We start from the raw sequence: 115,054 nt of genomic DNA on the forward strand, positions 1-115,054 counted from the left end.
GCGAACTCCATGCCGATGGCGCCGGCACCCACGATCACCATCGAGCCGGGGAGCTCGCGGGTGAGGATCTGCGTCTCGTAGGTCACGACGTTGTCGCTCAGCTCGACGCCGGGGAGCAGGCGCACGGTGCTGCCGGTCGCGATGATCGCGTTATCGAAGGTGACCGTCTCGGTGCCGCCCGCGCCGAGGATGACCTCGATAGTGTGCGCATCCTGGAACGAGCCGCGGCCGTCGATCTCGGTGATGCCGTTCTTCTTCATCAGGAAGTGCACGCCCTTGACGCGGCCGTCGGCCACCGAACGGCTGCGGTCGAAGGCCACGCCGAAGTCGAAGTCGACCTGGCCCGACATGCCGAACTGCTCGGCCTGGTGGTGGAAGATGTGCGCCAGCTCGGCGTTGCGGAGGAGCGCCTTGGAGGGGATGCAGCCGACGTTGAGGCAGACTCCGCCCCAGTACTGCGACTCGATCACGGCCACCGACTTGCCCAGCTGGGCGGCGCGGATCGCGGCGACGTAGCCGCCGGGGCCGGCTCCGAGGACGACGACGTCGTAGTGCGAGGACATGGATCTCCTTCGGGGAAGAACGGTGGGGGTGGAGCCTCTCGGCCCGCTATCGACACTAGTCGCCCCTGGCGAACTCGCCGGATGGGGAGATTATGGAGAGATGCAGAAGCTCTTCTACGCGGGTGGGTTCATTCTGCTGAGTGATGCCATCTGCGATGCCGTCGTCGAATACGCCCAGGCCCTGGCAGACGTGGGCAAGTCCGATCTGGTCGTCGTGCCGGCCCTCTCCGACGAGGGGCTGCGCGGCACGGTTCGCCTCCTGATCGGCCCGGCCAGCCAGCTCTTCGCGGCGCCGGCACTGGATCGCGACGTCGATCTCGACGATCCCGATGCCGTCGCCTCGATGCAGGAGAAGACGGCCCGGCTGCGGCCGGCCCGGGCCCAGCCCGACCCCGAGGCCTCGAAGCCGGGCTTCGGCGACGAGTACTGACCCCGCGAGTTCACCCCGGGTCTCTTCCGACAGCTGTCGATGACGGCTAGCGTGCCCCCATGAGATTCCGGATGCTCTGGTCGCTGTCGCTCGTCGCCGCCCTCCTCACGGCAGCCGCCGCTCCGGCCGCCGCCGCCGAGACGCCGCCGTCCCCGTCCCCCTCCCCGTCGGTCGTGGCCGAGACCCCGCCGCCCGCACCCTCCCCGGAGTTCGAGGCCTACCTGGCGGCAGGCAGCGTCGCGAGCTTCCGCAACGACGACATCATCTCCGACGCGAAGATGTACGACGGCGGCGCGATGACGGCCGACCAGGTGCAGGACTTCCTGGTGAAGAACACCCCGCAGTGCGCGAGCACCAACTGCATCGACATCCGCTCCTTCTCGGCCTCGCCGGCGCAGCCCGCCAACAACGACTGCGCCGCCGTATCCGCCGGCTACACGAAGGCCTCGGCCATGATCGCGGCCTCGGGCAAGGCCTGCGGCGTAAGCCAGAAGGCGCTGCTCGCGCTGATCCAGAAGGAGTCGTCGGTCGTGCTCAGCAACGACCCGAGCAACGCCTCCTACGACCAGGCTACGGGCTACGGCTGCCCCGACACCGCGAGCTGCGACCCGGCCTACAAGGGCTTCTTCCTGCAGGTCTACAACGCGGCCCGCCAGCTGAAGGACTATCGCACCGACCCCCGCTTCCCGGTGGGCACCCCCACGTCGATCGACTACTCGCCGAACTCCGGCTGCGGGGCGGCCACGATCACCCTGCGCACCGTGGCGACCGCGGCGCTCTACTCGTACACGCCCTACCAGCCCAACGACGCGGCCAAGGTGACGGGCAGCGACGGCAACCGGTGCTCGAGCATCGGCAACCTCAACTTCTGGTTCGTCTACTCCGACTGGTTCGGGTTCCCGCACATCGACGTCGACCGCATCCAGGGCGACGACCGCTTCGAGGGCGCCGTCGCGATCTCGCAGAAGGCCTACCCCCAGGGCGCGAAGACGGTCTACCTCGCCACCGGCACCGGCTACGCCGACGCCCTCTCGGCCGGCCCGGCGGCGGTGGCGGCGGGCGGCCCCCTGCTCCTGACGACTCCGGATGCGCTGCCCGACGAGGTGCGCGCCGAGATCGTGCGCCTGAAGGCCACGAAGGTCGTCATCGTCGGCGGCACGAACGCGGTCTCGACCACCGTGCAGAAGCAGGTCGCGGCCGTCGCGTCCGTGGATCGTATCGACGGGGCGGACAGGTTCGAGGTCTCCCGGAACATCGCGGCCGAGGCGTTCCCTGCCGGCGCGAAAGGCGCCTACGTCGCCACCGGCCTAAACTTCCCCGACGCCCTCAGCGCGAGCGGCGCGGGCGGCGCCCTCGGGCGGCCCGTGATCCTCGTGAACGGCGGCGCCTCCTCGATCGACTCCGCCACCGCGGCCACACTGAAGGACCTGAAGGTCTCGACGGTCTCGATCGCCGGCGGCCCGAACACCGTCTCCGCGGGCATCGCCTCGTCGCTCGATGCCCTGCCGGGGGTGGCCGTGAAGCGGCTCGCCGGCGACGACCGCTACGAGACGGCCCTCGCGGTGAACGACGACGCCTACGGCACGAGCGACCGCGTCTTCCTGGCGACGGGCGCGAACTTCCCGGATGCGCTGGCCGGCTCCGCCTACGCCGGCGCCCTGGGCGCTCCCCTGCTGGTCGTGCCGCAGGGCTGCGTGCCCGCCGACGTGAAGGCGAGCTTCCGCTCCTTCGACAACACGAAGGTCACCCTGCTCGGCGGACCGGTCTCGCTCGGGGCCGGGGTGACGTCGCTCACGACCTGCTGAGCCGGCCGATACTGCCGAGCCGGTCGCTCCTGCCGAGTAGGGCGCTCCCGGAAGGTCATCTCGGCGACACCGCCCGTCATCTCGACGACGGGCGCCGGCCGGGCGACGGCGCCCGTCGGCCCGCACCCGGAGGATCGGAGGGGTGACGACCTCGACCGCCCCCGCGCCGGCCCGCCGCCTCCCGGCCCGGGCGGCCCACCGCATCCCCGCCGTCGACATCGCCCGCGGCCTGGCCGTGCTGACGATGTTCGTCGCGCACGCGCAACCCACGGTTCCGACCGGCGCGCTCGACGTCCTCCTGGTGGCGGGCGGCGGCGAGCGTCCGCGCACCCTGTTCGCGGTGGTCGGCGGGATCGCGCTCGGGCTGTTCGTGGCGAGTGCCGAGCGGCGCGGGCTCTCCGACCGCGAGATCCGTCGCGAGATCGCGGTGCGGGGCGTCGCCCTGATCGCCCTCGGACTCGTGCTGCAGACGATGGCATCCGGCGTCGCGGTGGTGCTCGACACCTGGGGACTGCTGTTCCTGATCGCGCTGCCGTTCCTGCGGGTGCGCACCCTGCTGCTGCTCGGCGGCGCCGCCGTGGCCGTGGTCGCGGGCTCGGCCCTCGCGGCCGCGCTGCCGATCGCCGCCCGCGACGAGCTCGCCCGGCACCAGGTGCTGAACCAGCTGTTCGAGTGGCTGGCGATCGGGCAGTACCCGCTGCTGCTCTGGCTCGGCTTCCTCGCCCTCGGCCTCGCGATCTCGCGGTTCACCCTTCGCCGCCGGAGCACCCAGCTGCTGCTGCTCGGCGCCGGGGCCGTGCTCGCCCTCGCGACCGTGGCCACCCGAGGCGCTGCGGACGCAGGGGAGCGCCCCTTCCCCCTCGAGCTGCTCGTGCACCTCGGGGCGATCGGTGCCGCCGTGGCCCTGATCGCGGCGCTGCTCGTCGTGACCGATCCGGCGGACGGCTGGCGGCGGGTGACGGGAGCCGTGCTCTGGCCGCTGCGGGCCGTGGGCGCGATGCCCCTCACCGTGTACACCCTCCACGTCGTGGCGCTGGCCGTCTGGCGGAGTTCAGGCGGAGCACTCGCCGACACCTGGCTGCCGTTCGCCGTGCTCACGGCGGCCAGCCTGATCGGCGCGAGCCTGTGGACGGCGACCCTCGGACAGGGCCCGCTCGAGCGGGTGCTCGCCACCCTCTCCCGCGCTCGCTGAAAAACGATTCAATAAATCCCTTGACGGGGTTGCAGCCGCGTGCGATTCTTCCCTAGAACGTTTTATCTAGAACGTTTTAGGTTCTCAACGACGAGGTTCCCGATGGCTGAAAACGCATCCGCCCCGCAAGCCGCCGCATCCGACGTGGCACTGCAGGCGACGAGCATCTCCCGGCGCTACGGGGCCGTCGTGGCCCTGGCCGACGCGTCCATGACGCTGCGGCGCGGCGAGGTCATGGGCCTCGTCGGCGACAACGGCGCCGGCAAGTCCACGTTCCTGAAGATCCTGTCGGGCGCGGTCGTGCCCGACGCCGGCTCGATCCGGATCGGCGGGATCGAGCAGAGCTTCCGCCGCCCGTCCGACGCGCTCGAGGCCGGCATCGAGACCGTCTACCAGGACCTGGCGCTCGTCGACACGATGTCGGCCGTGCAGAACGTCTACCTCGGCCGCGAGGAGCTGTCGAAGAACCCGTTCCTGCGCCTGCTCAACGTCGTGAACGACGGGGGGATGCGCAAGCGCTCCCGGGAGGTGCTGGCCGAGCTCGGCGTCGGCATCCAGTCGGTCAACGTCTCGGTGAAGGGCATGTCGGGCGGCCAGCGCCAGTGCCTCGCCATCGCCCGGGCGCTGCTCTGGGGGCGGCAGATCGTCATCCTCGACGAGCCGACCGCCGCGCTCGGCGTGCGGGAGTCGCAGCAGGTGCTCGAGCTGATCGGGAGGCTGCGCGACCACGGCGTCAGCGTCATCCTCGTCAGCCACAACATGCAGCAGCTCGCCCAGGTGGCCGACCGGGTCACCGTGATGCGGCTCGGCCGCACCATCGCCACCCGCACCGTCGCCGACATCACGCCCGCGACCATCGTCGGCCTGATCACCGGCGCCATCCCGGCCGACGTCGCCACCCCCGAGGACTCGGCGACCGTCGTCGCCTGACCCGGCACCGGCCCCACCACGGCCGGCCCACCGCCGGCCACCGCGGCCGCACAGACCACCACCACAGCACCACCCACCCGCACCACCAACCCACCCCTTCACCGAGGAGCAACTGCAATGACGCACTCCACCACCCGCGGGCGCCTCGCCCGCCTCGGCCTGATCGGCCTCGCCGCCGGTCTCGCCCTCACCGGCTGCAGCACGGTCGGCAGCACCGCCGGAGGCGACTCCACCGGTGCCGCCGACGACGGCACCTTCACCGTCGGCTTCGCCACCGGTGGCCAGCCCGACGCCGACTGGCAGCAGCTCCAGGGCGACGTCGCCCAGGGCCTCGCCGAGCAGCGCGGCTGGGACTTCGTCGAGCTGAGCAACGACAACAGCGAGGCCACCGCCACCAAGAACGCCGACATCTTCATCCAGAAGGGCGTCGACGTCGTGATGATGTTCAACGGGCAGCCCTCGGCGAACCCGGTCATCGCCAAGAAGTACGAGGCGGCGGGCATCCCGGTCGTCACCTTCGACATCGCCCAGCCCGGCTGGTACTTCGTCGGCGTCGACAACGCCGCCGCGGGCACCGAGGGCGGCACCAGCCTCGGCGAGCTCGCCAAGGAGAAGTGGGACTGCAAGGTCGACCTGGTCATCTCGGCCGAGGGCACCGCCGCCGGCCAGATCAACACCTGGCGCACCGGCAACGCCCGCGACGCCGTCAAGGAGACCTGCCCCGACATCCCCGAAGGCGACTACGTCTCCTATGAGGCCGACGGCAACCTGACCACCTCGCTCGCGAACGCCCCCGGCGTGTTCGCGGCGCACCCCGACGCGAAGAACATCCTCGTCGTGGGCCTGAACGACCAGGCCGTGGTCGGCGCCCTCCAGGCCGCCACGCAGCTCGGCCGCGACGGCTCGATCATGGGCTGGGGCCAGGACGGCGGGCTCATCACGGGCGACAACGTCGACCCGAACCTCGTCGGCAGCGTCATGTACTTCCTCGAGGGCTACCCCGCCTCGGCCTTCGAGATCGCCGACGAGATCGAGGCCGGCAACGCGCCCGCGGTCAAGGACACCGGCGACGACGCCGCCGTGAGCGTGCAGCCCTGCCCGGTCACCGCCGAGGAGGCCGCGTCGATCCCCGCGATCGAGGACCGCGTCAGCCAGCTCGCCGAGGCCCCCAAGGGCAGCACCGAGTACGACCTGTTCTGCAAGGCGTAGGCCGAGCGACCAGCATCACCACCGGATCGAACCGACACGGGAAAGACCATGACCACGTCACTCATCACCGCGGCCGATCCGGCCGCCACCCCCGAGGGTCCGAGCGGCCGGCGCCGCCCGGACCGTCGGGGGCCGGCGGGCTACCGCGACGCCCTCAGCATCGCCGCCGTCTGGCTGCTGCTGATCGTCGCGACCACCATCGTGCGGCCCGACTTCCTGTCGAGCCAGACCCTGCTGGCCGTCACCTTCACGATGTCGATCTCCGGCATCCTGGCGGTCGCGCAGGCCATCATCGTCATCTCGGGCGGCCTGCTCGACCTGAGCCTCCCGGTCGCCCTGGTGTTCAGCGCCTGGGCCACCGTGACCGCCCTGAACAACGGGCTGCCGACCCCCGTCGCGATCGTGATCGGCCTCCTGGCCGGCGCCGCGTGGGGCGGCCTGAACGGCGTGATCGTCGTCTTCGGCAAGCTCAACCCGATCATCGTCACCCTCGCCACCGGCTTCGGCGGCCTCGCGGTGATGCTGATCTTCTTCACCTCCGCGCAGATCCCCTCGGGCTCCGACCTGCGCCTCTACGGCCTCGGCCGCTTCCTCGGCCTGCCGAACATCTTCTGGCCGATGGTGATCGTGATCGTCGTCGCGGGCCTCGCCCTGCACTTCACCCGCTGGGGCCGGCACGTGGTCGCCGTGGGCGGCAACGCCCAGGCCGCCAAGGCGCGCGGCATCAACCTGCGACGGATGCGCCTCGCCACCTTCATCGGAGCCGGAGCAGTCGCGGGCCTGGCCGGCGTCATGTTCAGCGCGGTCACCCCGAGCTTCACGGCCGGCGCCGGAGCGGGGTTCCAGCTGATCGTCATCGGCGCGGTCATCCTGGCCGGCATCAGCCTCTCGGGCGGCAAGGGCAACCTGCTCGTGCTGCTGCTGAGCGTCGGCTTCCTCGCCACCATCCCCGCCTCGATCGCCTTCTTCGGCCTGCCGCCCGCCTGGGCGCTGGTCTTCCAGGGAGCGCTCCTGATCATCGCCGTCGGCATCGACGGCTACCGACTGAAGAGGACTGCGCGATGACCCAGACCAGCACCGCACCGGCCCGGCCGGCGACGCTCTTCGACGACCCGCAGCAGAGCCGCGCCCGGCGCATCCTCGGCAGCTTCAAGGGCCCCGTCGGCAGCATCTCGGCCACCCTCGTGGTGACCCTCCTGATCGGCCTCGTCTGGGTCGGCCCTTCCTTCCTCTCCCCCTCGAACGTGCAGATCGTCGGGGTGAGCGTCGCCATCCCGCTGATCGTGGGGGTGATGGCCTCGTTCGCCCTGCTGGCGGGCGTCGTCGACCTCTCCATCGGCTCGATGGTGGGCTTCGGCGCCGTGATCTTCAACCAGCTCGTCGCCGCCGGGCTCGACCCCTGGCTGGTGGCCCTGATCACCGTCGTCGTGGGCGCCGTCGTCGGCCTCACCAACGCGCTCGTGATCGTGAAGTTCGGCGCCGAACCGCTCGCCGTCACTCTCGGCATGCTGACCCTGCTCCGCGGCCTCTGCCAGGTGATCGTGGTCAGCGCCCCGCCGAGCACCCTGATCGACCCGCTCTACAACGTCACGCAGGGCGCGATCCTCGGGTTCCCGACGCTGCTCCTGATCGGCATCGGCATCACGCTGATCGCCGCCGGCGTCGTGTCGAAGACGCGCGTCGGCCGCAAGGTGCAGGCCGTCGGCGGCGACGACCGGGCCGCCGCCCGCGCCGGCATCTCGGTGACCAAGGTGCGCGTGATCGCCCTCATGGTCAGCGGCATGGGCGCCGCGATCGGCGGCATCCTCTACGTCGGCCAGCTCGGTTCGGCGTCGAACGTGCTCGGCACCGGGCTGGAGTTCCAGATCTACGCGGCGCTGATGATCGGCGGCTACTCGATCACCCGCGGCGGCGTGGGCAACCCACTGGGCGGGCTGCTCGGCCTCCTCGTCGTGGCCGGCATCACGAACATCCTGAACGTGCAGTTCTTCGACCCCGACTACCTCGACCTGATCGTCGCGATCATCCTGCTCGCCGCCGTGCTGGTCGACCGCTTCCGGGGAGGGGACTCGTTCGAATGAGCCTCCCGACCACCGTCCTCGGGCGCACCGGCCTCACGGTCTCGAACCTCTGCGTCGGCACCGCCGCCTGGGGCGTCAGCTCCCCCGTGCACGGCCTCGCCGTTCCCGAGGAGGTCGCGGTCGCGACCGCCCGACGCGCCTTCGAGGGCCCGTTCACGATCCTCGACACCTCGAACGAGTACGGCGCCGGCGAGAGCGAGCGCCGGGTGGGCCTGGCCGTCCGCGAGGCCGGCGGGCTGCCCGAGGGCTTCGTGGTGCAGACCAAGCTCGACCGCGACCCGGTCACGGGCTCCTTCGACGGCGAGCGGATGCGCGCCTCCCTTGCCGAGAGCCTCGAACGCCTCGGCCTCCCCCGCGTGCCGCTGCTCCACCTGCACGATCCCGAGCACATCGGCTTCGACGCGGCGATGGCCTCCGGCGGCCCGGTCGAGGCGCTGCGGCGGATGCGCGACGAGGGCCTCGTCGACAGCATCGGCATCTCGGGCGGCCCCGCCTCGATGCTCCTGCGCTTCGTCGAGACCGGCCTGTTCGACGCCCTGATCACCCACAACCGGTTCACGCTGGTCGACCGCACGGCCGACCGGCTGCTGCAGGCCGCGCACGACGCGGGGCTCGGCGTGATGAACGCCGCGGTCTACGGCGGCGGCATCCTCGCCCATCACCCGCGCCGCTCCGACCGGTACCACTACGGTCCGGCCTCGGCCGAGCTGCTCGCGGCGGTCGACGCCATGGGCGCCGCCTGCGAGCGGGCCGGGGTGCCGCTGATCGCCGCGGCGCTGCAGTTCTCGACGCGCGACCCGCGCATCCACTCGACCATCTGCGGCGTCGTGTCGCCCGGGCAGCTCGACGAGGCGGTCGAGCTCGCGACGCTCGAGATCCCCGCCGAGCTGTGGGACGAGCTCGAGGCGCTGGCCCCACCCGCCGGGTCGTGGCTGAATGACTGAGTCGTGCCTGAATGGCTGAGCAGGGCGACCGTGTAGCGTCGAGAGCCGAATGGACGGGGGTCCTCTCGTGACGGAGATCGGCATCCGCGACGTCGCGGCTCACGCCGGCGTCTCGGTGAGCACCGTGTCGAACGCGCTCAACCGGCCCGAGCTGGTGTCGCGCACCGCCGCCGACCGGGTGGCCGACGCGATCACCGCGCTCGGCTACGTGCCCAACGTGGCCGCCCGGCAGCTGCGGGCCGGGCGCAGCAACGCCATCGGCATGGCCGTGCTGAACATCACCAACCCCTTCTTCTCCGACGTCGTGCTCGGCGCCGAGGAGGAGGCCGAGCTGGCCGGCTACTCGGTCATCGTCGGCAACAGCTACGACTCCGAGAAGCGGGAGTCCCGCTACCTCGACCTGTTCGAACGGCAGCGACTGGACGGCGTGCTGATCGCCCCCGTGAGCGGCTCGCTCGCGATGCTCGAGCGGTTCCGCCGGCGTGACGTGCCCGTGGTGCTCGTCGACCGCGTCGACCACGACGGCGTGCTGCCCTCCATCTCACTCGACGACGTGCTGGGGGGCACGATGGCGACCGAGCACCTGCTGCAGTCGGGCTGCCGGCACATCGCCTTCATCGGCGGACCGATGCGGGTCGACCAGATGCGCGAGCGCCTCGAGGGCGCCCGCGCCGCCGTCGAACGGGCGGGCGCCCGGTTCACGTTCATCGAGACGCAGACCCTGAACCCCGGGATCGGCCGCGAGATCGGCGACCGCATCGCGGCGCTGCCCGCAGCCGACCGGCCCGACGGCATCTTCGCGGGCAACGACCACGTGGCGCTCGGCGTGCTGCAGGGCCTGCTGCGGCACGGCATCGCGGTGCCCGACGAGGTGTCGATCGTCGGCTACGACGACATCGACTTCGCGGCCGCCGCGGTGGTGCCCCTCACCTCGGTGCGGCAGCCGAGCCACGACATGGGCGCCCACGCCGCGAGGCTGCTGCTGCAGCGCCTCGGCGCCGTGCCCGAGAAGCCCCTGATCACCCGGTTCGAGCCCGTGCTCGTGCCCCGCCAGTCGACCCGCCACCCGGCGGACGACTGACACCCGACGACATACCACCCACCCGAACGATCACCGAACAAAGGACGACATGCACTACGGCGGAGACTACAACCCCGAGCAGTGGCCCGAGGCCACCTGGACCGACGACGTGCAGCGCATGCGCGAGGCCGGCGTCACGACGGCCACCGTGGGCGTGTTCGCCTGGTCGCGCATCCAGCCCGACGAGCACACCTTCGACTTCGACTGGCTCGACCGCGTGATCGACCTGCTGCACGAGAACGGCATCGCCGTCGACCTGGCCACCGCCACCGCGTCACCGCCGGCCTGGGCCGTGACGGCCTACCCGGGCATCCGGCCGCAGGACGAGGACGGCGCCCTCTACTGGCAGGGCAGCCGTCAGCACTACGCCCCCTCCTCGCCCGACTACCGGCGCCTGGCCTCGCGCCTCGTCACCGAGCTGGTCGCGCGCTACAAGGACCACCCCGCGGTCGTGCTCTGGCACGTCAACAACGAGTACGGCTGCCACCTGAACTACGACTACTCCGACAGCGCGGCGGTCGCCTTCCGCGCCTGGCTGCGCCGCCGCTACGCCGACGACCTCGACGCCCTGAACGCCTCGTGGGGCACCATGTTCTGGTCGCAGCGCTACGGCTCCTTCGACGAGATCGTGCCGCCGCGGAAGGCCCCCTACAGCCACAACCCGGGCGGGCTGCTCGACTTCAAGCGCTTCACCTCCGACACCCTGCTCGAGCTCTACACGATGGAGCGGGACATCATCAAGGGCGCCGGGGCCACCCAGCCGGTCACCACCAATTTCATGGGCGCCTTCCCGCCGGCCGACTACTGGCGCTGGGCCCGCGAGCTCGACGTGATCAGCGACGACAGCTACCCCGACCCGAACGATCCCGACGCCTTCCGCTCGGCCGCCTTCACCCGCGACCTGATGCGGTCGCTGAAGCCCGAGACGCCGTGGCTGCTGATGGAGCAGGCCTCCAGCGCCGTGAACTGGCGGCCGAGCAACGCCCCCAAGGCGCCGGGCCAGCTCGCCGCGCTGTCGATGCAGGCCGTGGGGCACGGGGCCGACGGCATCCTGTTCTTCCAGTGGCGGCAGTCGATGCGCGGCAGCGAGAAGTTCCACTCGGCGATGCTGCCGCACGCCGGAACGGACACCCGCACCTGGCGCGAGGTCGTGCAGCTGGGCGGCGACCTGGCCGGGCTGCCCGAACTGCCGTCGGGCGCGGGGTCGAGCCGCGCATCCGTCGCCCTGGTGCTCGACTGGGAGAACCACTGGGCCATCTCGAGCCCCGACCACCCCGTGGTGCTCGACTACCTCGCGCTCGTGCAGCGCTGGTACGGAGCGCTGCACCGCCAGCACGTGTCGATCGACATCGTGCAGACCACGAGCGATCTCGCCGGGTACGGGCTCGTCGTGCTGCCGCACCAGTACCTGCTGAGCGACGAGGGCGCGGCGAATCTGACCGGCTACGTGCGGGGCGGGGGGCAGCTGCTCGTCACCGCGTTCAGTGACGTGGTGGATGCGCAGGACGCCTTCCGCGAGGGCGGGTTCCAGGTGGCGCTGCGGTCGGTGCTCGGGGTGAGCGTGACCGAGTTCGGGGCGCTGGACGCCGGATCGTCGGTGACGGTGTCGGGCTCCGGCCTCGCGCTGCGCGGGGAGTTCCTCGCCGAGGAGCTGGCTGTGCACGCCCCCGACGTGGAGGTGCTGGCGCGGTACGCCGACGGGCGCGTGCCGGGGACTCCGGCGCTGACGTCGCTCGAGACCGGGGCGGGGCGGGCGTGGTACCTCGCCACGATCCCCGACGACGAGGGGATGCTCGAGGTCACCCGGGCGGCACTGGCTCGGGCGGGCATCCGCTCGGAGCTGCCGACGACGGCGGCCGGGCCCGACCTCGAGCGGGTGGAGGTCGCCCGCCGCGGCGACGTGCTCACCGTGATCAACCACGGCGACGCCGTCACCGTGCCGCTGCCCGACGGCAGCACCGACCTCGACGGCTCGCCGCTCACCGCGCTCGAGCTCGACCCCTTCGCGTGGGCCCTCGTGCGCACGCCGACCGAGAGGACCGCCTTGTGAAGTACACCCGCCTCGGCCGCTCCGGCGCCACCGTCAGCCGCATCGCGCTCGGCACGATGAACTTCGGGCCGGTGATCGGCCGCGAGCCCTCCTACGAGATCCTCGACCTGGCGCTCGAGAACGGCATCACCTTCATCGACACGGCCGACGTCTACGGCGGCGGGCCGTGGGGGGACCACCCGGGCCAGTCCGAAGCCCTCCTCGGCGACTGGATGCGCGACCGCGGCGTGCGCGACCAGCTCGTCGTGGCGACGAAGGTGCACGGCCCGATGGGCGAGGGGCCGAACGACCAGGGGCTGTCGGCGGTGCACATCCGCGCCGGGGTCGACGCCTCGCTGCGCCGGCTCGGCACCGACCGGATCGACCTCATGCAGATGCACCACATCGACCGCTCGGTGCCCGTCGACGAGGTGCTCGACGCGTTCACGACCCTGCGCGAGCAGGGCAAGATCGTCTACCTCGGCTCGTCGAACTTCGCCGGCTGGAACCTCGCGCAGTACCAGGAGCAGGCGACCGCCCACCGCCAGATCGGCCTCGTCACGGAGCAGTCGGTCTACAACCTCGCCCAGCGCACGGTCGAGCTCGAGGTCGTGCCGGCGGCCCTGAACTACGGCATCGGCCTGCTGCCCTGGTCGCCGCTCGCGAGCGGACAGCTCGGCGGCGTGCTGCAGAAGGCCGACCGTTCCCGTTCCAAGGACCTCGACCTCGGCGAGCGCCGCCCGCGCATCGAGGAGTACGAGCGCTACGCCGGCACCCTCGGCCTCGACCCGGCCGAGCTCGCGCTCGCCTGGCTGCTGCACCAGCCCGTCGTCACCGCGCCCGTCGTCGGACCGCGCACGGCGGCGCAGCTCACGGGCGCGATCGCGGCGCTCGAGATCGCGCTCGGCGACGCGGAGCTCGCGGAGCTCGACCGCATCTGGCCCGGCCCGGGCGGGCAGGCCCCGGAGGCCTACGCCTGGTAGCCGGCGCCGGCGCCCTCGCCCACGGCCTCGCCTTCACCCTGCTGTCGTTGCAGGTGCCGCGACGGGTGCAGGCGGTCGTGCAGGGTCTGCAGCTCGCGCGCGTCGTTCTCGTCGAGGGCCGCCTCGGCGCGGCGCAGCGCGAGCCCGGCCGCCGCGTCGAACACCCCGGCCTGCTCGGGCGCGGAGGCCGCGAGGGCGGCGAGGCACTTCTGCAGTCGCGCCTGCACCTCCAGCAGACCCGCCCCGTCGCGGGACAGCGGGCGGAACCCGTCGACCACGAGGTCCTCGAGCGTCACCGGCCTGATCCGCAGGTGCTCGAAGACCACCGCCGGGTCGGGTTCGGTCGCGAGCGCCGCCGTCAGCACCCGCTGCAGTGCGCCGATGATCTCGATCGCGGTGCCGGGGTCATTGGTGGCGGGCGAGAGGGCCCGGCTGCCGATCTCGGCGAGCGCGATCATCCCGAGCCGCGGGTCCTGCTCGTAGGTGCGGTGCGCCTCGATGCGGAAGGCGCGGCGGACGGCCGCGCGCACCTCGTCGTCGACGGCGCCGCTCCCGCCCGCGGCGATCACGAGCGGTGTGGTCGCGTCGGCGGTCCTGCCGGGCGTCGCCACGAGCTGCAGCGTCAGGCCGGCGGTCCCGGCCGTGCGCTCGAGCAGCGGCAGGTCGACGTAGGTCACGTACCCGGGGGCGTCGGCGTGCACCGCGACGCCCTCGAGGTCGGCTCCGGTGAGCGGATGCGCGCCCAGCGCCGGTGACTCCGCATACGCCATGAGCGCGGTCGAGGCCGCGGCCTCCACGCGATCGATGATGTCGGACATCCGCCCGAACGTCGCCAGGTGCGCGATCCAGCGCAGGAGGGTGACGACGATGATCGCGATCATCACCAGCGTGCCGAGGAAGAGGATCGTGCGCCCCTGCTCGCCGTAGTAGCCCGTCGACAGGGCGATGATGCCGACCAGGGAGAAGGTGAAGCCGCCGACGAAGGTCGAGAGGGCGTTCTGCGAGGTCGAGTCCTCGACCATCAGCTGGGTCGCCCGGGGGGTCGCGGTCGTCGTGGCCGACGAGTACACGGTGACCATCGCCGTGATCGAGAACGTCGTCACCGCGAGCATCGAGCTCGCGACGATCTGCAGGATCGAGTCGACCGAGTCCTGACCCAGATCGATCACGAGCCGGAAGGGCAGCAGGGCCCCCACGAATCCGGCGGCGAGGGCGAACAGCACGGCGACCACGGTGAACAGCGCGGCCCGGGCCCAGACCTGCTTCAGCAGTCGCTGGAGGAACCGCCGGATGCCTGAACTCATGGTCCTCTGTAACACGGGGGCGGGCATCCGGACGAATCGGGCAGAGCGGATGACCCCCGTTAGGGTGGTCTCCCAGTGCCTGCGACGGGCGCTCGAAGCGATAGGCCGCCTGACGACACGGCGGCCGCCCAGGAGGACCGTCGATGACGAACACTGACCATTCCCGCGCGCCCGGACGATCGATCCTCCGGGAGGTGACGCATCCCGCCCTGATCCCCGGCGTGGGCGTCGAGAGCACCTCGCGCGTCTTCAGCACCAACTGGACGGTGTTCGGCATCGCCGGCGCCCTTGTGGTGGCGACCGTGGTGTGGGGCTTCGCCGCCCCGGAGAGCATCAGCGCCGTCGGCGCCGCCTCCCTGGACTGGGTGACCACGAACTTCGGCTGGCTGTTCTCGCTGCTGGCGGTCGCGTGCATCCTGTTCATGCTGGTGGTCGGCTACGGGCGCACCGGCGGCATCCGCCTGGGAGCGGACGACGAGGCGCCGGAGTTCTCGACGGTCTCGTGGATCGCGATGCTGTTCTCGGCCGGCATGGGCATCGGGCTGCTGTTCTGGGGCCCGGCCGAGCCGCTCGCCTACTTCACCGACGTGCCGCCGGGCTTCGACTCGGAGGCCGGCAGCCGCGACGCCATGTTCGACTCGCTGGCCCAGTCGATCCTGCACTGGGGGCCGATGGCGTGGTCGTTCTACGCGCTGGTCGGCGGCGCGATCGCCTACGCCGCCTACCGCCGCGGGCGGGCCCCGCTGATCTCGGCGATCTTCCGGCCGATCTTCGGCGACCGCACCGAGGGCTGGATCGGCGCCGTGATCGACGTGTTCGCGATCATCGTCACCCTCTTCGGCACCGGCGTGACGCTCGGCATGGGCGCGCTGCAGATCTCGAGCGGCATCGAGTTCGTGGCCGGCATCGGGCCGCTCGGCAACGGCGCGCTCGTCGGCATCATCACGGTGCTCACGGCCGCGTTCGTGGTCTCGGCGGTCTCGGGGCTGAAGCGCGGCATCCGGGCGCTGTCGAACATCAACATGGTGATCGCCGCGATCATCGGCGTGTTCGTGTTCGTCGCCGGACCGACCCTGTTCCTGCTGAACGTGCTGACCGGAAGCCTGCCGGCGTTCGTCTCCGACCTCGGGACGATGCTCACCCGCAACCCGGCCCAGGGCGAGGACGCGGCGAGCTTCATGGCGAGCTGGACCAACTACTACTGGGCCTGGTGGATCTCGTGGACGCCGTTCGTCGGCATGTTCATCGCGAAGATCTCCCGCGGGCGCACCCTGCGCGAGTTCGTCACCGTCGTGGTCGTCGTGCCGTCGGCCGTGTGCGTCGCGTGGTTCGGCATCCTCGGCGGCACCGCGATGCTGTTCGAGTCGCAGGGCCGGGGCATCAGCGAGGCGGGGTCGTCGGAGGCCGTGCTGTTCGCGGTGCTCGGCGAGCTGCCGTTCGGAGCCGTGATCTCGGTGCTCGCGCTGGTGTCGATCGTGCTGTTCTTCGTCACCAGCGCCGACTCGGCGGCGATCGTGATGGGGTCGATGAGCCAGCGGGGCAAGCCGGAGCCCTCGCGCTGGGTGATCATCACCTGGGGGCTGCTGCTCGGCGCCGCCGCGCTCGCGCTGCTGCTCGCCGGGGGCGAGACGGCCCTCGCGGGGCTGCAGGCGATCATGGTGGTGTCGGCGCTGCCGTTCGCCCTGATCGTGATCGGGATCATGGTGGCGTGGACGCGGGAGCTGCGCACCGACCCCTACATGATGCGGCACCGCTTCGCCCGGGCGGCCATCGCCCAGGGCGTGCGTCGCGGCATCGCCGACCACGGCGACGACTTCGTCTTCGGCGCCACCGAGGTCGCGGCCCACGAGGGCGCGGGCGTCGGGATCGACACGGCCGACCCGGCGCTGACCGAGTGGTACGAGACGGCGACGGGGCAGCTCCCGGCCATCACGCCCACCACGATCGCGGGCGCCCTGCCCGATCCGGCGCAGGCCCCGGCCCCGGCCCCGGCTCCGGCCGACCGCCCCTAGAGGCGGGGGCGGCGGGGGCGGGTGCCGAGCCAGAGCACGGCCGCCGAGGCCGCGGTGCAGGTCGTCATCACCGCCGCCGCCGGGATGGCCGTCGAGGTGCCGAGCAGGCCCACGAGGGGTGCGCCGACCGCCCCCGCGATCATGTTCGAGGCGCCGATCAGCGAGGCCGCCGTGCCGGCGCGCTCCCCGTGCCGCCCGAGGCCCGAGGTCTGCAGCGCGGGCGAGACGACCCCGAACGACGTCGTGAACAGGAACAGCGGCACGAGCAGCCCCACCAGCCCGAGCCCCGGCGCGAGGGTCACCGACGCCAGCAGCAGCACCGCACTCGACGCGAGCAGCAGCGCGCCGAACCGGGCCAGCCGCGGGATGTCCCGCCCCCGCGACAGCCGCGCGCTCACCTGGGCGCCCACGATCATCAGCGCTCCGTGCCCGCCGAAGACGATCGCGTACTGGGTGGCGCTCAGCCCGTAGACGCCCTGGAACAGGAACGCCGACGACGCCATGTACCCCATCATCGCCGCCCACTGCAGCGCCCCGGCGGCCACCACCGAGACGTACAGCCGGTCGCGCAGCAGCGCCACGTAGTCCGCCGCGGCATGCCCTCGCTCGCGCGCCCGGGCCGCCCGCCGCTCGGGCGGGTTCGTCTCGTGCCGGGCGAGCACCGCGAGCGTGCAGACGAGCAGCACCGCGCCGTACCCCACGAGCAGCCACATCAGCCCGCGCCAGTCGACGAGCCCCAGCAGCTGCGCCCCCAGCGCGGGGGCCGTGACCACGAAGACCCCATTCACGATCTGCAGCCGGGCCAGCAGCGTCACCATCGCCGAGCCCTCCCGGCTGTCGCGCACGATGGCCAGGATGATCACCGACGACGCCGCGGCCCCCACACCCTGCACGGCGCGGAGCCCGATCAGCAGCTCGATCGTCGGCGCGAGGGCGCAGCCCACGGTCGCCGCCGAGTAGAGCACCAGCGCTCCGACGAGCGGGCGCATCCGCCCCACCCGGTCCGACAGCGGCCCCGCCACCAGCTGCCCCACCGCCATGCCGAGGAACGCCCCCGTCAGCGTCGCCTGCACGAGCGACGGCACGGTCGCGAGGTCGCGCTCGATCTGCGGGAACGCCGGGAGGTAGAGGTCCATCGTCAGCGGCCAGATGGCCTGGATGAACCCGAGCACCACGAAGAACACCGCCGGCGGCCGGCGCGCCCCGCTCGTCGGGCGGGTCACGCGGTCGTCGACGCCGCGGGCGCCACCCATCCCGCGAGGGCCACGAGCAGCGCGCGGCGTTCGGCCGAGTCGTACGACTCGACCCCGTGCCCGAGCGCGTCGTACGCGACCCGGCCGGCCCGCGCATCCGTCGCCTCGGTCACCCAGACCAGCGGATGCTCGGCCTCCCCCTCTTTGTGGAACGCCAGCGCCGTCACGCCCTCGGCCACCTCCAGGTCGCTGTAGCGCTCGTCGTGCAGCACGAAGTCGGCGGGCAGCTCGAGCTCCGGCTCGACGGATGCCCGCGCCGCCGTCCGCACGAGCGCCTCCCCGATCGGCGGATGCCCCGACACCCCGGGCACCCAGCGTCCGCCGATCAGCGCACTCCAGCGCGGATCCCCGGCGAACGCCAGCGTCGACGAGTGCAGCGCCAGCACCCCGCCGCCTCGCGCGGCGTGGGCCAGGATCGCGTCGACGATCGCGGCCGAGTCGGGCGGCGGCAGCGCGGGATCGCCGCTGACGTTCACCACCAGCACGTCGGCCCCGGAGAGCGCGTCGGGCAGCGCATCCGCCTGATCGGTGCGGAGCACCTCGACCTCGGCGCCCGCCGCCCGCAGCGCGTCGGCCGCCCGCGCCCCCGTCGCCTCGAGCGCGTGCCACGGGTCGCCGTGCCCCCCGACGCCCACCAGCACGAGAACGCGCAGTCCACCGGACCCCACGGAACCATCTCTCACGGCGGGCACGTCTCCTTCGACAGGTGAATCGTTTAAAAGCCTCGCACCCGCCTCGCCCACCGTCAAGGGGGGCTCGGCGTCGCGCGTCAGGACGACGCGCGGGCGCGGAGGCCGAGGTCGACGAAGTCGATCAGCCAGAGGAAGCTGGCGTCGACGTCGGTGTCGATCTGGAAGCCGTCGCCCGCCTCGAGGGTGGCGAAGCCGTGCAGCACGCTGCGGAGCATCCGGAGCGCGTGGATGCGGTCGGCCTCGGCGAGGCCGTAGCCGCGCAGCACGGCCTCGAGCGAGGTGAGGGTGCGCCCGAGGGCGGGCCCCAGGGGGTCGTCGGGGCCGGCCGGGCGGGCGCCGGTGGTGGCCGCGTAGCGCCCGGGGTGCTCCTTCACGAAGAGCCGGAGCGCCTGCGCGGCCGCGGCAAGGGCCTCTCCGCCCGACACCCCCTGCACCGCGTCGCGGAGGCGGTCGCCGACCTCGGTCGCGCCGAGCACGGCCACGCGGTGGGTGAGCGAGGCGAGGCCGTCGACGTGCTTGTAGAGCGACGGGGTCTTCACGCCGAGGCGCTCGGCCACGAGGCTCATGCTGAGCCGGGCGAGGCCGATCTCGTCGGCGAGGTCGGCCGCCGCCTCGGTGACGGTCGCGGCGTCGAGGCCGGCCCTAGGCACGGTCGCCCTGTGCGGCCTTGGCGAGCGTCGCGGCGAGGAAGGGCAGCAGCAGCGCGACGACCGCGTCGGGGGTCTCCGCGTGCGGGTAGTGCCCGGCCCCGTCGATCACCGCGAGCTCGCCGAGCCCGGTGGGCAGGTCGTTCAGGATGCGCTCCCCCTCGGCCTCGGGACGGGCCCAGTCGGGGTCGGCACCGCCCTCGATCACGAGCACGCGGCAGCGCACGTTCGCCAGCTGGGCGCCGGCGTCGGCCGGCGTGGTCTTCGTCATGGCCTTCAGCACCGCCATGCGCTCGGGCAGGCTGAGGGAGGCTTCGATGCGGGCACGCTCGGCGGCCCAGTCGGCGGGCTTGGCGGGGATCGCGAGGTCGAGGTAGGCGAGCCAGGCCTTCAGACTGCCGGTCATCATGACCTTGGCGAGCTGCACGGTGCCCGCGCGGTGCGCGCGGTTGCGCAGGAGCCCGCCGAGGTCGACCGACTGCGCCCGCGTGAACGGCGCCAGCTCGGCGAGACCGACGATCAGCTCGGGCGCGGTGGCCGCCGCGATGGTGGCCGCGCCGCCGCTGATCGACTGGCCGACGATCACCGCGGGCCCGCCGAGGTGGCGCACGAGGGCGACGAGGTCACCGGCGATGTCGGTGCGGCTGTAGCCCGCCCAGCCGGTGCTCGACTCGCCGCAGCCGCGCAGGTCGACGTTCGCGACCCGGTAGCCGGCGGCGACGAGGGCCGGCACGACGAAGCGGTACGAGTGGCGGCTGTCACCCATGCCGTGGGCGAGCACGACGAGCGGGCCCTCTCCGCTGAGGTCGTAGGCGATGGTGCCCTCGTCGAGGGTGAGGTACTCGGTCATGGCTGCCTCCTGGCGGCTGGGGCCTCAGCGGTCGCCTTGGCTAATGGTGTTAGCTACAAGCTACGAGCATTAGCCACGACTGTCAAGTGCGGTGACGATCTCGACGCGGGCCGCCCGTCCGCTGCGGGTCGGCAGCAGGGGGTAGACGTGCACGGCGCCTGCTCGTTCGCGCAGGGTGAGCGGCACGCCGGCGGTCGTGGCGCGGTCGGCGAGCAGCCGCGCATCCGGATTCAGCACGTCGCGGGTGCCGGTGAACAGCAGCATCGGCCCGAGACCCTCGAAGCGGCCGAAGAGCGGGCTGACGATCGGATGCTCGACCGCGAGCCCGCCCGCCCACCGTCGCCCGAGCTCCCGGCCGCCGGGCTGCGCGAGCCACGGATCGCTCGGCTGCACGACGGGGATCAGCGGATTCGAGAAGCCGAGGTCGAGGGCGGGCGCGATCAGCACGGTGCGCACGGCGGGGACGCCCCGGTCGCGGAGGGTCTGCGCGACCGCGAGGCTGATCTGGCCGCCCGCGGAGTCGCCGGCGAGCCGCACCTCGCCGTGCCGCGCGATCAGCCGCTCGGCGAGACCGAGCACGAGGTCGTGGGCGGCCTGCGCGGAGCCGAACGGGAGCAGCGGGTAGATCGGCACGGTCACGGCGGCGTTCGCCTCGACCGCGATCTGCGCGACGAGGGCCCAGTGCTGCGGGGCGGTCTCGTGGATCCAGGCGCCGCCGTGGGTGTACACCACCGCCGTCGTCGGGGTGCCGCGTGCCGGCGCCACCGTGTAGACCGGCGAGCCGCCGACGTGCTCGACCGACACCCCGAGGTCGGGGCGGAGGCGCCTCGGCGGGCCGAACGGCTCGGGGCGCAGCTCGACGGCACGGATGGCGCGGCGCGCGTTCGCGGCCGACCGGAAGGCGGTGTTCGCCCGGGTCGCGCGGAGGAACACGGGCACGAGGGCTTCGGGGATGATCACGGCTCACCCTACGTCGCGGCGGGGCGCTCCGGGGTCGGGCTGTCCGGCGCACGCCGTTCCGGGGCGCGGAGCTCGGTGAAGGCCGAGCCGCGGCCGGCGACCGTCAGGATCAGCGCGACCGCCCCGAGCACGGCCATGGCCGCGGGCAGGATCAGCCCGTCCGCCATGCCGAGCAGCGCGCCGCCGAGGATGCCCGCGCCGAAGATCGCGAGGTTGAACGCCACGGGCAGGAACGAGTTCGCGATGTCCGCGTCGTCACCGCCCGCGCGGGTGAGGGCGCTCTGCAGCTGCGGCGCCGTCCCGCCGAAGGCGACGCCCCAGAGCACCGCCGCGATCAGCACGGCCGGCGCCGAGTCGTGGCCGACGAGCAGCACCGCGCCCGCCAGCGTGAACGTCGCCGCCGAGCCATGCAGCAGCGCCCGCGGGTGCCGGTCGAGGAGCACGCCGACCAGGGCGACGCCGCCGAGCGAGGCGATGCCGTAGACGAGCAGCATCAGATCCGGGGTGATGCCCGTGCCCGTGACCCGGAGGTACGGGGCGACGTAGGTGTAGAGGGTGCTGTGGGCGAGCATCCACACCAGGATCACGACGAGCACGATCGGCACCCCGCGGAGCCCGAGCACGCGGCCGAGGGGCAGGCGGCCGGCGGCGGGCAGACCCGGTGCGTCGGGCACGACGGTCAGGATGATCAGGCCCACCACGAGGGCGAGCAGGCTCACCCCGGCGAACGACCAGCGCCAGTCGGTGACGCCGCCGATGACGGCACCGAGCGGCGTGCCGAACGCGAAGCCGAGCGGGGCGCCGGTCGACATGATCGACAGGGCGAGGCCCGAGCAGGCGGGCGGGCTGATGCGGATGGCGTAGTTGGCGAGCATGCCCCAGATCACGCCCGAGAACGAGCCCGCCACGAAGCGGGAGACGAGCGAGAGGGTGACGTCGGGCGACACCGCGGTGACGAGGTTCGCGAGCACGAGGCCGGCGACGCCGACGAGGAGCAGGGGCTTCCGCCGGAGCCCGCGGGTCAGCGAGATCGCCGGCACGGTGACGATCACCGTGCCGAGCGCGTAGGCGCTGACGAACAGGCCGACGGTGCTCTCGCTCGTGGCCATTCCCGAGGCGATGTCGGGCAGGAGACCCGCGGGCATGGTCTCCATCGCGATCAGGATGAATCCGATCAGGGCGAGCGCGACCAGCGCGACGACGGGCAGCCGGCGCTCCCCGCCCGGCGCGACCACGGGTACGCTCGCGGTGGCCGCGCTCATTCGGCGCCCGCCCCGCCCTCGGGCCCGGGTCCGGCGACCGAGACGGTGCCGGTGAAGGGGGCTGCGTCCCGCACCGCGGGGACGTCGTCGAAGGTGCCGAGCGGGATGATGCCCTCGTAGTAGCCGACCGTCTCGTGGTAGAGCACCAGGGCCTGGTCGGGGGCGTAGTACCCGATCGTGCCGGGTTCGGCGCCGGCGCCGGAGGGCAGCCCGTCGAGCATCAGCGGCGCGGGGAGGCGGGCGATCTTCTCCTGGCCGCCGAAGTCCTCGAATTCGAGGTCGAGGGGCAGCTGGGACACCAGGGAGGCGGTCGCGGCGCTGTCCCGCAGCACGGCGGTCACGGTGGCGCCGTCGACGGTGATGGTGAGGCGGGTTCCGGTGCTCATGGGCGGCTCCTCGGGTGCGGGTGCAGGTGCAGGTGGGGTCGGGGTGTTGGCCGGCTCGCTGGGGGCCGGCGGGGCGGTCGGCGCGGTGGGGTTCGGCGAGACGGCGGTCGGGGGGACGGGGGCTGACGTCGGGGTGCCGGCCGCGCATCCGCAGAGCCCGAGCACGACGGCGGCCGTCAGCACGAGGGCCGGACGGCATCTCGCGGGGGTCGATGTGGTCACGGTGTCGAGTCAAGCCGCCCGCGGCCGGCGGAGGGAGGGCCCTGCCCAGACGGGTCACAGCAGAACCTCCCTGGCGCGGCCGCGCAGCCGTAGCGTGGAGGCATGGACGATCGCAGCGAGGTCCGCGAGTTCCTGGTGTCTCGCCGGGCCCGCCTCACCCCCGAGCAGGCCGGCGTCGAGCCGACGGGCGGCCGCCGGCGGGTGCCCGGCCTGCGCCGCGACGAGGTGGCCCGGCTGGCCGGCCTCAGCGTCGACTACTACACCCGGGTCGAGCGCGGCAATCTCACCGGCGTCTCCGAGAGCGTGCTCGACGCCGTCTCCCGGGCGCTCTCGCTCGACCGGGCCGAGCACGACCACCTGCACGACCTCGCCCGCGCCGCGAACCTCGGCGCCCGCCCCCGCCGGCCCAAGCCGCCGGCGCACTCGCTGCGGCCGGCCACCCAGACGCTGCTCGACTCGATCACGGGCGCCGCCGCGTTCGTGGGCAACAACCGCATGGACCTCGTCGCGGCCAACGATCTCGGCTTCGCCCTGTACTCCGAGATGTTCCGATCGGATGCCCGGCCCGGCAACCACTCCCGCTTCATCTTCCTCGACCCCCGCGCCCGCGACTTCTACCCCGACTGGCAGCGGGCGGCCGACGTCAACGTGCAGATCCTGCGCCGCGACGCCGGCCGCAGCCCCTTCGACAAGGAGCTCAGCGGCCTCGTCGGGGAGCTCTCGGTGCGGAGCGAGGAGTTCCGCACCCTGTGGGCCGCCCACGACGTGCGCCGGCACTACTCGGGCGCGAAGCAGTTCAAGCACCCGGTGGTGGGGCTGCTCGAGCTGACCTATCACGTGATGGAGCTCGAGGACGACCCGGGCCACACCCTGACCGTCTACACGGCCGCGCCCGGCAGCCCCTCCGAGGAGGGCCTCCGCCTGCTGGCCACCTGGGCCGCCACCGAGCACATCGCCGCGATCGCCCGCGACCCGGCCGCCCGCCCGGTGACCCGCCCGGGGATCGAGTTCGATCCCGAGGTGCGCACGACGAGCTAGGCCGGTGCCGACGCCGACGCCGACGCCGGGGTCAGCGGAGGGCGGGGGTGCCGCCGCTCGGGCTGAGGTCGGGGGCGTCCCAGGAGGCCGAGCGGGACTCGAGGTGGCGGCAGAGCTCGGCGATGACCGCGAGCTCGGCGGCGAGGGCCGCGACGCGCTGGGGCGAGCGGGCCGCGTCGACGTCGCGGGCGAGGAAGGTGATGGCCCAGCGCGGGTCGCCCGGGGCGACCGGCTCGAGGTAGAGCGTGGTGGGCGCGTTCGACAGGTCGATCACCACGAGTCCGGTGTCGGCCCCGTCGGCGCCGTCCTGGCGGAGCACCTCGACGGCGCCCTCGATCCGGTGGCCGGCGGCGAGGAACTCCTCGAGCCACTGGGACAGGATCTCCTGCGAGCGGAACGGCATGGGCACCTCCTTCGGTGGGTGACGGATTCGACGGGTGACGGATTCGACGGGCGAACCCGTTCGCGCGGTGAATCCATTCGAGTGGGTGCGGGCTGGGAGAATGCTCCTTCTATCCGGATAGCGCACCGGGACTGTCCGCAGAACGAACGGCGGGAGGGATGCTCGCCCGAGCCCCTACCGCAGCAGGGTGTTCCGGGGGTATTCGCCGAAGCGGGCCGCGTAGGAGCGCGAGAACCGCCCGGCGTGCGTGAACCCCCAGCGCGCGGCGACCTGCGCCACGGTCGTCTCGTCGGGTCCGAGCTGCTGCAGCTCGGCCTGCACGCGATCCAGCCGCACGGCGCGCAGGTACTCCGTCGGCGTGACGCCGAGCTGCCGGGCGAACGCCTGCTGCAGTCCGCGCGGGGTCAGGCCCACCTCCTCGGCCACCTCGGTGGGGGCGAGCGGCAGATGGGCGCTCGCGTGCATCCGCTCGACCGCCCGCCGCAGCCGGGAGTTGCGGGGCGCCAGGAGCACCGACGGCATGGCCTCGGCCTCGTGCGCGAACGAGTCCAGCAGCACGACGGCGGTGCGGCGGTCGATCTCGGCCAGCTGCAAGGGCGTGGGGTCGCCCCGGACCAGCAGCCGGGCCGCCTCCTCGACGGTGGCGTTCCAGCGGCGGAGCGCCTCGGGGTTCGGGGTCGACCGGTGGTCGAAGTGCAGCGGACCGGGCAGCACCCCCTCGTGCTCGGCCGCCACCCGCTCGAGGAAGCGGGCGTCGAAGTGCACGAGGTTCTGCCGGTAGTCGGCGAAGTCGAAGGCGTAGGGCTTGCCGGTGGGGAACATCGCCGGCATGCCCGGCACGAGGGTGGATTCGTCGGCGCCCACGTCGACCACTCCGCGCCCGCCGAGCAGCCACGAGACGATGTACTCGTTCTCGGGCTGGATCGTGCCGGTGATGGTGCCGAGGTACGTCGAGGAGCGAAGACTCATGTTCGGGCCGCCGGCGACCGTGTAGCGGTAGGCGAAGTCCTGGTCGCTCAGCTCGACGCGGAAGCCGGAGCCGTTGTAGCCCTCCTGGTACATCGCGCGGGCATCGTCGAGCTCGGTTCCGGACGACTCGGTCCGGATCAGTGCTCTCCGCTCACCGTCCACCCTTCGAATTCTCACACAGACGGTGTCAAGCCCCCAGCCGCCGACCCAGACGGAACGTAGGTTGCTGGGCACCGACGACCCCTGACGATCCCTGGAGGAGCACACGATGAGCGACCGGCCGACCCCCGACGAGCAGCAGCCCGAGCAGCAGACCCCGCCCGGAACCGAGCAGGAGATGGAGCCGCAGCCCGACCACGGCGAGCAGAGCTACGTCGGCTCGGGCCGGATGACGGGCAAGATCGCGGTCATCACCGGCGCCGATAGCGGCATCGGCAAGGCCGTCGCCATCGCCTTCGCCCGCGAGAGCGCCGACGTCGTGGTCTCCTACCGACGAGGAGTGGGACCACACCCTCGCGGTGAACCTCAGCGCCTACTTCCACCTGGTCAAGGCCGCGGTGCCGCACATGCCGCCGGGCGGGTCGATCATCGGCACCTCCTCGGTGAACTCCGACACGCCGTCGCCGACGCTGCTGCCCTACGCCGCCACGAAGGCCGCGATCGCCAACATGAGCGCCTCCCTCGCCCAGCTGCTGGCCGAGAAGGGCATCCGCGCCAACAGCGTCGCCCCGGGCCCGGTGTGGACCCCGCTCATCCCGGCCACCATGCCCGCGGAGAAGGTCGACAGCTTCGGCGAGCAGGTGCCGATGGGCCGCGCCGCACAGCCGGCCGAGCTGGCACCGGTCTACGTGCTGCTCGCCTCCGACGAGGGCAGTTACGTCTCGGGCGCGCGCATCGCGGTCACCGGCGGGAAGCCGATCCTCTGATGGCCGGCGCCCACGAGAACCTGCCCCTGCCCGACTACGACCACGTGACGGTGGGCGCCCTGCCCGCGGCCATCGCATCGCTCACCGCCGACGAGGTGGCGCAGCTGCTCGACTACGAGCGGATGCACGGCGACCGCCTGCCCGTGACGACCGTGCTCGAGCACCGCCTCGAGGCCCTCCGGGGCGGCGCGACGCCGTCCGGGGGCGATCCCGCGGCCGCGCGTCCGGAGACGAACGTGGCACACGGAGGCGGCGGGGTGTCGCCCGCGACCTCGGGTCCGCCTATCAATCCGCCGTCGCAGGGGGTGCCGACGAACCCGGCGCAGCCGCGCTGACGGGCTGGGCGGGGGTTTGACGGGCGGGCCGGGGCCGGGCTGAAGGCGCCCGGGTCGGGCCCGCCTCGGCTAGAGGCGGGCCAGGCCGGCGCCCGCGACGCTCGAGCCGGCCCGCACCGAGGGGAGCCGGCGGCCGTGCAGGACGACCTCGCGGGCCGACCGCATCCGCCGGTCGAGGCCCCACTGGGTGACCTTCACGAGCGACTCGCGCACGATCGACCCGCTCATCTTGGACTCGCCGTGCGTGCGCTCGACGAACAGGATGGGGAACTCGGTGACCCGGAGGCCCGACTGCAGCGCGCGCCAGACGAGGTCGAGCTGGAAGCAGTAGCCGTGCGAGGCCACGTCGTCGAGGCCGATGGTGTCGAGCGCGGTGGTGCGGTACGCGCGGAAGCCGCCGGTCGCATCCTTCACCCCGATGCCCAGGGCGAGCCGGGCGTAGAGGTTGCCGCCACGGCTGAGCACCTTGCGGCTGAGCGGCCAGTTGCGCACCTCGCCGCCGGGCACCCAGCGGGAGCCGAGCACGAGGTCGGAGTGCTCGAGCAGCGTCAGCATCTCGGGCAGCGCCTCGGGCTGGTGGGAGCCGTCGGCGTCCATCTCGATGATCGCGTCGTAGCCGTGCTCGCGCGCCCAGGCGAAGCCGGCGAGGTAGGCGACGCCGAGGCCCTCCTTGCCCGCGCGGTGCAGCACGTGCACGGCGGAGGCGCCGTCGGCTCCCGGGTGGGCCGCCGCGATGCGGTCGGCGAGCTCGCCGGTGCCGTCGGGCGAGGAGTCGTCGACGATCAGCAGGTCGGCGACACCGGTCGCCAGCACCCGCCGGGCGATGGGCTCGAGGTTCTCGAGTTCGTTGTAGGTCGGCATGACCACCAGGGCTCTGTTCACTCCGGCACCTCTCCTCGGGACCATCCTGTCGGATCCATAGAACCGCGCACGCCGACGGCCCACCCCCGTTCGCGGCGGAATGGGGGCGGGCCTCCAGCAGACTGCGGTGGGGCATCCAGCCGGCTCCCAGCCAATGGGGGCGAGGCGGGGCGAGCGTGACGGCCCGCCCCGCGACGCGCGGGGTCAGCCGGTGACGGCGATCTCGTTCGGAACAGCGGGCAGCTCGCCCGTCGCGATCAGCTCGCCGGTCGCCACGTCGACCGCGTGGATCGCCGAGCTCGCCGGGTCGGTCACGTATGCGGTGCCGCCGTCGACGACGAGGGCCGGATGCGCGTCCTGCCACTGCGCCGGACCCTCCCACGCCTCGATCACCGGGAACGAGGCGCCGAACTCCCCCGTCGTGACGTCGAGCACGTGCAGCGCGCCGTCGGTGCCGAGCACGACGGCTCCGTCGTCGGCGGTGCGCGCGATGTCGCGCCAGGTGTAGCCGACGCCCTCGGGCAGCGGCACGACCCGCGAGGTCTTCGTCTCGGTGTCGACGATCGTCAGCGCGGTCAGCACGTAGCCCTCGGCGTCCGGATCGGCGTTGTAGTCGCCCACCATGATCGGCGAGTTCTCGGTGACGTAGGCGTTGCCGGTGCGGCCGTAGGCGTCGGGGGCGGCGATCTTGGTGAAGACGCCGGCGTCGTAGACGAGCACGCCGTCGCTGCAGCCGAAGACCGCGACCTCGCCGCGCACCGCTCCCTCGCCGTGCACCGACGGGCACTGCTCGTTGCGGCTCGTCTCGGTGCGATCGGCATCGAGGGCGCGAACGCCGGTGCGGGCATCCGGAGTGCCGATCGTGGTGAGCAGGGTGCCGTCGGCCAGCTCGATCGAGACGCCGTGATGCGCCTCGGGCGCGGGCACCGTCTCGGTCTCGGGGAGCCGGCCCGCGCCCGCGTTCGCGAGCAGCTCGGACGACTCGAAGATCGTGGTCTCGCCGGTGCCGTCGGCGAAGAGCACCGTGCGGCCGTGGTGGCGCACGACGTGGCCCGGCGACGGTGCCGCGAAGACGAGGTCGGTGAGCTCGGGCTCGTCATCGCTGCCGGCGCCGGTGTCGAGCACCTGGAACCCCTCGGCGGTCGAGACCATCACGCTGCGGCCGTCGCCCGCCGGGTTGACGCGATTGAAGCCGGGCAGCTCGATGTCGGCGAGGGTGTCGAGGCTGGTGCCGTCGAGCACGAGCAGTCCGCCGTCGTAGGTGAGGGCGATGCGGGGGCCGGTGGCGGCGGCGTTCGTGGCGGCGCCGGTTCGGGTCTCGTCGGGGGCACCGGCATCGGTGTCTCCGGATGCGGTGCCCGCGCAGGCGGACAGGGCGATCAGCGTGCCGGCTGCGAGAGCGAGGGGGGCGAGCATCCGTCGACGCCCGGTGGTTCTGGTGTTCATCGTTTCCTTTCGGTGGCGGCCGGTCGGGTGACCGGCCTGTGGAACGCTGTCGCCGGTCAGGGCGACGGAGGGTCAGGGCGACAGGCCGGTGGCGATCAGCTGCGCGTTCGTGCGCATCATCTCGAGGTAGGTGGCGGCGCCCTGGCCGGGGGCCGAGAGCGACTCGGTGTGCAGGGCGACGACGTCGACGTCGACCCCCGCCTCCTCGGCGAGCACCTGCACCAGGCGGTCGGGCTGGGACGCGTCGGCGAAGATCGTGGCGACCCCCGCCTCGCGGATCGCGTCGGTGAGCTCGCGCAGGTCGGACGCGCTCGGCGCCGCCAGGGTCGTGCCGCCCGGGATGACCGCCCCGATCACGCGGAAGTCGTAGCGGTCGGCGAGGTAGCCGAAGACGTGGTGGTTGGTGACCAGGGCGCGATGCTCGGCCGGGATGTCCGCGAAGGCGCCGGCCAGCTCGGAGTCGAGGTGCTCGAGCTCGGCGCGGTAGCGGTCGGCGCCTGCCGCGAGCTGGGCCGGGTCAATGCCCTCGGTCGCGGCGAGCACCGGTTCGAGGCCGTCGACGACGTCGATCATGCGGGTGGGGTCGGTCCAGAAGTGGGGGTCGGGCTCGCCGCGCGCGTCGCCGTCGGCGTAGTCGAGCGGGACGATCAGCTCGCCCGCCGCGACCGTCGGCACGCCCTCCTCGGCGGCGGCGTCGACGTGGTGCTGCAGGCCCTCCTCGAGGCCGAGTCCGTTCGAGACGACGAGCGCGGCGTCGCGGAGGCGCGCGGCCTCGGCCGCGGAGATCTCGAACGAGTGCGGGTCGGCCTCGGGCGGCATCAGGGTGAGCACCTCGGCCTGGTCGCCGACGAGCTCGGCGACGACGTCGCCCAGGATGGTCGTGGTGACGGCGACGAGGGGGCGGGCGCCGGGCGGCTGCTGTGTCGTCCCGGCCGTCGAGGTCGCGCAGCCGGTCAGTGCCGCGAGGGTCGTGACGATCACCGCGGTCGTGACGGCCCGGCGGATCGTTCGCGCGCGCGTCACCGTCCCACCTCCGCCAGGGCCGCGGCCCCGCCCGGGATCTCGAGGGTGCGCGCGATGCGGGCGCTGTCGCGGTAGTCGATCTCCAGCACCGCGCCGGCCCGGGGTGCGTTCACGTAGGCGCGGTCGGCGTCGACCTCGAGCACGACGGCGTCGGGCAGGTCTCGGGCGCTGCCGCCTCCGCCTCCGCCTCCGCCGACCAGCTCGGCGGCGAGGACGGGCTCGCTCCGCACCGCGGCGCCCTGGGCGTCGAGCACGACGATGCGGCCCTCGACGTCGACGCCCACCACCGTGCCGTCGGCGTCACCGACCGCCGTCGCGCGGAGGAGCGGTGCGGGACTGGGGAGCAGCGACCAGGTGCGGTCGCGGGTGTCGAGGAGCCAGGCACCGCGCTCGCCCGCGACGGCGGCGAGGTCGGGGCGACCGGGGCGGGCGGCGAAGGAGGTGGCGCGGTCGTCGGGTTCGGTTTCGGCGGGGTACGGGATGCGCTCGAACGTGATCGTGGCGCGGTCGCCATCGCCGTCGCCGTCGCCTTCGCCGCCGTCGCCCTGTTCGGCGCTCGTGGCGAGCACGGCGCCGTCGGCGCAGCCGAAGACGGCTCCCACTCGGGTCAGCGCCGACCCGGCCGGGTCGTCGCAGTTCGCCGACCCTCCGAGTTCAATGCCGTCAGCGGAATATGCCCTCAGGACGATCTCGGAATCGGGTCCGGCTGTCGAGCCGACGAGCTGGTCACCGAGGGGCAGCAGCACGCCGCCCGGGGCGAGCGGGATGCGCGCGCGCTCCTCGAGGCGGCCCGCGGCGAGGGCGTCGCCGTCGAGCACGACGCCGGAGCCCGATGCACCTCCACCGGCACCGGGGTAGGAGATGGTGGTCAGGGTGGGGCTGGACGCCAGGCGGGCGGTTCCCGCATCCACCCCTTCGTCGAGCCGGCCGACGAGGCGCGGATCAGCGAGGTAGTAATGGGAGTGGTCGCCGTGCGGAACCGTCCAGGTGCCGGTGTCTACGACGGTGACGCCGCCGTGCGGGTCGGCGGCGAAGGCGTAGCGGCCGTCGCTCGTGAGGACGGTGCCGGCTCCGACCTCGGCTTCGACCCCATCCGCGTCCGCGTCCTCGTCTGCTGCGTCCGCGTCCGCGTCGGCGTCGGCGTCGGCGTCGGGGAGCGTGACGGAGGCACCCGTGGCCGGGTCGAACGCCTGCAGCCCGGCGTGCCCGAGCGTGATCAGGCGCAGCTGCGGCTCGGGCATCTCGGTGGCCCCGGCCACGAAGCCGTGCCCGTCGCCCGTGGCGGGCCCCGCGTCGGACGGGCTGCCGGCCGCGGTGTCGGTGACCGCTCCGGGAGGCGACGCGCAGCCCGCCAGCAGCACGGCGAGGAGTCCGGCGGCGGCTGTCGATCGGAGGGGGAGGGACGAGGTGCTCACAGGACGGAGTTCTCCTTCACGGGGCCGTCGCGGTGGACGGCATCGGCGGCCGGGGATGGGGTCGCAGCGCCGGGTGCCGCGAGAGCGGGGCGGCGGGTCGGAGCGGCGACGGCGCGGCGCGCGGCAGGGGCCGTGAGGGCGGCGCGGGCGAGGGCTGCGCGGGCGAGCGCCGAGAGCGCCGCGAGCAGCACGGCCAGGAGCGCGATCGTGGCGCCCGCCGCCGTGGCGGCGTGCCACGAGACAAGCAGCCCGACCAGCACGGCCAGCGTGCCGAACGCGGCGGCGAGCGCCATGGTCGCCGGGATGCCCCGCACCCACCGCCCCGCCGCCACCGCCGGGCCGAGCAGGAGCCCCACGACGAGGAGGCTCCCGACGGCCTGGTACGAGGCTACGACGACGAGTGTGACGAGCCCCACCAGCACCGGCTGCGCGAACCACGGCCGCAGCCCGAGCGTCGCGGCGATCCGGGCGTCGAACGTCGCCGCGACGAACGAGCGGTGGAACACCGCGCACGCCGCCAGCGCCAGGGCCAGGGCTCCGCCGAGCAGCGCGATGTCGCCCCACCCGATCGCCAGCACGTCGCCGAACAGGATGGCGGTGAGGTCGGTCGCGAACGACCGCGATCGCGACACGACGATCACGCCGAGGCTGAGCATGGCCACGAAGAGCAGCCCGATCGCGGTGTCGTCGGAGAGGCGGCCCCGCCTCGAGGCCGCCCCGATGCCGGCGGTCATCACCCCGGCGCTGATCGCGGCTCCGACGACCGGCGGCAGTCCGAGCAGGGTCGCGACGGCGACTCCGGGCAGCACCCCGTGCGCCATCGCCTCGCCGAGGAACGCCATGCCCCGGATGACGACCCAGGTGCCGACGACCCCGCACAGCACCGCCACCAGCACGCCGCCGACGAGGGCGCGCAGCAGAAAGCCGGTGGCGAAGGGCTCGAGCAGTTCGGTCATGGTCACCGACCCTAGCGTTAATTGATAACCGTTCTCATTAAGCTAGGATCGGCGCGTGAACGCTTCCCGACGCCCGACGAACGGTCCGCTGGTGCGGCTGACCGCCGTGTCCGCCGCCTACGGGGATCGGCTCGTGCTCGACCGCGTCGACCTCGAACCGCCCGAGGGTCGGCTGACCGTGCTGCTCGGGCCGAACGGATCGGGCAAGTCGACGCTGCTCGCGGTGCTGGCGGGCATCCTGAAACCGGCCGGCGGCCGCCTCGAACGACGCCCCGGCTCGTCGACGGCGCTCGTCGTGCAGCGCAGCGCCGCCCCCGAACGGATGCCCCTGAGCGTGCGCGAGGTCGTGTCGATGGGGCGCTGGCGCGCGCGCGGACCGGTCGGGGCCCTGCGCGCAGCCGACCGCCGCATCGTCGACGACGCCCTCGACGCGCTGCAGATCGGGCCGCTCGCCCGCCGGTCGCTGCACGAGCTGTCGGGTGGCCAGCGACAGCGGGCGCTCGTGGCGCAGGCGCTCGCCCAGCGGGCCGAGCTGGTGCTGCTCGACGAGCCGGCGTCGGGGGTGGACGAGCGGGCGCAGGGGCTGATCCGCGCGGCGGTGGACGGCGAACTCGCGCGGGGTGCGACCGTCGTGCAGGCGACGCACGACGCGGGATGGGCGCGGCGCGCCGAACCCCACGGTCTGGTGCTGCGCCTCATGGCGGCGGCCGCGTCCGTGCGTGACGACGGCTCCGATTCCCTATGATTCTGCTGTGGCCGGGGAGCCACCCCTGTCGCACTGCAAGGAGGACCGGTGCCGTTCCGAACCAAGGAGCTGCTCGAGGAGTGGCTGGCCGAATTCGTCGCCCAGGAGCATCCGATGCCCGGTGAGCTCGAGGTGCTGCGGCACGAGGACCTGAGCGGGGGCGACACCGGCCTCGTCGTCGTGCGGCTGCAGAATGCGGGCCCCTACGCCTATCTCGAGCCGACCGCGCCCGGCGACCCGAGCTGGCAGGTCGTGTTCGCGCCCCGGCACGACGAGCTCACCCTCGACGTGGAGCGGCTGAACGAGCTCTCGGGCGAGCTGGTGACGGCGGCGGAGCTGTGCGGGTTCCTCGAGCTGAAGTCGCGCGAGCACCTCGAGGCGGCGAGCGCGGCCGCCGCCGGCTAGCACCCCCTGCGACGCCTGCCGCGTCAGGCGCGGGCCGCCGCCATGCCCTCGCTCGGGTCGGCGGGCTCGGGCACCATGGCGAGCTCGCCCCGCTCGGCGCTGGAGTTGAGGGCCGAGATCCACGCCCGGTTCAGCATCGGCGGCCGGTTGCCGTAGAAGCGGAACTCGAGGTCGACCCCGGGTGAGAGCCACACGGTGCCACGCCCGCTGCCGTGATCGGGATCGACCGTCCAGGACAAGGCGAATGACTCGCCCCGGCGCAGCTTCGCGAGCATGACCACCTTGAGGTGGCTGAGCAGCCTGTCCTCGATCTCGATCTCATGCCCATTGCCGCCGTAGTACAACTTGCCCATCGGGTGGGGTCCTCCTGGTGGTTCGGGTGCGTCGGCACGCACTCCTCGTGATCCTGCCGTGGTCTCCGGATCCCTCCCGAGGGTTGACATCGCTCCGGTCGGTTTAGTAGAGCCGCCGGGTGGGCGCCGGCGGGTCGGCGCCTGCGGCGATCGACGTCTGCACGACGGGATGCGTCACAGCGGCGACGGAGACGGTCGCCGCGCGGGGGGCGCGAGCCGCGCATCCGCAGACTGGACGGCGACCGGAAAGGCCCACGCCCGCCATGTCCCGCACCACCGCCTCCCGCGCACGGGCACCCCGTGCGCACGCCGCCCGGCGCCTGGTCGCGATCGTCTTCGTGGCGGTGTTCTCGGTCGGCACCTCGACGTGGGCGGCAAGCGCGTCGTGGACCGCGAACCCCGTGGCCCTCACCGGCTCGGCCACCGCGGCCACGGTCTCGGTGACCTCGACGCTGACCGTGCCGCCGGTCGCGGAGTTCAAGGTGCCCGTCACCTCGCCGACGGTCGCCGACACGACCCACGTCGGCGCGCTGACCTATGCCAACACGGGCACGGCCCCGCTCGCCCTCACCCTCGCCGTCGCCGTCTCGGCGCCGGGCAGCGCCGCCCTCCCCGGGAAGATCGCCGTGACGCTGTGGAGCGCGAGCACCGCGGCGCAGTGCGGCAGCACGGTGCCCGCGACCGGCACCACCGCCGGCACCCTGTCCGCGCCGCCTGGCCTGCCCTCGGCCTTCGCCGCGGTGCCGGGCGGCACCTCGATCGCCCTCTGCGTCGCCCTCCAGCTGATCGGCACGACCGCGAACTCCCAGGGCGAGTCGCTGACCGCCACCTTCACCCTCACCGGCACCGTCGGCACGAACTGGACCGCCTCGGCCTCCTCCGTCATCGCCCAGAACGTCTACCGGGTGCCCACTCCGGGCACCGTCACCTGCTCGGGCTCCGGCACCATCTCCCTGAACTTCACCCCGGTCGCCGGCGCGACGAGCTACCGGCTCCTGCGCACCGGGACGACCACCACCGAGCTCAAGACCTTCACGGCGCCTCCCGTCACCCTGACCGCGTCCGAGCTGCCGCTGCTCACCCTCGGGTCGGTGCCGCTGGCCGTTCAGGCGGTCGACGGCACCTACGGCACGTCGTCGGGAAACAGCGCCATCACCGTCCGCGCCGCGATCCTGCTGACGCTGCTCGGCCTGACCTGCTGACGTACGCCGCCCACTCGCTCTTCGGCAGAATGGATGCGTGAACGACGCGCATCCGGCCGACCCGACCCCGCCCGACACGACGCCCGAGGTGCTGCGGCTCACCGCCTTCGCCGCGACCCCCGAGGGCGGCAACCCCGCGGGCGTCGTGCTCTCGGCCGGCGGTCTCGACGACGCCGCGCTGCAGGCGATCGCGGCCGAGGTCGGCTACTCGGAGACCGCGTTCCTCGTCGACCCCGCCGTCGACGGCGACGAGCGGCACGTGCGGGCGCGGTACTTCTCGCCGACGGCCGAGGTGCCGTTCTGCGGCCACGCCACCATCGCCACCGCGGTCGCCCTCGCCGAGCGGCGCGGCCCGGGCCCCTTCACGGTCGAGACGCCGGTCGGCCCGATCATCCTCTCGACGACCCGCGACGGTGAACGGATGCTCGCCGCCTTCACCAGCGTCAACCCCACCGTCCGGCAGCCCGACCCCGGCGTCGCCGACGAGCTCCTCACCCTCCTCGGGCTCACCGCCGCCGACCTCGACCCGCGCTTCCCCCTCCTGGAGGCATTCGCCGGCAACTGGCACCCCGTCGTCGCGGTCGCCTCCCCCACGGTCTTCGACGCCCTCACCTTCGACCCCGCCTCCCTCCGCGCGCTCATGGACCGGCGCGGCTGGCGCGGCACCGTCACCGTCCTCCACGCCCCGTCCGCCGCCGGTCCCGGCGCCCCCGTCGACCCCCTCGCTGCGGCCGCGGCCGCGCCCGCGCCCGCGCCGGCGCCCGTGCCGGCGCCCGCCGAGCTCGAGGTCGAGACGCGCAACCTCTTCCCCGTCGGCGCCATCACCGAAGACCCCGCCACCGGCTCGGCGGCCGCCTCCCTCGGCGCCTACCTCCGCCACCTCGGCGCCGTCACCCCGCCCGCGCGCCTCACCATCCACCAGGGCCGCCACGTCGGCCGCCCCAGCCTCCTCGTCGCCACGATCCCGCCCACGGGCGGCATCCGAGTCGAGGGCACCGCCACCCCCATCAGCTGACGGGCTCCGAGTCGGGGTCAGGGGGCGAGGGCCGCCACCGCCGCGATCTCCACGAGCGCGCCCGGCACGCCGAGGCCGGCGACGAAGGCGGCGGTGACGAGGGGCGGATGCTCCGACGCGAGCTCCCCCGCGATCGCGCCGTAGCCCGCCCGGAGGTCGGCACCGTCGACGAAGAGCACCGTCCACTGGACGACGTCGTCGAGGGTCGCCCCCGCGGCGGCGAGCGCCGTGCGCGCGTTCTGCAGCGCGCGGGCGGCCTGCGCCCCGACGTCGGGGCCGACGATCGCGCCGGACTCGTCGACGCCGTTCTGGCCGCCGACGTAGATCGTCGTCGATCCGGGCGGCACCACGGCGACGTGGCTGAAGGCGGGGCTGCGCACGAGCCCCTCGGGGCGGATCCGTTCGATGGCCATCCTCCACGATGGCACCGCCGCCGCCCCCAGGGGAAGACCCGGCAGGGGACGCCCCGGGAGGCGACCGCCGCTACCGCGCCGAACCGCCGGCGACGGGCGCGTCCGGCACGGGGTACACGTCGATCCCCGCCGCGACCGCCACCTCCCGATACGCGACCGCCAGCGACCCCACGCTCTCGTGCGCGTTCAGCCCGCTCGGGTTCGGCACCACCCACAGCTCCGCCCCCGCGAGGTCCGCCGGCTGCCGCCCCACCGCCGCCCGCGGCGCACCGAAGGCGATGCGGAACGTCGTGATCCCGAGCATCGCCACCACCCGCGGCCGGATCGCACCCACCCGCGCGGCGAGCGTCGCGGCTCCGTCGCGCAGCTGCTGCGCCGAGAGCTCGTCGGCCCGCGCGGTCGCACCCGCCACGAGGGTCGTGATGCCGACGCCGCGCGCGAGGAGGTGGGCACGGTCATCCGCACGCAGCCCCGCCGAGGCGTCGACCACCCGGTTCAGGATGCCCGCCCGGTGCAGCGCCGGCCAGAACCGGTTGCCCGGCCGGCTGAACGGCGCCTGCACGGCTGCGGTGTGCAGCCCGGGGTTGATGCCCACGAGCAGCAGCCGCGTGTCCGACCCGACGACGTCGGGGATCGAGCGGCCCCGGAAGGCGTCGAGCTCGGCGCGCGTGAAACCGGTGCGGGTGCCCATGCCGGAAGGCTACCCGAGCGCTCGCGCGGGCGAGCATCCGCCCCTCTACTCGAGCAGCTTCCCACCCACCGAGACCTCCTCGGCCATCAGCGCCGCGATCTCGGCCGGGATCTCCGGGATCGACTCCCGCGTCACCCCGCCCGACGGCGACCAGACCAGGTTCACCTGCAGCGCGGGGTCGAGAGAGGGGTAGTCGCTCCGGTTGTGGCACCCCCGCGTCTCGCGCCGTTCGAGCGCCGCCTCGAGGGTGGCCCGGGCGGCGAGGGCGGCCGACTTGAGGTCGAACGCGTGCGCGAGATCCTGGTAGCCGGCGATGTCGGGATGCACGCCCACGTCGGCGATCCGCGCCTCGATCGCGTCGAGCTCGGCGAGACCGGCCCGAAGCCCGTCTTCGTCACGGACGACGCCCGCGTGCTCGGTCATCGTGTTGCGGATGGCCCGCTGCAGCGCCCGCACGTTCTCGGGCCCGTCGCCCTCGAGCAGCGCCGCGATCTCGTCGCGAGCCGTCGCGACCGCCGAGGCCGAGCGCTTCTGCGCCGAGAGCCCGGTCGAGTACGCCGCCGCGGCCTGTCCGACGATCCGCCCGAAGACGAGCAGCTCGATCAGCGAGTTGCCGCCGAGCCGGTTCGCCCCGTGCAGCCCCGACGAGGCCTCGCCGATGGCGTACAGCCCGGGCACGTCGGTCGAGTGGTCCTCAGGACGAACCCAGACCCCGCCCATCGAGTAGTGCGCGGTCGGCGCGATCTCGATCGGGTCGGTCGTGATGTCGAGCATCTGCAGCTCGAGCATCGTCTGGTAGACGCGCGGCAGCCGGGTCATGATCGTCTCGCGCGGCAGGTGCGACACGTCGAGCCACACCCCGCCGTTCGGCGTGCCGCGCCCCTCCTTGATCTCGGTGTAGCAGGCCAGGGCCACCCGGTCGCGGGTCGACAGCTCGAGCCGCTCGGGGTCGTACTTGTGCATGAACCGCTCGCCGAGGCCGTTGCGCAGGATGCCCCCCTCACCACGGGCGGCCTCGCTGATCAGCGTGCCGGCCGCGTTCTCGGGCTCGATGATGCCGCTCGGGTGGAACTGCACGAGCTCGGGGTCGCGCAGTCGCCCGCCCGCCTCCACGGCGAGCCGGAACGAGTCGCCCGTGTTCTCGTCGCGACGGGAGGAGGTGCGGCGCCAGATGCGGTTGTGACCGCCCGCGGCGAGGATCACGGCATCCGCGTGGATGAGGTAGCGGGTGCCGTTCTCGACGTCGAAGCCGTAGGCGCCGAACACCGCGCCGTCGTCGTTCACGAGGATGCGCGTGACGTACACCGTGTCGAGGATCGGCACCTCCAGCTGCGCCGCCCGGTTGACCAGCGTGCGCTGGATCTCGAGGCCCGTGTAGTCGCCCGCGAACGCGGTGCGGCGGTAGGTGTGCGCTCCGAAGAAGCGCTGCGAGATGCGCCCGTCGCCCTCGCGTGCGAACGGCATGCCGTAGCGCTCGAGGTCGTCGATGCCCTGCGCGGCACCCTGGGTGACGATCTGCACCGTGTGCGGGTTGGCGAGGAGGTAGGACTCCTTCAGGGTGTCGGCGGCGTGCTGCTGCCAGCTGTCCTCGGGGTCCATGGTCGCGAGCGCGGCGTTGATGCCGCCGGCCGCGAGGGAGGTGTGGGCGTCGCTCTTCGAGCGCTTGCCGAGGGCGAGCACGTCGACGCCGGCCTCGGCCAGTTCGATCGCGGCACGGAGGCCGGAGCCGCCGGTGCCGATGACGAGCACGGTGGTGGAGATCTGTCGTTCTGTGGGGCGCATGCTCCAACGCTAGGCACCCGGTGGCGATTACTCCAATGCATCTTGAGCGTCACGACGATGCGCGTAGGCTATCGCTATGAACCTCGACCAGCTGCGAGGGTTTGCGGAGGTGGCGAGTGAGGGCAACTTCACCCGCGCATCCGAGAACCTGCATCTCGCCCAGCCCTCGCTCAGCCGGCAGATCGCCGCCCTCGAGCACGACCTCGGCGCCGAACTGTTCACTCGCGCCCGCGGCGGCAGCACGCTCACCGCGGCCGGCGAGTCACTGCTGCCCCTGGCGAAGCGGATGCTCGCCGACGCCGATTCCGTGCGACGCGAACTCGCCGAACTGGCCGGTCTCCAGCGCGGCAGGGTGCGCCTCGGAGCCACGCCGACCCTCTGCATCAGCCTGGTCGCGGAGGTGCTGAAGGACTTCCACGCCGAGCACCCCGGCGTCGAGCTGCACCTCTCGGAGCACGGCTCGCGGCGGCTGCTCGACCAGCTCGCGGGCGGCGAGCTCGACCTGGCGCTGATCACCACCTCGCACGCAGCCACCGCCGACCGCTTCACCGTGAGTCCGCTGCTCGTCGAGGAGCTGGTGCTGATCTCATCGGCCTCGGCGCCCCCGGTCGCAGCCGGCGCCTCGCTCTCGCTGACGGAGGCCGCCGCGCTCCCCCAAATCGTCTTCAGCCGCAGCTACGACCTGCGCGCGGCCACCGACGAGGCCTTCGCCCTGGCCGGCCTGACGCCCGAGGTCGTGCTCGAGGGCGCCGAGATGGACGCGGTGCTGCGCTTCGTCGAGCGCGGCCTCGGCGTGGCGATCGTGCCGGCGATGGTGCTGATCGACCGGCCCGGCCTGCGCTCGCTGCGCCTCGCGGGACCGCCGCTCACCCGCACGATCAGCCTCGCCCGCCCGCACGACGTCACCCCGTCGCGCGCCGTGCAGGTCATGCAGCGCACCGTCGCCACCACGGCCCGCGCATTCGCCTCCCGCGCCACCGCGACCATGCGCCCGGCCTGACCGACCCCCCCACGAGATCGACCGTGGATGCGCGGCGCGGCCACTGCCACCGCGGCGGCCCGCTCTCCGGCGTACGGTGGCGAGCGTGCCCCAGTTCACCGGAATCCACCACGTCGCCGTGACCGTCAGCGACCTCGCCGCGTCCGCCGCCTTCTACGAGCGCGTGCTCGGCTTCCCGCCCGCCGGCGGCATCGACGACGAGCACCTGCATCGGCGTCTGTTCACCCTGCCCGACGGCGTGAACCTCGGCCTCACCGAGCACGACCCCACGACGGGCGAGCGCTTCAGCCCGTTCCGCCCGGGCCTCGACCACCTGGGCCTCGCGGTCGCCGACCGCGCCGAGCTCGAGGCGTGGGCGGCCCACCTCGACACCCTCGGCGTCCCGCACAGCGGCCCGGTCGACGCCGACTACGGCACGGCCCTCAGCTTCACCGACCCCGACGGCACGGCCCTGGAGTTCTTCGCGCCCGCTGGCTGACCGATGCCCGGCCGCATGACGGATGCCCAGCCGCGCCGGATGCCCGGAAGCGGACATGTCCGCAAGCGGGCCTTGTGTCGCATAACCCCAAGCCACGACCCTGAAGAGCAGACCCGACCACTGCGCGAGGGAGTCCACCGTGACGGAGATGAACCGACGCTCGGTCCTGGTGATGAGCGCCTGGTCGGTGCCGGTCGTCGCCGCCGCCGTCGCCGCTCCGGCAGCCGCGGCCAGCACGGAGTTCGCGTTCGCCCTGGTGCTGTCCCCCGAGTCGGCGACCACCTTCCGCGACGTCCGCAGCTCGGTGAACCTCTCGATCCTGAACACGTCGGCGACGGAGTTCTCGGGCACCGTGTCCGTCATCATGTCGGGCATGTATGTGCGCAACTCGGACGACTTCCTCCTCGTCGCCATCGCCGAGAGCCCCCAGTGGGCCGGCGTCACGCGCACCGTCTACTCGCCGACGACGCTCTCCTGGTCGGGCGCCCTGGCCCCCGGCGCGATCGGCACCTCCGTGCTGCTCCAGCCGCAGTCGCAGCGGCTCAGCTACCCCGCGACGAGCACGATCGCCTTCAACCCGCTCGACCAGGCCGCTGCCCCGAAGAACTTCACCGTCACCTGGTACTGATCCGCCGCAGCCGGGTACGAAAAAACCGCCAGATCGCGGGGATCTGACGGTGCAGTGCGGAGACGGTGGGATTTGAACCCACGGTACCCTTGACGGGTACTCCACCTTAGCAGGGTGGTGCACTAGGCCGAACTATGCGACGTCTCCTTGGCTTTCGCCTGTGCCATCATAGCCGACGCTTCGTGCGAAGTCGGCCACCGCATCCGCCGCCGTCGCCAGGTGCTCGGCGTGGGTGTGCCCCGAGAGCTTCGCGCGCGGCTTGAACTCGTGCTCGCCGTCGTCCAGCCAGGTGAAGCGGATGCCCGTCGGCAGCCCGTACGCCGACACCTCCTCGACCGTGCCGAACGGGTCGCGCGTGCCTTGGCAGACGAGCGTCGGGGTGGCGAGCGAGAGCAGGTGCGCGGTGCGCAGCCTCTCGGGCCGCCCCGGTGGATGGAACGGGTACCCGAGGCACACCAGCCCCCGCACCTCACCGGCGGCCCGCAGCTCGTCGGCGACGAGGCTGGCCACGCGGCCGCCCATCGACTTGCCGCCGATCAGCACGGGGCGCGAGGCGGGAGCGGCCGCGAGCACCGCCGCGACGGCGGCCCGGTACTCGTCCATCAGCGTCTCGACCTTGGGCGGCGGCCTGCGGCGGCCGTCGGGCCCGCGGCGGGCGGCCATGTAGGCGAACTCGAAGCGGGCGACGCGGAGGCCGCGGTCGGCGAGGAGGGCCGCCATCCGGTTCATCCAGTCGGAGTCCATGGCTGCTCCGGCGCCGTGGGCAAGCACGAGCACGGGCCCGTCGACGGGGCCGGTCCAGAGCAGCTCGGGCACGGCGCTACTCGTTGCCCACCGAGCAGGTGTAGTCGGCGGCGGTCTGGCCCTTGACGGAGTCGGGGAGGAGGGTGGATCCGTCGGCGAGCACGGTGCCCGGCGCCGGGGCCGCGGGGTCGACGGGGGCGGCGGGATCGACCGGCGCCGAGGGGTCGGTGGGAGCGGGGGCCGCCGGGTCGACGGGGGCGGCAGCATCCGGAGCCCCGGGCGAAGCCGGATCGACGACCGACGCCACCCCGCCCGGAGCCGCGACCGCGACGGGCTGGTCGGCCAGGATCGCCGCGAACAGGATGTCGGCCGCCTCGGTGTCGGGCGCGACCTTGCCCGCGGGCACCCAGTCGGCGTAGAAGTTCGGATAGGCGACGAAGGTGACCTTCGAGAGGTCCATGTCCTTCAGGGCGAGCGCGATCGAGACCATCGTGTCGGGCGAGGCGAGCCGGTCGGAGAGGGTCATGTTGCTGGCGGCGGCCTTCGCGAGGCCGTAGAGCTTGCCGAAGTCGGTGAGGGTCGAGTCGCTCTTCACGGTGCGCACGAGGGAGGAGAGGAAGACCTGCTGCGAGGAGATGCGGCCGATGTCGCTGCCGTCGCCGACGCCGTGGCGGGTGCGCAGGAAGCCGAGCGCATCCGCCCCCTTCAGCGGGTGGGTGCCGGGTTCGAGGTAGACGCCGGTGAACGGGTCGTCGATGACCTCGGCGACGCAGACGGGCACGCCGCCGACCGCGTTGGACATCTCGATCACGCCGTTGAACTGGATCTCGGCCGCGAACGGGATGCTGAGGCCCGTCAGGCTCTCGACCGTGAGCACCGTGCAGGCGAGGCCGCCCTGGCCGAGCGACTCGTTGATCGGCGCGGTGTAGCCGCCGCCCCCGGGGCACTCGGGCAGGTCGACCACGAGGTCGCGGGGGAAGCTGACGACGGTGGCGCTGGAGTGGTCCTGCGCGATGTGCATGAGCATGGTGACGTCGTTGAGCTCGGCGCCCTCGTCGTCGCCGTAGGCGTCGCCCTGGCCGGTGCGGCTGTCACTGCCGACGAGCAGCAGGTTGACGCCGCCGTCGATGGCCGAGATGGCGGGGGCGGCGGCGATGGCGGCCCCGCCGGCTCCGCTCGCGCCGCTCGGCTGGGCGGCCGCGGCCTCCTGGTCGGAGACGAGCGAGACGGTCTGGATGCTCCGCGTCACGTCCCACGCGGCGTAGGCGCCGAGGGTGACGCCGCTGATCCCGAGCACCGCGACGGCGGCGAGCGCGGTGGTCGCGACGGCACGCAGAGGATGGGGACTGCTCAGGCGGCCGTGGCGCGCGATCGGCGTCTTCTTCGTCATGGGGGAGGGTCTCCTTTGCAGAAGTCTGGCACACGGCCGATCCGGGGCGCTCGCGCACTCCTGGCGCCCGCCGAGCCTCAGGGCGCTCGCGCACCCCGGGCGGCCGCCGGGCCCTCAGGGCGCTCGCGCACCCCGGGCAGCCGCCGGGCCCTCAGGGCGCTCGGTATCCGCGTGGCGTGCGCGGGCGCGCCCGACCGCCGGTCAGTGCAGCGAGACGTCGGCCGCAGTGCGGCGCCACGCGCAGAACCGCACCGTGAGGCCCGGCCGCGAGGGCGCCGCCGCGAGCGGCCCGGCCTGCGCGTCGAGCGCGGACTCGAACGGCACCACGCGCACGAACTGCAGCGGCCCGCCGTCGACCGCGGCCCGCACGATCAGCGCGTCGTCGCCGCGGCTCACCCGCACGAGCACCCGCCGCCCGAGCCACGACGGCACCGGCGCGACCGACCAGTCCGACCGCCCGTCGGTCACCACCGCGCCCAGCTGCAGCAGCCCGTCGGCGAACTCCACGCCCGCCTTCACCCAGCGCTCAGCGGATGCCCGCACGAACACCCCCGCCTGGTCGAACTGCTCGGCGAACTCCGCGTCGAACTCGACCTCCATCGCGGTGCCGACCGCGAACGGCGCGAGCAGCCCGTGCTCGCTGTCGTGCACGAACCCGTAGTAGGTCTCGCGCCACGCGTCGCTGCCCTCGGCGGCGGTGACGACGAGCTCGTCGCCCTGCTCCTCGGCGGCGACCGGCGGATGCGTCCAGCTGCCGTCGGACCACGGGATGCGCACGGCTTCAGTCATGCCCCCAACGCTACCGGCGCGGCGCACCGGCCACCCACGGCCACCCACGGCCACGGCGATCAGCGGCCCGCGAGGGTCGCCACTGCGTCGGCGAAGGCCTCGGGTGCCTCCTGGGGGACGTCGTGGCCGACGCCCGGGAGGGGGACGATCGAGAAGGGTCCGGTGAAGCGGTGGCGGGTGCGCTCGGAGTCGTCGGGGCCGAAGCCGTCGGCGAGGGCGTCGAGCGAGACGGTCGGCACGCGGATGGCCGGCGTGGTGGCGAGGAAGGCCTCGAGCTCGGCGCAGCGGGGGTCGCCCTCGGCGTGGCGGTGCCGATGCCGGTACGAGTGCACCGCGACGTCGACGAAGTCGGGATTGTGCAGGCTCGGGGCGGTGCGCCCGAAGGCCGCACCGGCTCCGGCCCACTCGGGTGACCACAGCCGCCAGAGCAGCCCGCAGAGTGCGTCGCGGTCGGCGTCGAGCCCGTTCCGACCGCGGTCGGTGTGCAGGTACCACTGGTACCAGTCGCGGTACTCGTCGATCGGCGCCGCCGGTTCGATCGAGGCGGCGATGTCCTGGATGGCGTAGCCGCCGACCGTGACGAGCCCGCCGATCCCCTCCGGGCGCACGGCGGCGGCGATGCACGCCGCCCGCCCGCCCCAGTCGAAGCCGCCGACCACCGGACGCTGGAGACCGAGCGCGTCGACGAGGTCGAGCAGGTCCTGCCCGACGGCGGCCTGCTGCCCGGATCGCGGCGTGGCCGCATCACGGAACCGCGTCGGCCCGTACCCGCGGACGTAGGGCGTGATCGCCCGCACGCCCCGCGCCGCGAGCAGCGGCACGACCCCCTCGAAGCTCAGCACGTCGTACGGGAACCCGTGCACGAGCACGGCCACCGGTCCGCCGCTCGGCCCGTTCCCCGGGCCGCTGCCCGCCGCACCGCCGCGCGCCCCGCCGCCGCTCGGCCCGCCGTCCGCCGCCCCGTCGCTCGCGCCGTCGACCAGCGACGCGCTGTCGAAGTACGCGATCTCGAGATCGCCGGTCAGCACCGTGCGCAGGTCTCCCAGAGTCATGCCACGACTCAAGCACCCACTCCCGACATCGGGCACCCCGTTGCCGTCGCCCGGCGACCGTCATTGACTGGGAGCCATCATCACGACGTCGAAGGAGACCATCATGAGCGACGACCTCACCCCCACTGCCGCCGGCGAGAACGAGCCGTTCGACCAGACCAACGGCCTGGCCCAGGGCCTCGAGGGCGACGACCGCGGCACGATCGGCGAGGCGCCCGACGACGGCGAGGAGACCGGCGGCGTGCTGGGCAAGGCGTTCCGCGGCCTGGCCGAACCGTTCGACGGCGACCGCGACCGCGACCCCGACGCCGACCGCGACCGCGACGCCGGCGGCCCCACCCCCGAGGACGAGGACGAGGCCGTCACCCCCTACAGCGAGGAAGGCCGCTAGAGCGCAGCGTCCGGCCCGACCCGCTGCGGCCGGCGAACCCACCTGGCGGAGGGCAAGAGATTCGAACTCTTGAGGGCTTTGACACCCCACCAGTTTTCAAGACTGGCTCCATCGGCCGCTCGGACAGCCCTCCCGATCGCCCCCGCCCCAGGGGCGGAACGATCAGCCACGAGCATACCCGCCCTCCCGCGGGCGCAGGAAAAGCGCGGGCGCAGGACAAGGGCCGGGTCAGAGCGTCGCGAGCGCCTGCGCCACCCCGTCGTCGTAGACCGAGGCGGTGACCTCGGTCGCGGCGGCGATCACGTCGTCAGGCGCCTGACCCATCGCGACCGCCCGCCCCGACTCACCCGCCCAACGGAACATGTCGAGGTCGTTGCGCCCGTCGCCGATCGCCATCACCCGCGAGCGCGGGATGTCGAGCGCCGACCGCACGCGCTCGAGCCCGGTCGCCTTGTTCACGCCGTCGGGCGCGATGTCGAGCCAGGCGGTCCAGCCGATCGAGTACGACACGCGGTGCAGCCCCATGCGGTCGACGACCTGCAGGAAGTCCTCCATGTCGTGATCCGGCGAGACCACCACGACACGCGTCGCCCGGATGCCGATCATCTCCTCGAACGTCACCAGCCGCGTCTGCTCCCCCAGCGCCGCCTGCGGGAACGAGTCGGTGTACATGAAGTTGCCGTCGTCGTCCTCGACCGCGAACACGGCCTCCGCGAGATGCGAGCGGATGGTCGTCAGCACCGGCCCCGGATCGAACGTCTCGACGTGCTCCTGCCGATAGCCGAGCGGGGCATCCGGGTCGCGCTTGAGCGTAACGGCACCGTTGGCGCAGACGAGGTACTCGGGGGTGATGCCGAGCTGGGCCACCACCGGGAGCGTGTGCACCGAGGAACGGCCGGTGGCCAGCATGACCTCGTGCCCGTCGGCGGCCGCGCGGCGCACCTCGGCGCCGACGATGTCGCTCAGCGAGCTGTCCTCGTGCAGCACGGTGCCGTCGATGTCGAGCGCGACGAGCCACGGCGCGACCGACGCCGAGGCAGAGGCAGCCCCGCTCACGGCGCCTCGATCAGCGACAGCCCGCCGAGATACGGCCGCAGCACCTCGGGGATGATGACCGACCCGTCCTCCTGCTGGTGCGTCTCGAGCAGCGCCACGATCCACCGCGTGGTGGCGAGCGTGCCGTTCAGCGTCGCGACCGGCGCCGTCTTGCCCGACTCGGTGCGGTAGCGGGTGTCGAGGCGGCGCGCCTGGTAGGTGGTGCAGTTCGAGGTCGAGGTGAGCTCGCGGTAGGTCTCCTGCGACGGCACCCACGCCTCGGTGTCGAACTTGCGGGCGGCGCTGGAACCGAGGTCGCCGGCCGCCACGTCGATCACGCGGTAGGCGAGACCGAGGTCGGTGAGCATGCCCTCCTGGTACGACAGCAGCGCCTCGTGCTCGGCCTCGGCGTTCTCGGGCAGCACGTAGCTGAACATCTCGAGCTTGTTGAACTGGTGCACGCGCAGGATGCCCCGGGTGTCCTTCCCGTGCGACCCCGCCTCCCGGCGGTAGCAGGTCGACCACCCGGCATAGCGGAGCGATCCGGCCGTGAGGTCGAGGATCTCGCCCATGTGGAACCCGGCGAGCGCCACCTCGCTCGTCCCCGTCAGGAACAGCTCGTCGGCGGGCAGGTAGTAGACCTCGTCGGCGTGCTCGCCGAGGAAGCCGGTGCCGTCCATGGTCTCGGGCCGCACGAGGGTCGGGGTGATCAGCGGCGTGAAGCCGGCGGCGAGCGCGCGGTCGAGCGCGAGGTTCATCAGCGCGATCTCGAGCCGGGCGCCGATGCCGGTGAGGAAGTAGAAGCGAGCTCCGGAGACCTTGGCGCCGCGGGCGAGGTCGAAGACCTTCAGCGTCTCGCCGAGCTCGACGTGGTCGCGCGGCTCGAAGCCGAACGAGGGCTTGGTGCCGACCTCGCGCAGGGTGACGAAGTTCTCCTCCCCACCCGAGGGCACGCCGTCGACGACGATGTTCTGGATGCGGCGGGCCGACTCCGTGAACGCCGCCTCCGCATCCGTCGCCCGCTGCTGCGCGGCCTTCACCGAGGCGGCGAGCTCCTGGGCCTGCGCCACGAGGGCCTTCTTCTCGTCTTTGGGGGCGGCCGCGACGGTCTTGCCGAAGGCGTTCTGCTCGGCCCGCAGCGTCTCGAACTCGGTCAGTGCGGCCCGGCGCTCCAGGTCGGCCGCGAGGGCGGTGTCGACGAGCTCTACGGATGCTCCCCGCGCACGCTGCGAGGCTCGGACGACATCGGGGGCTTCACGCAAGAGAACGGGATCGATCACGCCAGCCAGTCTACGGGCCGCCCCCGACGCCGGGCGGCGGGGAGGAGAGCGCAGACGCCGGGCGGCGGGAGGAGAGCGCAGACGCCGGGCGGCGGGAGCACGACGCTCCCGCACGGTACGGTGATCCCGTGGCACGGGAAGCGGAGACGCGCACACCCCCGCGGGCGGCGATCGTGGTGAATCCGGTCAAGGTCGACGCGGCGAAGCTGCGCGGGCTCGTCGAGGCGGCCGAGACGGCGGCGGGCTGGGGCCCGACGCTGTGGTTCGAGACGACCGCCCACGAGGCCGGCGGCGAGGCGACGACGACCGCGGTGGCACTGGGGGCCGCGGTCGTGATGGCGGCCGGCGGCGATGGCACCGTGCGCGCCGTGGCCGAGGCGCTGCGCGACACCGGGGTGCCGCTCGGCCTGCTCCCGGTGGGCACGGGCAACCTGCTGGCCCGCAACCTCGAGCTGAACCTCACCAACGTCGAGCTCGCGGTGACCACCGCCTTCACCGGCTACGACCGCGCGATCGACCTCGGCGTGATCGCCGCCACCCGCGGCGACGGCACGGTCGACGAGCACGTCTTCCTCGTGATGGCGGGCCTCGGGCTCGACGCGAAGATGATCGCCAAGACCAACAAGGCGCTGAAGAAGCGGGTCGGCTGGCTCGCCTACGTCGACGGCATCGGCCGCGCGCTGCCCGAGCTGAAGCCGGTGAAGCTGCGTTTCCGGATGGACGGCTCGGCCTGGCGCTCGACCTCCGCGCACACGGTCATCGTGGGCAACTGCGGGCTGCTGCCCGGCGGGCTGCTGCTCATCCCGAACGCCGAGCCCGACGACGGCCTGCTCGACATCGTCGCGCTGCGCCCCGAGGGGCCGTTCGGCTGGCTGAAGGTCTGGAACAAGATCGCCTTCGAGAACGGCGTGCTGCGCAAGTCGGCGGCGGGCCGGCGCATCATCGACCTCAACCACGACGTGCGCTCGGTCACCTACGCGAAGGGCCGCGACTTCGAGCTGCGGCTCGAGACCGAGGAGGAGATCCAGCTCGACGGCGACGAGTGGGGCACCGCGCGGGCCGTGCGCAGCCGGGTGGCTCCGGCGGCGCTGCTCGTGCGGGTTCCGGCGGTCGCCCCGGCCGTCACCGCCGCGGCGGTCGAGGCGCCCGACGCGGTGCGGCAGCCCTAGTCGAGACGCTTGCCCGGCGGTCCGGGTCGGCCAACGGCGAGCGATCGCGGGTGCGGCGAGCGGATGCTCAGCGAGCCCGGCGCGGACGGGTGCGCCCCGGCGCCACCGTCTTCTTGCGCGACGCCTTCGCCTTGGCCTCGGCCGCCCGGGCCTCGGCGGCGCGCGCCTTCGCCTTGGCGGTCGCCTTCTGCTTGACGGGGGGCTCCGTGGATCCGGCCGCCCGCGACGTGTTGGCGGTGCGCCCCCGCACGACGCCCACGAACTCTTCGACGAGGGCCGCCCGCTCGGCCGGCAGGTCGGTGCGCCAGACCAACGCGACCGTGGTCGACGGGGCGCCGGTGACGGGGCGGGAGTCGACGTCCTTCCGCGCCCAGAGGCGGGCGAGGGACTTCGGCAGCAGCACGGCGCCGACGCCCGCGGCGACGAGGGCGATCGCGTCGGGGCCGCCGGTGGGCGTGGCGGCGGGGGCGTGCATCCGCTCGCCGAGCATCGCCTCGAGCTCGTCCAGCGCGATCTCGTCGACCGCGGTGACCTCGTGGTCGGCGGGCACGACGACGACCGGTAGCTCCTCGTAGAGGGGGATCGCGTGCACGCCCTCGGTGCGCACGGGCAGCCGCGCGATCACGACGTCGGCGGGCCCGGAGGCCGCATCGTCGTCGGCCGGGGCCGCGTCGTCGTCGGGCGAGACCGCGGCACGCGCACCCGGAGCCTCGAAGAGCACCGCCAGATCGTCGGTCGACCCCAGCGCGACGGTGTCGAGCGGCAGCAGCTCGAGCCGCTCGCCGGGGAAGCGCTCGCCCCAGATGCGCACCCACTTCGACGGGGTGACGCCGGGCACGAAGGCGACTCGGAGGACCATGGCGCCCCCTTTCGTCGAGCCCGCCCAGGATACGCTGTGCAGATGAGCCCCTCCAAGACGCCGCAGACCATGAAGCCGGCGACCGCCGCGAAGAAGCTCGGCATCTACCTGCCCGCGGCCCCCGCGGAGCTGCAGGAGGCGCCGATGACGCGCGAGACCCTGAACGAGCTGCTGCAGTCCCCGCCCGAGTGGCTCGTCGAGCTGCGCCTGAACGGCCCCCACCCGCGCGACGTGGTGGCGCGCAAGCTCGGCGTCTCGATCTCGGGCCTCGCCCGCGCCGGGGTGACGGATGCGCTGACCACCGCCCAGATCAAGGAACTCCTCGAGGCGCCGCCCGAGTGGCTGGTCACCGAGCGGCGCATCCAGGCGGAGGTGCGGGAGGAGAACCACCGCGTGAACGACATCAAGGCGGGTAGAGCGGCGCTGGCCGACACCGCCGAGTGACCGACATCGAGCTCGCCTCGATCCCGGGCGGCACGCTGCAGCTCGTGGATGCGCGGCGGAACCTACGCCGCACCGAGCAGCTCGAGCCCTTCGAGATCGGCGTCTACCCCGTCACCGAGGCGCTCGTCGCCGAGCTGATCGGCGTCACCGCCGAGCATCCGCGTCGCCCGGCCGTCGAGCTGAGCTGGCTCCGCGCCGTGCGCCTGTGCAACGCCGCCTCGGAGTGGGAGGGCCTCGACCTCGCCTACGGGGTCGACGGGGAGGACGTGGTCTGGCACCGCGACTCCGAGGGCTACCGGCTGCCGAGCGAGGCCGAGTGGGAGTTCGCCTGCCGCGCCGGCTCGACCGGGCCGGTCTACGGTCCGCTGGCGGAGGTCGCATGGTCGGCCGCCGACGGGGTGCGTTCTCCGCAGGACGTCGGGGCACGGCATCCGAACCTCTTCGGGCTCTTCGACGCGCTCGGCAACGTCTCGGAGTGGTGCTTCGACCTGCTCGACCCCGACGACGACCCCTCGCGGGGCGCCCGGGTGTTCCGCGGCGGCGGCTTCGCCGACGACGTGTGGAACGTGCGGGCCGACGTGCGACGCGGTGCCGGGCCCCGCTCGACGCACGACGACGTGGGCCTGCGACTCGCCCGATCGGCTGAGTAGCACCCTCATTCTCTGGCGGGTCGGCGGCCCCGGGCGTACGGTTCGAGCATGAGCGTGCCCACGGTGAGCCTGGACCGATACACGGATGTGCGACCGGAGCTCGCCGATTGGATGCGCGAGCAGCGCTGGTACGCCTCCTCCGAGCAGAGCCCCGCGCTGACCCGCGTCGGCGTCTGGACGTTGACCGACCACAAGCACCAGGTGGGCCTCGAGGTGCACCTGCTGCTCGACGCGTCGGGCCCGGCACCGGTGCTGTACCAGGTGCCGCTGTCGTTCCGCTCGGCACCGCTGCTCGGCGGCGAGCGCGCCCTCGTGGAGCGCGTCGACGGCCCGAGCGGCTCGGTCTACGTCTACGACGCCCCGCACGACCCCGCCTTCACGCGGGCCCTGCTCGCGCTGATGCTCGACGACGAGGTGACCGCAGGCGAGTCGCCCGACGGCACCGAGGCCGAGGGGCACCACGCGCTGACGAGCCCCGAGATCCGCGTCACCGACTCCCGCGTGCTGCGCGGCGAGCAGTCGAACACCTCGATCATCTTCGATCTCGTGCACCTGAACGGGAAGCCGGCGCAGCCGGTGATCTGCAAGCTGTTCCGCGTGCTGAGCGACGGGCAGAATCCCGACGTGGTGGTGCAGTCGGCGCTGAGCGATGCCGGTTCGCGCCTCGTGCCGCGCGCCGTGGGGTCGGTCTCGGGGTCGTGGAACGATCCCCGGGTGGAGGGCGGGCGGGCATCCGGCCACCTGGCCTTCGCGCAGGAGTTCATCCCCGAGGTGGAGGACGCGTGGCGCGTGGCCCTGCGCTCGGCCGAGGCCGGCGAGTCGTTCGAGCAGCTCGCCCGCGCGCTCGGCGAGGCGACGGCGCAGGTGCACAGCGAGCTGGCGCGGCTGTTCCCGGTGCGCGAGGCGTCCGACACCGACCGCGGCGCCATCGTGGCGAGCTTCCGCGACCGGGCGGCGCAGGCGCTCGTGGAGGTGCCTGCACTGGCCTCGCAGGCGAGTGCGGTCGACGAGGTGTTCGCGGCGGCGGCCGAGGCGTCGTGGCCGGCGTTCCAGCGCATCCACGGGGACTACCACCTCGGGCAGGTGCTGGCCGTGCCGGGGCGCGGCTGGGTGCTGCTCGACTTCGAGGGCGAGCCGCTGCGGCCGCTCGCCGAGCGCAGCGAACCCGACGTGACCCTGCGCGACGTGGCCGGCATGCTGCGCTCGTTCGACTACGTGGCGGGCACGCTCGCGCAGTCCGACCACGCCGAGGCGGCTCGGGCCTGGGCGCACGAGGCGCGGGACGCGTTCATCGACGGCTACGTCTCGCGCTCGGGGCTCGACCTGCGGGCGCAGCGGGTGCTGCTCGACGCGTTCGAGCTCGACAAGGCGCTCTACGAGGTCAGCTACGAGGCGCGCAACCGGCCCGACTGGGTCTCGATCCCGGTGAACGCGATCGAGCGCCTGGCGAACAGGCCGCGCTAGGCGGTCGGCTCTCCGCTGATCAGGCCCCGCAGCCAGTCGCGGGCCTCGATGAAGACCTCGTCGTCGTAGCGGTCGACGTACTCGACCGGAGCCTGGTCGGCCCGCGGGTACGAGCCCAGGAAGATCACACGGGGGCTGAACCGGCGGACGCCCAGCAGCGCATCCGCCACCCGCTCGTCGGTGATGTGCCCGTCGGCGTCGATCACGAACCGGTAGCGCCCGAGGGCGTCACCGATCGGGCGCGACTGCAGCAGCGACAGGTTCACCCCGCGCGTCGAGAACTGCTCGAGCAGCTCGAGCAGGGCACCGGAGCCGTCCTCGGGGAGCTCGGCGATGATGCTCGTCTTGTCGGCCCCCGTCGGCGCCGGCAGCACCGTGCTGCGCGACACGAGCACGAAGCGCGTCACCGCGTTGGCGTTGTCGGCGATGTCCTCGGCGAGCACCTCGAGCTCGTGGTGCTGCACGATCTGCGGCGGCGCCACGGCCGCGTCGGCGAGGTCGTTCTCGAACAGCGCCAGCGCCGAGGCCACGTTCGACGTCGAGGGGATGTGCCCGTGCGTCGGCAGGTTCGCGTCGAGCCAGTTGCGGGTCTGCGCGTAGGCGACCGGATGCGCGTTCACGACCCGCACGTCCTCCAGCCGCGTGCCGGGCCGGGCCACGAGCACGAACTGCACCCGCACGAGGTACTCCCCCACGATCCTGAGGTTCGGGATGTTCGCCAGCGCATCGAGCGTCGACGTGACCCCGCCCTCGATGGAGTTCTCGATCGCGATCATCGCGGCGACGCTGCGCCCCGAGACGACGTCGTCGAACGCCTCGCCCACGTTGTTGACCGAGCGCCACTCCTTGCCCCGCGCCTCGGGCACCTGCGCGAGCGCGGCCTCGGTGAAGGTTCCCGAGGGGCCGAGGTAGCTGTACGTCTCCGACATGCCCCGAGCCTATCGACCGGCGATGGCACGGGCGGGCGGCGGGTGCCAGACTTGGGGCATGTTCGAACGCGCCGGCACTGTGGCCCTCCCCGAAGACCTGATCGACGTCGACGCGCTCGTGCGCGCCTACTACGAGCTGCACCCCGACGTGAACGATCCCGAGCAGAAGGTGGCGTTCGGCACGAGCGGGCACCGCGGCTCGAGCTTCAACACGGCCTTCAACGAGGACCACATCGCCGCGATCACGCAGGCGATCGTCGAGTACCGCGCCGACCAGGGCATCACCGGGCCGCTGTTCCTCGGCCGCGACACCCACGGCCTCTCCAAGCCGGCCGAGGACACCGCCCTCGAGGTGCTCGCCGCCAACGGCGTCACGGTCTGGACCGACTCGCGCGACAGCTGGACGCCGACGCCCGCCGTCTCGCACGCGATCCTCGCCTACAACCGCGCGGGCCACGACGACCAGGCCGACGGCATCGTCGTCACCCCGAGCCACAACCCGCCGGCTGACGGCGGCTTCAAGTACAACCCCCCGCACGGCGGGCCGGCCGACTCCGACGCCACCGGCTGGATCGCGAACCGCGCCAACGAGCTGATCGCCGGCGGCCTCGCCGACGTGAAGCGCGTGGGCCGCGGTGAGGGCGCGCCGACCGGCACCTACGACTTCCGCGAGCACTACGTGGCCGACCTGGTGAACGTGATCGACCTCGACGCGATCCAGAAGTCGGGCATCCACATCGGCGCCGACCCGCTGGGCGGCGCGAGCGTCGAGTACTGGGAGCTCATCCGCGACCGCTACAGCCTGAACATGGACGTCGTGAACGAGACCGTCGACCCGCAGTGGGCCTTCATGACGCTCGACTGGGACGGCAAGATCCGCATGGACTGCTCGAGCCCCTACGCCATGGCCTCCCTCGTCGCGAGCCGCGACACGTACGACATCGCGACCGGCAACGACGCGGATGCCGACCGGCACGGCGTGGTCACCCCCGACGCCGGCATCATGAACCCGAACCACTACCTGGCCGTCGCCATCCAGTACCTGTACTCGCGGCGCGAGGGCTGGCAGCCGGATGCGGCGATCGGCAAGACCCTCGTCTCCAGCTCCATGATCGACCGGGTCGCGGGCTCGCTCGGCCGCACCCTCTGGGAGGTGCCGGTCGGCTTCAAGTGGTTCGTGCCCGGCCTGATCGACGGCTCGGTCGCGTTCGGCGGCGAGGAGTCGGCCGGAGCGTCGTTCCTGCGCTTCGACGGCACCGTCTGGACCACCGACAAGGACGGCATCCTGCTGGCCCTGCTCGCCTCCGAGATCCTGGCCGTCACCGGCAAGACGCCGTCGCAGCTCTACGCCGAGCTCACCTCGGAGTTCGGCTCGCCGGTCTACGAGCGCGTCGACGCGGCGGCCAGCAAGGCGCAGAAGGCGGCCCTCGGCAAGCTCGACGGCGACGCCATCACGGCCACCGAGCTCGCCGGAGACCCGATCGTCGCGAAGCTCTCGCACGCCCCGGGCAACGGCGCGGCGGTCGGCGGCGTCAAGGTCGTCACCGACAACGCCTGGTTCGCGGCCCGTCCCTCGGGCACCGAGGACGTCTACAAGATCTACGCCGAGAGCTTCGTGGGCGAGGAGCACCTCCGCCGCGTGCAGGCCGAGGCGAAGCTCATCGTCGACGCCGCCCTCGGCGCCTAGCCGCCGCGGCCCCGCTCGGCTCGGTCTAGGGCAGGAGCGGGGCGAGGAAGGCGCGGAGCGCCGTCGTCGTCTCGGCGGCGGTGAGGCCGCCGTCGGCGCGCAGGATGCGCCACGTGGTCGCGTCGCAGACGGCGACGATCTGGGCGAGGCGCAGGCGCTGCGTCGCGCCGTCGAGCGAGGGGTCGAGGTGCTGCTCGAAGGTGCGGCGGCACCAGTCCACGTGGTAGGCCCGACCCCGCGCCGCGAGGTCGACGAGCCCGGGCACGAGCGGCGCCTCCGAGTAGGTCTTCAGGATGAGCGCGCCGTAGACCTCGTAGTGCTCCACCAGCGCCGCCACCGTGGCGTCGACGGACGGCCGGGCGGCGGCCTCCCGGTCGGCGGCGATCCGCCCGAGCTCGCGCTCCACCACGGTCGACATCAGCCCGGGCTTGCCCCCGAAGCGCCGGATCACGGTCTGCACGGCCACCCCCGCGTCGGCGGCGACGTCGTCGAGGCGGATGCGCTCGTAGGGCGTGTCGGCGAAGCGGGTCAGCATCGCATCCACGATGCGCTCGCCCGTCGCCTCGGCCGACTCGGCCCGCACCGACATGCGGTACTCGCGGGGCCTCCCGCCCGGGTCGCGCGCTTTCATGTGACCCAGGCTAACGCCTGACCGGCGCGCCCGGCGCCGTCAGCCCCTAGGCGATCGACCAGAAGTGCGCGGTGCCCCCCGGCTTCTCGACCGTGATCGCGGTGTCGAGGTCGCGGTACTGCGCGTCGAGCGTGTGACCGACCATCTTGATCGCGATGGTGCCGTCGAGGTTCGGCGTCACCTTCGAGACGATCATCGTGTGGTCGACCCCGTTGTCGTTCTGCGGATCCCAGTCGAACATCACGACGTCGCCGATCTTCACCTGGTCGCGCTGCGTGATCTCGAGCCGCGTGGTGTCCGGGCGGGAGGCGTAGTAGGCGTCCATCTGGTTGCCGCGGATCCAGCTGTAGCTGTAGTCGCCCGTGGTCGCGTAGTCGCTGTACCAGTTCTCGTCCTGCACCCAGCCGCGTGCGAGCATCGCCTGGTTGACGAAGTTGCCGCAGTCGTTGTCGGGGAACTGGCCCCACTCGGCCAGGTTGTAGTCCTTCCAGTAGGTGAAGGCGTAGTTCATCTGGCTGTCGACCGGGGTCTGCACCTCGTAGCCGAAGCCGCCGTCGAGCACGACCTCCGAGCCGTCCTCGAGCGCGACGGTCACGGGCACGGCGGCCACGGCGAAGTCGACGGATGCGGGGGTCACCACGGTCAGCGTCCGGTCGTCGACGACGGTGAAGGCGGGCGCCGCCTCGGTGCCGAAACGCACCGCGGAGACCGGCGAGTCCCCGTCGAAGCCCGACCCCTGCACGGTCACTTCGGCACCGCCCGCGAGGCTGCCGGTGGCGGGCGAGACCGCCTCGAGGGCCACCCGCACGTCGGCGGCGGCGGAGTCGGCGGAACCGCTGCCGGCGGCGCCGGCCGAACCTCCCGCCGCGCATCCGGTCAGGGCGAGCGAGGCGACGGCGAGGGCGGAGACGAGGAGGGTGAGCGGGCGGCGGGACGGGCGCGCGGAAGGACGTCGGGTACTGCTTCGGGGCATGAGGTCCATGGCAACACATCTTCATTTGTGTCCCCTATGAGGGGGACGGGCTTGACAGCGCGAGGACTCCCTGTCAACCCGGTGGGGGGATGCGGCCGGGCGGGAGATCGTGGAAGCACGACGACCGGAAGGCAGACGCAATGGGACGCCCCTAGGCCCTCATCCTCGGCTTCATCCTGATCTCGCACGGCGGGGTGGGGCTGTTCATCGAGGGCGAGCACATCCTCGGCATCTTCAACACCGACTTCGCGATCGACCTGGTCTACCTCGCCTGCGCGGTCGCGCTGCTGGCCGTGGGCTTCGGGCACGACAACGCCCGGGCCATGCGTCTCGTGCTGGCCGTCGTCGGGGTGGTGCTCGGCGGGCTGGGCCTCGCCTCCCTCGCCGACGACACGGTGTTCGGGATGCTCCCCACGGGCCTCACCGTCTTCGACATCATCATCCTGCTGACCGCCGGCGGCGGCGCCCTGGTCTCGGCCGTCGCCCCGCGCACCGCGGCCCCCCTCCTCTCGGACGGCGTCGCCGTAATCGGCTGACCCCGCCCTCGCCCTCGCCCTCCCGCCCTCCGCTCCCCCGGCTCGGGTCGCGCAAAAGGCCCTCGAGCGCCGAACGAAGGGCCCTTTGCGCGACCCCGGCTGCGCGATCAGGGTGGGGTTGAGGGTCGGGGGGGGCGCGCGGGCTCGGGACAGTGTTTTCGCCCAGGCTCCTTGACGTGGGGCGAAGTCGCGCTTACGCTCCTGGTAATCCCAAGAGAGCGCTCTCACAGCACGCACGGTCGCGTGATAGAGCGCTCTCATAGACACGCACAAAGGAGTGACCGTGAGTCTTTCACGACGCACAAAAGCCGTAGCCGCCGTCGCGGGCGCGGCCGCCATCGCCCTTCTCGCCACCGGCTGCTCGGCCGGCGACTCGAGCTCGTCGGGAGGCTCCGGCGACAAGGTCGAGCTGACCGTCACGACGTTCGGCACGATGGGCTACGACGACCTCTACGCGCAGTACGAGGCCGACCACCCGAACATCACCATCAAGCCCACCAACATCGACACCGGCGACAACGCCAAGACCGACTGGCAGACCAAGGCCGCCGCCGGCGCCGGACTGCCCGACGTGCAGGCCGTCGAGGAGGGCTGGCTGAGCGCCGTCATGCAGGTCTCCGACCAGTTCAACGACCTCAGCGACTACGGAGCCGACGAGATCAAGGACCGCTGGGTCGACTGGAAGCTCGCCCAGGCCACCGACAAGGACGGCCGCCTGATCGGCTACGGCTCGGACATCGGCCCCGAAGGCCTCTGCTACAACCGCACCGCCTTCGAGGCGGCCGGCCTGCCCACCGACCGCGAGGAGGTCGCCACGCTCTTCGGCGGCGACGACGCCACGTGGGACAAGTACTTCGAGGTCGGCCAGCAGTACAAGGCGGCCACCGGCAAGGCGTTCTACGACCAGTCCGGCTTCCTCTGGAACGCCATGGTGAACCAGCAGCCCGAGGGCTACTACACCAAGGACGGCGAGCTGAACGTCGACGGCAACAAGGATCTCCAGAAGCTCTGGACGACCCTCTCCGCCGCCACCGAGTCGGGCCTGTCGGCCAACCAGACCGCCTGGGACTGGGGCAAGGGCAAGGCCTTCACCGACCAGACCTTCGCGACCTTCGTCTGCCCGGGCTGGATGCTCGGCGTGGTGAAGGGCCAGGTCACCGCCGCGGGCGGCGACGCCACCACCGGCTGGGACTTCGCCAACGTCTTCCCCGGCGGCGCGGCCAACTGGGGCGGCAGCTTCCTGACCGTGCCCACGCAGTCCAAGCACCCGAAGGAGGCCGCCGAGCTGGCCGCCTATCTCACCGACGCGAAGTCGCAGGCCGCCGCCTTCGGCGTCGCCGGCACCTTCCCGAGCGTGACCGCCGCCCAGACCGACCCCGCCGTGACGGGCACGAACGAGCTGTCGACGTTCTTCAACGACGCCCCCATCGGTGAGATCCTCGCCCAGCGCGCCGACGGCGTCGTCGCCCAGTACAAGGGCCCGGACGACTCGGTCATCCAGTCGCAGGTCTTCGGACCCGCGATCCAGCAGATCGACTCGGGCAAGGCCGACGGCGCCGCCGCCTGGGACAACGCGCTCGAGCTGCTGAACCAGCTCGTCGTCAACAAGTAGCACCCCGGGGGTGGGCGGCTGACGCCGCCCACCCCTCTCCTTTCCCTGCCGCAGCCACCAGGAAGCCCTCATGACCGCCACCCTCACGCCGCCGACGTCGGACACGACGCCGCACGAGCCCTACCGCCCGAAGCAGCGCACCCCCTTCGCGTACTGGCGCAGCCGCTTCGACGTGAAGGCCTCCCCCTACCTCTACATCGCACCGTTCTTCGTGCTGTTCGGCCTGGTCGGGCTGTTCCCCCTCGTCTACACCTTCGTCGTGTCGCTGAACGAGTGGAACCTGCTGTCGGGCCCCGCCGGCTTCGTCGGCCTCGACAACTACGTCGCCGAGCTGACCGACCCCTTCTTCTGGAACTCGCTCTTCAACACGGTGAGCATCTTCCTGCTCTCGGCCATCCCGCAGCTGGTCGGCGCGGTGCTGATCGCCGCGGTGCTCGACCAGAACATCCGCGCCAAGACCTTCTGGCGGATGAGCGTGCTCATCCCCTACGTCGTCACCCCGGTCGCCGTGACGCTCATCTTCTCCAGCGCCTTCGACGAGAAGTACGGCCTGATCAACAACGTGCTGCAGACCCTCTCGATCGACCCCGTGATGTGGAAGACCGAGACGCTGCCCTCCCACGTCGCCATCGCCTCGATGGTCAACTGGCGCTGGACGGGGTACAACGCCCTGATCCTGCTCGCCGCCATGCAGGCCGTGCCGCGCGACATCTACGAGTCCGCCGCGCTGGACGGCGCCGGACCGATCAGGCGCTTCTTCTCGATGACCCTGCCGAGCATCCGCCCGACCATGATCTTCGTGGTCATCACCGCCACGGTCGGTGGCCTGCAGATCTTCACCGAGCCCAAGCTGTTCAACCCCACCACCGCCACCCCGGGCGGGCCGCAGCGGCAGTACCAGACCACGGTGCTCTACCTCTGGGACCTCGCGTTCAACCGGCAGAACTTCGGCAAGGCCTCGGCGGTCGCGTGGCTGCTGTTCCTCATCATCGTGCTGTTCGGGGTGCTGAACTTCCTGATCTCGCGGCGGATCGCCTCGGTCGAGAGCCGGTTCATCGCGAAGAAGGCCATCAAGAAGGGAAAGCGCTCGTGACCACGACCACCATCGCCCGGCGCCGCAAGCCGCTCGGCATCGACAAGCGGCCCGGGTTCCTCACCTACGGCCTGCTGATCGTCTTCTTCGTCGCCGGCACCTATCCCCTCTACTGGTCGTTCATCGCCGGCACCAGCCCGAGCTCGGTGCTCACCGAGACCTGGCCGCCGCTCCTGCCCGGCGGGCAGTTCTGGCAGAACGTCGGCGAGGTGATGAACACGGTGCCGTTCTGGACGTCGCTGCTGAACAGCATCATCGTCTCGAGCGTCATCACCGTGTCGGTCGTGCTGTTCTCGACGCTGGCCGGGTACTCCTTCGCGAAGCTGAAGTTCCGCGGCCGCGAGGGGCTGCTCGTCTTCGTCATCGCGACCCTCGCGGTGCCCACCCAGCTCGGCATCATCCCCCTGTTCATGGTGATGAAGCAGTTCGGCTGGACCGGCACCCTCGGCGCCGTGATCGTGCCCACCCTGGTGACCGCCTTCGGCGTGTTCTTCATGCGGCAGTACCTGGTCGACGTCATCCCCGACGAGCTGATCGAGGCCGCCCGGGTCGACGGCGCGAGCATGCTGAGCACGTTCTGGCACGTCGGCATCCCGGCCGCGCGCCCGGCGATGGCCATCCTCGGGCTGTTCACGTTCATGACCGCGTGGACCGACTACCTCTGGCCACTGCTCGTCGTGCCGCAGAACCCGACGCTGCAGGTGGCGCTGAGTCAGCTGCAGTCGGCCAAGTACGTCGACTACTCGATCGTGCTGACCGGTGCGGTGCTCGCCACCCTCCCGCTGCTGCTGCTGTTCGTGCTGGCCGGCAAGCAGCTCGTCTCCGGCATCATGGCGGGCGCGGTCAAGGGCTGAGCCGAGCTCTACACTGGAGTTCGTCAGACCCTGAGGAGGCCCCGTGAGCGAGATGTCGTCGGGGCGTGGGCGGGACGCGCATCCGGCCCCCACGCTCGAGATGGTGGCGGCCGCCGCCGGGGTGTCGCGGGCGACCGTCTCGCGGGTGGTGAACGCGGCTCCCAATGTGTCGGATGCGATCGCCGAAGCCGTGAACGAGGCCATCCTCAAGCTCAACTACGTTCCGAACCGCGCGGCACGGTCGCTCGTCAGCCGGCGCACCCAGGTGATCGCGCTGGTGGTGCCGGAGACGACGGCCAAGCTGTTCAGCGACCCGTTCTTCGCCACGGTCGTGCAGGGTGTGGCGCTGTATCTGTCGGACACCGACTTCACGCTGAACATGCTGATCGCGTCGGAGATGCGCTCGGAGAAGACGCGGCGCTACCTGCTCGGCGGCAACGCCGACGGGGCGCTCGTGGTCTCGCACCACGAGGGCGACCACTCCTACGACCGGCTCGACCTGTCGCTGCCGATCGTCTACGGCGGGCGTCCGCTGCTCGAGAGCGAGAGCGAGAGCTACTTCGTCGACGTCGACAACGTGGCGGGCGCGGCCGAGGCGACGGCCCACCTCGTCTCGACCGGCCGCCGGTGCATCGCGACGATCGCCGGCCCCCAGGACATGCCCCCCGGCTTCGACCGCCTGCGCGGCTGGCGACGGGCGATGGAGGAGGCGCGGCTGCCCGCCACGCTCGTCGAGTACGGCGACTTCACGCCCGACTCGGGGGCCGAGGCCATGCGCCGGCTGCTCGACCGCGGCGAGCCGATCGACGGGCTGTTCGCGGCGAACGACCAGATGGCGGCGGGGGCGTACTCGGTCATCCTCGAGCGGGGGCTGCGCATCCCGCACGACATCGCGGTCGCCGGCTTCGACAACAACTACTTCGGGTCGACCGCGGTGCCGGCGCTGACGACGATCGACCAGCCGTCGCTCGAGCTGGGGCGCGCGATGGCCGAGGTGCTGGTGCGGCGCATCGAGGGCAAGCCGGTCGACCGGGTCACGATCATGCCGACGCGGCTGATCGTGCGGGCCTCGACGGCGCCCCGCGACGCCTAGCCTCTCGACCCTCCCGGTCACGCCCTCCTGTCGACCGCGGGGGTCGTCAGCAGATGCTGAGGAGAGCGGCCCGGTCAGTCAGCGCGGAGGTTCCGCCGACGAGGGTCACGGCTGACGTGGGAACCGCCGCGAGCCGGTCGGCGACGCGGGTGGGGACGCAGCTCGGCGGCACCACGAACAGCGGCGCACCGCCGAGCGCGGCGAGCACTCCGCCCGAGAGCGCATCGGGGAACTGCACCCCCGACGCCAGGTAGACGTGATCGGGTGAGGGGAACGCCGCTTCGTTCACCGCGGCCGACGTGGCGAACCGGTCGGCTCCCGCGAGTCGTTCGACGCCGCCGCTCGTCGCCAGGTCGGCGGCGATGCCCGCGGTCACGCCCACCGGTCCGCCGACGATGGTGAACCGGGACGCCCCCATGTCCGTCAGGAGCGAAGTCGTCGTCGCGTCGAGGTGGGCGGCCGCGCCCGGCACGATGAGGAGGGGCGCGTCGACGGAATGGGCGGCGGAGGCGGCCGAGAGGGCGTCGGGGAACGATGCGCCGCTGGCGACGAAGACGTGCTCGGCACCCTCGGGCCAGGTGTCGTGGATGACCGCCCGGGCGGTCGCGTAGCGGTCGGCGCCGCTCAGCACGACCACCGGCACACCGAGGGCCTTCAGGGCGGAGACGGCCGCCGGCGCGACGGAGGCCGGGCCGCCCACGACGACGATGCGCTTGGGCTGCAGGCGCTTCAGCTCGGAGAGCACCTGGGAGGGGATCGAGCCGCGGGGGGTCAGCAGGAGCGGGCCGCCTCGCTCGGCGGCCGCCGTCGAGGCGCTGAGCGCATCCGCGAACCCCTCGCCGGACACGACGTAGGCGACCGGTGCCCCCTGGGGGAACATCGTCGTCGACACGGCCACGGACGTCGAGTACCGGTCGGCGCCCGCGATGCGGTCGACGGCGGGGTGCCACCCGATCGTGGCAAGGTCGATGATGCCGAGGGCGGTGCCGAGCGTGGAGTAGACGGTCCTGCCGTCCGGTGAGGCCTCGGGGAGGGCTCCGACACCGGGTACGCGAGCCTGGACGGCGCCGGTCGCCGGGTCGATGACGTAGAGCGTGTCGCCGACGTTCCGCCCGGCCTCGTCGACGGCGACGACCAGCCTCCCGTCGCTCACGAAGCTCGGACCGGCGGGCCGGGAGTACTGCGGCATCACGACCGAGTGCACCTCGAGGGACACGGTGTCGACGACGGTGATGGCCGAGCCGACGTCCGACGTCGCGACCGCGGTCGCGCCGTCGGCGGAGATGGCGATGGACTGCTGGTCAGCGGGCGCGTCCGCCAGTCCGCGGCTCGTCATCGAGGGGATGTCGATCACCTCGAGGCGGGTTCCCGGCAGACCTCGGGACCAGCCACCGACGACTGCGGTGCGGCCATCGGCTGCGAGCCTCAGCGCCGTGGCCTGCTCGCCGAGCAGGAGGAACCGACGGGGCTCTCCGGACGCGATGTCCCACTCGATGAGCCGGCTGACGTCGCCGTCGGGCACCACCTCGTAGACCGTGCGGAAGTCGGGTGAGTACGCGGCGCCCCAGCTGTCGTAGAGGTTCCACAGGGGGCGCTCGGTCAGGGCACCACCCGGACGGAGGTCGAGCGTGCCGACCGCGTCGTAGTACGCCCAGTCGCCGTCCTTCCCTCCCCGGTAGACCATGTTCAGGATCGTGCCGTCGGCGCTCACCGACAGCTTCTTGAACTCGGCGTTCCGCATCGGGACGGTGCGGACGATGCGTCTGCTCGCCGTGTCGATCTGGACGATCGCGCCGGCCGCCCTCCCGGACGGCTCCGAGACCCAGAGACCCTCGTCGGTGCCGACGTACAGGTTTTTGCCGTCGGGCGAGAGGGCCATGGTGCGCGGGATGTGGGGCACGATCAGGCGGCCTGTCACCGTGCGCGACCGGGTGTCGAAGATCACCACGTCCTCGGACTGCGTGAGGGAGTAGACCGTCGCGCCGTCGGGCGAGACGATCCGGGTGGTGAGGGGGTACGGCGTCCCGAGGGGGACGGAGAGTCCGGGCGACGACAGCGGCGGCAGCCCCGGGACCGCAGCACCCGCATCGGAGGCGGCGAGCTCGGCCGGTTCGGTCGTTTCGACGTCCTCGGTCGCCGAGGCGACGCCGGTCGGGATCACTCCGGCCAGCATCGCCACGACGAGCGCCAGAACGACGGCGCCCCCGCGCCCTGTGATTCGCATGGCTTCACCGTAGTGGTTTGGCGTCGTGGCCCGGGACTACGCGGCGGAATCCGTCCCGCCGGGGCCGAGGAGGGCGCGGAAGGTGGCGCGGAGGGGGGCGGCGAGGTCGGTGCGGGTGGCCGAGGCGAGGGGTTCGGCCGCCGCCGCGCTGCGGAGCATGACCGCGCCGAGGAGGGTCGAGATGGCGAGCTGCGCGCGCAGGAGGACGGGCGCGGTGGCGGGGTCGTCCTCGCGCCAGCCGGCGGCGGCCGCGAGACGGCGCGTGAAGTGCTCGAGGGTGCGGCGCCGGATGCGGTCGGCGTTCTCGTCACCGGAGGAGCGCAGGAGGAGCAGGAGCTGCAGGGGGTCGTCGCCATCCGGTGCGTTGACGACGTGCAGCACGAGCCGGTCGATCACCGCTTCGAGATCGGATGCGCGGGCCGGCGTCTGCGTGTCGAGCTCGTCGGAGGTGCGGGCCATGCACGCCTCGAACAGGCCCTCCTTCGAGACGAAGTAGCGGTTGATCAGGGCCACGTTCACGCCCGCGTCGGCCGCGATGGCGCGCACGGTCGTGGCGCGGTAGCCGTCGGTCGCGAAGCGGCGGCGGGCGGCGCGCACGAGCGCGCGGCGCGTCACCGCGGCGTCGCGGCCCGACCGGATCAGTTCGTCGTCGATGCTCATGCCCGAGCCACTGTACCGGCTCCGGCCGGCGTGTAAACAGAAGTTGACTTAGAGCAACGACAGGACGATACTTCTCAAGTCAGCACTTGCTTACATACCCGAGGAGCGCCATGTCCACCACCACCCGGAGCCCGATCACGGGATCCGTGCCCACCGCCGGTGCCGCCCGCGGACGGGGCACGGCGATCATCCTGTTCCTCTCGCTCGGCGGCCTCTCGTTCGCCGTGCTGCAGTCGCTCGTGGCTCCGGCACTCGGCACGATCGGCAGCGACCTCGGCGTCGCCACCACCGACGCGAGCTGGGTGCTGACCGCATACCTGCTCTCGGCCTCGGTGCTGACGCCGATCCTCGGGCGGCTCGGCGATATGGTCGGCAAGCGCCGCGTGATCATCGTGGTGCTCGCGCTGCTGCTCGTCGGCACGGTGCTCGCCGCGCTCGCCCCGAACCTCGGCGTGCTGATCGTCGCCCGCATCCTGCAGGGCGCGGCCGGCGCGGTGATGCCGCTCTCGATCGGCATCGTGCGCGACGAGCTGCCGAAGGAGCGCGTCAGCGTCACCATCGGCCTGCTCTCGGCGATCTTCGGCATCGGCGCCGGCGTCGGCATCGTCGCGGCGGGCCCGATCGTCGAGGCGCTGTCGTGGCACTGGCTGTTCTGGCTGCCCGCGGTGCTGGTGGCCATCGCGCTGCTGGGAGCGATCTTCGGCATCCCGGAGTCGCCGGTGCGCACGCCCGGCCGGCTCGACCTCGTCGGCACCGCCATCCTGACCGTCGGCCTCGTGGGCCTGCTGCTGGCGATCAGCGAGGGCGAGAAGTGGGGCTGGGGCGACGGCAAGACCATCGGCCTTCTCGCGCTCGGCGCCGTGGCGCTGGTCGTGTTCGTGTTCGTCGAGCTGCGGGTGAAGGAGCCGCTGATCGACGTGCGGCTGTTCGCGCACCGCGGCGTCTGGACCGCCCACGTCGTCGCCCTGGCGTTCGGCTTCGCGATGTTCGGCACGTTCATCCTGGTGCCCACCCTGCTGCAGCTGCCCTCGGCGCTCGGCTACGGCTTCGGGCTGTCGGTGACGGAGGCCGGGCTCTACCTGCTGCCCACCGTCGTCGCGATGGTGATCTCGGGCGTGCTCGCGGGCATCCTGATCCGGCGGGTCGGGCCGAAGATCCCGATGGTGCTCGGCGGGGTGTCGGTGACCGTGGCGTTCGTGCTGCCGGCGCTCGGGCACGGGGAGACCTGGCAGATCCTGCTGTCGGGCATCCTGACCGGCATCGGCATCGGCATGGCCCTCGCCGCCACCTCGAACGCGATCGTCGAGAGCGTACCGGCGGCACAGACCAGCGAGGCGATCAGCGCGAACACGGTCATCCGCACGGTCGGCAGCAGCGTCGGCACCGCGGTGATCGCGGCGCTGATCTCGTCGAACGTGTCGCCGCAGGGAGCGCCGCTCGACGACGCGTTCACCGTGGGCTTCTGGGCGTCGGCGGGGGTCGGGGTGCTGGCGATCCTCGCGGCGCTCGTGGCGCCGTCGCTGCGGGCGCGCCGTCGCGAGGCGGCCGCGGCGGGCGTCACCGACGCCCCCGAGCTCGAGGGGCGCTAGGCGCTACACACCGCCGCCCGCCGCGGCGCGGGCGGCGGCCTCGCGGGCGAGGGTGAGGTAGACCGCCGCCGTCCAGGTGTAGGCGCGGTCGCGGAGGCCGGCACCGGTCAGGGCGTCGAAGTTCTCGGCGAAGCCCGACCGCTCGCAGAGCCGGCGGAACCGGGCGCTGATCGTGTCGGCCAGCGCCGTCTCGCCCGCCGCCCGCAGGCCGTCCTCGACGATCGCCGTCGACGGCGCCCAGATGGGTCCGCGCCAGTAGCCGTCGGCCTCGTACTCGGGGGTGTCGACCAGCTGCGTCGCCGGGCCGAACTCGGTGAGGTGCTGCTCGATGCGGCGGGCCAGGCGCTCGGAGTGCTGCCGGGTCAGATGCGGCGAGGCGACGATGGGCAGCGTGTTCAGCAGCGAGGTCTTCTTGCTCGCGCGACCACCGGCGGCGGCGCGGGCGACGAAGACGTCCTCGTCCCAGAGGCCGGTCAGGGCCGCGAGCATCGCACCGCCCTCGTCGCGCCAGCGCGCCGCGTCGGCCGGCAGCCCGAGCTCGGCGGCCAGCTCGGCGAGCACCGAGAGCTGCACCACGAGGAACGCCGCGAGGTCGGGCGCCTCGATCAGGCGGTCGTGGTCGAAGGTGGTCGAGTTGTCCCAGCCGCTGTCGTTGCCGTGCTGGTAGTGGGCGAGCGGATGCCCGGGCACCCGTCTCCGCTCCAGCCAGAACCCCGTCCAGCGCACGAGCGCGTCGTAGATCTCCCGCAGCTCGACGGCGCCCACCGGTTCGGCGAGCAGCCCCCGCAGCTTGCGGAAGGCCCACCCGTGGATCGGCGGCTTGACGAAGTTGTAGAGCACCTCGGAGTGCGTGACCGAGTCGGGCAGGGCGCCGCTCGGGTCCTGGAAGTCGAACACGATCCGGAACTGGTCGAGCGCCTCCGCGGGGAGGCCGGGCGCCAGGGCCAGGGCGTTGAAGCAGTGGTCCCAGCTCCACACCTTGTCCATCCAGTGCTTGGACATGAAGACCGACTCGCGCTCGAGGAACCCGGCCGGCGAGACAGTCGCCGACCAGAGCACGTAGGCCGAGGCCACCACCGCGGGTGAGTCCTCCGTGCGCCAGCCGGCGATGCGTTCGACGTAGTCGTCGAACTCCCCCGCGACGGTGTCGACGATGTCGTCGAACGCCGTCGCGGACGTGTAGGGCGCGAGCGCCGTCTCGTACTCCTCGATGACGATCTCCCACTCGGCGCCGCGCGCGGTCACCGCGCGCTCGCTCTCGCCGAGCGCCTCGGCGCCGTGCAGCTCGAGCTCCCCGCGCAGCCGGCTGATGCGGTATCGCCGACCGGTCTCGTAGGAGGTGAAGACCGCGGAGCCGTCGATCGGGTCGCGGAAGAAGTAGGTGCCCGTGAACGGGGTGAGCTCGGGGGTCGCGTCGGCGATGCGCAGCCCGAGGCCGCGGCCCCGCAGCCGCACGGCGCTCTCGGACTCGAAGACCGCGTCGACCCGGGCGTCATCCGCCGCCACCCAGCTGAGCCGGGCGGGGCCCGCCTCGACCGTCACGACCGGGAGCGTGGGCTCGAACGCGAAGATCGGGTGCATGCCCGTGCGGTGCGAGACGAGGTGCAGCTGCTCGCGCACGGTGTGCAGGCCGACGACCGGCGAGATGTCGAGCCAGGAGCGGCGGCGGCTGAACGGGATCTGCCGCACGTCGAAGTCGAGGGAGGAGGGTCGGGACACGATGGCCTTTCGGGACGAGCAGGAGTGAGGAGAAGAAGGAGAAGGTGCGGTCAGTCCTTGACGGCGCCGGCCGTGACCCCGGCGGCGACGTAGCGCTGGGCGACCACGAGCAGCACGGCGGCCGGGATGCTCGCCACGACCGCGGTGGCCATGATGGCGTTCCACTCCTGATTGTTGTTGCCGATGTAGCGGTAGATGCCCATGGTGATCGGCTGCAGCGAGCCGCCGCCGTCGAGCGTGGAGGCGAACAGGAAGTCCGACCACGACCAGAGGAACGCGAACAGCGAGACGGTGACGATCGAGTTGCGGCTGACCGGCAGCACGATCGAGCGGAAGGTGCGCCAGTTGCCCGCCCCGTCGATCTTCGCCGCGTTCAGCAGCTCGTTCGGGATGCCCGACATGAAGGCGGTGAAGATGAGCACGCCGAACGGCACGGCGAGCGTCGAGTCGGCGAGGATCAGCCCGGGGATCGAGTTCAGGATGCCCAGGTTGAGGTAGATCGCGTAGAACCCCATCGCCATGATGATGCCGGGGATCATCTGCGCCACGAGCAGCACGAAGCTCAGGGCGCCTCCCCCGGGCATCCGGAGCTTGGCGAGCGCGTAGGCCGCCGGGGCGGACAGCACCACGGTGAGCACGACGGTGCCGATGCCGATCACGAAGCTGGTGCCGAGGAACGGCAGCTGCTGCGAGAGCACGGCCTCGTAGCCCTCGAAGGTGGGATCGAACGGGAACAGGCTCGGCGGGTCCTGGCGCATCGCGCCCGACTTGGTGAGCGAGACGTTGATCATCCAGTAGATCGGGAAGAGCATGATGCCGGTGAGCACGAGGCCGATGACGGTGTCGAACCAGCGGCGGCGGGTGGTCGTCATGAGGGGTCCAATCGACGCTGGGCGCGGATGTAGATGAAGCCGAACACGAGGGCGATCACGATCAGCAGGTTGCCCACGGCGGCGGCGGGCGAGAGGTCGGGCAGCGCCGAGCCGAAGCCCAGCCGGTACGACCAGATCGCGAAGGTGGTGGACGAGGATCCCGGGCCGCCCTTCGTCATGATCCAGATGATGTCGAAGACCTTCAGCGTGTAGACGAGACCGAGCAGCACGGTGATCGCCGACACCGGCCGCAGCAGTGGGAAGGTGATGCGCCAGAACTTCTGCCAGCCGTTCGCGCCGTCGATCGAGGCGGCCTCGTAGACCTCCTCGGGGATCGACTGCAGCCCGCTGTAGAGGATGACGAGGTTGAACGGGATGCCGATCCAGATGTTCGCGACGATCACCGAGATCAGCGAGAACTGGGGCGAGGTGAGCCAGTTGACCTGCCCGATGCCGAAGGCCTCGAGGAAGGAGTTGACGACGCCGGAGTCGCTGTTGAGCATCCAGGACCAGGTGGAGGCCGACACCAGCAGCGGCAGCAGCCACGGCACGAGGAAGAGGGCGCGCAGGGTGCCCGACAGGGGGAAGCGGCGGAAGAAGAACACCGCGAGCGCGAGCCCCAGGGAGTACTGGAAGACGATCGAGACGAGCGTGAACAGGGTGGTGTTCAGCAGCGCCGGGGCGAAGGTGGCGTCGCTCAGCACGGCGATGTAGTTGTCGAAGCCCGCGAAGGGGGCGGTTCCGTCGATGAACGACCGCACCGTGTAGTCGCGGAAGCTCAGCTCGAGGTTGCGGACGAGCGGGTAGGCGTAGAAGACGAGCAGGTAGATCACGACCGGTGCGGCGAACGCCCAGCCGGCCCAGTGGCCTTTCAGCCGGCGGCGGCGCGGAGCGGCCCCGGCCGCCGGGGCGACGGGCTCTGGGCCCGCCGCCCCGCGACCGCGACCACGCGCAGCCGAGCCGGAACGGGTCTCGGTGGCTGTCATGGTGCTGTCTCTCGTTCGGTGGTGATGGTGGTGGTGGTGATGGTGGTGGTGCCCGTCTCGAGGGCCGGCGGGCGTGGTGCAGCGGCTGGGCGCGCGCTACTTCGTGAGCCCGGCCGAGGCCGCGCTCTGCGCCGCGGCGAGGGCGTCGGCCGCCGACTGCGAGCCGGTGAGCGAGGCCTGCACCGCGGTCCAGAGCTGCTCGGAGATCACCGGGTAGTCGGTGCCGAGGTTGTCGCCGGTGCGGCCCTGGGCAGCGCCGACCGCGTCGATCCACGGCTCGAGGGTGGCGTCCTCGGCCAGCTGCGCCTGCTGCGCCGCCTCGGTGGGGGCGATGTAGTTCAGCGAGTTGTCGGTGGCGACCAGGTTGTCGGTGTCGGTCAGGCAGGCCACGATCTTCTGCGACGCGGCGTAGCGCGCCGAGTCCTTCTGCACCGGGATGCTCAGGAACTCGCCGCCGGTGGGAGCCGGTGCGGCGCCGCCGTCGGCCGCCGGGATCGGGATGACCTCGTACCCCGCCTCGGCCGCGCCGGCCTTCTGCCAGGTGCCGTTCTCGGCGAAGGCGAAGTCGCCGGTGAGGAACTCCTCCCAGCTCGTGGTCTGGGTGTTGTTGATCACCGAGTTCGGGGCGTAGCCCTTGGTGACCCAGTCGGTCCAGAGCTGCACGGCCGACTGCGCCTCGCTCGAGTCGAGCTCGGTCAGCTCGGCGCCCGATCCCCAGAACCAGGGCAGGAACTGGAAGCTGCCCTCCTCGGTGCCGATGCCCGAGAAGGTGATGCCCTTCTTGCCGCTCGCGGTGACCTTCTCGAGCGCCGAGGTGAGCGACGCCCAGTCGGTGACCGAGGCGATGTCGACCCCGGCCGCCTTCAGCACCTCGGGGTTGTAGTAGAGCGCGAGGGTGTTCGCGCCGATCGGCACACCGTAGGTATTGCCGTCGACCTCGCCGGCCGAGATGAGGTTCGGCGCGACGGCCGAGACGTCGAGGCCGTTCTCGTCGGTGGTGGTCAGGATGCCCGCCTCCGCGAGCGTCGAGATCACGGGGTTGTCGATCAGGAGCACGTCGGGCGAGCTGCTCTGCTGGCCGGCGAGGAGCGCCTTGCTGGTGAGGTCGCTGGTGTCGTACGCGGTGCGCTTCACGGTGACGCCGGCCTCGGTGGCGCAGGAGTCGATGACCTTCGCCCAGGCGCTGGTCTCGTCGTACTGGGGGTACGGGTCCCAGAAGGTGTACTCGCCGCCGGCGTCTGCGGAATCGGTGCCGGAGGTGGTGCCGCCGCCGGAGCAGCCGGCGAGGGTGATGCCGATGACGGCGGTGGCGGCGAGCGCTCCGAGGGCGCGGCCTCTCTTGGTGGTGATCACGGTATTCCTCTCTGAATGGGATCGGGTGGTGCGGTGGTGCTCGGGTACTGCGTCTGCGGGGTGCCGGTCGGGGTGGTGGTGGCGGGCCTCCGGCCCGTCGAACCGGTTCGACGACACACGAAAAAAGGGGGGCGGGTGGCGCCCCCGATTCACGCGGTGCTGCCTCGCACGGTCAGCTCGGGTTCGACGAACTTCACGATCGGCGGCGCGTAGTCGGGGTCGATGATGCGCCGCACCAGGTGCTGGACCGCCTCGCGGGCCAGCGTGTCGGGCGAGGTCTCCACGGCCGTGTACGGCAGCTGGAAGCTCCGCCCGAAATCTCGGGGGAAGAGGCTGACGACCGAGAGGTCGTCGGGCACGACGGTGCCCCGCTCCTGCAGGATGCGCGGCAGGGCCGCGATCGACGCGTCGTTGTGCACGATCAGCGCGGTCGCCGTCGGGCGCGCGTCGAGGATGGCGTTCAGGCTGCGGTCGATGGCCGGCTGCTGCGACTCGCCGTAGTAGGTGTACAGCGTGATCCCGTAGCGGGCCGCCCGCTCCATCGCGGCGTCGCGGAAGCGCCAGGCGTAGGCGCCGCCGCGTTCGAAGACGTGCCGGGGCGGGGCCAGCAGGATGACCTCGCGGTGGCCGAGCCCGTAGAGCTGGTCGACGAGCAGCCGGGCCGCCTCGCCGAAGTCGAGGTCGAACACGTCGACACCCTCGGTGTCGCGCGGCAGGCCGATCAGCGCCGCGGGCTGGCGGGCCGCGCGCAGCGGGGCCAGCCGGGGGTCGTCGTGCGCGATGTCGAGCAGGATGATGCCGTCGACCATGTTCGACTGCGTGATGCGCCGCACCGCGGCCGGCCCGTCGGAGTCGGTGACCATCAGGATGTCGTAGCCGACCTCCCGGGCCGCCTGCGAGATGGCGTAGATGTACTGGAGCATGGCCGGCGGGAACTCGTCCTCGTGGAACTGCAGCAGCAGGCCCAGTACCATCGTCTCCGAGGTCGCGAGGGCGCGGGCTCCGGCGTTCACCGTGAAGCCGAGGCGGCTGATGGCCGACTCGATGCGCTCGCGGGTCTCGCGGGAGATCGTGCGCTTCCCCGACAGCGCGTAGGAGACGGTGCTGCGGGAGACCCCCGCTTCCCGTGCTACGTCTCCGATGGTGGCCACGATGCCCCTCTCCGCTCTCGACCGGTCGAACCGGTTCGATCAAATTACGGGACGAAATGGCCTCGGCGCAAGTCCGAATGTCGTCGAATGGGCCGGATGCGCCGCGTCCATGATGGTTTCGTCTCGAACTGCCCCTTGATTCCGGGCGGAAGGCATGTCTATATTCGTCGAACCGGTTCGATCGCTGATCAAGGATCTCTGATCGCTCGATCGCGTGATCGTCTGATCGCTCAGAACCGGAGGCGACGGCGCCGGACGATGCGCCGTCACAACTCGACGAGAGGCAGCATCGTGGATCATCCCCGAACACCACCCCGCCCATCCCGGCGCACCCCCCTCCCCCTGGTCGCGGGAGCGGCCGTCGCCGCCCTGACCGTGGGGGCCCTCACCGGCCTGGCACCGGCGGCAGCAGCGTCGGCACCCGCCGCACCCGCCGCACCCGCCGCACCCGCCGCACCCGCCGCGCCCGCCGCGCCCGCCGCGCCCGCCGACGCGACCATCCCCGACGACGCGCTCATCCTCGACTACGACTTCGAGTCGGCGAACGTCGACGGAGCCACCGTCACCGACGTCTCGCCGCGCGGTCTCGACGGCACCATCAGCAACGTCGGCCCCGACTCGCTCGTCGAGGGCCGCACCGCCGGCACCACGGCGCTCGACCTCACCGGCGGCGCCGTCGGCTCGACCACGGCCCCGTACGTCACCGTGCCGAAGGGCCTGTTCACCGGCCTCGACGCCGTGACCGTGTCGGCCTGGACGAAGTGGTCGGGCACCGACGGCTTCCAGTGGCTGTACGGCCTGGGCGCCGACGCCGACAACTCGCTGTTCTACACGCCGAAGTTCGTCGAGGGCAGCAACAACGCCGTCGCCTCCGTGAAGCAGATCACCGGGGGCGGTCAGGCCGACGCCGTCGCGAGCAGCCCGCTCGCGACCGACACCTGGGTGAACGTGGTCTCCGTCGCCGACGGGTCGACCATCGTCTCCTACATCAACGGCCTCGAGGTGGCGCGGACGGATGCCCCGATCGACCTCGCCGCGACGCTCGCGCCCGACTCGGCCACGTCGAGCGGCTACATCGGGCGGCCGTTCTGGAACGTGCATCCGTTCTACGACGGACTCGTCGACGACTTCCGGGTCTACGACCGCGCGCTCAGCGCCGAGCAGATCGCCGGGCTCGCCGGATCGGCCGTGCCCACCGTGCAGACCGTCACGCAGACGACCGTCGAGCTGACGACCGGCATCGACACGGCTCCCGAGCTGCCCGGCGTCACCGCGACCTACAGCGACGGCATCTCCCGCACCGCTCCCGTCACCTGGGAGGCCGTGCCCGCCGAGGCCTACGACGCCCGCGGCAAGACCTTCACCGTGAAGGGCGTCGTCGACGGCACCGACACGGTCGTCACCGCGACGGTGCTGACCGTCGAGGCCGGCGAGCTCTCCATCGACCTCTCCTCCGACACCGGCCCGTTCATGGGCGGTGCCTCCGGAACGCTCTACGGCGTGTACGGCCAGGGCGTGCCCACGAACAACCTGCTCGAGGGCATCAAGCTGCGCACGGTCGCGACCAAGGCGCAGGACGGCCCCCAGCATCCGGGAGCCGACGCGCTCGAGATCGTGAAGCCCGTCGCCGACAGCTCGGACGGCGACGTCTACATCTACATGACCGACATCTACCGGGGCTTCCCGTACCAGGTGCCGGGCGACACCGGCGACGAGAAGCTCGCCGACTTCGAGGCGAAGATCGCCACGCAGGTCGACCAGGTGCTGCAGCTGCCGGCCGAGTACCAGGACAACATCGTCTTCGTGCCGTTCAACGAGCCCGAGGGCAACATGTTCGGCAACGGCGGCGAGAGCTTCTACGGCACCAGCTGGCTGGACGACCCGGCTCGCTTCCTCGCGGCCTGGGACGAGGTGAACGCGCTGATCAAGGGCAAGATGCCGGAGGCGCGCATCGCCGGGCCCAACACCAGCGTGCTCTACGACCAGGTCAAGGGATTCATGCAGCACACCCTCGACGCGGGCACCGTGCCCGAGGTCATCACCTGGCACGAGCTGAGCGACCCGGCGTCCATCCGCCGCAACGTCGACCGCTACCGCGCCTGGGAGATCGAGCTGTTCGCCGGCACCGACTACGAGGGCCGGCAGCTTCCGGTCAACCTGAACGAGTACGCCTTCAACTACCACACCTCGGTTCCCGGCCAGATGATCCAGTGGGTCTCGGCACTGGAGGACAAGAAGGTCGACGGCGACATCGCGTACTGGAACATCGACGGCAACCTCAGCGACTCGGCCGTGCAGGCCAACCGCGGGAACGGCCAGTGGTGGCTGCTGAACTCCTACGGCCAGATGACCGGCGACACCGTCACCGTGAACCCGCCGAAGCCGAACCAGAGTTACACGCTGCAGGGCGTCGCCACGCTCGACACGGCGAAGAAGCGGGCCCAGGCACTGATCGGAGGATCGGCGGGCGACCAGCCGGTGTACTTCGACGAGGTGCCGAGCGACGTCTTCGGCGACGAGGTGCACGTGCAGGTGCGCGAGATCCGCTGGACCGGCCAGATCGGCGACTCGAGCGAGCCGCAGGTCGTGAAGGAGTACGACGCCGCCGTGACCGACGGCTTCGTGCGGCTCGGCTTCGGTGAGGGGCTGCCCCAGCTCGACGCCGACTCGGCCTACGAGATCGTGCTCACCCCGGGCGGCGACACCACCTCGCCCGCGACGCCGGCCGACAGCTGGCGCGCGAAGTACGAGGCCGAGGACGCCGCCCACTCCGGCTCCGGCTGGACCCGCAACGGCCCCGAGGGCACCCCGGGCAACGTCGGCGGCTTCTACACCTCCGGCGACTACAACGTCGGCGGCCTCCGCACCGACTCCGACGTGAAGCTCGACTTCGCGGTCGACGTGCCCGAGGACGGCAGCTACGACCTCAGCCTGTTCTCGAGCTCGCTGAACACCGCCGAGGCGAACGCCGCGCAGGGCCCGGTGAACGTCTTCGTGACCGTCGACGGCGGCGCCGAGCAGGAGGTCTTCCTCCCGCTGGGCTACAAGTGGGTGGTCTGGGACCACGCCGACACCACCGTCGACCTGACGAAGGGCGCCCACACCGTCACGGTCTCCGCCACGAGCCTCGACGGCACGAAGGGCACCCAGGGCGACGCGATCCTCGACAAGATCGAGCTGGCGCTGCCGACGGCCGACCCGGTCTCGATCTACGAGGCCGAGAACGCCACCCTGTCGGCCGACGCCGTCACCGGCTACGACCGCGCCGGGGTCTCCGGCTCGGGCACGGTCACGCTGAAGCCGGGCGCGAGCTCGACCTTCTGGGTCTACTCGGCGACGGATGCCCCCTCCACCCTGTCGTTCGCCACCGTCGGCGGCGGCGAGGGCACGATGTCGGTCAACGGCGTCGAGGTGGGGCCGCTCAGCGACAGCGCGGATGCGACCGTCTTCCTCTCGGGAGGCGTCAACAAGGTCGTGGTCACCGGTGCGAGCGGTGAGCTGGTGCTCGACCGCCTGGCCGTCACGCCGCCCGCGTCCGGCACGGTGCCGGCGCCCGCCGTATACGAGGCCGAGGACGCGGCACTCGCCGGCTCCGCAGCCGTGCGTGAGCTCAGCCTCGCGTCGGGGAGCAAGGCCGTCGGCACCATCGGCGGCGACCCCGGCAACGACTCGGCGCTGACCTTCGAGACGGTGAAGGCGGATGCCGACGGCACCTACGCCCTGACCGTGCGCTACTCGAACGAGGAGCAGTCGCCGGCGACGCACTACAACCCCGACCCGCTGGCCCGCCACGCGGTGATCACGGTGAACGGCGTCGCGCAGAAGGTGCTCTTCCCGCACTCCTTCCACCAGAACAACTTCTGGGAGCTGACGGTGCCGGTCGAGCTGAAGAAGGGCGACAACACCATCGCGTTCACCTCGGAGGAGGAGCCGAACTTCGACGGCACGACGTACATCTCCGATCAGTATCCCGACGTGCTGCTGCGCTCGCGGTACGCGCCGAACATCGACCGCATCGCGGTCGCCCCATTCGTCGACGCCGCTCCGGCGCCGGAGCTCGAGGTCGACCGGATCGGCGGTGCGGATCGGTACGAGGTGTCGGCGGCGACGTCGGCGGCCGGGTTCCCGTCCGGAGCCTCGACCGTCTACGTGGCGTCGGGTCAGGCGTTCCCGGATGCCCTCTCGGCAGCCCCGGCGGCGACCATCGCCGGTGCGCCCGTGCTGCTCACCCTCGGTGACCGCATCCCGGCACCCGTGCTGGCCGAACTGAAGCGGCTGGACCCGTCGAAGATCGTCATCGTCGGCGGAACCGACGCGATCGGCACGAAGGTCGAGACCGAGCTCGGTACGATCGGCGACGTCACCCGCGTCGGTGGCGCCGACCGGTTCGCGGTCTCGCGGAGCATCGCCGAGACGGCGTTCCCCGACGGAACCGACAGGGTCGTGCTCGCCACGGGCCGCACCTTCCCCGACGCGCTCTCCGCGGGCGCGGCGGTCGACGGGAAGGCCCCGGTCATCCTGATCGACGGCGCCGCGACGTCCCTCGACAGCGCGACCAAGGCGCTGCTCGCGAAGCTGGGCGCGAAGGACGTGGTGATCGTCGGCGGCACCGACGCGATCACCGCAGCCCTCGCGGAGGACGTGGCGAAGGTCGCCGCGGTCACCCGCCTGGCCGGTGAGGACCGGTTCGCGTCATCCAGGGCGATCAACGAGTTCTTCTTCGAGAAGGCCGACCGGGTCGTGCTGGCCACGGGAGCGAACTTCCCCGACTCCCTCTCGGGCTCGGCGTTCGCCCCGGCCGTGGATGCGCCGCTGTTCACGGCGCAGACCGACTGCATCCCGGCCGACACCCTGACGCAGATCACCGCCCTCGGCGCGACGCGGGTCACCCTGCTCGGCGGCACGACGGTGCTCACGAAGGCGGTCGAGGATCTGACCACCTGCACCACCCCGTAGCCACCGGCTGCGAACCATCGGGGCCCTGCACCCGGCCGAACGGCCTCGTGCAGGGCCCCTCCTCGTGCGCCCGGGCGGTCGGGTGCGCATGCTCGGTGCGGGCTAGGTGCGCAGCCGCCGCACCGCCGGCACGGCGAGCGCCGCCGCGGTCGCCGCCACGACCAGTGCCGCGCAGCCGAGCAGCGTCGGCACCGTGCCGAGGCCGTGCGCGAGCGGCCCCACGAGCACCTCGCCGAGCGGGATCGCGAGGAACGAGCCGACCATGTCGAAGGAGTAGACGCGTGAGAGGGTCTCGCGGGGCACGTGCGTCTGCAGCGACTGGTCCCAGGAGACGGCGAAGACCTCGAGGGCCACGCCCCCGAGGGCGAAGGCGCCGACCAGCGCGAGCACCGCGGGCAGCGCCATGCCGGGCAGTGGCTCTGCCGGCGCGCCGGCACCGGTGCCGACCGCGGCGAGGCCTGCGACCACCGCGAGCGCGACGATCGGCACCGCCGTCAGCGCCATCCCGCCCACCCCGACGGCGAGCGCCCGGCTCGGCCGCCAGCGCAGCGCCAGCACCGCACCCAGCGCGAGCCCGCCGGCCTGCGCCGCCACCACGGCGCCCCAGCCCGCCCGGCCGAACGTCTCGTCGGCGACCAGCGGGCCGAGCACGGTGGTCGCCCCGACGAAGGCCGCGTTCAGCACCCCGAACTGCGCCACCACCACCCACACCCAGCGCCGGCGGGTGAACTCGCGCCAGCCCTCGCCGAACTCGCCGAGCGCCGTGCGCAGCCCGGGCAGCAGGCCGCGCGGCGCACCGCGCGGCCCATCGGGTGCCCCACCGGTCGGCCGGCCGTCGTGACCCGGCGCCGCGGGGGTGACGGATCCGCGGGGCAGCCGCATCCGCGAGAAGAGCAGCCCCGCCAGAGCGAACCCGGCCGCGTCGATCGCGAGCCCCCAGCCCGGGCCGACCGCCGCCACGAGACCCGCACCGGCCGCCGCGCCCACGATGCTGGAGCCGTTCAGGCCGAGCCGCAGCAGCGCGTTCGCGGGTCGCAGCTCGGCGAACGGCACCGTCTCGGGAACGAGCGCCGCCGTGGCCGGCAGGCTGACCGCGGCGACCGCGCCGTTCAGGGCCCCGAGCAGCACGAGCGCGGGGATCGACGCCGTGCCCGTCAGCACCAGGGCGGCGACCGCGCCCTGCGTCAGCGCCGCGGCGAGCGAGGCCCCGACCAGCAGGAGGTCGCGCGGCAGCCGGTCGGCGAGCACGCCGCCGACCAGCAGCACGGCGACGTTCGTGATCGAGCGCGCGGCGACCACGAGCCCGAGGTCGACCACCGATCCGGTGAGGTCGAGCACCGCGAAGGCCAGCGCGATCGGCGCGAGGGCGTTGCCCAGGATGCTCGTCGTCCGCGCCGCGAGCAGCCAGCGGAACGCCCGGTGCCGCAGCGGCCCGGGCGGTGTCGCGACGCTCACGGGCGCCGCAGCGGGAACAGCTCCGCCGTCATCGACACGGGCGCCGTGCCCGGCGTGCGGGCCGGCCGCGCCGCCTCGTGCAGCAGCGCCGACGCCGCGCCCACGACCGCGACGACCCGCCGCCAGGTGGCGTGGTCGACCCAGAGCTCGGCGTCCGTCGTCAGGTGCGCTCCCGCGATCCGCAGCGCCGAGCGCCGGCGCAGCTCGCCGATGATCGCCTCGACGTACTCGGCGCGCTCCTCCGAGGCGGCGCCGCCCTCGGCGATCGACTCCTCCAGCCGGAACGGCTCGGCCGACGACTCGTGCCGGTAGCGCTTGGCCTCGCCGCCCCGCACCCGCACGACCTCCACCACCCGGATGAGCCCGGCCCGCTCGAGCACCCGCAGGTGGTAGCTGGCGGCGGCCTGCGACACCCGCAGCTCGCGTCCGGCCTCGGCCGCGCTCATCGCGGTGCCCGTCAGGAGCGACAGCAGCCGGAGGCGCACGGGGTGGGCGGTGGCACGGAGGACGTCGAGGGAGGACATGGAGCCATCGTGCGGGCCGCGCATCCAACCGTCAAATGGCTCTTTGGGGGTCGGGCGGCGAACCGGCGTCGAACAGCAGAACGGGACGGGGCCTCAGCCGGCGTAGCCGGGCGCCGCCGGCAGCCCGAAGTACTCCTCGAGCGTCGGGATGCCCGTCGTGTGCAGCTCCGTCGCGAGCGGCACCCCCACCCACCGCCAGTGCCACGGCTCGAACTCGTAGCCCGTCACGGGCGTGCCGCCGTCGGGGTAGCGCAGCACGTAGCCGAAGCGGTACGCGTTCTGCTGCAGCCAGGTGTAGGCGGGGGTGTTCGCGAAGCAGCGACCGTCGGTCGAGCATCCGGACACCGTGTCGAGGATGTCCATCGCCATGCCGGTCTGGTGCTCGCTGAATCCGGGACGGGCGCTGGTGAGGTCGGCCCCCTCGACGCCGAGCGAGTTCACGTAGTAGTCGTAGGCGCGCACCTGCACGCTGTACGAGCGGTAGCCGCTCTGCGCGACCAGCTGGATGCCCGTCTCCGCCTGTGCCGCATGGAACATGTCGACCAGGGCCGACGCCGCGTCGGCGCGGAGCTGGTAGCCGTTGGGGTTCGGGATGTCGCCCGGCAGGTCGACGAGGTCGGGCGGGCCGTAGTCGGCGCCGTTCTGGATGGGACGCAGCTTGTTCACCACGACCCAGGGGCTGAGCGGATCGTCCACGGAGTTCGCCGATCGGTCGAAGGCGGGAGGCGCCGGCGGAGCGGTCGGCTCGGGCGAGGCGGAGGGAGCGGGGGCCGGCGACACCGTGGCCGAGGCGACCGGCGCGGGGGTCTCCGAGGGGGGCGTCGTCGGCGCGGGCGTGAACGACGGGGCCGGAAGGGCCGTCGGGGCGGCCAGCACCCCGCCCGCCGGATGCAGCACCCCGGTCAGCACGAGCCCACCGCCCACGAGGAGCGCCACGACCACGAGGGCGGCGGCGGCGATCAGCACTCCGCGCAGGCGACGCCGCGAGCGCCGCTGCCGGCGGTCCATCAACCTCGACACCCGACGAGCATAACGCCCGCTGCATCGGAACCCCCGTGACGCAATGGGGACCTCTACCCCCTTAAAAGGTGCCACCCGATTTGGGCGGGAATTCGGAACCGTGCTTGAATTGCCGATGTGCGGGGGCTCTCCCCACCCGAAGTCGAGAGCCGCAGGAGACGCTCACCCACGCGTTCCGGCCCGCCGTCTTACCCACACCGCTGGACACCGTTGACGATGTGGAGACCCGTGTGAGGCTGTTCGAGGCGATCCGACGTCGCAAGGCGACGACGGCATCGGTCGCCACCATCGCCGCTCTGGCGATCGGCGTGACCACGATGGCGTTCCTCTACGAGGGCATCGAGACGGCCGACGTCGACCTCAACGACGGCGGCGTCTGGGTCACCAAGCCCACCGGGCTGCTGCTCGGGCACCTCAACCACCCCGCCCAGGTGATCGACGGAGGCCTCCGCACCTCCTCCACCGAGTTCGACGTGCTGCAGCGCGACGAGACCGTGCTCATGCTCGACACCTCGGGCTCCTCGCTCACCCCGGTCAACCCCGTCACCATGGCGCTCGAGGCGCCGCTCATCCTCCCCCCCGAGTCATCGGTGTCACTCGGCGGACCGACCCTCACCGTGCTCGACCGCGAGACCGGCGAGCTCTGGGCCGGCCCCTCCTCGAACGCCGCCGGCATGCAGCTCGACCCCGACGAGCCGCTCGGCGAGCTCGGGGGCGCGGGAGCCGCCGTGGCCGACGCCGCCGGCAACGTGCACGCCCTCTCGACCTCGGCCGGCCGCCTGCTCGAGTTCGACCGCGACGAGAACGGCGCCCTGCCTGACGAGCCGACCGCCACCGACTTCCCCGAGGTCGAGGAGGGCGCCCGCCTGACCCTCACCACCGTGGGCGACCAGGCCGTCGTCTTCGACGCCTCCTCGGGCACCGTGCACCTGCCCGGCGGCCGCGTGGTCGAGCTCCCCGACGCGGAGGGCGCCGTCGTGCAGCCCACCGGGCCGGCCGCGTCCGACGTGCTGATCGCCACGAAGACCTCCCTCATCCGCCAGCCGCTCGACGGCGGCGAGCCCACCGTGATCCCCGCCGGGGGCGAACCCGGCACGCCGGCCGCCCCGGTGTTCCTGAACGGATGCGCGTACGCGGCCTGGTCGGGATCGGGGGCGTTCCTCCGCGACTGCTCGGGCGACTCGAACGACGTCGAGGACGAGATCGACGGCCTGGCGGCGAACGCCGACCTCCGCTTCCGCGTGAACCGCGACGTCGTGGTGCTGAACGACGTGTCGACCGGCGTCGTGTTCCTGGTGAACCAGGACATGAAGAAGGTCGACAACTGGGACGACATCGCGCCCCCGCCCGAGCAGAGCGACTCCGACGAGGAGGAGGACAGCACCGAGGACGAGCTCCAGGTGCTGCTGCCCGACCGCTCCGAGGAGAACACTCCCCCGACGGCCGAGGACGACGACTTCGGCGTGCGTGCCGGCCGCACCGTCGTGCTGCCCGTGCTCGACAACGACCTCGACCCCGACGGCGACATGCTCACCGCGAAGATCGAGGGCTCCCAGCCCGGGATCGGCGAAGTGCAGCGCATCCTGAACGGAGCGGCCCTGCAGGTCGTCGTCTCACCCGACGCCTCCGGCAGCGCGAGCTTCGGCTACACCGTCGACGACGGGCGCGGCGGCTCCGACACCGCCACCGTCTCCCTGACGGTGCGCGCGGACGGCGAGAACACCCCGCCGAAGCAGAAGCGGGTCACCGACGTGCTGGTCGAGCTCGGAGCATCCGTCAGTCACAACGTGCTGCCCGACTTCATCGACCCCGACGGCGACGACCTCTACGTCGTCGGCGCCTCCACGGGCACCGACGACCAGGTGCAGTACCGCCCCGACGGCCAGATCACCTTCACGAGCATCGACCAGAACACCGGCCCGAAGGAGGTGACGGTCGTGCTCTCCGACGGCCGCACCGAGACCGAGGGCACCGTGCGCTTCCAGGTGCGCGACCCCGGCAGCCTCGCGCCCGTCACCAACGGCGACACCGTCGTGACGACCGTGGACGAGCGCGTGACCGTGGCGCCGATGGACAACGACCTCAGCCCCTCGGGCGCACCGCTGCGCCTGGCGAAGGTGAACGAGACCCCGGGCGCCACCCTGCAGCCCGACTACACCACCGGCACCTTCGACTTCACCAGCAGCACCCCCGGCGACTACTACGTGCAGTACCTCGTCTCCGACGGCCCGAAGACCGCCGAGGGCCTGGTGCGCGTCACCGTGCTGCCCGTCACCGACAGCACCGACCCGCCGATCGCCGTGCGCGACACGGCGCAGCTGCCGAACGGCGGCACCACCCTCGTCAACGTGCTGGCCAACGACACCGACCCGAACGGCGGCATCCTCGCCGTGCAGTCGGTGCAGGTGCCGGCCGAGGCGGGCGTCAGCGTCGAGGTGCTCGAGCACGAGATCCTGCGCATCACCGACCGTGGGCTGACCGACCCGCTCACCATCACCTACACGGTGTCCAACGGCGCCGCCTCGGCCCGCGGCGAGGTGTTCATCACCCCGATCGCCGCGCCCGACCGCCTGCTGCCGCCGAACGCCGAGAACGACGACGTCACCGTGCGCGTGAACGACATCGTGACCATCCCGGTGCTCGCCAACGACACGCACCCCAACGGCGACACGCTCACCCTCTCGCCCACCCTGATCGACCCGGTCGTCGACCCGGCCGACGGCAGCATCTTCGTGGCCGGCGACACCGTGCGCTTCAAGGCCGGGCCCGAGCCCAAGACCGTCTACGCCACCTACGAGGCCGTCGACTCGCAGGGCCAGAAGGACGCCGGCTACATCACCATCCGCATCGTCGGCCCCGACGACGGCACGAACGCGCCGCCGCGACCGCAGGACGTCACGATCCGGGCGCTGCAGGGCACGACCGTGCGCATCCCGATCCCGCTCGACGCCATCGACCCCGACGGCGACTCGGTCGAGCTCGTCGGCCAGAGCTCGGCGCCCACCAAGGGCCGCATCACCGAGGTCGGCGAAGCGTGGCTCGTCTACGAGGCGTACCCCGACGCATCCGGAACCGACACCTTCACGTACACCGTGCGCGACCGGCTGGGTGCCTCGGCCACGGCCTCGGTGCTCGTCGGCATCATCCCGGCGAGCGAGTCGAACCAGCCGCCCTACGCGGTGAAGGACGCCATCTCGGCCCGCCCCGGCCGCACGGTCGCGGTCGACGTGATGGAGAACGACAACGACCCCGACGGCGACCCGATCGCCATCCGCTCCGAGGGCCTCACGGTGCCCGACGGCGTGACCGCCTCGGTCGACGGCGGGCGCGTGCTCGTCACCGCTCCGAGCGAGGCCGGCGACTACACGCTGCAGTACACGATCGTCGACCGCTGGGGTGCGGCGGCGACCGGCACGCTGCTCATGCAGGTGAGTCCGGATGCGCCGCTCGCCTCCCCCATCGCCCGCGACGATCAGGTGCCCGTCGCCGACATGCTCGACCGCGAGACCGTCGACGTGAACGTGCGCGAGAACGACGACGACCCCGACGGCACCATCGACGGCCTGACCGTCACGAGCTCCGACCCGGCGGCGACCCCGCTCTCGAACGGCAACCTGCAGATCACGCTGCTGCCGACCTCGCAGATCATCACCTACACGGTCACCGACCAGGACGGCCTGACCGCCTCGGCCTTCGTGAACGTGCCGGGAAGCGACACGCTGCCGCCCGTGCTGCGGCCGGGCATCGAGCCGCTCGTGGTGAACGACGGCCAGACCGTCGATGTCGAGCTCGCCGACTACGTGCTGGTCGGCGAGGGCAAGTCGGTGCGGATCACCGAGGCCGACACCGTGCGGGCCGCGAACTCGAACGGCGACGAGCTGCTGGCCGACGAGGACACCCTGCGCTACACGCCCAAGCCGCGCTACGACGGGCCCGACGCGCTGAGCTTCGAGGTCACCGACGGCACGGGCCCCGACGACCCGGACGGCCGCACGGCGACCCTCGTCATCCCCATCACCGTCGTCTCGGACTACAACACCCCGCCCACCTTCAAGGGCGCCGAGCTCACGGTCGCGGCGGGCGAGGACGAGCAGTCGATCGACCTCCGCGGCGCCGCCGAGGACCCGGACGAGGGCGACCTCGAGGCCCTGACCTTCGCGATCGTCGGCCAGGCGCCCGCCGGCGTCTCGGTGCGCCTCGACGGCTCGACCCTGGTGGCCCGGGCCGATGCCGACGCCCCGCTGAACGCCTCCACCCTCGACGTCGAGGTCTCCGACGGGGAGAACCCCGCCGTGCGCGGAGCCGTGCAGATCTCGGTGCTCGCCACCACCCGCACGCCCCCGTCGGCGACCGACGACATCGTGCCGCAGGCCAACCAGGGCCAGACGGTCTCGGTGCCCGTGCTGGCGAACGACTTCAACCCGTTCCCCGACACCCCGCTGACGATCACCGAGGTCGCCATCGAGACCGGCACCGGCAACGCCGACTTCTCGGGCTCGGACGTCTCGGTCACTCCGGCGGCCGACTTCGTCGGCACGATGGTCGTGCGCTACGGCATCATCGACGCCACGGGCGACCCGTCCCGGCGGGCCGACGGGCGCATCCAGCTCACCGTTCAGGGCCGACCCGACGCCCCCGCGACGCCGACGGTCACGAGCATCCAGGACCGCACCGTCGTGCTGAACTGGGCCTCGCCGGTGAACAACGGCGCCGAGATCACGAGCTACACCGTGACGAGCCCCCAGGGCTACACGAAGACCTGCGCGTCGACCACGTGCACGCTCGACGGCCTCACCAACGACGTCGAGTACACCTTCACCGTCACGGCGACGAACTCGGTGGGCACCTCCGACCCGTCGCCCTCCTCGGCCGTGGCCCGACCGGATGCGCGTCCCGACCAGCCCCAGCCGCCGACCCTGAAGTTCGGCGACAAGAGCCTCGAGGTGAACTGGGTGACGCCCCCGACCCCCGGCTCGGCGGTGCAGTCGTTCAACCTCGAGATCTCGCCCGCCCCGGCGCGCGGAGCCCCCTCGCGCTACGGCGTGACGGGCAACTCGATCGTCTGGGAGGGCCTCGAGAACGGCACGGCCTACCAGGTGCGGGTGCAGGCCGTGAACAAGGCCCCCGAGCCCTCGGACTTCAGCGCTTTCTCGGCGACCGAGATCCCGGCCGGCAAGCCGGAGGCCCCCGGACAGCCGAGCACGACCCGGCTCGACCCGGTCGGCGATCAGTCGCAGATGCGGGTGGCCTGGAGCAAGCCCTCGGGCAACGGCGACGACAACCTCAAGTACACGCTGACGATCCTCCGCGGCGGCAGCCCGGTCGACAGCCTGCCCGGGCTCACGGCCACCGAGCAGACCGTGCGGCTCGACACCTCGGAGAGCGACTACACCTTCTCGGTGACCGCCACCAACAAGGCGGGCGAGGGCGCGCCCTCGGCGGCCTCGGCACCGCGTCGGAGCTTCACCCCGCCGGGAGCGGCCGGGCCGGCGACGATCACCTCGGAGGGCGACGGCAGCGTCACCTTCGACCGCGGCGCCAGCGCCTCGGGCAACGGCGCCTCCCAGGGCGAGCTGATCTACCAGTACAGCGTCAACGGCGGCGGCTGGACCCCGATCCCCGGGAACGCCCAGGCCTACCAGGTCGCCGGGCTGCAGAACGGCACGAGCTACACGGTGCGGGTGCGGGCGACGACCCCGCTCGACGGGACGAATTACGAGGGCCCGGCGAGCGGCGAGTCGAACGCCGGAGTGCCGTTCGGCCCGCTCGCGCAGCCCGCGGTGTCGGCGAACGGCAACGCGAAGTCGGTGACGCTCTCCTGGAACGCCCCGGCGGGCAACGGGCGCCCCATCACGTCGATGGAGGTCTACATCGACGGGAACCTCAACTCCAACGCCGGCAACGGAACGGTGACCGTCGGAGACGCCTACAGCGAGAAGCACTCCATCCGCGTCGTGGTGAAGGACTCGGCCGGTCAGACCTCCGAGAACTCGACGAGCGCCTCGAGCGGTGACGCTCCCCCCAAGGGCGCCTTCCTGTCGTCGTGGCGGAGCTGTGACGGCGAGGGCCTGACCAACGGGCCGCCCTGTGTGCGCATGAAGATCACGGTCGAGAACTTCCTCGGCCAGGGCAGCGTGACCTGCACCTGGAACAGCCGCACCGACGGCGACCTCACCACGACCATCCCGGTCGACGGCAACGGCAACGGTTCGAAGAACCTCAGCTGGTACACCCAGGACACCGGGGCGTACTCGATGGAGAACCAGGCGTCGAACATGAGCTGCGAAGGCACACCGGTGAAGGTCAGACGCTGACCCCGCCTCACACCTCCCCGATCCACCCGACAAGACGAGGAACGCGATGACGATGACCCCCGAGCAGGCGACGTGGTTCGCCGGCACCTTCGACCGGCTGACCCAGAACGTGGGGCTGGCCGTGCTGGGCAAGGACCACGTGGTGCGCCTGACCCTGATGGCGATGATCGCCGAGGGCCACGTGCTGCTCGAGGACGCCCCCGGCACGGGCAAGACCAGCCTCGCGAAGGCGATCGCGGCGACCGTGCAGGGCACGAGCCAGCGCATCCAGTTCACGCCCGACCTGCTGCCCTCCGACGTCACCGGCGTGACGATCTACGACCAGGACACGCGCAAGTTCGACTTCCACAAGGGACCGATCTTCGCCTCGATCGTGCTCGCCGACGAGATCAACCGCGCCAGCCCGAAGACGCAGTCGGCGCTGCTAGAGGTGATGGAGGAGTCGCGGGTCTCCGTCGACGGCGTCGCCCACGAGGTCGGCCGCCCCTTCCTCGTGATCGCGACCCAGAACCCGATCGAGCAGGCCGGCACCTACCGGCTGCCCGAGGCGCAGCTCGACCGCTTCCTGATCAAGACGTCGATCGGCTACCCCGACCTCGCGTCGGCCGAGCAGATCCTCGCCGGCTCGGCGAACCGCAACCCCTCCTCGGGCCTGTCGCCCGTGATCACCACCTCCGCGGTCGCCGACATGGCCGACCTCGCCGCGACGGTGCACGTCGACCCGGCCATCCTGCGCTACACGGCGCAGCTCGCCGAGGAGACCCGCAACGCCCCCGAGTCGCGCCTCGGCGTCTCGGTGCGCGGCGCGATGGCGCTGATCCGCGCCTCGAAGGTCTGGGCCGCCTCGCAGGGCCGGCACTTCGTGCTGCCCGACGACATCAAGGAGCTCGCGGGGCCGGTCTGGACCCACCGCTTCGTGCTCGACGCCGAGGCCGAGTTCTCGGGGGCGTCGGCCGAGGGCGTGCTCGCCCGCGTGCTGGCCGACGTCGCCGCACCGCAGTCGAGGCAACCCGCTGCATGAGCCGGGTGGGGGAGGGAGCGCGCGCGATCCGCGGATCGGCACCCGCGCGCTGGGTGACGCAGACGGGCTGGCCCGCGGTGTCGACGACGGCCCGGCGCGCCGGTTCCGCGATCGCGCCCGCGGTCGGCCCGGTGCTCGGCACCGTGTCGGGCTTCGGCTGGGCGGTGCTCGGGGTGACGATCGTCGCGATCGTCGCCGGCGCCGCGCTCGGCTGGCGGGAGCTGCTGGTGATCGGCTTCGTGCTGCTCGCCGCGCTGCTGATCGCGATCGGCTTCGCGGTGGGCCGCTCGGCCTACGCCGTGCGGCTCGACCTCGCCCTCACCCGCGTGGTGGTGGGTGAGCGGGCCGTCGGCCGGCTCGCCGTCTCGAACACCTCCGCGCGCACCCTCCTGCCCGCCCGCATCGAGCTGCCCGTCGGCTCGGCGTTCGCCTCCTTCCAGCTGCCGCGCCTCGCGCCCGAGGCCGAGCACGACGAGCTGTTCGGCATCCCCACCGGGCGGCGCGCGGTGATCGTGGTCGGCCCCGTGCGCTCGGTTCGCGGCGACCCGCTGGGCCTGCTGCGGCGCGAGCTGCGGTGGACCGACCCGGTCGATCTGTTCGTGCATCCGCGAACCGTCTCGCTCGGCGGCTCGTCGTCGGGCTTCCTGCGCGACCTCGAGGGCGTCGAGAGCCGCGTGCTGTCGGAGAACGACGTCTCGTTCCACGCGCTGCGCGAGTACGTGCCCGGTGACGACCGCCGGTACATCCACTGGAAGACCTCCGCTCGCACCGGCAAGCTGATGGTGCGCCAGTTCGAGGAGACCCGCCGCTCCCACCTCGCCATCGCGCTCTCGACGAACCGTGCCGACTACGCCGACGGCGAGGCCGGAGACGAGGAGTTCGAGCTCGCGGTCTCGGTCTGCGGCTCGCTCGCCGTGCAGGCCCTGATGGAGGAGCGCGAGATCACCGTGCTCACGCCTTCGAGCAACCTGCACGTCGAGACCGGCCGGCGCCTGCTCGACGAGCTCTCGGCCGTGGAGCAGAGCGAGACGAGCCGGGAGACCGTCGTGCAGCTCGCCAAGACCACGGGCACCGCGGTGCCGCAGGCGTCGGTGGCGTTCCTGCTCTTCGGCAGCGGCGTGACGCCCACCCAGATCCAGGCGTCGTCGATGCACATCCCCCTCGGCGTGCGGGTGATCGCGATCGCCTCGCGACCCGGCGAGCGGATGTCGCTGCGCACCCTCGGCGACATCACCCTGCTGACCGTCGGAGACCTGACCGACCTGCCCCGCGCACTCCGGAGGGCCAACAGCTGATGACCGACGCCCCGAGCCCCCGCCGGGCCAGCGCGGCGAGCCCGCGCCGCGCCGCCCGCGCCTCCACCCCGCTGCTCCCGCCGCTGCCCGCGACGGCCCGCCCGGCCTGGTCGATCGCGACCGACGCCGGCGTCGTGCTGCTGCTCGCGATCGTCTCGGTGCTCACCCTCGGCCCCGCGTTCGGCGGTGTCGGCTACCTGGTCGCCGGCATCGGCGGCGCGGTGCTCGGCATCCTGATCGGCGCGGCCGGCTGGCGGCTGTCGTGGAACCTGCTCGTCGTCGCGGCGGCCACCGTCGTGGTCTACCTGCTCTTCGGCGGGCCGCTCGCGGCGCCCGGCACCACGATCCTCGGCGTGATCCCGACGCTCGACACCCTGCGCACGCTCGTGCTCGGCATCGTCTTCTCGTGGAAGGACGCGCTCACCCTGGTGGTGCCCGTCGGCCAGTTCGACGGCACTCTCGTGGTGCCCTTCCTCTCGGCACTGATCGCCACCGTGCTGGCGACGAGCTTCGCGCTGCGCCTGAAGCACGCCGGCTGGACCCTGCTGCCGCTCACCCTGCTGTTCGTGCTCGGCATCGCCTTCGGCACCCGCGAGGCCGCATTCCCCGTCGTGCAGGGCCTCGCCTTCGCCGGGATCGCCCTCGTCTGGACGGCCTGGCGCCGCCAGGAGTCGCGCGCCCGCGCCTCCCGCGGCACCGACCTCGGCGGCGGCGGCTCGCTCGACCCCGCCACGGCGAAGGCCCTGCGCACGACCCGCCTCGCCGCGGGCGCCGGCCTCGTGGTCGGCGCGCTCGTCGTGGGCGCCGTCACCGGCGGGCTGCTCGTTCCCGCCTCGGCGCGCGAGGTGCTGCGCGACAACGTCGTGCCGCCGCTCGACCTGCACGACTACGCGAGCCCGCTGGTGGGCTTCCGCAGCTACGTGCGCGACTTCAAGGAGGAGTCGCTGTTCACGGTGAAGGGCCTGCCGACGGATGCGCGCATCCGCCTGGCCACCCTCGACAGTTACGACGGCATCGTCTACGACGTGGCCGGCGACGGCTCGGAGGGCTCGGGCACCTTCACCCGCGTCTCGAGCGAGATCGCGAACGACGTCGCGGGCGAGCCGGTGAGCGTCGAGATCGGCATCACGGGCCTGAACGGGGTCTGGATGCCCGACCTCGGCTACCTCGACGGCCTGCGCTTCACGGGCGACCGCGCCGACCAGCTCGAGGGCGCCCTGCACTACAACGCGGCCACCGGCGTCGCGCTCGACACCCTCGGCGTGCGGGACGGCGACAGCTACACCGTCGACGCCGTGCTGCCGCCGAGCTACAACGACGAGCAGCTCGCGAGCCGCTCGGTCGACTCCGTCGCCCTGCCCCGCGCGACCGGGGTGCCCGACGTCGTCAGCTCGCTGGCGTCGGAGTACGTCGGCGACGCCGACACCCCGATCGAGGAGGTGCGGAACCTCGCGGCGAACCTCAGCCAGAACGGCTTCTTCAGCCACGGCCTGGAGGGCGAGGCCGTCTCGCGCGCCGGCCACGGCGCCGAGCGCATCGCGAGCATGCTCTCGGCCGAGCAGATGGTGGGCGACGACGAGCAGTACTCCGTCGCCATGGCGCTGATGGTGCGCTCGCTCGGCATGCCCGCCCGCGTCGTGATGGGCTTCCACCCCGACGAGTACGCCGGGCCCGACGCCACCCAGGAGATCACGGGCGACGACCTGCACGCCTGGGTCGAGGTCCCGTTCGAGGGGGCCGGCTGGGTCGCGTTCGATCCGACGCCGCCCGAGGACCAGGTTCCGCTCGAGGAGGCCCCGAAGCCGAAGTCGGATCCGAAGGCCCAGGTGCTGCAGCCGCCGCCCCCGCCGCAGGCTCCCGCGGAGCTGCCTCCGGACATCCGCACCGAGGACACCGAGCAGGAGGACGCCGAGAAGGACGGCTTCGACTTCCTGCCCGTCGCCCTCGCGGTGGGCGGTGGACTGCTGCTGCTGATCCTCGTGCTGGGGCCGCTGCTCGCGATCGCGCTGCTGAAGCTGCGGCGCCGGAAGCGCCGGCGTCTGGCACCGCGACCGGCCGACCGCGTGAGCGGCGGCTGGGACGAGATCGTCGACCGCGCGGGCGACCTCGGCACCCCGGTGCCCGCGGGCGTGACCCGCCGAGACGGCGCCCGCGTGCTCGCGACCGCGTATCCGTCGGCGCCCGTGCTCGACGTGGCCACGAAGGCCGACTCGAGCGTCTTCGGCCCGGGCGAGCCCGCCGACGACGAGGTGGAGCGGTACTGGACCGAGGTCGACGCCGTGGTGAGCACGATGGCCGCGTCGGTGTCGGGGTGGACGCGGTTCAAGGCGCGGTGGTCGGTGCGGTCGCTGCTGAGCGGGCGCAAGGCGCCGGCCGGCACGCCCCCGGCCGGGCGAGGCCGTACGGTGGACACTGGCCCCGCAGACCGAGCGACGACGCCTGGAGGAGACACCCCATGACCGATGCCGGCCATCCCTGCGTGCAGTGCGGCTCCCCCGTGCCCCGCAATGCGCAGTTCTGCCTCGTCTGCGGCACCCCCGCCTCGGCGGCGCGCAGCCAGTCGGCGGCCCTCGGCTCCGTCGCGGGCCAGGCGCCCGCCGCCGGCCCGGGCTCGGCGCCGATCGACGGCTGGCGGCCCGACCCGGCGGTCGAGCCGATCCGCGAGGGCGACGTGCTCCCCGCGGGCTACGGCCGCCGCGTGCTCGCGTTCCTGCTCGACGGCGTGTTCGGCACCGTGCTCTGGCTCGTCATCGTGCTGCCGCTGATGGCGCTCGGCGTGATCGCGTTCCAGGTCGAGGACACCGCCATCGCGTTCACCGGCCCGAGCGCCGTGCTGCTCATGGTGGCCTCGCTGCTCTACCCGATCGTCTCGCTGCTGATGCAGGCCCTGCTCGGCTTCTCGCCCGGCAAGGCGCTGATGGGCCTGCGCATCGTGCGGCTCGCGACCCTCGGCAAGCCCGGCATCCTGGCCATGCTGCTGCGCTGGCTCGTGGTCGCGGCCGCCTCGCTGATCTTCCTGATCGGCCAGTACGTCGTCTGGCTCTCCCCGCTCTGGGACGCCTCCAAGATGAGCCGCGGCTGGCACGACAAGCTCGCCGGCACCTGGGTCATCGACGTCAAGGCCGGCCCGAACCCGCTGAAGGCCCGCCCGGGTCAGCTGGTGCTCGACGAGGCCGAGCCGGCTCCGGTTCCGGATGCTCGCGCGAGCGCTCCGCGGAACGCCGCCCCCGTGGCTCCGGCCGCCGCGCCGCCGGCCCCGCCCGTCGCGCCGCCCGCGACCGAGTCGTTCGCCCCCATCGCCCACGTGCCCGGGTTCGCGCCCCACGGCGGATCGGCCACGGCCGCGGCACCCGCATCCGCCCCCGCCGCCGACGACTTCGAGAGCACGCGCCTGTCGGGCTCGGGGCCCGTCTCGGTGCCGGCCGGCGTGATCGTGTTCCGGCTCGACACGGGCGAGGTCGTACCGATCACCCGGCACGGCGCGCTCGGCCGCGACCCCGTGGCGCCGGGCGGCGACCCGTCCGACCTGCTGATCGCGCTGCAGGGCGACACCCTGTCGGTCTCGAAGACGCACCTGGAGTTCGGGCTGGAGGACGGCCGGGTCTGGGTGAGCGACCGCGGCTCGACCAACGGCAGCGCGCTCGTGCGCGGCGACGGCGTGGAGCTGGAGCTCGACGCGGGCGAGCGCGTGCGGGTGGAGGCGGGCGACCGCATCCGCGTCGGCACCCGCGTGCTGCAGGTGGAGGGCTCGGCATGAGCGACGACACCGCGGCTGCCGGGGTCACGCTCGCGGAGCTGAGCCTGCAGGTCGGCACGGCAACCCACACCGGCTTGCGGCGCCGGGCGAACGAGGACGCGTTCCTCGCCGCCCAGCCGCTCTTCCTCGTCGCCGACGGCATGGGCGGTCACGAGGCCGGCGAGGTCGCGAGCGCCCTCGCGGTCGACGCCTTCGCCGCGCTGACCGGAACGCCGAGCGTCGACGCCGCCGACCTGCGCGACGCCTTCGGTCGCGCGCACGAGTCGATCGCGGCGATCGTCTCCACCGGGCTGCGCCGGGCCGGCACCACGGTCTCGGGCGTCGCCATCGCCGAGAGCGACGGCCGCGCGCACTGGCTCGTGTTCAACCTCGGCGACTCGCGCACCTACCGGCTGGCCGACGGCGAGCTGGAGCAGATCAGCGTCGACCACTCGGTCGTGCAGGAGATGCTCGACGGCGGCACGCTGTCCCGGGCGGCCGCCGCTACCCATCCGGAGCGGAACGTGATCACCCGGGCGCTCGGCGCGGGCGGGCCGTACCAGGCGGACTACTGGCTGGTGCCCGTGGAGTCGGGCGACCGCATCCTGATCTGCTCGGACGGGGTGTCAGGTGAGCTCGACGACGAGCTGATCGAGCGCATCCTGCTCGAGGAGCACGAGAGCCAGGAGGCCGCGAGCCGCCTGGTGCACGAGGGCCTGCTGCACGGCGGGCGCGACAACCTGACCGCCGTGGTCGTCGACGCGTACGACCGCGCCGGCGCCGAGGCGCACGCGGCCGGCTCGCCCGACGGGCCCGGCGGGCGCCGGCGCGACCCGCACGGCGAGGACACCATCCCCCGGCCCCCGGTCGACGTGGGCGGAAGGAACTGAGATGAGCGAGATCCTGTACAGCCCCGGAGCCTGGCGCGCGGTGGTCGCACCCGGCGGGATCGCGGTGCTGCCGCCGGCCGTCGACGCGGCGCTGCTCGGGCGGATCCGGGCGGCGCTCGACTCGGGCGACGGCCTGGGGGCCGTGCTCTCGTCGCTCGCCGAGGCGTTCGGCGGGGGATTCAGCGCGCTGCCGCCGTTCGCCGTGGTGGCGTTCGGCGACGGGGAGTCCCGGCTCGCGGTGCGCGGCGAGGTCTCGGTGTCGATCTCCGAGGACTCCGGCCCGGTGGTGGTGTCGGGGGCCGGCGTGAGCACGTGGAGCGAGCGGGCGGTGCCTTCGGCGGCCGGGTTCGTGGTGAGCACGCCGGAGGCCTCGGCGGGTGGCGAGCGCTTCGCCATCGTGTCGGGGGTCGTGCTGGTGAGCGAGGTGGCGGTGGCTTCGGGGGCGGCGATCGCGTCGCCGCCGGCGGCTGCGCCCACCGCTGTCGTCGCGCCCGCGCCCGAGGCCGCGCCCGAGGTGGCGCCTGCACCGTCGGCCGCGCCCGCACCCGAGGTGGCGCCGGAACCGGCTGCTGCCCCTGAGGCGGAGCCCGAGCCCGCGCCCGAGCCCGCGCCCGTCCCCGACGTCGAGCTGACCCAGGACGTCGCGAGCGAGCTCGAGAACTCCCAGGCCGAGGAACTCGAGAGCACGCAGGCCGAGCTGCCCGACGACGCGTACGACCACCTGTGGGGTGCGACCGTCGTGAAGTCCGTCGAGGACGCCGCCGTGCGCGAGCTCGACGACGAGGAGGCGGAGGGCGAGAGCGCTGCCGCCCCGGCCACCCCTCCGGCGCCCGCGCCCGCCCCGCAGACTCCGGCGCCCGCGCCCGCCCCGCTGACACCGCCGCCCGCCCCGACGGCGGCGCCCGCGGTGCCGGGCACCGGACTGATCGACAGCGTCCCCGGCTTCGGGAGCGTCGGTGCCGCATCCGGAAGCCCCGCCCTGCTCGGCACCACCGTGCCCCCGGCCGCCCCGTCGCAGCCACAGACCCCGGCAGCCCCCGCGCCCCTCGCGACCCCCGCGGCGAGCCAAGCCGACGACGACCACGACGGCCTCACCGTCACCGTCTCCGAGCTCGAGGCCATGCGGCGCCTCGCCGACGCCGCACCCGCCGCGGCCGAGCTGCCGGCCGACGCCCTCGGCCGCATCGTGCTCTCCACCGGCGAGAGCTACCCCCTCGACCGCCCGGTCATCATCGGCCGCCGCCCGCGCGCCAACCGCGTGCAGGCCGACGCCGTGCCCGTGCTCGTCACGGTCGCGAGCCCCGAGCAGGACATCTCGCGCAACCACCTCGAGATCCGCCTCGAGGGCCGGCACGTGCTCGCCGTCGACCTCGCCACGACCAACGGCAGCGTGCTGCACCGCGAGGGCACCCCGCCCAAGCGCCTCGGCCCGAACGAGCCCGAGCTCGTGCTGAGCGGCGACGTGATCGACCTCGGCGACGGCGTCACGGTGGCGTTCGAGGAGATTCCGTGAGCGCCCGCCGGCCGCCCTCGGCCCCGCCCGAGATCCCCGGGTTCTCGTTCGTCGAGCTGCTCGGCTCGGGTGGCTTCGCCGACGTCTTCCTCTACGAGCAGCGGATGCCCCGCCGCCGCGTCGCCATCAAGGTGCTGCTCGCCGAAGCCCTCACCGAGGGAGCCCGCGAGAGCTTCGACGCCGAGGCGAACCTGATGGCGCAGCTCTCGACGCACCCCTCGATCGTCACGATCTACCAGGCGGACATCGCGGGCGACGGCCGCCCCTACCTCGCCATGGAGTACTGCCCGAAGCCGAACCTCGGCGCCCGGTACCGGCGCGAGAAGATCAGCGTGGCCGAGGCGCTCCGCATCGGCGTGCAGGTCGCCGGTGCCGTCGAGACCTCGCACCGCGCGGGCATCCTGCACCGCGACATCAAGCCGGCCAATATTCTCGTGACGGAATACAACCGTCCGGCGCTGACCGACTTCGGCATCTCGGTGGCGCTGGTCGGCGGTGCCGGCTCGGCGGGCGAGGCGGGGGCCGAGCAGGAGTCGGTCGGCATGTCCATCCCGTGGTCGCCGCCCGAGGTGTTCGGCGCGGTGCCGCAGAGCGGGGCCGCCGCCGACATCTACGCGCTCGGCGCCACGGTCTACACGATCCTCGCGGGGCGCTCGCCCTTCGAGGTGCCGGGCGGCTCGAACTCGGGGCTCGACCTGATCGCGCGCATCCAGTCGGCCCCGCTCGCCCCCACCGGGCGACCCGACGTGCCCGCCTCGCTCGAGCAGGTGCTCGCCACGGCGATGGCCAAGCGAACGGATGCCCGCTATTCCTCCGCGCTCGAGTTCGCCCGGGCGCTGCAGAAGATCCAGCTCGAGCTGGCGATGTCGGTCACCCCGGCCGACGTGCTCGACGACGCCCTCCCCTCCGACGACTTCGAGGAGGAGGACGACGGCAACACGCGCATCCGCGGCATCGTCACGATCGACCCCACGGCCCCCGCCCCGGCCCGAGGCCGCCGCGCGACCCCGCCGCCCGCGCCCACCACCCCTCCCCGCACCACGCCCCCCGCCCGAACCCCTGTACTCTCGACGCCTCGCACGATCGTCCCGGCTGACGACGTGCTCGAAGAGACCGTCCATCGAGCGAGCAGCGGCGCGAGCGACGCCGGCGTCAGGCCCGCGGCCGCGCGGCGCAGCCGCGTGCCGTGGATCGTCGGCAGCGCCGCCCTCGTGCTGCTCGTCGGCGTCGGGGTGCTCGTGTTCGCGCTGAACGGCGGCGCCGGCAGCCCGGCCGAGCAGGACGCCGAGGCCACCGACGAGCCCGTCGACACCGTGCAGATCGACAACGCCGACGTGAAGGCCCCCACCGACATCGCCGGCACCGCCACCCCCGACGGCGTCGTCTTCACCTGGACGAACCCCGACCCCCAGGACGGCGACACCTACCGCTGGACGCCCACCACCCCGGGAACCGAGCAGCAGGCCCGCACGATCGACCAGCCCACCGTCACGGTGGAGCCCGAAGGAGGACAGCCCGTGTGCATCGAGGTCAGCGTGGTGCGGAGCGACGGCCGGGGCTCCGACGCGGCGGCGGGATGCTCGAAGTGAGCACCCCCGACGAGACCACCGCCCCGCCGCCCACCGCTCCGGCGACCCGCTCCGACGCGAACGTCGAGTTCTGCGGCGAGTGGTTCGCCCTCGACCCGGCCAAGCCCTTCGAGATCGGCCGCGACGCCGACCTCGACATCGACGACAACCAGTACCTGCACCGCCGCTTCCTGCAGATCGCGAACGTCGACGGCATGTGGTGGCTCTCGAACGTCGGCTCCCGCCTCAGCGCCACGGTCTCCGACGCCAGCCGCACGATGCAGGCCTGGCTCGCCCCCGGCGCCCGCATGCCGATCGTCTTCGGCCTCACCACCGTGGTCTTCACCGCCGGCCCCACGAGCTACGAGTTCACCGTGCACACGAGTGCTCCGACGTTCTTCGACTCCACCCCGGTGCCCGACGGCAGCGGGGCGACCACCGTCGGCGCCGTCACCTTCACCGCCTCGCAGAAGCTGCTCATCCTGGCCCTCGCCGAGCCGATGCTGAAGCGCGACGGCACCGGCACGAGCGAGATCCCCTCGAGCCAGCTCGCCGCCGAACGGCTCGGCTGGGCGCTCAGCCGCTTCAACCGCAAGCTCGACAACGTCTGCGACAAGCTCAGCCGCACCGGCGTCGAGGGCCTCCGCGGCGGCGTCGGCGCCCTCGCCACCAACCGCCGGGCACGGCTCGTCGAGTACGCGGTGCTCTCGCGCCTCGTCACGAAGAACGACCTCCCGCTGCTCGACCAGCCCCACGACGACAACGACGACAGGTAGCACCGGATGCGCATCAAGGCCACCCTGCGACGCCCCGGTGGCTCGGCGTCGAACCTCCAGATCACCGCCGACGCCACCGCGAGCGTCGGCGACATCGCCGAGGCGATCCACCTCGCCGACCCGCAGCTGAGCGAGTACCAGCGCGCCCAGGTGCCCGCGGGGCTCACCCTGCAGGTCACCGGCACGAGCGGCGAGCAGCGGGTCGTCGACCCGGCCTCGAACCTGATCGAGGCCGGCGTGCGCTCGGGCTCGGTGCTCGAGCTCGCCCGGCACAGCGACGGCTTCAGCTCGGGCAGCCACGGCCCGGCGGCGGCGACGCTCCGGGTGCTCAGCGGGCCGGATGCGGGGGCCGAGTTCTCGCTCCCCTTCGGCTCCAGCTACATCGGCCGCGAGCGTGGCATCGACGTGCGGCTGAGCGACGGTCTGGTGTCCAAACGGCACGCCCGCATCAACATCGGCGAGCAGGTCGAGATCGTCGACATGAAGTCGGCGAACGGCCTGCTGATGGGCGGCGAGCAGGTCGCCCGCACCACGCTGAGCTCCGCCGACGTCGTCGTGCTCGGCGACACCGCGATCTGCGTCGTGCCGCTGCAGCGCCTCGGCGGCGCCGCGCCCTCGACGCCGGTGATCGAGTTCAACCGCTCACCGCGGGTCGTGGCGCGCTACCCCGGCTCCGAGTTCCCGGCACCCACGCCGCCCAAGCAACCGCAGTCGCTGCGCTTCCCGCTGGTGGCGCTGATCGCCCCGCTGATCATGGGCCCCATCCTGTTCGCCGCGACCGGCAACGCGCTCAGCCTCGTCTTCATCGCGCTGAGCCCGATCCTGATGATCGGCACCTGGCTCGACCACAAGCTGCAGACCCGCTCCCAGCTGAAGGCGGCCATCAAGCAGTTCAACGAGTCACTCGACGCCTTCGTCGCGTCGATGCACGAGCGCCAGCGGGTGCAGCGGGCGGTGCGGCTCACCGAGGCCCCGGCGGTGGCCGCGACGATCGACGCCGTGCAGCGCCTGGGTCAGCTGATGTGGACGCACCGGCCCGAGCATCCGTCGTTCCTGACCGCCCGGCTCGGCCTCGGCACCTCGCTCAGCCGCGACGTCGTGACCACCCCGAACGAGAACGACGCCCTGCCCGAGTACTACGCGCAGGTCGAGCAGACCGCCGACCGCTTCTCGCGGATCGACGGGGTGCCGATCGTGGTCGAGCTGCGCAAGGCCGGCGCCCTCGGCGTCGCCGGCCCGGCCGAGCAGCGGCACGGCGTCGCCCGCGGCATCGTGACGCAGCTCGTCGGGCTGCACTCCCCCGCCGAGCTCGTGGTCGCCGCGGTCGTCTCCCCCACCTCGCGCGCCACCTGGGAATGGCTCGAGTGGCTGCCCCACACCAGCTCGCCGCACAGCCCGCTGGCCGGTGACCACCTGGCCGACAACCCCGGCTCCGGATCCGCGCTCCTCGCCCGCCTCGAGGACCTCATCTCGCGTCGCACGCGGGGCGGCCCCTCCCCCCGCGGGCCGATCGACACCAGCGGAAAGAGCGGCGAGGACGAGCTCGTGCATCCGATCACCCCCTCGGTGCTCGTGGTGATCGAGGACGACGCACCGCTGGACCGAGGCCGCCTCACCCGCCTCGTCGAGCGCGGGGCCGACGCGAACGTGCACGTGCTCTGGTCGGCGCCCTCGATCGCCGCCCTGCCGGCCGCCTGCCGCAGCTTCGTCAGCGTCGACCAGGACGCGAAGGGCGCGACCGCCGGCCAGGTGCGCCTCGGCGAGCACACCTTCCCGCTCGAGTGCGAGACCGTCGACGCCGAGACGGCCCACCGCGTCTCGCGCCAGCTCGCGCCCGTGATCGACGTCGGCGCCCCCGTCGACGACGACTCCGACCTCCCGCGCCAGGTCTCGTACCTGACGCTCGTGGGCTCCGAGCTCGCCGACGAGCCCGAGGCCGTGATCGACCGCTGGCGCGAGAGCAACTCGATCGCCCTCCGCGATGGGTCGCCACACGTTCGCCGCAAGCAGGCCGGATCGCTGCGCGCGCTCGTCGGGCACTCGGGCACCGAGCCGTTCTACCTCGACATCCGCAACCAGGGCCCGCACGCCCTCGTCGGCGGCACCACCGGCGCCGGCAAGTCCGAGTTCCTGCAGTCGTGGGTGCTCGGCATGGCGGCGGCGCACAGCCCCGACCGGGCAACGTTCCTGTTCGTCGACTACAAGGGCGGCGCGGCCTTCGCCGAGTGCGTCGGCCTGCCTCACACGGTCGGTCTCGTCACCGACCTGTCGCCGCACCTCGTGCGCCGCGCGCTGACCAGCCTGCGCGCCGAGCTGCGCTACCGCGAGCACCTGCTCAACCGGAAGAAGGCGAAGGACCTCGTCTCGCTCGAGAAGACGGGCGACCCCGACACCCCGCCGAGCCTGCTGATCGTGGTCGACGAGTTCGCCGCCCTCGTGAACGAGGTGCCCGAGTTCGTCGACGGCGTCGTCGACGTCGCCCAGCGCGGGCGCTCGCTCGGCCTCCACCTCATCCTCGCCACCCAGCGTCCCGCCGGCGTGATCAAGGACAACCTGCGCGCCAACACGAACCTGCGCATCGCCCTCCGGATGGCCGACGCCGACGACTCCAGCGACATCCTAGGCGACCCGATGGCCGCCTACTTCGACCAGTCGATCCCCGGCCGCGGCGCCGCGAAGACCGGGCCCGGGCGGCTCGCCCCGTTCCAGACCGGCTACGCGGGCGGCTGGACGACCAGCACCCCGCCGCGCCCCCGGATCGACCTCGTCGAGATGGACTTCGGTGCCGGAGCCGCGTGGGAGGTGCCCGAGGACGAGGAGACCCCCGAGTCGGTCGAGCAGGGGCCCACCGACATCGCGCGGTTGGTCACGAGTATCCGTCACGCCGCCTCGATGGCGAAGATCCCCGAACCCCGCAAGCCCTGGCTCGACGAGCTCGCGGCGGTCTACGACTTCTCGCTGCTGCCCAACCCGAGAACGGATGAGCGGCTGCTCCTCGGCGTGATCGACGACCCGGCGAGCCAGAGCCAGCCCACCGTGTTCTACGAGCCCGACCGCGACGGCAACATGGCCGTGCTCGGCACCGGAGGCTCGGGCAAGAGCGCCACGCTCCGCACCATCGCCGTCTCGGCCGCGGTCACGCCGCGTGGTGGCCCGGTGCACGTCTACGGCCTTGACTTCGGCTCGAGCGGCCTCAGCATGCTCGAGGAGCTGCCGCACGTCGGCGCCATCATCTCCGGCGACGACGAGGAGCGGGTGGTGCGCCTGCTGCGGCGGCTGCGCGACCTGGTCGACGACCGCTCCATCCGCTACTCGGCCGTGCGCGCCGGATCGATCGGGGACTACCGGCGCATCGCCGACGCCCCGCAGGAGCCGCGCATCCTGGTGCTCGTCGACGGCATCGGCGCCTTCCGGGAGCAGTACGAGTTCGGCGGGCACTCGGCCTGGTTCACGACCTTCGCCCAGATCGCCACCGACGGCCGCCAGGTGGGCGTGCACATCGTCGTCGCGGGCGACCGGCCGAACTCGGTGCCGGCGTCGCTCGGCTCGACCATCCAGCGGCGGCTCGTGCTGCGCATGGCGAACGACGACGACTACGCGCTGCTCGGCGCCCCGAAGGACACGCTGAGCGCCGTCTCCCCGCCCGGCCGCGGCGTGATGGACGGCAACGAGGTGCAGATGGCGGTGCTCGGGGCCGACTCGAACGTGGCCATCCAGTCCCGCGAGATCTCCAAGCTCGCCGAGGCCATGCGCCGGCAGGGGGTGACGGATGCTCCGCCGATCCAGACCCTCGGTGACGCCATCCCGCTCAGCACGCTCCCCGCCGTCGCGGCAGGGCAGCCCGTGATCGGCGTGCGCGACGACACCCTCGGCGCCCTCGGCATCTCGCCCTCGGGAGCGATGCTCGTCGCCGGAACCGCCGGCAGCGGGCGGTCGACGGCGCTCGCGACCATCGCGACGGCGCTGCGACGGGCCGACCCGGGCATCCGTCTCGTGCACATCTCACCGCGCAAGACGAGCCTCACCCCGCTGCCGCTCTGGAGCCTCTCGCTGAGCGACCCGGCGCAGATCGCGGCCTTCGCCGACGACGTGAGCGCGCAGCTCGACGCCGAGACGCTGAAGCCGACGCAGTTCGCGGTGTTCGTCGAGAACGTCGGCGAGCTGAACGGGAGCCCCGCCGAGGGCGACGTCGACCGGCTCGTGAAGCGGGCGCTGCGCGACGACGTGTTCGTGATCGGCGAGAGCGAGTCGTCGACCTGGTCGGCGGCCTGGACGCTCGGCGGAGCCTTCAAGAACTCCAAGCGCGGGCTGCTGCTGGTGCCGGGCGACCTCGACGGCGACTCGCTGCTCGGCACCTCGCTCGGCCGGTTCAAGCGGGCGGATCTGCCGCCTGGCCGGGGGTTCTACGTGCAGGGCGGCCGGGTCGTGAAGCTGCAGGTCGCGACCAGGGACGACTGATGGGGACTTCTCCCCATCGCCGTCAGCGACAGGTGTCAATAGTGTCTTCCTTGTGAGACGCACTCACAGGAAGTAGCGGATCCGGACAGTCCGGGCCGCGGAGATGAAGGAGAGAATCATGGCCGTTTGGGGTCTCGATGTCGAGCAGGTTCGCGGGCTCAGCAAGCAGCTGAACACGCAGTCGCAGCAGGTCCAGCAGATCCTGACCACGCTCACCAGCGCACTGCAGAACGTGCAGTGGACCGGTCCGGACGCGGAGGGCTTCCGCAACGAGTGGAACACCACCCACACCGCCGCGCTGAAGCAGGTCATCACCGCTCTCGAGGACGCGTCGCAGAAGGCGTCGAAGAACGCCAGCGACCAGGAGTCGACCTCGAACGCCTAGCGTTCGCAGGGGGCGGGGGCTTCGGCTTCCGCCCCCTTCTTCCGTCCATCACTACTCGGAGAGGGTGTCATGCCCGGTGGTTTCTACGGCGCCGATGTCGACGAGCTGCGCACGCTCGCGAAGCAGTTCGACACGGCCGCCTCACAGCTCGAGACGGTCGGTACGACCCTCAGCTCGAGCGTCAATCAGACGCAGGCCTGGCAGGGTCCTGACGCATCGCAGTTCCGCAGCGACTGGAACGGCACGCACACGGCGCAGCTGAAGGCCGCCGTGGCCGCGCTCACCAACGGGAGCACGGGGCTGTTGAAGAACGCCGACGAGCAGAACGCGGCGTCGACCGACTCCATCGGGGGCGGGGCGGGGGCCGGCGCGGGGGGCGGCGGTTCGACCGGGGGCTCCGGCGGGTCGGGGTCGGGCGGGTCGGGCTCCGGTTCGGGCGGCTCCGGATCCGGTGGCTCGGGCTCCGGCTCGGGCTCCGGTGATGACGACGGCAACGGCCCGTGGACCGGCACGAATTCCGACACCAGCGTTGAGGGCAGCACCGGCATCGGCACCGCCGAGGGCAAGGCCGAGGGCACCTGGCAGTGGGGTGCCGGCGCCGAGGCGTCCGGCGAGTTCGGCGACGACACCTTCGGCGGCGAGGGATCCGCGGGTGCGATGGTCGGTGCCGAGGGCACGGCGTCGGCCGAGGGATCCATCGGCTGGGACGAGGGTGCCCAGGGCGAGGCCTCCGTCGGGGGCTTCGTGGGTGCCAAGGCCGAGGCCGAGGGATCGGTGTCGGCGCTGAACGGCTTCGCCGAGGCGGAGGGCAGCGCATCCGTCATGGCCGGTGCCGAGGCGAACGCCACCATCGGCGGATCGATCGGCCCCGACAGCATCGGCGTGAACGCCGGTGTCGACGCCTTCGCCGGCGCCAAGGCCGAGGCCGAGGGATCGGTCTCGGTGGCCGGAGCGACCGCCACGGTCGGCGGTGAGGTCTACGCCGGGATCGGCGGCCACGCGAACATCGACGTGGGCGTCGACGGCGACACCTTCAACGGCACCATCGACGTCGGAGCCGCTCTGGGCATCGGCGCCGGCGTGAGCTTCGACTTCGAGATCGACGCCTCCGACACCATCGACTCGATCGGCAACCTGTTCGGGCTGTGACCCGACTTGCCCTCCTCCCCGACTTCAGAAAGGCTCGAACCATGCCCCAGACACTGACCTTCCCCGGTGACGCCGCTCCCGGCCTGCCGACGATCGGCCTCACGGTGCCCGACGACTGGACCCCGCTCGCCGCTCCCGGCGCCGTGCTCGCGACCGGCAAGACGGTCGAGCCCGGCACCTTCCGGCCGAACGTCGTGGTCGCGATCACCCGCTTCACGGCCGGCTACGCGCTGCAGACCGCGATCGACGAGGTGACCGCGCGCGTCGAGGCGCTGCCGGGTGTCGTCGAGGGCGGCCGCGAGGCGCAGGAGGTGCTCGGCCGCGACGGCTACCGCATCGAGTTCAGCTACCCCGACGAGCGGGTGGGCACCCTCATGCAGGGCGTGCGGATCGTCGTCGTCGAGAACGGCCCCGTCGCCGACCTGGTGCAGATCACCGCCACCGCGACCGGGTCGCAGGCGCTGTCGCTCTGGGGCGAGCTGCGCGAGATCCAGTCGAGCGCGGTGACGACCGTCTGATGGCCGCTCCGCTCGCCGACGCCCAGAACGCCGTGCTCGCGCTGAACAGCGAGGAGCTGCCCTTCGTCTACACGGCGGAGCCCGACGGCCTCCGCGCCACCTGGAAGTACGCCGACGTCAAGTGGGCCTCCTTCACGGCGGCCGGCCTGATCGACCGCGCCTACGAGCTGCGGGTCGAGCTCGACCCCGCCGAGGGCACCTGGACCTTCCACGAGACGGACACCTCGTCCGACGTGACCGCCCGCGCCCGTCCGGGTGGCATCGGCATCTCGGGCGGCACCTCGACGTTCTCGGGCCGGCAGAAGAAGATCTCGTTCGAGTTCGGCGCCACTCCGGTCGCGGCCGAGTCGACCGACCGTCAGGGCACCCACGTCGGCAACACCTACGGCTACTCCTTCACGACCGACGAGGTGAAGGCGCCCCTCATCGAGGCCCTCACGGCGGCGGGCTACACCCCGAAGAAGCAGGGCTTCTTCGGCAAGCTCTTCGGCGGCTGACCCCGCCGGGCAGTCAGCCCAGCTCGCTTCGCCGAAAGCGCAGCTCTCGCTCGGCTCCTTTCAGGGGCGACCCGGTGAACGGTAGCGTGCCGAGGTCGACCCCGCCTGCCGCGCGCAACGCGATCGCGTTCGACGACCGCGCCGCCCGCTGCGGCAGCCCGATCGCGTCGGCGAACTCGTGCCAGTGCCTCAGCCGCAGCCGAGTCGTGCGCCCGGCCACCGGGAGCGCGAGGCTGTCGTCGCCATAGAGCAGGGTGCACGGCACGTCGTAGATGGGCGCGACCGCCATGCGCCCGTCCCCATCGCCGAGCGCCGAGACATTCTTGCCGTGCAGATCGCCGTTGCCGGTCAGCCAGGCGAAGACGAACTGCAGGTAGAGGTTGCGCACGGCCACGGCGGGAGCTGCGCAGAGCCTGGCCAGGGCGCCCACGGCGTCGGCCGCGTCGATGCGGTACTTGTCGGCCGGCGGAAGGCCGAGCGCCTGGGTCGCGTCCTCGAGGGGGAGCCGGCGCCATCCGCCGGCCACCCGCACCCGATCGAAGCGGCGCACCAGCAGCCCTTCGGCGCCGACCCGGTCGTGCACGACGGTCGCGTCCGAGACCGGCAGGCGCAGCCCTCGCGCCGCGACCAGGTGCGCCGCCTCGTTCTGCACCAGGTGCGGGTAGGCGGGCGGGTCGAGCTTCAGGATGAACCGGCCCGCCTCGAGGGCGACAGGGCTGCTGATCATCTCGGCGCTCAGCTTGTCCTGCACACCGGGCAGGCCGTGCCGGTCTATCTCGTCGACGAGGGCCGAGAACTCCTGCTCGGCGAGCCCGCCCGCGACCGCCGACGGGGGCTCGGCCGGATCGGAGCCCTGCGGGACGACCTGCACGTCGCCGGGCAGATCGGCTCCCACCGCGAGCAGCAGCGTCAATTCGTCGTCGAGGCTCGTCTTCAGCGCACTGCGGAGGACGGTCAGCCGACGTCCCTCGGGCAGCAGCCCGGCGAAGAAGGCGGGCAGACTGCCGCCGGCGGTCACGGTCGCTTCCGCGTCGAGCGGTAGGGTCGACGCGACCGGGGGCGAATCGACCGCCGCGTACTCGGGGCGGTACGAGAACCGGATCCCTGTTCCCGGCACCCGCTCGAGCGACGCCGCGAGACGACCACCCTTGTACACGTCCGCAGCCTCCGTGAAGCGGAGGGCGGTCAGGTTGCCGGCGTCGGTCATCCAGCCACCTCGAGACGCGCGCCCAGTGTGTGCAGCACCGCGAGCACCGCATCGAGTCCCGGGTTGCCCCGGCCGGTCTCGATGTCTCGGAGGGTGCGCACCGAAACGCCCGCGAGATCGGCGAGGTCGGCTTGGTCGAGAAGCGCATTCTGCCGGCTCCGTCGTACCGAAGCGCCGATCTCCAGACGAGCGTGGTTCAGCGGCGACATAGTGCCGGTGAGAGCTTCCATGGTCAGACTGTAGCGGCCGGAAGGCGGAATCGGCAAAATATCGCCGATACGGCCCTGACGATTGTCGAGGAGCAGCCCCGAGCCCGGTATCGGCAGAATACTGCCGGTCACTGACGCGATGACTTCGGGGTGGGGGTGGTTGGTGGTGGGGTGCAGAGGGTGTAACTTTGCAGTCTGCGCAAGTTTCTGCGCGGTCCGCCTTCTCTGCCCCCGAGGACGCCCATGTCTCGCGCCGAATCCGCCGCACAACCCACCACCCGTCAGGCCAAGGCCGACGCCCGCAACCAGGCGTTCGCCGAGTCGGGCGGGCGCATGACGCACCGCCAGATCCTGTTCATCATCTTCGGTCTGATGGCGGGCATGTTCCTCGCCTCGCTCGACCAGACCATCGTCGGCACGTCGATGCGCACCATCGGCGACGACCTCGACGGCATCAGCCTGCAGGCCTGGGTGACGACCGGCTACCTCATCCTGTCGACCATCTCGACGCCCCTCTACGGCAAGCTCTCCGACATCTTCGGCCGCCGTCCGCTCTACATCATCGCGATCGCGATCTTCCTGGTGGGCTCGCTGCTCGCCGGCATCGCCACGAACATGTACGAGCTCGCGATCTTCCGCGCCATCCAGGGTCTCGGCGCCGGCGGCCTGATGTCCCTAGCGCTGACCGTGATGGGCGACATCCTCGCCCCCCGCGAGCGCGCCAAGTACCAGGGCTACTTCCTCGCCACCTTCGGCATCTCCAGCGTCATCGGCCCGCTGCTCGGCGGCCTGCTCTCGGGCGCGCCCGAGATCCTCGGCATCACCGGCTGGCGCTGGATCTTCCTGATCAACCTGCCCATCGGCGCGGTCGCGATGGTCATCGTGCTGCTGTTCCTGCACATCCCGCACACCAAGCGCGCCGTGCGGATCGACTGGTGGGGCGTGGCCGCGGTCATCCTCACCGTCGTGCCGCTCCTGCTGGTCGCCGAGCAGGGCCGCGAGTGGGGCTGGGGCTCGTGGGGCTCCATCCTCTGCTACGTGCTCGCTCCCCTCGGCCTGGCGCTGTTCATCGTGGTCGAGCGCCGGATGGGCGACGACGCAATCATCCCGCTGAAGCTGTTCAAGAGCCCGACGTTCTCGATGGCCACCATCCTCGGCGTGCTCGTCGGCTTCGGCATGTTCGGCGCCATGATGACCATCCCGAACTACCTGCAGATCGCCACCGGCGCCACCCCGACCGAGGCGGGCCTGCTGATGATCCCGATGGTGCTCGGCCTGATGATCTCCTCGATCGTCTCGGGCCAGCTCATCTCGCGCACCGGCCGCTACCGCATCTTCCCCATCCTCGGCACCGGCCTGCTCAGCGCCGCGTTCTTCTACCTGACCTTCGTCTCGGCCGACAAGCCCGTCTGGTTCGTGCTGATCGGGATGCTCGTGGTCGGCCTCGGGCTCGGCCAGCTCATGCAGACCCTCACGATCGCCGCGCAGAACTCCGCCGGACCGCGCGACATCGGCGTGGCCACCTCGAGCTCGACGTTCTTCCGCTCCATCGGTGGAACGCTGGGCACGGCGGTGGTCTTCTCGGTGCTGTTCTCACGCCTGGGGTCCACCCTCGCCGCCTCGTTCACCGACCCCGCGATCATCGACGGCACCCGGGTGGCAGCGGCCGACCCCGCCGTGCAGGCCGACCCGGCGAACGCCGGCATCCTGCAGGTGCTCACCAACGCCCAGGCCGACCCGTCGACCCTCGGCGACGCGCTGAGCGGCGACACCTCGTTCCTCGTCGGGGCCGACCCGCGGCTGACGCTGCCGTTCGTCGACGCCTGGGCGAACGCGACCTCGACGGTGTTCTGGGTCTGCCTCGCGGTGGTGCTCGTCGCGTTCGTGCTGAGCTTCTTCCTGAAGGCGACCCCGCTGCGCCAGAAGTCGGCGCTCGAGGAGAGCGCGGCGGCCGACGCCGCCGACGCCACCTCCCGCGGGACGGCGGCCGACGCGGAGGCGGCGGCGCACGACGACACCGCGGTGCGCGCGCAGCTCGCGGCCGAGGAGATGGGCGCGCTCGTGCTGCCCGACACCTCGTCCACCCCGGTGCAGCGCCCCGCCGACCGCTGACCGCGCGGGTCCGCCGACGTCAGAAGGAGCGGAGGTTGCCGCGGAGGCCGGCATCGCCGTAGGAGCTGCGGAGGATGCCGCGGCGGCGGAGCACCGGGACGAGCTCGTCGAGCATCCGGTGCACGGTGACCGGGTGCAGGTCGCCCGAGAAGATGAAGCCGTCGTTGCCGGCCTCCTCGCCGAACTCCTCGATGAAGTCGGCGATCTCCTCGGCGGTGCCGACGTAGCCCTCGCGCGTGCTGATGCGGCCGAGCTTCGCCTTGGCGGTCAGCAGCTCGCGCAGGGACGCGTCGGCGAAGGAGTCGTGGCGGCCGAGCAGGCCCTTGATGCTGCCCTTCGAGACGTGGTCGCCGAAGATCGCGGGGTCGACCGGGCGGTCGAGGTCGAGCCCCGTGAGGTCGGTCTCGAGGTCGCTCGACCAGGCGGCGGCGACCGTCTGCAGCGCCTGGTCGTCGGGGTGCAGTGAGGCGTCGACGATGCGCTGCGCCTCCTCGGGGCTCGCCGCCACGATCGGCTTGAACACGAACAGGACGTCGATGTCGGCCGGCGTGCGCCCAGCCGCCACGACCGCCTCGTGCACCTTCGCGCGGTAGGCCCGCACCGTGTCGAGGTCGAGCGAGGCCAGGGCGAGCTGCACCTCGGAGTGCGCGCCGGCGAAGCCGAGGCCGCGGCCCGATCCGCCGGGCGAGACCACGACGGGGTCCCCGCTCAGCGCCTCCGGGCCGAGGGGCGGGAAGGGCAGCGCGTTCAGTGGGCCGTCGAAGGTGAAGTGCTCACCGCGGTGCCGCACGGGGTCGAGGCGGGTGCCGTCGGCGAAACGGCCGGTCGCGGGGTCGGCGATCAGAGCATCCGCCCCCCAGCTGTGCCAGAGGTCGCGGATGCCCGTGAGCCACTCCTCGGCCCGGTCGTATGCCTCGTCGTGGCCGAGCGGCGCGGCGCCGAAGTGCCGGCTCGAGCCGACGTCGGTGACCACGTTGATGCCGAAGCGCGCGTCGCTGAGGTGCTGCAGCGTCGCGAACTGGCGGGCCGCCTGGTAGGGCGGGTAGGCGAGCGGATTCACGGTCGGCGCGATGCCGAGGTGCTCCGTCGCGGCGAAGAGGTAGGGCGCGAGCAGCAGCGGGTCGTGCTTGGGTCCGCCGTAGGCCGAGCGGATGCGGAGATCGAGCGTGTCGGCGTTTCCGAGCGAGAGGGCGTCCTCGATGATGACGAGATCGAAGCCGGCGCGCTCGAGGTCGCGGGCGGACTGCTGGTAGAGCTTCGGGCTCGTCCAGCGGTCGTTCCAGTCGTAGTAGGGGTGGCCCCAGCCGTGCGGGCCGAAGCCGCGCGAGAGGAACCAGCCGAAGTGCTGCAGGCGGGTCACGCGGGCACGCCGCTCGTGACCGCGGTCTGTATCGCAGCGGCCGTCGGCAGGCCCGTCAGGGCCTGGGCGAGGTCGGCCGTGAGGTCGGCCGGGTCCTCGACGCCGATCGAGAGGCGCAGGAGTCCCGGCGCGATGCCGGCCTCCGCGCGCTGCTCGGGAGTGCGCCAGGCGTGGGTCGTCGTCGCCGGATGCAGCACGAGCGACCGCACGTCGCCGAGGTGCGTCATCCGGGTGAAGAGCTCGAGCCGGTCGTAGAAGGTCTTCGCCGCCTCGAGCCCGCCGTGCAGCGTGAACGCGAACACGGCGCCCTGCCCGTCGGGCAGGTAGCGCCGGGCCAGCGCGTGGTAGGCGCTCGAGGGCAGCCCGGCGTGGTCGACGCTCTCGACCTCGGGCTGCTGCTCGAGCCAGGTCGCGATCGCCAGCGCCGACGACGACTGCCGGTCGACCCGGAGCGACAGCGTCTCGATGCCCTGCTGGATCAGGAACGCGTTCAGCGGTGAGGGCGTCGGCCCGAGCCGCGCGGCCACCACGTCGCGGGCGTAGGCGAGGAACGCCCCGCGGCCGAAGCGCTCGGCGAACGAGCGGCCTCCGAGCGAGCGCACCGGGTTCGTCAGGTGCGGGAAGCGGGCCGTGCCGTCGGGCGCGGAACCGTCCCAGTCGAAGGTCTTGCCCGCGACGACCACGCCGCCGAGCACCGCCCCGTGCCCCGCGAGGAACTTGCTCGCCGAGTGCACCACCACGTCTCCCCCGTGCTCGAGGGGTCGCAGCAGGTACGGCGTGGCGAAGGTGTTGTCGACGATCAGCGGGATGCCATGCCGGTGCGCCACCTCGGCCACCAGGGCGAGGTCGACGATGTCGTTCTTCGGGTTCGGGATCGACTCGACGAAGAACGCCCGGGTGGTGGGGCGCACCGCGATCTCCCACGCCAGCGGGTCGTTCGCGTCGACGACGAAGTCGGTCTCGATGCCGAGCCGGGCGAAGTTGTCGAGGAAGAGCCCGCGCGAGCCCTCGTAGATGCTGTTCGCCGAGACGAGGTGGTCTCCGGCCTGCAGGAGGCCGAGCACGGCGACGGTCACGGCGGCCTGGCCGCTTCCGACGAGCACGGCCTCGGTGCCGCCCTCCAGGGCGGCGATCCGGCGCTCGACCGCGGCGTTCGTCGGGTTGGCGAGCCGGGTGTAGCTGAAGCCGTCGTCGGCGCCCGAGAACCGGTCCTGCGCCTGCGCGAAGTCGTCGAAGACGAAGCCTGCGGTGAGGTGCACCGGGGTGACACGGGCGTTGACGCCGTCGCCCCGCGCGTCGCCGGCGTGAACCTGGCGGGTCGCGAAGCCGTGGCGGGGGGTGCGGGAGTCGTCGGTCATGATGAACCAGGGTCGCACGCGCATCCGGAACCCCCGCCCTTTGCGAAGTTCTGTTACGCGGGAGGCGGCCTGTACACTGCAGAGAGCGCTCTCTCGCACCCGGAGCGAGCGTGTCAGCACCAGGCAAAGGAGCAGTGCCCCGCATGACCACCTCATTCCCGCCCGGATTCCTCTGGGGATCGGCGACCGCTGCCGCGCAGATCGAGGGCGCCGCCTTCGAGGACGGCAAGGAGGCCTCGGTCTGGGACACCTTCTCCCGGGTGCCCGGCGCCGTGCTGAACGGCGACACCCCCGACGTCGCCGTCGACCACTACCACCGCATGCCCGAGGACGTGGCCCTGATGAAGCGGCTCGGCCTGCAGTCGTACCGGTTCTCGACGAGCTGGGCGCGCATCCGGCCCGGTGACCGCGACGTGAACCCCGCCGGGCTCGACTTCTACTCGCGGCTCGTCGACGAGCTGCTCGAGGCGGGCGTGCTGCCCTGGCTGACGCTCTACCACTGGGACCTGCCGCAGGCCGTCGAGGACACGGGCGGCTGGGCCAACCGCGACACCGCCTACCGCTTCGCCGAGTACGCCGAGATCGTGCACGGCGCCCTGGGCGACCGTGTCGCCAACTGGACCACCTTCAACGAGCCGTTCTGCTCGTCGCTGCTCGGCTACGCCTCGGGCGTGCACGCTCCCGGCCGCCAGGAGCCCGCCGCCGCGATCGCCGCCGTGCACCACCAGCACCTCGGCCACGGTCTCGCCGTGCAGCGGCTGCGCGAGCTCGGGGCGCAGCACATCGGCATCACGCTGAACCTCACCAACGCCATCCCGAAGGACGCCGGCGACCCCGTCGACCTCGAGGCGGCCCGCCGCGTCGACGGGCTGAACAACCGCATCTTCCTCGACCCGCTGCTGCGCGGGTCGTACCCCGACGACATCCGCACCGACCTCGCCGACCTCGGCCTGACCTTCGGCGACGACGCGCTGGTGCGCCCCGGCGACCTCGAGATCATCGCCCAGCCGCTCGACTTCCTGGGCGTGAACCACTACCACGACGACATGGTCAGCGGGCACCCGCTCGAGGTGCCGGCCGACCCGTCGCTCGTGCCGGCCGACCCGCACGCGGTGGCCGGGGGCATCCGCTCGGTGGGTTCGCCCTTCGTGGGCTCGGAGTACGTGACCTTCCCGCTGCGCGGCCTGCCGCTGACCGGCATGGGCTGGGAGGTCAACCCGAGCGGGCTGACCCGCCTGCTCGTGCGCCTCGGCGAGGAGTACCCGGCGCTGCCGCCGCTCTACGTCACCGAGAACGGCGCCGCCTACGACGACGAGGTGGCGGCCGACGGCGCGATCCACGACGAGCTGCGCACGACGTACATCGTCGACCACATCCAGGCGGTGTCGGATGCGATCGCCGCCGGCGCCGACGTGCGCGGCTACTTCGTCTGGTCGCTGCTCGACAACTTCGAGTGGGGCTGGGGCTACGGCAAGCGCTTCGGCATCGTTCGGGTCGACTACGACACGCTCGAGCGCACGCCGAAGGACAGCGCGCTGGCCTATGCGGCGCAGATCGCGGCGGCGACGGATGCTCGCGCCGTCGACCCCGCGTCGGCCGCCGTGCTCGGCTAGCCGGTGAATCGGGGCGTGCGCACACCGACGCTCGAGATGGTGGCCGCCGAGGCCGGCGTCTCGCGCGCCACGGTGTCGCGGGTGGTGAACGGCTCGACGTCGGTCGCGCCGGAGATCATCGCGCAGGTGCAGGCGGCGGTCGCCCGGCTGGACTACGTGCCGAACCGTGTGGCGCGCTCGCTCGCGAGCCGGCGGGCCGACGTGATCGCGCTGATCGTGCCGGAGTCGGCGTCGACGGTGTTCGCCGATCCCTTCTTCGCGCCCGTCGTGCGCGGTGTCGCGCGGGTGCTCGGCGACACCGACTACACGCTGAACCTGCTCATCGCGTCGGAGTCGCGACCGGAGAAGACCCGGCGCTACCTCCAGGGCGGCAACGTCGACGGCGCCCTCGTGGTCTCGCACCATGCCGAGGACCACTCCTACGTCGGCCTCGGATCGGCCCTGCCGATGGTCTTCGGCGGCCGGCCCCTCATCCCGGGGCTGACCGACCGGCACCACGTCGACGTGGACAACGTCGACAGCGCCCGCCGCGCCGTCGAGCACCTGCTCGGCCTCGGTCGCAGCCGCGTCGGCACGATCGCCGGGCGGCAGGACATGCCCGCGGGACTCGACCGGCTGGACGGCTGGCGCGAGGCCGTCGCCGCCTCGGGGGCGGGACGCGCATCCGTCGACCTCGTGGAGTTCGGCGACTTCACTCAGGACTCCGGGGCCGAGGCCACCGAGCGGCTGCTCGCCCGCGCGCCGGACCTGGACGGACTGTTCGTCGCCAACGACCAGATGGCGGCGGGGGCGATGCGGGTGCTGACGTCGCACGGACGCCGGATCCCCGACGACGTGGCCGTGATCGGCTTCGACGACGACACCTTCGCGCCGACGCTGACTCCGCCGCTCACCACGGTGCGGCAGCCCGCGATGGAGTTCGGCGAGGCGATGGCCGAGGTGCTGATCGCCCTGATCGCGGGCGAGGACGTGCCGCGCCGCACGGTCATCCCCACGTCGCTCGTGCGCCGCGGCTCGGCCTGACCCGCGCTGCCCCGCCCGCGCTGCCCCGCCCGCGCTGCCCGGGCCTGCCCGGGTCGCACAAACGGCCCTCCCCGCGGTGGGGAAGGGCCGTTTGCGCTACCGGTGCGGGGGGGGGCTAGTTCTTGAAGGCGTCCTTCACGTTCTCGCCCGCGTTCTTGAGGTCGGCCTTCGACTGGTCGGAGCGGCCTTCCGCCACCTTCGAGTCGTCGTCGGTCGCCTTGCCGAAGGCCTCCTTGGCCTTGCCGCCCAGCTTCTCCGCCGCGTTCTCGATCTTGTCGCCTGCACTCATGGGTGGGCTCCTCTCTCGTCGTGGGGGCCGATCGCCCTCACTTCCACTGTGGCCCTGTCCCCGCGCGGCGCAACCGACTCACAGCGACCGTCCACCTGGCACGTCGGCCGGCGGCAGGCGGCCGGCGGCTTCAGGAGGCGAGGCGGCGCGCCACCAGCAGGTCGGCCGCGCGCGACGGCGTGAGCGCCTCGGCCTCGGCCAGCGCCAGCACCTCGTCGAGGCGGGCGCCCAGGGCGTCGATGCGCGCCAGCACCTCCTCGCGCGACGAGCCCGGCGAGCCGAGGTGGATGACGCCGCCCGCGTTCACCACGTAGTCGGGCGCGTACAGGATGCCGCGCGCGGCCAGGCGGTCGCCTCCGTCGGCCTCGGCGAGCTGGTTGTTGGCCGGGCCGACGACGGCGCGGCAGTCGAGCTCGTCGATGACCGCGCTGCTCAGCATGCCGCCGACACCGGCCGGAACGAAGACGTCGGTCTCGAGCCGGTGCGCGTCCGCCGGCGACACCCAGGTCGCGCCGAGCTGCTCGACCGCGGCCCGGCGGACCGGGTTCACGTCGGTCGCGCTGACGACCGCCCCGGCCTCGACGAGCGTGCGCGCGAGCCGGCTGCCCACCTGCCCGAAGCCCACGATGGTGACCCGGAGACCCTCCGGCGAGGCGACACCGATGCGCGGCAGCACCGCGAGCAGGGCGCTGTGCACGCCGCGGGCCGTGTACTCCCCCGGGTCGCCGTGGCCGCCGTCGGCCTCGGGCAGTCCGACCACCGCCGGGGTGCGCCGGGCCACGACCGCCATGTCGGCCGAGCCGGTCGCGACGTCCTCGGCCGTGACGTAGGAGCCGCCGAACGAGCCGACGAGATCGCCGAGGTCGAGGAAGGCCGCCTCGCGCCGGGCGGCATCGAGCGGCTCGTCGGGCGCCATGATCACGGCCTTGCCGCCGCCGTGGGCGAGCCCGGCCAGGGCGTTCTTCGCGGTCATCCCGGCCGAGAGCCGCAGAGCGTCGGCGACGGCCTCGTCGACCGTGTCGTAGTGCCAGAGCCGGCAGCCGCCGAGGGCCGGCCCGAGCCGCGTCGAGTGCACGGCGACCATCATCACGAGGCCGGAGCGGGCCCCGCGCACGACCTCCACGCGCTCGTGCCCCGCGGGATGCGGGCGGGCGGACAGCAGGGAGGGGGCGAGGGCGGGCTGGTCGGCGGTGATCGTCATGGTCACCATGATGAGATCGCGCCCCGCTCGCCGCAAGAGTGACTACTCTGAGTGGTCAGAACGCTCAATCGCGCCCAGTGCCGGGCGCCGAGACTGATCGGAACGACCGATGACCAGCGACCCGACCGCGACCCCGACCACGACCGCCGCGCGCGACGCCGATCCACTGCTGGACGGCACCGACCGGCGCATCCTGAGGGAGCTCGACCGGGTGCCGCGGGCCACGGTGGCGCACCTCGCCGAGCGCCTGAACCTCGCGCGCGGCACCGTGCAGGCGCGCATCCGTCGCCTCTATGACGGCGTTCTGCTGCCCGAGACCACGAAGGTGCCCGCCGCCGCCGTGGGGCGACCGCTGCGCGCGTTCGTGACCGCCGAGATCGACCAGGCGCGGTTCGAGGGGCTGATCGACGAGATCGCGCGCATCCCCGAGGTGGTCGGCTGCCTCGGCATCTCGGGCGA

General features: G+C 72.5%; 98 protein-coding genes, 2 tRNA genes and 1 pseudogene (2 of these 101 cut by a window edge). 53 read left to right on the forward strand and 48 right to left on the reverse strand.

Annotation, left to right across the window (positions count from 1 at the left end):
• Positions 1-563, reverse strand: partial view of a dihydrolipoyl dehydrogenase gene (lpdA, locus tag ITJ64_RS05665; RefSeq protein WP_194679750.1) — the 5' portion only. Its footprint begins 838 nt before the window's first position; only the first 563 of its 1,401 coding nucleotides appear in the window; it begins with the start codon at positions 561-563; its stop codon lies off the left edge, out of view.
• A 100-nt stretch (positions 564-663) separates the two neighbouring features.
• On the opposite strand from lpdA, the gene ITJ64_RS05670 reads away from it, so the two are divergent.
• The 11 genes from ITJ64_RS05670 to ITJ64_RS05720 all read left to right on the forward strand — a co-directional run bounded on the left by ITJ64_RS05670 (position 664) and on the right by ITJ64_RS05720 (position 13,247).
• Entirely contained in the window at positions 664-993 is a 330-nt protein-coding gene (locus ITJ64_RS05670) for a hypothetical protein (RefSeq protein ID WP_173181830.1), read from the forward strand.
• Positions 994-1,052: 59 nt separating this feature from the next.
• On the forward strand, positions 1,053-2,798 hold the full coding sequence (locus ITJ64_RS05675; RefSeq protein ID WP_194679751.1) for a cell wall-binding repeat-containing protein: 1,746 nt from the start codon (positions 1,053-1,055) through the stop codon (positions 2,796-2,798).
• A 142-nt stretch (positions 2,799-2,940) separates the two neighbouring features.
• Positions 2,941-3,990 (forward strand): heparan-alpha-glucosaminide N-acetyltransferase domain-containing protein, encoded by a 1,050-nt coding sequence (locus ITJ64_RS05680; protein ID WP_194679752.1) that lies wholly within the window; start codon positions 2,941-2,943, stop codon positions 3,988-3,990.
• A gap of 102 nt (positions 3,991-4,092) precedes the next feature.
• Entirely contained in the window at positions 4,093-4,920 is an 828-nt protein-coding gene (locus tag ITJ64_RS05685; protein WP_194679753.1) for an ATP-binding cassette domain-containing protein, read from the forward strand.
• A 117-nt stretch (positions 4,921-5,037) separates the two neighbouring features.
• Entirely contained in the window at positions 5,038-6,129 is a 1,092-nt protein-coding gene (locus tag ITJ64_RS05690; RefSeq protein WP_194679754.1) for a substrate-binding domain-containing protein, read from the forward strand.
• 48 nt (positions 6,130-6,177) lie between these two features.
• Entirely contained in the window at positions 6,178-7,194 is a 1,017-nt protein-coding gene (locus ITJ64_RS05695; RefSeq protein ID WP_173181835.1) for an ABC transporter permease, read from the forward strand.
• Positions 7,191-8,210, forward strand: a complete 1,020-nt coding sequence (locus ITJ64_RS05700) for an ABC transporter permease (RefSeq protein WP_194679755.1) — start codon at positions 7,191-7,193, stop codon at positions 8,208-8,210. The genes ITJ64_RS05695 and ITJ64_RS05700 overlap by 4 nt, the downstream gene beginning before the upstream one ends.
• Positions 8,207-9,154 (forward strand): aldo/keto reductase, encoded by a 948-nt coding sequence (locus ITJ64_RS05705; protein ID WP_194679756.1) that lies wholly within the window; start codon positions 8,207-8,209, stop codon positions 9,152-9,154. Before ITJ64_RS05700 ends, ITJ64_RS05705 begins: the two co-directional genes overlap by 4 nt.
• A 49-nt stretch (positions 9,155-9,203) precedes the next feature.
• Positions 9,204-10,235 (forward strand): LacI family DNA-binding transcriptional regulator, encoded by a 1,032-nt coding sequence (locus tag ITJ64_RS05710; protein WP_194679757.1) that lies wholly within the window; start codon positions 9,204-9,206, stop codon positions 10,233-10,235.
• A 49-nt stretch (positions 10,236-10,284) separates the two neighbouring features.
• Positions 10,285-12,285 carry a beta-galactosidase gene (locus tag ITJ64_RS05715; RefSeq protein WP_194679758.1) on the forward strand — a complete coding sequence of 667 codons (2,001 nt, stop codon included), beginning with the start codon at positions 10,285-10,287 and terminating at the stop codon, positions 12,283-12,285.
• Complete coding sequence (locus tag ITJ64_RS05720; protein WP_194679759.1) at positions 12,282-13,247, forward strand: aldo/keto reductase; 966 nt, start codon at positions 12,282-12,284, stop codon at positions 13,245-13,247. Before ITJ64_RS05715 ends, ITJ64_RS05720 begins: the two co-directional genes overlap by 4 nt.
• On the opposite strand, the gene ITJ64_RS05725 is transcribed toward ITJ64_RS05720, so the two are convergent.
• Entirely contained in the window at positions 13,235-14,551 is a 1,317-nt protein-coding gene (locus ITJ64_RS05725; RefSeq protein ID WP_194679760.1) for a DUF2254 domain-containing protein, read from the reverse strand. The two genes, ITJ64_RS05720 and ITJ64_RS05725, sit on opposite strands and share 13 nt — an antisense overlap.
• 143 nt (positions 14,552-14,694) lie before the next feature.
• Here ITJ64_RS05725 and ITJ64_RS05730 point away from each other — a divergent pair, with 143 nt between their 5' ends.
• Positions 14,695-16,563 carry a BCCT family transporter gene (locus tag ITJ64_RS05730; protein ID WP_194679761.1) on the forward strand — a complete coding sequence of 623 codons (1,869 nt, stop codon included), beginning with the start codon at positions 14,695-14,697 and terminating at the stop codon, positions 16,561-16,563.
• Here ITJ64_RS05730 and ITJ64_RS05735 read toward each other — a convergent pair.
• The 7 genes from ITJ64_RS05735 to ITJ64_RS19295 form a co-directional block, all read right to left on the reverse strand.
• Complete coding sequence (locus tag ITJ64_RS05735) at positions 16,560-17,816, reverse strand: multidrug effflux MFS transporter (RefSeq protein WP_194679762.1); 1,257 nt, start codon at positions 17,814-17,816, stop codon at positions 16,560-16,562. The two genes, ITJ64_RS05730 and ITJ64_RS05735, sit on opposite strands and share 4 nt — an antisense overlap.
• Positions 17,783-18,499: a ThuA domain-containing protein gene (locus tag ITJ64_RS05740; RefSeq protein WP_194679763.1), complete on the reverse strand. Its 717-nt coding sequence runs from the start codon at positions 18,497-18,499 to the stop codon at positions 17,783-17,785. Before ITJ64_RS05740 ends, ITJ64_RS05735 begins: the two co-directional genes overlap by 34 nt.
• 86 nt (positions 18,500-18,585) lie before the next feature.
• Positions 18,586-19,158: a TetR/AcrR family transcriptional regulator gene (locus ITJ64_RS05745; protein WP_194679764.1), complete on the reverse strand. Its 573-nt coding sequence runs from the start codon at positions 19,156-19,158 to the stop codon at positions 18,586-18,588.
• Entirely contained in the window at positions 19,151-20,005 is an 855-nt protein-coding gene (locus ITJ64_RS05750; RefSeq protein ID WP_194679765.1) for an alpha/beta fold hydrolase, read from the reverse strand. The genes ITJ64_RS05745 and ITJ64_RS05750 overlap by 8 nt, the downstream gene beginning before the upstream one ends.
• A 69-nt stretch (positions 20,006-20,074) precedes the next feature.
• The gene (locus tag ITJ64_RS05755) at positions 20,075-20,965 is read right to left on the reverse strand and encodes an alpha/beta hydrolase fold domain-containing protein (protein ID WP_194679766.1); all 891 of its coding nucleotides are present in this window, start codon (positions 20,963-20,965) and stop codon (positions 20,075-20,077) included.
• Positions 20,966-20,973: 8 nt separating this feature from the next.
• Complete coding sequence (locus ITJ64_RS05760; RefSeq protein ID WP_194679767.1) at positions 20,974-22,227, reverse strand: MFS transporter; 1,254 nt, start codon at positions 22,225-22,227, stop codon at positions 20,974-20,976.
• Complete coding sequence (locus ITJ64_RS19295) at positions 22,224-22,835, reverse strand: cyclophilin-like fold protein (protein WP_194679768.1); 612 nt, start codon at positions 22,833-22,835, stop codon at positions 22,224-22,226. Before ITJ64_RS19295 ends, ITJ64_RS05760 begins: the two co-directional genes overlap by 4 nt.
• A 102-nt stretch (positions 22,836-22,937) precedes the next feature.
• Here ITJ64_RS19295 and ITJ64_RS05770 point away from each other — a divergent pair, with 102 nt between their 5' ends.
• On the forward strand, positions 22,938-23,873 hold the full coding sequence (locus ITJ64_RS05770) for a helix-turn-helix transcriptional regulator (RefSeq protein ID WP_194679769.1): 936 nt from the start codon (positions 22,938-22,940) through the stop codon (positions 23,871-23,873).
• 31 nt (positions 23,874-23,904) lie between these two features.
• Here the strand turns inward: ITJ64_RS05770 and ITJ64_RS05775 are convergent, their stop codons facing one another.
• Complete coding sequence (locus ITJ64_RS05775; protein ID WP_194679770.1) at positions 23,905-24,276, reverse strand: hypothetical protein; 372 nt, start codon at positions 24,274-24,276, stop codon at positions 23,905-23,907.
• Between the two features lie 174 nt (positions 24,277-24,450).
• Complete coding sequence (locus ITJ64_RS05780) at positions 24,451-25,407, reverse strand: helix-turn-helix domain-containing protein (protein ID WP_194679771.1); 957 nt, start codon at positions 25,405-25,407, stop codon at positions 24,451-24,453.
• 106 nt (positions 25,408-25,513) lie between these two features.
• Here ITJ64_RS05780 and ITJ64_RS05785 point away from each other — a divergent pair.
• A pseudogene (locus tag ITJ64_RS05785) lies at positions 25,514-26,171 on the forward strand (SDR family oxidoreductase).
• Positions 26,171-26,506: a hypothetical protein gene (locus ITJ64_RS05790; protein WP_194679772.1), complete on the forward strand. Its 336-nt coding sequence runs from the start codon at positions 26,171-26,173 to the stop codon at positions 26,504-26,506. The pseudogene ITJ64_RS05785 and the gene ITJ64_RS05790 overlap by 1 nt, the downstream one beginning before the upstream one ends.
• Positions 26,507-26,575: 69 nt before the next feature.
• Here the strand turns inward: ITJ64_RS05790 and ITJ64_RS05795 are convergent, their stop codons facing one another.
• The 5 genes from ITJ64_RS05795 to aztB all read right to left on the reverse strand — a co-directional run bounded on the left by ITJ64_RS05795 (position 26,576) and on the right by aztB (position 32,207).
• Positions 26,576-27,388 carry a polyprenol monophosphomannose synthase gene (locus ITJ64_RS05795; RefSeq protein ID WP_370545051.1) on the reverse strand — a complete coding sequence of 271 codons (813 nt, stop codon included), beginning with the start codon at positions 27,386-27,388 and terminating at the stop codon, positions 26,576-26,578.
• A gap of 183 nt (positions 27,389-27,571) precedes the next feature.
• The gene (aztD, locus tag ITJ64_RS05800; protein WP_228507703.1) at positions 27,572-28,813 is read right to left on the reverse strand and encodes a zinc metallochaperone AztD; all 1,242 of its coding nucleotides are present in this window, start codon (positions 28,811-28,813) and stop codon (positions 27,572-27,574) included.
• A 72-nt stretch (positions 28,814-28,885) separates the two neighbouring features.
• Positions 28,886-29,818, reverse strand: a complete 933-nt coding sequence (gene aztC, locus ITJ64_RS05805; protein ID WP_194680757.1) for a zinc ABC transporter substrate-binding protein AztC — start codon at positions 29,816-29,818, stop codon at positions 28,886-28,888.
• A 14-nt stretch (positions 29,819-29,832) separates the two neighbouring features.
• A complete protein-coding gene (locus ITJ64_RS05810) occupies positions 29,833-31,251 on the reverse strand; it encodes a hypothetical protein (RefSeq protein WP_194679774.1) in 1,419 nt (472 codons plus the stop codon).
• On the reverse strand, positions 31,248-32,207 hold the full coding sequence (aztB, locus tag ITJ64_RS05815) for a zinc ABC transporter permease AztB (RefSeq protein WP_194679775.1): 960 nt from the start codon (positions 32,205-32,207) through the stop codon (positions 31,248-31,250). The genes ITJ64_RS05810 and aztB overlap by 4 nt, the downstream gene beginning before the upstream one ends.
• A 55-nt stretch (positions 32,208-32,262) precedes the next feature.
• Here aztB and aztA point away from each other — a divergent pair, with 55 nt between their 5' ends.
• Together aztA and ITJ64_RS05825 are read left to right on the forward strand one after the other, a co-directional pair.
• The gene (gene aztA, locus ITJ64_RS05820; protein ID WP_370545052.1) at positions 32,263-32,952 is read left to right on the forward strand and encodes a zinc ABC transporter ATP-binding protein AztA; all 690 of its coding nucleotides are present in this window, start codon (positions 32,263-32,265) and stop codon (positions 32,950-32,952) included.
• Between the two features lie 48 nt (positions 32,953-33,000).
• Positions 33,001-33,357, forward strand: coding sequence for a hypothetical protein (locus ITJ64_RS05825; protein WP_194679776.1), 357 nt, complete (start codon positions 33,001-33,003; stop codon positions 33,355-33,357).
• A gap of 23 nt (positions 33,358-33,380) precedes the next feature.
• On the opposite strand, the gene ITJ64_RS05830 is transcribed toward ITJ64_RS05825, so the two are convergent.
• Positions 33,381-33,710: a hypothetical protein gene (locus ITJ64_RS05830; protein ID WP_194679777.1), complete on the reverse strand. Its 330-nt coding sequence runs from the start codon at positions 33,708-33,710 to the stop codon at positions 33,381-33,383.
• A gap of 263 nt (positions 33,711-33,973) precedes the next feature.
• On the opposite strand from ITJ64_RS05830, the gene ITJ64_RS05835 reads away from it, so the two are divergent.
• The gene (locus ITJ64_RS05835; RefSeq protein WP_194679778.1) at positions 33,974-34,912 is read left to right on the forward strand and encodes a hypothetical protein; all 939 of its coding nucleotides are present in this window, start codon (positions 33,974-33,976) and stop codon (positions 34,910-34,912) included.
• Between the two features lie 37 nt (positions 34,913-34,949).
• Positions 34,950-35,927 (forward strand): PhzF family phenazine biosynthesis isomerase, encoded by a 978-nt coding sequence (locus tag ITJ64_RS05840; RefSeq protein ID WP_194679779.1) that lies wholly within the window; start codon positions 34,950-34,952, stop codon positions 35,925-35,927.
• A 17-nt stretch (positions 35,928-35,944) separates the two neighbouring features.
• On the opposite strand, the gene ITJ64_RS05845 is transcribed toward ITJ64_RS05840, so the two are convergent.
• From ITJ64_RS05845 to ITJ64_RS05855, 3 genes are all read right to left on the reverse strand, one after another.
• Positions 35,945-36,340: a RidA family protein gene (locus ITJ64_RS05845; protein WP_194679780.1), complete on the reverse strand. Its 396-nt coding sequence runs from the start codon at positions 36,338-36,340 to the stop codon at positions 35,945-35,947.
• A 70-nt stretch (positions 36,341-36,410) separates the two neighbouring features.
• Positions 36,411-37,031: a mismatch-specific DNA-glycosylase gene (locus ITJ64_RS05850; RefSeq protein WP_194679781.1), complete on the reverse strand. Its 621-nt coding sequence runs from the start codon at positions 37,029-37,031 to the stop codon at positions 36,411-36,413.
• A 45-nt stretch (positions 37,032-37,076) separates the two neighbouring features.
• Positions 37,077-38,813, reverse strand: coding sequence for an L-aspartate oxidase (locus ITJ64_RS05855; RefSeq protein WP_194679782.1), 1,737 nt, complete (start codon positions 38,811-38,813; stop codon positions 37,077-37,079).
• A gap of 76 nt (positions 38,814-38,889) precedes the next feature.
• Here ITJ64_RS05855 and ITJ64_RS05860 point away from each other — a divergent pair, with 76 nt between their 5' ends.
• The 3 genes from ITJ64_RS05860 (at position 38,890) to ITJ64_RS05870 (ending at position 40,919) form a co-directional block, all read left to right on the forward strand.
• Positions 38,890-39,813: a LysR family transcriptional regulator gene (locus tag ITJ64_RS05860; protein WP_194679783.1), complete on the forward strand. Its 924-nt coding sequence runs from the start codon at positions 38,890-38,892 to the stop codon at positions 39,811-39,813.
• An 85-nt stretch (positions 39,814-39,898) separates the two neighbouring features.
• Positions 39,899-40,291, forward strand: a complete 393-nt coding sequence (locus ITJ64_RS05865; protein WP_194679784.1) for a VOC family protein — start codon at positions 39,899-39,901, stop codon at positions 40,289-40,291.
• A 139-nt stretch (positions 40,292-40,430) separates the two neighbouring features.
• Complete coding sequence (locus ITJ64_RS05870) at positions 40,431-40,919, forward strand: hypothetical protein (RefSeq protein ID WP_194679785.1); 489 nt, start codon at positions 40,431-40,433, stop codon at positions 40,917-40,919.
• Between the two features lie 57 nt (positions 40,920-40,976).
• Here the strand turns inward: ITJ64_RS05870 and ITJ64_RS05875 are convergent.
• From ITJ64_RS05875 to ITJ64_RS05895, 5 genes are all read right to left on the reverse strand, one after another.
• Positions 40,977-41,066, reverse strand: a tRNA-Ser gene (locus tag ITJ64_RS05875).
• The gene (locus tag ITJ64_RS05880; RefSeq protein ID WP_370545055.1) at positions 41,052-41,735 is read right to left on the reverse strand and encodes an alpha/beta fold hydrolase; all 684 of its coding nucleotides are present in this window, start codon (positions 41,733-41,735) and stop codon (positions 41,052-41,054) included. The genes ITJ64_RS05875 and ITJ64_RS05880 overlap by 15 nt, the downstream gene beginning before the upstream one ends.
• Positions 41,736-41,739: 4 nt before the next feature.
• Positions 41,740-43,053 (reverse strand): LCP family protein, encoded by a 1,314-nt coding sequence (locus ITJ64_RS05885; protein WP_194679786.1) that lies wholly within the window; start codon positions 43,051-43,053, stop codon positions 41,740-41,742.
• A gap of 201 nt (positions 43,054-43,254) precedes the next feature.
• Positions 43,255-43,842 (reverse strand): DUF1349 domain-containing protein, encoded by a 588-nt coding sequence (locus ITJ64_RS05890; RefSeq protein WP_194679787.1) that lies wholly within the window; start codon positions 43,840-43,842, stop codon positions 43,255-43,257.
• Positions 43,843-43,901: 59 nt separating this feature from the next.
• Complete coding sequence (locus ITJ64_RS05895; protein WP_194679788.1) at positions 43,902-44,894, reverse strand: alpha/beta fold hydrolase; 993 nt, start codon at positions 44,892-44,894, stop codon at positions 43,902-43,904.
• Between the two features lie 103 nt (positions 44,895-44,997).
• Here ITJ64_RS05895 and ITJ64_RS05900 point away from each other — a divergent pair, with 103 nt between their 5' ends.
• Positions 44,998-45,285, forward strand: a complete 288-nt coding sequence (locus tag ITJ64_RS05900) for a hypothetical protein (protein ID WP_194679789.1) — start codon at positions 44,998-45,000, stop codon at positions 45,283-45,285.
• Positions 45,286-45,328: 43 nt separating this feature from the next.
• Here ITJ64_RS05900 and ITJ64_RS05905 read toward each other — a convergent pair.
• From ITJ64_RS05905 to serS, 3 genes are all read right to left on the reverse strand, one after another.
• A tRNA-Ser gene (locus ITJ64_RS05905) sits at positions 45,329-45,418 on the reverse strand.
• A 95-nt stretch (positions 45,419-45,513) separates the two neighbouring features.
• Positions 45,514-46,341, reverse strand: a complete 828-nt coding sequence (locus tag ITJ64_RS05910; RefSeq protein ID WP_370545056.1) for an HAD family hydrolase — start codon at positions 46,339-46,341, stop codon at positions 45,514-45,516.
• Positions 46,338-47,600: a serine--tRNA ligase gene (gene serS, locus ITJ64_RS05915; protein ID WP_194679790.1), complete on the reverse strand. Its 1,263-nt coding sequence runs from the start codon at positions 47,598-47,600 to the stop codon at positions 46,338-46,340. The genes ITJ64_RS05910 and serS overlap by 4 nt, the downstream gene beginning before the upstream one ends.
• 128 nt (positions 47,601-47,728) lie before the next feature.
• Here serS and ITJ64_RS05920 point away from each other — a divergent pair, with 128 nt between their 5' ends.
• Positions 47,729-48,769: a diacylglycerol kinase family protein gene (locus ITJ64_RS05920; RefSeq protein WP_370545057.1), complete on the forward strand. Its 1,041-nt coding sequence runs from the start codon at positions 47,729-47,731 to the stop codon at positions 48,767-48,769.
• A gap of 67 nt (positions 48,770-48,836) precedes the next feature.
• Here the strand turns inward: ITJ64_RS05920 and ITJ64_RS05925 are convergent, their stop codons facing one another.
• Positions 48,837-49,628 (reverse strand): LysR family transcriptional regulator substrate-binding protein, encoded by a 792-nt coding sequence (locus tag ITJ64_RS05925; RefSeq protein WP_194679792.1) that lies wholly within the window; start codon positions 49,626-49,628, stop codon positions 48,837-48,839.
• 42 nt (positions 49,629-49,670) lie between these two features.
• On the opposite strand from ITJ64_RS05925, the gene ITJ64_RS05930 reads away from it, so the two are divergent.
• From ITJ64_RS05930 to ITJ64_RS05940, 3 genes are read left to right on the forward strand one after another with little or no spacing between them, the layout of a single operon-like run.
• Entirely contained in the window at positions 49,671-50,072 is a 402-nt protein-coding gene (locus tag ITJ64_RS05930; protein ID WP_194679793.1) for a DUF5997 family protein, read from the forward strand.
• Entirely contained in the window at positions 50,069-50,722 is a 654-nt protein-coding gene (locus tag ITJ64_RS05935) for an SUMF1/EgtB/PvdO family nonheme iron enzyme (protein WP_194679794.1), read from the forward strand. Before ITJ64_RS05930 ends, ITJ64_RS05935 begins: the two co-directional genes overlap by 4 nt.
• A 48-nt stretch (positions 50,723-50,770) precedes the next feature.
• Positions 50,771-52,186, forward strand: coding sequence for a phosphotransferase (locus ITJ64_RS05940; protein ID WP_194679795.1), 1,416 nt, complete (start codon positions 50,771-50,773; stop codon positions 52,184-52,186).
• On the opposite strand, the gene pheA is transcribed toward ITJ64_RS05940, so the two are convergent.
• The gene (pheA, locus tag ITJ64_RS05945) at positions 52,183-53,115 is read right to left on the reverse strand and encodes a prephenate dehydratase (RefSeq protein ID WP_194679796.1); all 933 of its coding nucleotides are present in this window, start codon (positions 53,113-53,115) and stop codon (positions 52,183-52,185) included. The two genes, ITJ64_RS05940 and pheA, sit on opposite strands and share 4 nt — an antisense overlap.
• Before the next feature lie 58 nt (positions 53,116-53,173).
• On the opposite strand from pheA, the gene pgm reads away from it, so the two are divergent.
• Entirely contained in the window at positions 53,174-54,802 is a 1,629-nt protein-coding gene (gene pgm, locus ITJ64_RS05950) for a phosphoglucomutase (alpha-D-glucose-1,6-bisphosphate-dependent) (protein WP_194679797.1), read from the forward strand.
• Positions 54,803-54,827: 25 nt separating this feature from the next.
• Here the strand turns inward: pgm and ITJ64_RS05955 are convergent, their stop codons facing one another.
• Together ITJ64_RS05955 and ITJ64_RS05960 are read right to left on the reverse strand one after the other, a co-directional pair.
• Positions 54,828-55,433 carry a TetR/AcrR family transcriptional regulator gene (locus ITJ64_RS05955; protein WP_194679798.1) on the reverse strand — a complete coding sequence of 202 codons (606 nt, stop codon included), beginning with the start codon at positions 55,431-55,433 and terminating at the stop codon, positions 54,828-54,830.
• Between the two features lie 46 nt (positions 55,434-55,479).
• On the reverse strand, positions 55,480-56,406 hold the full coding sequence (locus ITJ64_RS05960) for an amidase domain-containing protein (RefSeq protein ID WP_194679799.1): 927 nt from the start codon (positions 56,404-56,406) through the stop codon (positions 55,480-55,482).
• 173 nt (positions 56,407-56,579) lie between these two features.
• On the opposite strand from ITJ64_RS05960, the gene ITJ64_RS05965 reads away from it, so the two are divergent.
• The 5 genes from ITJ64_RS05965 to ITJ64_RS05985 all read left to right on the forward strand — a co-directional run bounded on the left by ITJ64_RS05965 (position 56,580) and on the right by ITJ64_RS05985 (position 61,594).
• Positions 56,580-56,942, forward strand: coding sequence for a DUF4383 domain-containing protein (locus ITJ64_RS05965; RefSeq protein ID WP_370545147.1), 363 nt, complete (start codon positions 56,580-56,582; stop codon positions 56,940-56,942).
• 283 nt (positions 56,943-57,225) lie between these two features.
• Complete coding sequence (locus ITJ64_RS05970) at positions 57,226-58,554, forward strand: ABC transporter substrate-binding protein (RefSeq protein WP_194679801.1); 1,329 nt, start codon at positions 57,226-57,228, stop codon at positions 58,552-58,554.
• Between the two features lie 70 nt (positions 58,555-58,624).
• Positions 58,625-59,647 (forward strand): carbohydrate ABC transporter permease, encoded by a 1,023-nt coding sequence (locus tag ITJ64_RS05975; RefSeq protein WP_194679802.1) that lies wholly within the window; start codon positions 58,625-58,627, stop codon positions 59,645-59,647.
• The gene (locus ITJ64_RS05980) at positions 59,644-60,501 is read left to right on the forward strand and encodes a carbohydrate ABC transporter permease (protein ID WP_218869974.1); all 858 of its coding nucleotides are present in this window, start codon (positions 59,644-59,646) and stop codon (positions 60,499-60,501) included. Before ITJ64_RS05975 ends, ITJ64_RS05980 begins: the two co-directional genes overlap by 4 nt.
• A gap of 52 nt (positions 60,502-60,553) precedes the next feature.
• Positions 60,554-61,594, forward strand: a complete 1,041-nt coding sequence (locus tag ITJ64_RS05985; protein ID WP_194680761.1) for a LacI family DNA-binding transcriptional regulator — start codon at positions 60,554-60,556, stop codon at positions 61,592-61,594.
• Between the two features lie 46 nt (positions 61,595-61,640).
• On the opposite strand, the gene ITJ64_RS05990 is transcribed toward ITJ64_RS05985, so the two are convergent.
• Positions 61,641-63,818, reverse strand: coding sequence for a cell wall-binding repeat-containing protein (locus ITJ64_RS05990; RefSeq protein WP_194679803.1), 2,178 nt, complete (start codon positions 63,816-63,818; stop codon positions 61,641-61,643).
• Positions 63,819-63,854: 36 nt separating this feature from the next.
• Positions 63,855-64,478 (reverse strand): TetR/AcrR family transcriptional regulator, encoded by a 624-nt coding sequence (locus ITJ64_RS05995; RefSeq protein WP_194679804.1) that lies wholly within the window; start codon positions 64,476-64,478, stop codon positions 63,855-63,857.
• Between the two features lie 110 nt (positions 64,479-64,588).
• Between ITJ64_RS05995 and ITJ64_RS06000 the strand changes: the two genes are divergently transcribed.
• Positions 64,589-66,067, forward strand: coding sequence for an MFS transporter (locus ITJ64_RS06000; RefSeq protein WP_194679805.1), 1,479 nt, complete (start codon positions 64,589-64,591; stop codon positions 66,065-66,067).
• A 3-nt stretch (positions 66,068-66,070) separates the two neighbouring features.
• On the opposite strand, the gene ITJ64_RS06005 is transcribed toward ITJ64_RS06000, so the two are convergent.
• The 5 genes from ITJ64_RS06005 to ITJ64_RS06025 all read right to left on the reverse strand — a co-directional run bounded on the left by ITJ64_RS06005 (position 66,071) and on the right by ITJ64_RS06025 (position 72,148).
• Positions 66,071-67,786 (reverse strand): amylo-alpha-1,6-glucosidase, encoded by a 1,716-nt coding sequence (locus ITJ64_RS06005; RefSeq protein ID WP_194679806.1) that lies wholly within the window; start codon positions 67,784-67,786, stop codon positions 66,071-66,073.
• A gap of 50 nt (positions 67,787-67,836) precedes the next feature.
• The gene (locus ITJ64_RS06010; RefSeq protein ID WP_194679807.1) at positions 67,837-68,658 is read right to left on the reverse strand and encodes a carbohydrate ABC transporter permease; all 822 of its coding nucleotides are present in this window, start codon (positions 68,656-68,658) and stop codon (positions 67,837-67,839) included.
• The gene (locus tag ITJ64_RS06015; RefSeq protein ID WP_194679808.1) at positions 68,655-69,644 is read right to left on the reverse strand and encodes a carbohydrate ABC transporter permease; all 990 of its coding nucleotides are present in this window, start codon (positions 69,642-69,644) and stop codon (positions 68,655-68,657) included. The genes ITJ64_RS06010 and ITJ64_RS06015 overlap by 4 nt, the downstream gene beginning before the upstream one ends.
• Positions 69,645-69,740: 96 nt before the next feature.
• A complete protein-coding gene (locus tag ITJ64_RS06020) occupies positions 69,741-70,997 on the reverse strand; it encodes an extracellular solute-binding protein (protein WP_194679809.1) in 1,257 nt (418 codons plus the stop codon).
• 149 nt (positions 70,998-71,146) lie between these two features.
• Complete coding sequence (locus ITJ64_RS06025) at positions 71,147-72,148, reverse strand: LacI family DNA-binding transcriptional regulator (protein WP_370545058.1); 1,002 nt, start codon at positions 72,146-72,148, stop codon at positions 71,147-71,149.
• Between the two features lie 291 nt (positions 72,149-72,439).
• On the opposite strand from ITJ64_RS06025, the gene ITJ64_RS06030 reads away from it, so the two are divergent.
• A complete protein-coding gene (locus tag ITJ64_RS06030; protein WP_194679810.1) occupies positions 72,440-77,104 on the forward strand; it encodes a cell wall-binding repeat-containing protein in 4,665 nt (1,554 codons plus the stop codon).
• A gap of 102 nt (positions 77,105-77,206) precedes the next feature.
• Here ITJ64_RS06030 and ITJ64_RS06035 read toward each other — a convergent pair whose 3' ends face one another.
• The 3 genes from ITJ64_RS06035 to ITJ64_RS06045 form a co-directional block, all read right to left on the reverse strand.
• Positions 77,207-78,559 carry an MFS transporter gene (locus ITJ64_RS06035; protein WP_194679811.1) on the reverse strand — a complete coding sequence of 451 codons (1,353 nt, stop codon included), beginning with the start codon at positions 78,557-78,559 and terminating at the stop codon, positions 77,207-77,209.
• Positions 78,556-79,083 (reverse strand): helix-turn-helix domain-containing protein, encoded by a 528-nt coding sequence (locus ITJ64_RS06040; RefSeq protein WP_194679812.1) that lies wholly within the window; start codon positions 79,081-79,083, stop codon positions 78,556-78,558. The genes ITJ64_RS06035 and ITJ64_RS06040 overlap by 4 nt, the downstream gene beginning before the upstream one ends.
• Positions 79,084-79,176: 93 nt before the next feature.
• The gene (locus ITJ64_RS06045) at positions 79,177-80,103 is read right to left on the reverse strand and encodes a M15 family metallopeptidase (protein ID WP_194679813.1); all 927 of its coding nucleotides are present in this window, start codon (positions 80,101-80,103) and stop codon (positions 79,177-79,179) included.
• Positions 80,104-80,333: 230 nt separating this feature from the next.
• Between ITJ64_RS06045 and ITJ64_RS06050 the strand changes: the two genes are divergently transcribed.
• The 14 genes from ITJ64_RS06050 (at position 80,334) to ITJ64_RS06115 (ending at position 104,223) form a co-directional block, all read left to right on the forward strand.
• The gene (locus ITJ64_RS06050) at positions 80,334-86,417 is read left to right on the forward strand and encodes an Ig-like domain-containing protein (protein WP_194679814.1); all 6,084 of its coding nucleotides are present in this window, start codon (positions 80,334-80,336) and stop codon (positions 86,415-86,417) included.
• Between the two features lie 46 nt (positions 86,418-86,463).
• Positions 86,464-87,438, forward strand: a complete 975-nt coding sequence (locus ITJ64_RS06055) for a MoxR family ATPase (RefSeq protein WP_194679815.1) — start codon at positions 86,464-86,466, stop codon at positions 87,436-87,438.
• Positions 87,435-88,733 (forward strand): DUF58 domain-containing protein, encoded by a 1,299-nt coding sequence (locus tag ITJ64_RS06060; protein WP_194679816.1) that lies wholly within the window; start codon positions 87,435-87,437, stop codon positions 88,731-88,733. The genes ITJ64_RS06055 and ITJ64_RS06060 overlap by 4 nt, the downstream gene beginning before the upstream one ends.
• Positions 88,733-91,192 carry a transglutaminase family protein gene (locus ITJ64_RS06065; protein ID WP_194679817.1) on the forward strand — a complete coding sequence of 820 codons (2,460 nt, stop codon included), beginning with the start codon at positions 88,733-88,735 and terminating at the stop codon, positions 91,190-91,192. Before ITJ64_RS06060 ends, ITJ64_RS06065 begins: the two co-directional genes overlap by 1 nt.
• Positions 91,189-92,490 (forward strand): RDD family protein, encoded by a 1,302-nt coding sequence (locus ITJ64_RS06070; protein WP_194679818.1) that lies wholly within the window; start codon positions 91,189-91,191, stop codon positions 92,488-92,490. Before ITJ64_RS06065 ends, ITJ64_RS06070 begins: the two co-directional genes overlap by 4 nt.
• The gene (locus ITJ64_RS06075) at positions 92,487-93,359 is read left to right on the forward strand and encodes a PP2C family serine/threonine-protein phosphatase (RefSeq protein ID WP_194679819.1); all 873 of its coding nucleotides are present in this window, start codon (positions 92,487-92,489) and stop codon (positions 93,357-93,359) included. The genes ITJ64_RS06070 and ITJ64_RS06075 overlap by 4 nt, the downstream gene beginning before the upstream one ends.
• 1 nt (position 93,360) lies before the next feature.
• A complete protein-coding gene (locus ITJ64_RS19185) occupies positions 93,361-94,872 on the forward strand; it encodes an FHA domain-containing protein (protein ID WP_194679820.1) in 1,512 nt (503 codons plus the stop codon).
• Positions 94,869-96,461 carry a serine/threonine-protein kinase gene (locus tag ITJ64_RS06085; RefSeq protein WP_194679821.1) on the forward strand — a complete coding sequence of 531 codons (1,593 nt, stop codon included), beginning with the start codon at positions 94,869-94,871 and terminating at the stop codon, positions 96,459-96,461. The genes ITJ64_RS19185 and ITJ64_RS06085 overlap by 4 nt, the downstream gene beginning before the upstream one ends.
• Positions 96,449-97,216 (forward strand): hypothetical protein, encoded by a 768-nt coding sequence (locus ITJ64_RS06090; protein WP_228507707.1) that lies wholly within the window; start codon positions 96,449-96,451, stop codon positions 97,214-97,216. The genes ITJ64_RS06085 and ITJ64_RS06090 overlap by 13 nt, the downstream gene beginning before the upstream one ends.
• 6 nt (positions 97,217-97,222) lie before the next feature.
• Positions 97,223-101,674: an FtsK/SpoIIIE domain-containing protein gene (locus ITJ64_RS06095; protein WP_194679822.1), complete on the forward strand. Its 4,452-nt coding sequence runs from the start codon at positions 97,223-97,225 to the stop codon at positions 101,672-101,674.
• Between the two features lie 118 nt (positions 101,675-101,792).
• The gene (locus tag ITJ64_RS06100) at positions 101,793-102,059 is read left to right on the forward strand and encodes a WXG100 family type VII secretion target (protein ID WP_173181915.1); all 267 of its coding nucleotides are present in this window, start codon (positions 101,793-101,795) and stop codon (positions 102,057-102,059) included.
• A gap of 69 nt (positions 102,060-102,128) precedes the next feature.
• Positions 102,129-103,208, forward strand: a complete 1,080-nt coding sequence (locus tag ITJ64_RS06105; protein WP_194679823.1) for a WXG100 family type VII secretion target — start codon at positions 102,129-102,131, stop codon at positions 103,206-103,208.
• 41 nt (positions 103,209-103,249) lie between these two features.
• A complete protein-coding gene (locus ITJ64_RS06110) occupies positions 103,250-103,726 on the forward strand; it encodes an LpqN/LpqT family lipoprotein (protein WP_194679824.1) in 477 nt (158 codons plus the stop codon).
• Positions 103,726-104,223: a hypothetical protein gene (locus tag ITJ64_RS06115; protein WP_194679825.1), complete on the forward strand. Its 498-nt coding sequence runs from the start codon at positions 103,726-103,728 to the stop codon at positions 104,221-104,223. Before ITJ64_RS06110 ends, ITJ64_RS06115 begins: the two co-directional genes overlap by 1 nt.
• 13 nt (positions 104,224-104,236) lie before the next feature.
• Here the strand turns inward: ITJ64_RS06115 and ITJ64_RS06120 are convergent, their stop codons facing one another.
• Both ITJ64_RS06120 and ITJ64_RS19300 read right to left on the reverse strand, forming a co-directional pair.
• Positions 104,237-105,430, reverse strand: coding sequence for a type II toxin-antitoxin system HipA family toxin (locus ITJ64_RS06120; protein WP_194679826.1), 1,194 nt, complete (start codon positions 105,428-105,430; stop codon positions 104,237-104,239).
• Entirely contained in the window at positions 105,427-105,771 is a 345-nt protein-coding gene (locus ITJ64_RS19300) for a helix-turn-helix domain-containing protein (protein ID WP_370545059.1), read from the reverse strand. Before ITJ64_RS19300 ends, ITJ64_RS06120 begins: the two co-directional genes overlap by 4 nt.
• A 201-nt stretch (positions 105,772-105,972) precedes the next feature.
• Here ITJ64_RS19300 and ITJ64_RS06130 point away from each other — a divergent pair, with 201 nt between their 5' ends.
• Entirely contained in the window at positions 105,973-107,751 is a 1,779-nt protein-coding gene (locus ITJ64_RS06130; RefSeq protein ID WP_194680765.1) for an MDR family MFS transporter, read from the forward strand.
• Between the two features lie 19 nt (positions 107,752-107,770).
• On the opposite strand, the gene ITJ64_RS06135 is transcribed toward ITJ64_RS06130, so the two are convergent.
• Together ITJ64_RS06135 and ITJ64_RS06140 are read right to left on the reverse strand one after the other, a co-directional pair.
• Positions 107,771-109,111 (reverse strand): LLM class flavin-dependent oxidoreductase, encoded by a 1,341-nt coding sequence (locus tag ITJ64_RS06135; protein ID WP_194679827.1) that lies wholly within the window; start codon positions 109,109-109,111, stop codon positions 107,771-107,773.
• Positions 109,108-110,469 (reverse strand): O-acetylhomoserine aminocarboxypropyltransferase/cysteine synthase family protein, encoded by a 1,362-nt coding sequence (locus ITJ64_RS06140; RefSeq protein WP_194679828.1) that lies wholly within the window; start codon positions 110,467-110,469, stop codon positions 109,108-109,110. The genes ITJ64_RS06135 and ITJ64_RS06140 overlap by 4 nt, the downstream gene beginning before the upstream one ends.
• Before the next feature lie 143 nt (positions 110,470-110,612).
• Between ITJ64_RS06140 and ITJ64_RS06145 the strand changes: the two genes are divergently transcribed.
• Complete coding sequence (locus tag ITJ64_RS06145) at positions 110,613-112,082, forward strand: glycoside hydrolase family 1 protein (RefSeq protein ID WP_194679829.1); 1,470 nt, start codon at positions 110,613-110,615, stop codon at positions 112,080-112,082.
• A 36-nt stretch (positions 112,083-112,118) separates the two neighbouring features.
• Positions 112,119-113,105 carry a LacI family DNA-binding transcriptional regulator gene (locus tag ITJ64_RS06150; RefSeq protein ID WP_194680766.1) on the forward strand — a complete coding sequence of 329 codons (987 nt, stop codon included), beginning with the start codon at positions 112,119-112,121 and terminating at the stop codon, positions 113,103-113,105.
• A gap of 115 nt (positions 113,106-113,220) precedes the next feature.
• On the opposite strand, the gene ITJ64_RS06155 is transcribed toward ITJ64_RS06150, so the two are convergent.
• Both ITJ64_RS06155 and ITJ64_RS06160 read right to left on the reverse strand, forming a co-directional pair.
• The gene (locus ITJ64_RS06155; RefSeq protein WP_194679830.1) at positions 113,221-113,394 is read right to left on the reverse strand and encodes a CsbD family protein; all 174 of its coding nucleotides are present in this window, start codon (positions 113,392-113,394) and stop codon (positions 113,221-113,223) included.
• A 130-nt stretch (positions 113,395-113,524) separates the two neighbouring features.
• Positions 113,525-114,595, reverse strand: coding sequence for a Glu/Leu/Phe/Val dehydrogenase (locus tag ITJ64_RS06160; protein ID WP_194679831.1), 1,071 nt, complete (start codon positions 114,593-114,595; stop codon positions 113,525-113,527).
• Between the two features lie 109 nt (positions 114,596-114,704).
• Here ITJ64_RS06160 and ITJ64_RS06165 point away from each other — a divergent pair, with 109 nt between their 5' ends.
• Positions 114,705-115,054: the 5' portion of an Lrp/AsnC family transcriptional regulator gene (locus tag ITJ64_RS06165; protein WP_194679832.1), read on the forward strand. Its footprint extends 151 nt past the window's final position; only the first 350 of its 501 coding nucleotides appear in the window; it begins with the start codon at positions 114,705-114,707; its stop codon lies beyond the right edge, outside the window.

This window comes from Herbiconiux sp. VKM Ac-1786 (assembly GCF_015350805.1).
Classification (GTDB): domain Bacteria; phylum Actinomycetota; class Actinomycetes; order Actinomycetales; family Microbacteriaceae; genus Herbiconiux.

Excerpts from the sequence above, each read along its gene's own strand:
- ITJ64_RS06040 (WP_194679812.1), bottom strand. The coding sequence starts at position 79,083 with ATGTCCTCCCTCGACGTCCTCCGTGCCACCGCCCACCCCGTGCGCCTC.
- ITJ64_RS05700 (WP_194679755.1), top strand. The coding sequence starts at position 7,191 with ATGACCCAGACCAGCACCGCACCGGCCCGGCCGGCGACGCTCTTCGAC.
- ITJ64_RS05685 (WP_194679753.1), top strand. The coding sequence starts at position 4,093 with ATGGCTGAAAACGCATCCGCCCCGCAAGCCGCCGCATCCGACGTGGCA.
- ITJ64_RS06115 (WP_194679825.1), top strand. The coding sequence starts at position 103,726 with ATGGCCGCTCCGCTCGCCGACGCCCAGAACGCCGTGCTCGCGCTGAAC.
- ITJ64_RS05900 (WP_194679789.1), top strand. The coding sequence starts at position 44,998 with ATGAGCGACGACCTCACCCCCACTGCCGCCGGCGAGAACGAGCCGTTC.
- ITJ64_RS05955 (WP_194679798.1), bottom strand. The coding sequence starts at position 55,433 with ATGAAAGCGCGCGACCCGGGCGGGAGGCCCCGCGAGTACCGCATGTCG.
- ITJ64_RS05860 (WP_194679783.1), top strand. The coding sequence starts at position 38,890 with ATGAACCTCGACCAGCTGCGAGGGTTTGCGGAGGTGGCGAGTGAGGGC.
- ITJ64_RS06060 (WP_194679816.1), top strand. The coding sequence starts at position 87,435 with ATGAGCCGGGTGGGGGAGGGAGCGCGCGCGATCCGCGGATCGGCACCC.
- ITJ64_RS06140 (WP_194679828.1), bottom strand. The coding sequence starts at position 110,469 with ATGACCGACGACTCCCGCACCCCCCGCCACGGCTTCGCGACCCGCCAG.
- ITJ64_RS05975 (WP_194679802.1), top strand. The coding sequence starts at position 58,625 with ATGACCGCCACCCTCACGCCGCCGACGTCGGACACGACGCCGCACGAG.
- ITJ64_RS05960 (WP_194679799.1), bottom strand. The coding sequence starts at position 56,406 with ATGCCCCGAAGCAGTACCCGACGTCCTTCCGCGCGCCCGTCCCGCCGC.
- aztB (WP_194679775.1), bottom strand. The coding sequence starts at position 32,207 with ATGACCGAACTGCTCGAGCCCTTCGCCACCGGCTTTCTGCTGCGCGCC.
- ITJ64_RS05705 (WP_194679756.1), top strand. The coding sequence starts at position 8,207 with ATGAGCCTCCCGACCACCGTCCTCGGGCGCACCGGCCTCACGGTCTCG.
- ITJ64_RS06015 (WP_194679808.1), bottom strand. The coding sequence starts at position 69,644 with ATGACAGCCACCGAGACCCGTTCCGGCTCGGCTGCGCGTGGTCGCGGT.
- aztD (WP_228507703.1), bottom strand. The coding sequence starts at position 28,813 with ATGAACACCAGAACCACCGGGCGTCGACGGATGCTCGCCCCCCTCGCT.
- ITJ64_RS05725 (WP_194679760.1), bottom strand. The coding sequence starts at position 14,551 with ATGAGTTCAGGCATCCGGCGGTTCCTCCAGCGACTGCTGAAGCAGGTC.
- ITJ64_RS06130 (WP_194680765.1), top strand. The coding sequence starts at position 105,973 with ATGACGCACCGCCAGATCCTGTTCATCATCTTCGGTCTGATGGCGGGC.
- ITJ64_RS05730 (WP_194679761.1), top strand. The coding sequence starts at position 14,695 with ATGACGAACACTGACCATTCCCGCGCGCCCGGACGATCGATCCTCCGG.
- ITJ64_RS05690 (WP_194679754.1), top strand. The coding sequence starts at position 5,038 with ATGACGCACTCCACCACCCGCGGGCGCCTCGCCCGCCTCGGCCTGATC.
- pheA (WP_194679796.1), bottom strand. The coding sequence starts at position 53,115 with ATGTCGGAGACGTACAGCTACCTCGGCCCCTCGGGAACCTTCACCGAG.
- ITJ64_RS05895 (WP_194679788.1), bottom strand. The coding sequence starts at position 44,894 with ATGACTCTGGGAGACCTGCGCACGGTGCTGACCGGCGATCTCGAGATC.
- ITJ64_RS05710 (WP_194679757.1), top strand. The coding sequence starts at position 9,204 with ATGGACGGGGGTCCTCTCGTGACGGAGATCGGCATCCGCGACGTCGCG.
- ITJ64_RS06105 (WP_194679823.1), top strand. The coding sequence starts at position 102,129 with ATGCCCGGTGGTTTCTACGGCGCCGATGTCGACGAGCTGCGCACGCTC.
- ITJ64_RS06110 (WP_194679824.1), top strand. The coding sequence starts at position 103,250 with ATGCCCCAGACACTGACCTTCCCCGGTGACGCCGCTCCCGGCCTGCCG.
- ITJ64_RS06095 (WP_194679822.1), top strand. The coding sequence starts at position 97,223 with ATGCGCATCAAGGCCACCCTGCGACGCCCCGGTGGCTCGGCGTCGAAC.
- ITJ64_RS06120 (WP_194679826.1), bottom strand. The coding sequence starts at position 105,430 with ATGACCGACGCCGGCAACCTGACCGCCCTCCGCTTCACGGAGGCTGCG.
- ITJ64_RS05760 (WP_194679767.1), bottom strand. The coding sequence starts at position 22,227 with ATGAGCGCGGCCACCGCGAGCGTACCCGTGGTCGCGCCGGGCGGGGAG.
- ITJ64_RS05750 (WP_194679765.1), bottom strand. The coding sequence starts at position 20,005 with ATGACCGAGTACCTCACCCTCGACGAGGGCACCATCGCCTACGACCTC.
- ITJ64_RS05835 (WP_194679778.1), top strand. The coding sequence starts at position 33,974 with ATGTCCCGCACCACCGCCTCCCGCGCACGGGCACCCCGTGCGCACGCC.
- ITJ64_RS05925 (WP_194679792.1), bottom strand. The coding sequence starts at position 49,628 with ATGGTCCTCCGAGTCGCCTTCGTGCCCGGCGTCACCCCGTCGAAGTGG.
- ITJ64_RS06055 (WP_194679815.1), top strand. The coding sequence starts at position 86,464 with ATGACGATGACCCCCGAGCAGGCGACGTGGTTCGCCGGCACCTTCGAC.
- pgm (WP_194679797.1), top strand. The coding sequence starts at position 53,174 with ATGTTCGAACGCGCCGGCACTGTGGCCCTCCCCGAAGACCTGATCGAC.
- ITJ64_RS05775 (WP_194679770.1), bottom strand. The coding sequence starts at position 24,276 with ATGCCGTTCCGCTCGCAGGAGATCCTGTCCCAGTGGCTCGAGGAGTTC.
- ITJ64_RS06145 (WP_194679829.1), top strand. The coding sequence starts at position 110,613 with ATGACCACCTCATTCCCGCCCGGATTCCTCTGGGGATCGGCGACCGCT.
- ITJ64_RS06065 (WP_194679817.1), top strand. The coding sequence starts at position 88,733 with ATGACCGACGCCCCGAGCCCCCGCCGGGCCAGCGCGGCGAGCCCGCGC.
- ITJ64_RS05885 (WP_194679786.1), bottom strand. The coding sequence starts at position 43,053 with ATGACGAAGAAGACGCCGATCGCGCGCCACGGCCGCCTGAGCAGTCCC.
- ITJ64_RS06000 (WP_194679805.1), top strand. The coding sequence starts at position 64,589 with ATGTCCACCACCACCCGGAGCCCGATCACGGGATCCGTGCCCACCGCC.
- ITJ64_RS06100 (WP_173181915.1), top strand. The coding sequence starts at position 101,793 with ATGGCCGTTTGGGGTCTCGATGTCGAGCAGGTTCGCGGGCTCAGCAAG.
- ITJ64_RS05845 (WP_194679780.1), bottom strand. The coding sequence starts at position 36,340 with ATGGCCATCGAACGGATCCGCCCCGAGGGGCTCGTGCGCAGCCCCGCC.
- ITJ64_RS06160 (WP_194679831.1), bottom strand. The coding sequence starts at position 114,595 with ATGACGATCACCGCCGACCAGCCCGCCCTCGCCCCCTCCCTGCTGTCC.
- ITJ64_RS05735 (WP_194679762.1), bottom strand. The coding sequence starts at position 17,816 with ATGGGTGGCGCCCGCGGCGTCGACGACCGCGTGACCCGCCCGACGAGC.
- ITJ64_RS05695 (WP_173181835.1), top strand. The coding sequence starts at position 6,178 with ATGACCACGTCACTCATCACCGCGGCCGATCCGGCCGCCACCCCCGAG.
- ITJ64_RS05930 (WP_194679793.1), top strand. The coding sequence starts at position 49,671 with ATGAGCCCCTCCAAGACGCCGCAGACCATGAAGCCGGCGACCGCCGCG.
- ITJ64_RS05770 (WP_194679769.1), top strand. The coding sequence starts at position 22,938 with ATGGACGATCGCAGCGAGGTCCGCGAGTTCCTGGTGTCTCGCCGGGCC.
- ITJ64_RS05790 (WP_194679772.1), top strand. The coding sequence starts at position 26,171 with ATGGCCGGCGCCCACGAGAACCTGCCCCTGCCCGACTACGACCACGTG.
- ITJ64_RS05850 (WP_194679781.1), bottom strand. The coding sequence starts at position 37,031 with ATGGGCACCCGCACCGGTTTCACGCGCGCCGAGCTCGACGCCTTCCGG.
- ITJ64_RS06150 (WP_194680766.1), top strand. The coding sequence starts at position 112,119 with ATGGTGGCCGCCGAGGCCGGCGTCTCGCGCGCCACGGTGTCGCGGGTG.
- ITJ64_RS05990 (WP_194679803.1), bottom strand. The coding sequence starts at position 63,818 with ATGCGAATCACAGGGCGCGGGGGCGCCGTCGTTCTGGCGCTCGTCGTG.
- ITJ64_RS05985 (WP_194680761.1), top strand. The coding sequence starts at position 60,554 with ATGTCGTCGGGGCGTGGGCGGGACGCGCATCCGGCCCCCACGCTCGAG.
- ITJ64_RS05890 (WP_194679787.1), bottom strand. The coding sequence starts at position 43,842 with ATGACTGAAGCCGTGCGCATCCCGTGGTCCGACGGCAGCTGGACGCAT.
- ITJ64_RS06090 (WP_228507707.1), top strand. The coding sequence starts at position 96,449 with ATGCTCGAAGTGAGCACCCCCGACGAGACCACCGCCCCGCCGCCCACC.
- ITJ64_RS05675 (WP_194679751.1), top strand. The coding sequence starts at position 1,053 with ATGAGATTCCGGATGCTCTGGTCGCTGTCGCTCGTCGCCGCCCTCCTC.
- ITJ64_RS05715 (WP_194679758.1), top strand. The coding sequence starts at position 10,285 with ATGCACTACGGCGGAGACTACAACCCCGAGCAGTGGCCCGAGGCCACC.
- ITJ64_RS06155 (WP_194679830.1), bottom strand. The coding sequence starts at position 113,394 with ATGAGTGCAGGCGACAAGATCGAGAACGCGGCGGAGAAGCTGGGCGGC.
- ITJ64_RS05995 (WP_194679804.1), bottom strand. The coding sequence starts at position 64,478 with ATGAGCATCGACGACGAACTGATCCGGTCGGGCCGCGACGCCGCGGTG.
- ITJ64_RS05855 (WP_194679782.1), bottom strand. The coding sequence starts at position 38,813 with ATGCGCCCCACAGAACGACAGATCTCCACCACCGTGCTCGTCATCGGC.
- ITJ64_RS05830 (WP_194679777.1), bottom strand. The coding sequence starts at position 33,710 with ATGGGCAAGTTGTACTACGGCGGCAATGGGCATGAGATCGAGATCGAG.
- ITJ64_RS05670 (WP_173181830.1), top strand. The coding sequence starts at position 664 with ATGCAGAAGCTCTTCTACGCGGGTGGGTTCATTCTGCTGAGTGATGCC.
- ITJ64_RS05940 (WP_194679795.1), top strand. The coding sequence starts at position 50,771 with ATGAGCGTGCCCACGGTGAGCCTGGACCGATACACGGATGTGCGACCG.
- ITJ64_RS19185 (WP_194679820.1), top strand. The coding sequence starts at position 93,361 with ATGAGCGAGATCCTGTACAGCCCCGGAGCCTGGCGCGCGGTGGTCGCA.
- ITJ64_RS06070 (WP_194679818.1), top strand. The coding sequence starts at position 91,189 with ATGACCGATGCCGGCCATCCCTGCGTGCAGTGCGGCTCCCCCGTGCCC.
- ITJ64_RS06075 (WP_194679819.1), top strand. The coding sequence starts at position 92,487 with ATGAGCGACGACACCGCGGCTGCCGGGGTCACGCTCGCGGAGCTGAGC.
- ITJ64_RS06010 (WP_194679807.1), bottom strand. The coding sequence starts at position 68,658 with ATGACGACCACCCGCCGCCGCTGGTTCGACACCGTCATCGGCCTCGTG.